Origin of the sequence: Psychrobacter pocilloporae, assembly GCF_029872915.1 — a bacterium.
GTDB lineage: Bacteria > Pseudomonadota > Gammaproteobacteria > Pseudomonadales > Moraxellaceae > Psychrobacter > Psychrobacter pacificensis.
In genome coordinates, this window is the sequence record NZ_PGFT01000001.1 from 115,343 (window position 1) to 230,685 (window position 115,343).

99 protein-coding genes, 1 tRNA gene and 1 pseudogene (1 of these 101 cut by a window edge) are annotated in these 115,343 nt (G+C 44.0%); 45 read left to right on the forward strand and 56 right to left on the reverse strand.

Going from position 1 to position 115,343, the window contains the following annotated elements; all coding sequences use genetic code 11:
• On the forward strand, positions 1 to 2,263 hold the 3' portion of the coding sequence (gene rnr, locus CUR83_RS00520; RefSeq protein WP_284718853.1) for a ribonuclease R. The gene continues 14 nt to the left of window position 1, outside the view; 2,263 of the gene's 2,277 nt are visible here — the last part of the coding sequence; its start codon lies beyond the left edge, outside the window; it ends in the stop codon at positions 2,261 to 2,263.
• Positions 2,264 to 2,356: 93 nt separating this feature from the next.
• Here rnr and CUR83_RS00525 read toward each other — a convergent pair whose 3' ends face one another.
• The 3 genes from CUR83_RS00525 to hisA form a co-directional block, all read right to left on the reverse strand.
• On the reverse strand, positions 2,357 to 2,656 hold the full coding sequence (locus tag CUR83_RS00525) for a hypothetical protein (RefSeq protein WP_284718854.1): 300 nt from the start codon (positions 2,654 to 2,656) through the stop codon (positions 2,357 to 2,359).
• Positions 2,657 to 2,737: 81 nt separating this feature from the next.
• On the reverse strand, positions 2,738 to 4,366 hold the full coding sequence (locus CUR83_RS00530) for a mechanosensitive ion channel domain-containing protein (RefSeq protein WP_284718855.1): 1,629 nt from the start codon (positions 4,364 to 4,366) through the stop codon (positions 2,738 to 2,740).
• Between the two features lie 89 nt (positions 4,367 to 4,455).
• Positions 4,456 to 5,193, reverse strand: coding sequence for a 1-(5-phosphoribosyl)-5-[(5-phosphoribosylamino)methylideneamino]imidazole-4-carboxamide isomerase (gene hisA / locus CUR83_RS00535; RefSeq protein ID WP_093070341.1), 738 nt, complete (start codon positions 5,191 to 5,193; stop codon positions 4,456 to 4,458).
• Between the two features lie 1,082 nt (positions 5,194 to 6,275).
• On the opposite strand from hisA, the gene CUR83_RS00540 reads away from it, so the two are divergent.
• The 14 genes and pseudogenes from CUR83_RS00540 to CUR83_RS13420 form a co-directional block, all read left to right on the forward strand.
• Positions 6,276 to 7,628 carry a Na(+)-translocating NADH-quinone reductase subunit A gene (locus tag CUR83_RS00540; protein WP_284718856.1) on the forward strand — a complete coding sequence of 451 codons (1,353 nt, stop codon included), beginning with the start codon at positions 6,276 to 6,278 and terminating at the stop codon, positions 7,626 to 7,628.
• Between the two features lie 5 nt (positions 7,629 to 7,633).
• Positions 7,634 to 8,869 (forward strand): NADH:ubiquinone reductase (Na(+)-transporting) subunit B, encoded by a 1,236-nt coding sequence (locus CUR83_RS00545; protein WP_071002705.1) that lies wholly within the window; start codon positions 7,634 to 7,636, stop codon positions 8,867 to 8,869.
• Positions 8,850 to 9,752, forward strand: coding sequence for a Na(+)-translocating NADH-quinone reductase subunit C (locus CUR83_RS00550; RefSeq protein WP_093070337.1), 903 nt, complete (start codon positions 8,850 to 8,852; stop codon positions 9,750 to 9,752). Before CUR83_RS00545 ends, CUR83_RS00550 begins: the two co-directional genes overlap by 20 nt.
• 1 nt (position 9,753) lies before the next feature.
• Positions 9,754 to 10,425: an NADH:ubiquinone reductase (Na(+)-transporting) subunit D gene (locus tag CUR83_RS00555; protein WP_186475369.1), complete on the forward strand. Its 672-nt coding sequence runs from the start codon at positions 9,754 to 9,756 to the stop codon at positions 10,423 to 10,425.
• Positions 10,425 to 11,033: an NADH:ubiquinone reductase (Na(+)-transporting) subunit E gene (nqrE, locus tag CUR83_RS00560; RefSeq protein ID WP_058025262.1), complete on the forward strand. Its 609-nt coding sequence runs from the start codon at positions 10,425 to 10,427 to the stop codon at positions 11,031 to 11,033. Before CUR83_RS00555 ends, nqrE begins: the two co-directional genes overlap by 1 nt.
• Before the next feature lie 122 nt (positions 11,034 to 11,155).
• Positions 11,156 to 12,391: an NADH:ubiquinone reductase (Na(+)-transporting) subunit F gene (gene nqrF / locus CUR83_RS00565; RefSeq protein WP_284718857.1), complete on the forward strand. Its 1,236-nt coding sequence runs from the start codon at positions 11,156 to 11,158 to the stop codon at positions 12,389 to 12,391.
• Positions 12,392 to 12,561: 170 nt separating this feature from the next.
• A complete protein-coding gene (locus tag CUR83_RS00570) occupies positions 12,562 to 13,362 on the forward strand; it encodes an SDR family NAD(P)-dependent oxidoreductase (RefSeq protein ID WP_284718858.1) in 801 nt (266 codons plus the stop codon).
• A 152-nt stretch (positions 13,363 to 13,514) separates the two neighbouring features.
• Positions 13,515 to 14,672 carry an FAD:protein FMN transferase gene (locus CUR83_RS00575; protein ID WP_186475366.1) on the forward strand — a complete coding sequence of 386 codons (1,158 nt, stop codon included), beginning with the start codon at positions 13,515 to 13,517 and terminating at the stop codon, positions 14,670 to 14,672.
• Between the two features lie 138 nt (positions 14,673 to 14,810).
• Entirely contained in the window at positions 14,811 to 15,056 is a 246-nt protein-coding gene (nqrM, locus tag CUR83_RS00580; RefSeq protein WP_058025258.1) for a (Na+)-NQR maturation NqrM, read from the forward strand.
• Positions 15,057 to 15,386: 330 nt separating this feature from the next.
• Positions 15,387 to 16,601: an MFS transporter gene (locus tag CUR83_RS00585; RefSeq protein ID WP_071002699.1), complete on the forward strand. Its 1,215-nt coding sequence runs from the start codon at positions 15,387 to 15,389 to the stop codon at positions 16,599 to 16,601.
• Between the two features lie 189 nt (positions 16,602 to 16,790).
• The gene (locus CUR83_RS00590; protein WP_186475364.1) at positions 16,791 to 17,654 is read left to right on the forward strand and encodes an arylesterase; all 864 of its coding nucleotides are present in this window, start codon (positions 16,791 to 16,793) and stop codon (positions 17,652 to 17,654) included.
• Positions 17,655 to 17,679: 25 nt separating this feature from the next.
• A complete protein-coding gene (locus CUR83_RS00595; protein WP_186475363.1) occupies positions 17,680 to 18,399 on the forward strand; it encodes an ABC transporter ATP-binding protein in 720 nt (239 codons plus the stop codon).
• Positions 18,396 to 21,023, forward strand: coding sequence for an ABC transporter permease (locus CUR83_RS00600; RefSeq protein WP_284718859.1), 2,628 nt, complete (start codon positions 18,396 to 18,398; stop codon positions 21,021 to 21,023). The genes CUR83_RS00595 and CUR83_RS00600 overlap by 4 nt, the downstream gene beginning before the upstream one ends.
• A gap of 75 nt (positions 21,024 to 21,098) precedes the next feature.
• Positions 21,099 to 21,257, forward strand: a pseudogene (locus CUR83_RS13420) (DUF3969 family protein); the annotation flags it as partial.
• Between the two features lie 179 nt (positions 21,258 to 21,436).
• Here the strand turns inward: CUR83_RS13420 and CUR83_RS00605 are convergent.
• Both CUR83_RS00605 and CUR83_RS00610 read right to left on the reverse strand, forming a co-directional pair.
• The gene (locus CUR83_RS00605) at positions 21,437 to 22,018 is read right to left on the reverse strand and encodes a DUF4760 domain-containing protein (RefSeq protein ID WP_284718860.1); all 582 of its coding nucleotides are present in this window, start codon (positions 22,016 to 22,018) and stop codon (positions 21,437 to 21,439) included.
• Positions 22,019 to 22,767 (reverse strand): IS5 family transposase gene (locus CUR83_RS00610; protein ID WP_201587701.1). Its coding sequence is split into 2 segments (ribosomal slippage): positions 22,019 to 22,437 and positions 22,437 to 22,767, totalling 750 coding nucleotides; the frame shifts between segments, so codons are not numbered across the junction. It lies immediately after the preceding gene.
• Between the two features lie 796 nt (positions 22,768 to 23,563).
• Here CUR83_RS00610 and CUR83_RS00615 point away from each other — a divergent pair.
• Complete coding sequence (locus tag CUR83_RS00615; RefSeq protein ID WP_284718861.1) at positions 23,564 to 24,889, forward strand: valine--pyruvate transaminase; 1,326 nt, start codon at positions 23,564 to 23,566, stop codon at positions 24,887 to 24,889.
• Between the two features lie 78 nt (positions 24,890 to 24,967).
• Here CUR83_RS00615 and CUR83_RS00620 read toward each other — a convergent pair whose 3' ends face one another.
• From CUR83_RS00620 to hisB, 4 genes are all read right to left on the reverse strand, one after another.
• A complete protein-coding gene (locus CUR83_RS00620) occupies positions 24,968 to 25,900 on the reverse strand; it encodes a DJ-1/PfpI family protein (protein ID WP_284718862.1) in 933 nt (310 codons plus the stop codon).
• Positions 25,901 to 26,052: 152 nt separating this feature from the next.
• Entirely contained in the window at positions 26,053 to 26,430 is a 378-nt protein-coding gene (locus CUR83_RS00625; RefSeq protein WP_025645257.1) for a hypothetical protein, read from the reverse strand.
• Between the two features lie 171 nt (positions 26,431 to 26,601).
• A complete protein-coding gene (gene hisH, locus CUR83_RS00630; protein ID WP_093070311.1) occupies positions 26,602 to 27,237 on the reverse strand; it encodes an imidazole glycerol phosphate synthase subunit HisH in 636 nt (211 codons plus the stop codon).
• A 184-nt stretch (positions 27,238 to 27,421) separates the two neighbouring features.
• Positions 27,422 to 28,069 (reverse strand): imidazoleglycerol-phosphate dehydratase HisB, encoded by a 648-nt coding sequence (gene hisB, locus CUR83_RS00635; protein ID WP_093070309.1) that lies wholly within the window; start codon positions 28,067 to 28,069, stop codon positions 27,422 to 27,424.
• Positions 28,070 to 28,468: 399 nt separating this feature from the next.
• Between hisB and CUR83_RS00640 the strand changes: the two genes are divergently transcribed.
• From CUR83_RS00640 to CUR83_RS00655, 4 genes are all read left to right on the forward strand, one after another.
• Entirely contained in the window at positions 28,469 to 28,891 is a 423-nt protein-coding gene (locus CUR83_RS00640) for a hypothetical protein (protein WP_071002690.1), read from the forward strand.
• Positions 28,892 to 29,013: 122 nt separating this feature from the next.
• Positions 29,014 to 29,089: transfer RNA gene (locus CUR83_RS00645), tRNA-Phe, on the forward strand.
• A 194-nt stretch (positions 29,090 to 29,283) separates the two neighbouring features.
• Positions 29,284 to 29,775, forward strand: coding sequence for a DUF4385 domain-containing protein (locus CUR83_RS00650; protein ID WP_212564070.1), 492 nt, complete (start codon positions 29,284 to 29,286; stop codon positions 29,773 to 29,775).
• A 240-nt stretch (positions 29,776 to 30,015) separates the two neighbouring features.
• The gene (locus tag CUR83_RS00655) at positions 30,016 to 30,699 is read left to right on the forward strand and encodes a phosphoglycolate phosphatase (RefSeq protein ID WP_186475356.1); all 684 of its coding nucleotides are present in this window, start codon (positions 30,016 to 30,018) and stop codon (positions 30,697 to 30,699) included.
• Positions 30,700 to 30,748: 49 nt separating this feature from the next.
• Here CUR83_RS00655 and CUR83_RS00660 read toward each other — a convergent pair whose 3' ends face one another.
• The gene (locus tag CUR83_RS00660; protein WP_186475355.1) at positions 30,749 to 32,335 is read right to left on the reverse strand and encodes a YifB family Mg chelatase-like AAA ATPase; all 1,587 of its coding nucleotides are present in this window, start codon (positions 32,333 to 32,335) and stop codon (positions 30,749 to 30,751) included.
• Between the two features lie 375 nt (positions 32,336 to 32,710).
• On the opposite strand from CUR83_RS00660, the gene hemN reads away from it, so the two are divergent.
• Entirely contained in the window at positions 32,711 to 34,204 is a 1,494-nt protein-coding gene (hemN, locus tag CUR83_RS00665) for an oxygen-independent coproporphyrinogen III oxidase (protein WP_071003728.1), read from the forward strand.
• A 77-nt stretch (positions 34,205 to 34,281) separates the two neighbouring features.
• On the opposite strand, the gene CUR83_RS00670 is transcribed toward hemN, so the two are convergent.
• The 4 genes from CUR83_RS00670 to CUR83_RS00685 all read right to left on the reverse strand — a co-directional run bounded on the left by CUR83_RS00670 (position 34,282) and on the right by CUR83_RS00685 (position 37,352).
• Positions 34,282 to 35,163 (reverse strand): SPFH domain-containing protein, encoded by an 882-nt coding sequence (locus CUR83_RS00670; RefSeq protein ID WP_093070296.1) that lies wholly within the window; start codon positions 35,161 to 35,163, stop codon positions 34,282 to 34,284.
• A gap of 90 nt (positions 35,164 to 35,253) precedes the next feature.
• Positions 35,254 to 35,850 carry an NfeD family protein gene (locus CUR83_RS00675; protein WP_093070294.1) on the reverse strand — a complete coding sequence of 199 codons (597 nt, stop codon included), beginning with the start codon at positions 35,848 to 35,850 and terminating at the stop codon, positions 35,254 to 35,256.
• Positions 35,851 to 36,042: 192 nt separating this feature from the next.
• Complete coding sequence (locus CUR83_RS00680; protein WP_093070292.1) at positions 36,043 to 36,594, reverse strand: porin family protein; 552 nt, start codon at positions 36,592 to 36,594, stop codon at positions 36,043 to 36,045.
• A gap of 218 nt (positions 36,595 to 36,812) precedes the next feature.
• The gene (locus CUR83_RS00685; protein WP_284718863.1) at positions 36,813 to 37,352 is read right to left on the reverse strand and encodes a porin family protein; all 540 of its coding nucleotides are present in this window, start codon (positions 37,350 to 37,352) and stop codon (positions 36,813 to 36,815) included.
• A 283-nt stretch (positions 37,353 to 37,635) separates the two neighbouring features.
• On the opposite strand from CUR83_RS00685, the gene CUR83_RS00690 reads away from it, so the two are divergent.
• Both CUR83_RS00690 and CUR83_RS00695 read left to right on the forward strand, forming a co-directional pair.
• Positions 37,636 to 38,868 carry an 8-amino-7-oxononanoate synthase gene (locus tag CUR83_RS00690; protein WP_284718864.1) on the forward strand — a complete coding sequence of 411 codons (1,233 nt, stop codon included), beginning with the start codon at positions 37,636 to 37,638 and terminating at the stop codon, positions 38,866 to 38,868.
• Positions 38,869 to 38,918: 50 nt separating this feature from the next.
• Positions 38,919 to 39,746: a methyltransferase domain-containing protein gene (locus tag CUR83_RS00695; RefSeq protein WP_284718865.1), complete on the forward strand. Its 828-nt coding sequence runs from the start codon at positions 38,919 to 38,921 to the stop codon at positions 39,744 to 39,746.
• Positions 39,747 to 39,873: 127 nt separating this feature from the next.
• Here the strand turns inward: CUR83_RS00695 and dnaK are convergent, their stop codons facing one another.
• The gene (dnaK, locus tag CUR83_RS00700) at positions 39,874 to 41,814 is read right to left on the reverse strand and encodes a molecular chaperone DnaK (protein ID WP_071002680.1); all 1,941 of its coding nucleotides are present in this window, start codon (positions 41,812 to 41,814) and stop codon (positions 39,874 to 39,876) included.
• A 184-nt stretch (positions 41,815 to 41,998) separates the two neighbouring features.
• A complete protein-coding gene (grpE, locus tag CUR83_RS00705) occupies positions 41,999 to 42,598 on the reverse strand; it encodes a nucleotide exchange factor GrpE (protein WP_284718866.1) in 600 nt (199 codons plus the stop codon).
• Positions 42,599 to 43,047: 449 nt separating this feature from the next.
• On the opposite strand from grpE, the gene CUR83_RS00710 reads away from it, so the two are divergent.
• The gene (locus CUR83_RS00710; RefSeq protein ID WP_284718867.1) at positions 43,048 to 44,442 is read left to right on the forward strand and encodes an alpha/beta hydrolase; all 1,395 of its coding nucleotides are present in this window, start codon (positions 43,048 to 43,050) and stop codon (positions 44,440 to 44,442) included.
• Positions 44,443 to 44,459: 17 nt separating this feature from the next.
• Here the strand turns inward: CUR83_RS00710 and CUR83_RS00715 are convergent, their stop codons facing one another.
• From CUR83_RS00715 to fmt, 8 genes are all read right to left on the reverse strand, one after another.
• Entirely contained in the window at positions 44,460 to 45,596 is a 1,137-nt protein-coding gene (locus tag CUR83_RS00715) for a metallophosphoesterase (RefSeq protein ID WP_284718868.1), read from the reverse strand.
• Positions 45,597 to 45,683: 87 nt separating this feature from the next.
• Complete coding sequence (locus tag CUR83_RS00720) at positions 45,684 to 46,655, reverse strand: epimerase (RefSeq protein WP_284718869.1); 972 nt, start codon at positions 46,653 to 46,655, stop codon at positions 45,684 to 45,686.
• A 327-nt stretch (positions 46,656 to 46,982) separates the two neighbouring features.
• Entirely contained in the window at positions 46,983 to 47,612 is a 630-nt protein-coding gene (locus tag CUR83_RS00725) for an L-threonylcarbamoyladenylate synthase (protein ID WP_212564064.1), read from the reverse strand.
• 123 nt (positions 47,613 to 47,735) lie between these two features.
• Positions 47,736 to 48,986 carry a DNA-processing protein DprA gene (dprA, locus tag CUR83_RS00730; RefSeq protein WP_284719790.1) on the reverse strand — a complete coding sequence of 417 codons (1,251 nt, stop codon included), beginning with the start codon at positions 48,984 to 48,986 and terminating at the stop codon, positions 47,736 to 47,738.
• A 57-nt stretch (positions 48,987 to 49,043) separates the two neighbouring features.
• A complete protein-coding gene (locus CUR83_RS00735; protein ID WP_284718870.1) occupies positions 49,044 to 50,153 on the reverse strand; it encodes a LysM peptidoglycan-binding domain-containing protein in 1,110 nt (369 codons plus the stop codon).
• 324 nt (positions 50,154 to 50,477) lie between these two features.
• Positions 50,478 to 51,899, reverse strand: coding sequence for a threonine synthase (gene thrC / locus CUR83_RS00740; protein WP_284718871.1), 1,422 nt, complete (start codon positions 51,897 to 51,899; stop codon positions 50,478 to 50,480).
• Between the two features lie 46 nt (positions 51,900 to 51,945).
• A complete protein-coding gene (locus tag CUR83_RS00745) occupies positions 51,946 to 53,544 on the reverse strand; it encodes a transcription antitermination factor NusB (protein ID WP_212564061.1) in 1,599 nt (532 codons plus the stop codon).
• A gap of 80 nt (positions 53,545 to 53,624) precedes the next feature.
• Positions 53,625 to 54,713, reverse strand: coding sequence for a methionyl-tRNA formyltransferase (gene fmt, locus CUR83_RS00750; RefSeq protein ID WP_284718872.1), 1,089 nt, complete (start codon positions 54,711 to 54,713; stop codon positions 53,625 to 53,627).
• 314 nt (positions 54,714 to 55,027) lie between these two features.
• On the opposite strand from fmt, the gene CUR83_RS00755 reads away from it, so the two are divergent.
• Complete coding sequence (locus CUR83_RS00755) at positions 55,028 to 57,892, forward strand: response regulator (protein ID WP_284718873.1); 2,865 nt, start codon at positions 55,028 to 55,030, stop codon at positions 57,890 to 57,892.
• 196 nt (positions 57,893 to 58,088) lie between these two features.
• Here CUR83_RS00755 and CUR83_RS00760 read toward each other — a convergent pair whose 3' ends face one another.
• The 8 genes from CUR83_RS00760 to rpmH form a co-directional block, all read right to left on the reverse strand.
• The gene (locus CUR83_RS00760; RefSeq protein ID WP_071002669.1) at positions 58,089 to 58,763 is read right to left on the reverse strand and encodes a riboflavin synthase; all 675 of its coding nucleotides are present in this window, start codon (positions 58,761 to 58,763) and stop codon (positions 58,089 to 58,091) included.
• Positions 58,764 to 59,200: 437 nt separating this feature from the next.
• Positions 59,201 to 60,256 carry a bifunctional diaminohydroxyphosphoribosylaminopyrimidine deaminase/5-amino-6-(5-phosphoribosylamino)uracil reductase RibD gene (gene ribD / locus CUR83_RS00765; RefSeq protein ID WP_071002668.1) on the reverse strand — a complete coding sequence of 352 codons (1,056 nt, stop codon included), beginning with the start codon at positions 60,254 to 60,256 and terminating at the stop codon, positions 59,201 to 59,203.
• Between the two features lie 113 nt (positions 60,257 to 60,369).
• On the reverse strand, positions 60,370 to 60,828 hold the full coding sequence (gene nrdR / locus CUR83_RS00770) for a transcriptional regulator NrdR (protein ID WP_071002667.1): 459 nt from the start codon (positions 60,826 to 60,828) through the stop codon (positions 60,370 to 60,372).
• Between the two features lie 87 nt (positions 60,829 to 60,915).
• Positions 60,916 to 62,352 carry a tRNA uridine-5-carboxymethylaminomethyl(34) synthesis GTPase MnmE gene (gene mnmE / locus CUR83_RS00775; protein ID WP_093070253.1) on the reverse strand — a complete coding sequence of 479 codons (1,437 nt, stop codon included), beginning with the start codon at positions 62,350 to 62,352 and terminating at the stop codon, positions 60,916 to 60,918.
• Between the two features lie 207 nt (positions 62,353 to 62,559).
• Entirely contained in the window at positions 62,560 to 64,242 is a 1,683-nt protein-coding gene (yidC, locus tag CUR83_RS00780) for a membrane protein insertase YidC (protein WP_093070251.1), read from the reverse strand.
• Positions 64,243 to 64,457: 215 nt separating this feature from the next.
• Complete coding sequence (gene yidD / locus CUR83_RS00785) at positions 64,458 to 64,826, reverse strand: membrane protein insertion efficiency factor YidD (RefSeq protein WP_093070248.1); 369 nt, start codon at positions 64,824 to 64,826, stop codon at positions 64,458 to 64,460.
• 1 nt (position 64,827) lies between these two features.
• Positions 64,828 to 65,199 carry a ribonuclease P protein component gene (rnpA, locus tag CUR83_RS00790; protein ID WP_093070245.1) on the reverse strand — a complete coding sequence of 124 codons (372 nt, stop codon included), beginning with the start codon at positions 65,197 to 65,199 and terminating at the stop codon, positions 64,828 to 64,830.
• 186 nt (positions 65,200 to 65,385) lie between these two features.
• Positions 65,386 to 65,520 (reverse strand): 50S ribosomal protein L34, encoded by a 135-nt coding sequence (gene rpmH / locus CUR83_RS00795; RefSeq protein WP_007394757.1) that lies wholly within the window; start codon positions 65,518 to 65,520, stop codon positions 65,386 to 65,388.
• A gap of 589 nt (positions 65,521 to 66,109) precedes the next feature.
• On the opposite strand from rpmH, the gene dnaA reads away from it, so the two are divergent.
• The 5 genes from dnaA to CUR83_RS00820 all read left to right on the forward strand — a co-directional run bounded on the left by dnaA (position 66,110) and on the right by CUR83_RS00820 (position 74,109).
• Entirely contained in the window at positions 66,110 to 67,555 is a 1,446-nt protein-coding gene (dnaA, locus tag CUR83_RS00800; RefSeq protein WP_284719791.1) for a chromosomal replication initiator protein DnaA, read from the forward strand.
• A 160-nt stretch (positions 67,556 to 67,715) separates the two neighbouring features.
• Positions 67,716 to 68,891 carry a DNA polymerase III subunit beta gene (dnaN, locus tag CUR83_RS00805; protein ID WP_186475341.1) on the forward strand — a complete coding sequence of 392 codons (1,176 nt, stop codon included), beginning with the start codon at positions 67,716 to 67,718 and terminating at the stop codon, positions 68,889 to 68,891.
• 129 nt (positions 68,892 to 69,020) lie between these two features.
• Positions 69,021 to 70,250 (forward strand): DNA replication/repair protein RecF, encoded by a 1,230-nt coding sequence (gene recF / locus CUR83_RS00810; protein ID WP_093070238.1) that lies wholly within the window; start codon positions 69,021 to 69,023, stop codon positions 70,248 to 70,250.
• A gap of 532 nt (positions 70,251 to 70,782) precedes the next feature.
• Positions 70,783 to 73,413 carry a DNA topoisomerase (ATP-hydrolyzing) subunit B gene (gene gyrB, locus CUR83_RS00815; protein WP_093070236.1) on the forward strand — a complete coding sequence of 877 codons (2,631 nt, stop codon included), beginning with the start codon at positions 70,783 to 70,785 and terminating at the stop codon, positions 73,411 to 73,413.
• A gap of 126 nt (positions 73,414 to 73,539) precedes the next feature.
• Positions 73,540 to 74,109 carry a manganese efflux pump MntP gene (locus CUR83_RS00820; RefSeq protein ID WP_093070234.1) on the forward strand — a complete coding sequence of 190 codons (570 nt, stop codon included), beginning with the start codon at positions 73,540 to 73,542 and terminating at the stop codon, positions 74,107 to 74,109.
• Between the two features lie 108 nt (positions 74,110 to 74,217).
• On the opposite strand, the gene rlmF is transcribed toward CUR83_RS00820, so the two are convergent.
• Together rlmF and CUR83_RS00830 are read right to left on the reverse strand one after the other, a co-directional pair.
• The gene (gene rlmF / locus CUR83_RS00825; RefSeq protein WP_093070232.1) at positions 74,218 to 75,255 is read right to left on the reverse strand and encodes a 23S rRNA (adenine(1618)-N(6))-methyltransferase RlmF; all 1,038 of its coding nucleotides are present in this window, start codon (positions 75,253 to 75,255) and stop codon (positions 74,218 to 74,220) included.
• Positions 75,256 to 75,320: 65 nt separating this feature from the next.
• On the reverse strand, positions 75,321 to 76,013 hold the full coding sequence (locus CUR83_RS00830; RefSeq protein WP_093070230.1) for a LysE family translocator: 693 nt from the start codon (positions 76,011 to 76,013) through the stop codon (positions 75,321 to 75,323).
• A gap of 533 nt (positions 76,014 to 76,546) precedes the next feature.
• On the opposite strand from CUR83_RS00830, the gene CUR83_RS00835 reads away from it, so the two are divergent.
• Entirely contained in the window at positions 76,547 to 77,347 is an 801-nt protein-coding gene (locus tag CUR83_RS00835; protein ID WP_284718874.1) for a crotonase/enoyl-CoA hydratase family protein, read from the forward strand.
• 107 nt (positions 77,348 to 77,454) lie between these two features.
• Entirely contained in the window at positions 77,455 to 80,994 is a 3,540-nt protein-coding gene (locus tag CUR83_RS00840) for a hypothetical protein (protein ID WP_284718875.1), read from the forward strand.
• A gap of 25 nt (positions 80,995 to 81,019) precedes the next feature.
• On the opposite strand, the gene CUR83_RS00845 is transcribed toward CUR83_RS00840, so the two are convergent.
• Positions 81,020 to 81,514, reverse strand: coding sequence for a cupin domain-containing protein (locus CUR83_RS00845; RefSeq protein ID WP_284718876.1), 495 nt, complete (start codon positions 81,512 to 81,514; stop codon positions 81,020 to 81,022).
• A 183-nt stretch (positions 81,515 to 81,697) separates the two neighbouring features.
• On the opposite strand from CUR83_RS00845, the gene CUR83_RS00850 reads away from it, so the two are divergent.
• Both CUR83_RS00850 and CUR83_RS00855 read left to right on the forward strand, forming a co-directional pair.
• Positions 81,698 to 82,864, forward strand: a complete 1,167-nt coding sequence (locus CUR83_RS00850; protein WP_284718877.1) for a MalY/PatB family protein — start codon at positions 81,698 to 81,700, stop codon at positions 82,862 to 82,864.
• Positions 82,865 to 82,947: 83 nt separating this feature from the next.
• Positions 82,948 to 83,541, forward strand: a complete 594-nt coding sequence (locus CUR83_RS00855; RefSeq protein ID WP_093070221.1) for a hypothetical protein — start codon at positions 82,948 to 82,950, stop codon at positions 83,539 to 83,541.
• A gap of 249 nt (positions 83,542 to 83,790) precedes the next feature.
• Here CUR83_RS00855 and CUR83_RS00860 read toward each other — a convergent pair whose 3' ends face one another.
• From CUR83_RS00860 to CUR83_RS00880, 5 genes are all read right to left on the reverse strand, one after another.
• Positions 83,791 to 84,060, reverse strand: a complete 270-nt coding sequence (locus CUR83_RS00860; RefSeq protein WP_284718878.1) for a hypothetical protein — start codon at positions 84,058 to 84,060, stop codon at positions 83,791 to 83,793.
• The gene (locus CUR83_RS00865) at positions 84,045 to 84,749 is read right to left on the reverse strand and encodes a glycosyltransferase (protein ID WP_284718879.1); all 705 of its coding nucleotides are present in this window, start codon (positions 84,747 to 84,749) and stop codon (positions 84,045 to 84,047) included. The genes CUR83_RS00860 and CUR83_RS00865 overlap by 16 nt, the downstream gene beginning before the upstream one ends.
• Before the next feature lie 31 nt (positions 84,750 to 84,780).
• Positions 84,781 to 85,932, reverse strand: a complete 1,152-nt coding sequence (locus CUR83_RS00870) for a hypothetical protein (protein WP_284718880.1) — start codon at positions 85,930 to 85,932, stop codon at positions 84,781 to 84,783.
• Positions 85,933 to 85,935: 3 nt separating this feature from the next.
• The gene (locus tag CUR83_RS00875) at positions 85,936 to 87,207 is read right to left on the reverse strand and encodes a glycosyltransferase (RefSeq protein ID WP_093070215.1); all 1,272 of its coding nucleotides are present in this window, start codon (positions 87,205 to 87,207) and stop codon (positions 85,936 to 85,938) included.
• 123 nt (positions 87,208 to 87,330) lie between these two features.
• A complete protein-coding gene (locus tag CUR83_RS00880) occupies positions 87,331 to 88,938 on the reverse strand; it encodes a glycosyltransferase family 2 protein (protein WP_284718881.1) in 1,608 nt (535 codons plus the stop codon).
• 427 nt (positions 88,939 to 89,365) lie between these two features.
• On the opposite strand from CUR83_RS00880, the gene guaA reads away from it, so the two are divergent.
• Positions 89,366 to 90,976, forward strand: a complete 1,611-nt coding sequence (guaA, locus tag CUR83_RS00885; RefSeq protein ID WP_284718882.1) for a glutamine-hydrolyzing GMP synthase — start codon at positions 89,366 to 89,368, stop codon at positions 90,974 to 90,976.
• Between the two features lie 58 nt (positions 90,977 to 91,034).
• Here the strand turns inward: guaA and CUR83_RS00890 are convergent, their stop codons facing one another.
• Positions 91,035 to 91,256 (reverse strand): hypothetical protein, encoded by a 222-nt coding sequence (locus CUR83_RS00890; protein WP_284718883.1) that lies wholly within the window; start codon positions 91,254 to 91,256, stop codon positions 91,035 to 91,037.
• A gap of 253 nt (positions 91,257 to 91,509) precedes the next feature.
• Here CUR83_RS00890 and CUR83_RS00895 point away from each other — a divergent pair, with 253 nt between their 5' ends.
• Positions 91,510 to 91,866, forward strand: a complete 357-nt coding sequence (locus CUR83_RS00895) for an IS630 transposase-related protein (RefSeq protein ID WP_071002712.1) — start codon at positions 91,510 to 91,512, stop codon at positions 91,864 to 91,866.
• On the forward strand, positions 91,847 to 92,359 hold the full coding sequence (locus CUR83_RS00900; RefSeq protein ID WP_227517133.1) for an IS630 family transposase: 513 nt from the start codon (positions 91,847 to 91,849) through the stop codon (positions 92,357 to 92,359). The genes CUR83_RS00895 and CUR83_RS00900 overlap by 20 nt, the downstream gene beginning before the upstream one ends.
• Here CUR83_RS00900 and CUR83_RS00905 read toward each other — a convergent pair.
• The 4 genes from CUR83_RS00905 to CUR83_RS00920 form a co-directional block, all read right to left on the reverse strand.
• Positions 92,346 to 92,759 carry a hypothetical protein gene (locus tag CUR83_RS00905; protein WP_284718884.1) on the reverse strand — a complete coding sequence of 138 codons (414 nt, stop codon included), beginning with the start codon at positions 92,757 to 92,759 and terminating at the stop codon, positions 92,346 to 92,348. The genes CUR83_RS00900 and CUR83_RS00905 overlap by 14 nt on opposite strands.
• Before the next feature lie 8 nt (positions 92,760 to 92,767).
• A complete protein-coding gene (locus tag CUR83_RS00910) occupies positions 92,768 to 93,298 on the reverse strand; it encodes a hypothetical protein (protein WP_093070207.1) in 531 nt (176 codons plus the stop codon).
• A complete protein-coding gene (locus CUR83_RS00915) occupies positions 93,295 to 94,086 on the reverse strand; it encodes a TIGR04255 family protein (protein WP_284718885.1) in 792 nt (263 codons plus the stop codon). Before CUR83_RS00915 ends, CUR83_RS00910 begins: the two co-directional genes overlap by 4 nt.
• Before the next feature lie 166 nt (positions 94,087 to 94,252).
• The gene (locus tag CUR83_RS00920) at positions 94,253 to 95,257 is read right to left on the reverse strand and encodes a YhdH/YhfP family quinone oxidoreductase (protein ID WP_093070203.1); all 1,005 of its coding nucleotides are present in this window, start codon (positions 95,255 to 95,257) and stop codon (positions 94,253 to 94,255) included.
• A 204-nt stretch (positions 95,258 to 95,461) separates the two neighbouring features.
• On the opposite strand from CUR83_RS00920, the gene CUR83_RS00925 reads away from it, so the two are divergent.
• A protein-coding gene (locus tag CUR83_RS00925; RefSeq protein WP_284718886.1) for an IS3 family transposase occupies positions 95,462 to 96,627 on the forward strand; the annotation gives its coding sequence in 2 pieces (ribosomal slippage) (positions 95,462 to 95,720 and positions 95,720 to 96,627; 1,167 coding nt in all).
• Between the two features lie 131 nt (positions 96,628 to 96,758).
• On the opposite strand, the gene CUR83_RS00930 is transcribed toward CUR83_RS00925, so the two are convergent.
• Entirely contained in the window at positions 96,759 to 97,736 is a 978-nt protein-coding gene (locus tag CUR83_RS00930; protein ID WP_093070201.1) for a zinc-binding dehydrogenase, read from the reverse strand.
• 349 nt (positions 97,737 to 98,085) lie between these two features.
• Positions 98,086 to 98,376: a DUF2798 domain-containing protein gene (locus CUR83_RS00935; protein WP_223335356.1), complete on the reverse strand. Its 291-nt coding sequence runs from the start codon at positions 98,374 to 98,376 to the stop codon at positions 98,086 to 98,088.
• A 176-nt stretch (positions 98,377 to 98,552) separates the two neighbouring features.
• Here CUR83_RS00935 and CUR83_RS00940 point away from each other — a divergent pair, with 176 nt between their 5' ends.
• Together CUR83_RS00940 and CUR83_RS00945 are read left to right on the forward strand one after the other, a co-directional pair.
• Positions 98,553 to 98,897 (forward strand): aspartate/glutamate racemase family protein, encoded by a 345-nt coding sequence (locus CUR83_RS00940; RefSeq protein ID WP_284719792.1) that lies wholly within the window; start codon positions 98,553 to 98,555, stop codon positions 98,895 to 98,897.
• 522 nt (positions 98,898 to 99,419) lie between these two features.
• Entirely contained in the window at positions 99,420 to 100,370 is a 951-nt protein-coding gene (locus tag CUR83_RS00945) for an alpha/beta hydrolase (RefSeq protein WP_093070199.1), read from the forward strand.
• Between the two features lies 1 nt (position 100,371).
• On the opposite strand, the gene CUR83_RS00950 is transcribed toward CUR83_RS00945, so the two are convergent.
• The 6 genes from CUR83_RS00950 to CUR83_RS00975 all read right to left on the reverse strand — a co-directional run bounded on the left by CUR83_RS00950 (position 100,372) and on the right by CUR83_RS00975 (position 106,754).
• On the reverse strand, positions 100,372 to 101,415 hold the full coding sequence (locus CUR83_RS00950) for an NAD(P)H-dependent flavin oxidoreductase (RefSeq protein WP_186475329.1): 1,044 nt from the start codon (positions 101,413 to 101,415) through the stop codon (positions 100,372 to 100,374).
• Positions 101,416 to 101,571: 156 nt separating this feature from the next.
• Positions 101,572 to 103,329, reverse strand: coding sequence for an ATP-dependent nuclease (locus CUR83_RS00955; protein ID WP_284718887.1), 1,758 nt, complete (start codon positions 103,327 to 103,329; stop codon positions 101,572 to 101,574).
• Between the two features lie 430 nt (positions 103,330 to 103,759).
• Positions 103,760 to 104,137 (reverse strand): VOC family protein, encoded by a 378-nt coding sequence (locus tag CUR83_RS00960; RefSeq protein ID WP_093071292.1) that lies wholly within the window; start codon positions 104,135 to 104,137, stop codon positions 103,760 to 103,762.
• Between the two features lie 18 nt (positions 104,138 to 104,155).
• Positions 104,156 to 104,698: an acyl-CoA thioesterase gene (locus CUR83_RS00965; protein ID WP_284718888.1), complete on the reverse strand. Its 543-nt coding sequence runs from the start codon at positions 104,696 to 104,698 to the stop codon at positions 104,156 to 104,158.
• 74 nt (positions 104,699 to 104,772) lie between these two features.
• Positions 104,773 to 105,816, reverse strand: coding sequence for a YheT family hydrolase (locus tag CUR83_RS00970; RefSeq protein ID WP_284718889.1), 1,044 nt, complete (start codon positions 105,814 to 105,816; stop codon positions 104,773 to 104,775).
• A gap of 335 nt (positions 105,817 to 106,151) precedes the next feature.
• Positions 106,152 to 106,754, reverse strand: coding sequence for a YigZ family protein (locus CUR83_RS00975; RefSeq protein ID WP_284718890.1), 603 nt, complete (start codon positions 106,752 to 106,754; stop codon positions 106,152 to 106,154).
• Between the two features lie 197 nt (positions 106,755 to 106,951).
• Between CUR83_RS00975 and CUR83_RS00980 the strand changes: the two genes are divergently transcribed.
• Together CUR83_RS00980 and CUR83_RS00985 are read left to right on the forward strand one after the other, a co-directional pair.
• Positions 106,952 to 107,656, forward strand: a complete 705-nt coding sequence (locus tag CUR83_RS00980) for a pseudouridine synthase (RefSeq protein ID WP_284718891.1) — start codon at positions 106,952 to 106,954, stop codon at positions 107,654 to 107,656.
• A gap of 331 nt (positions 107,657 to 107,987) precedes the next feature.
• Positions 107,988 to 109,052: a disulfide isomerase DsbC N-terminal domain-containing protein gene (locus tag CUR83_RS00985; protein WP_284718892.1), complete on the forward strand. Its 1,065-nt coding sequence runs from the start codon at positions 107,988 to 107,990 to the stop codon at positions 109,050 to 109,052.
• 140 nt (positions 109,053 to 109,192) lie between these two features.
• Here CUR83_RS00985 and CUR83_RS00990 read toward each other — a convergent pair whose 3' ends face one another.
• Positions 109,193 to 109,843, reverse strand: a complete 651-nt coding sequence (locus CUR83_RS00990) for a DUF2939 domain-containing protein (RefSeq protein ID WP_284718893.1) — start codon at positions 109,841 to 109,843, stop codon at positions 109,193 to 109,195.
• Between the two features lie 419 nt (positions 109,844 to 110,262).
• Between CUR83_RS00990 and dnaJ the strand changes: the two genes are divergently transcribed.
• The 3 genes from dnaJ to CUR83_RS01005 all read left to right on the forward strand — a co-directional run bounded on the left by dnaJ (position 110,263) and on the right by CUR83_RS01005 (position 113,336).
• Positions 110,263 to 111,387 carry a molecular chaperone DnaJ gene (gene dnaJ, locus CUR83_RS00995; RefSeq protein WP_284718894.1) on the forward strand — a complete coding sequence of 375 codons (1,125 nt, stop codon included), beginning with the start codon at positions 110,263 to 110,265 and terminating at the stop codon, positions 111,385 to 111,387.
• Positions 111,388 to 111,571: 184 nt separating this feature from the next.
• On the forward strand, positions 111,572 to 112,402 hold the full coding sequence (dapB, locus tag CUR83_RS01000) for a 4-hydroxy-tetrahydrodipicolinate reductase (protein ID WP_284718895.1): 831 nt from the start codon (positions 111,572 to 111,574) through the stop codon (positions 112,400 to 112,402).
• A 40-nt stretch (positions 112,403 to 112,442) separates the two neighbouring features.
• A complete protein-coding gene (locus CUR83_RS01005; protein ID WP_284718896.1) occupies positions 112,443 to 113,336 on the forward strand; it encodes a hypothetical protein in 894 nt (297 codons plus the stop codon).
• Positions 113,337 to 113,418: 82 nt separating this feature from the next.
• On the opposite strand, the gene CUR83_RS01010 is transcribed toward CUR83_RS01005, so the two are convergent.
• Positions 113,419 to 114,594: a type III PLP-dependent enzyme gene (locus CUR83_RS01010; protein ID WP_284719793.1), complete on the reverse strand. Its 1,176-nt coding sequence runs from the start codon at positions 114,592 to 114,594 to the stop codon at positions 113,419 to 113,421.
• A 114-nt stretch (positions 114,595 to 114,708) separates the two neighbouring features.
• Positions 114,709 to 115,263: a peptide deformylase gene (gene def, locus CUR83_RS01015; RefSeq protein ID WP_284718897.1), complete on the reverse strand. Its 555-nt coding sequence runs from the start codon at positions 115,261 to 115,263 to the stop codon at positions 114,709 to 114,711.
• Positions 115,264 to 115,343: the final 80 nt, after the last annotated feature.

A 115,343-nucleotide genomic window follows, 5' to 3' on the forward strand; every position in this document is an offset into this window, starting at 1 on the left:
TCCAAACGCCTCAAGTGAGGCACAAAAATACGACAACCCAATCCCTAGTCGTGAGTTGATACTCAGTACGATTGGTGAGCATGGGGAAGTCACTCACAAGCAGCTGGCGCAGATCTTTGAGATTGAAGATCCAGATCAGTTTGATGCTTTGGGCAATCGCCTAAAAGCCATGGCACGCGACGGTCAAGTCAATCGCGAAGGCCGTCCCTATCGCTATCGCACAGTCACTAAGCAAGATATCGTTACAGGCACCGTATCTGCACATCCAAAAGGCTTTGGCTTTGTGGTGCTAAGTGATATGCCAGATTTGTTTTTGCACGAAAAACAAATGCGCTGGGTATTCAATGGCGATACAGTAGCAGCAGTTGGCACATCAACAGATAATCGCGGTCGTACTGAAGGTCGTATTGTCGATGTGATTGAGCGCCGCCAGAACAACTTTATCGGTACACTTGCGCGTGATGAAGAGGGCTTTTGTGTTGAGCTTGGTAGTCCAAACACTCATCAACCAATCACGGTCACTGATGATAATGTCCAAGCCCTCAATATCAAACCAGGCGCGCCTGTCAAAGTCGATATCATCGACTGGCCGAACCAGCATGAATTTGCCACTGGCAAAATCACTGAGGTATTGTCTGATGATAACGATCGAGAGCTGATTATTGAGACGACCCTTCTTAACTATGATATCCCATCAGATTTCAGTGAAGCGGCGCTCAAACAAGCTGCTGAATATCAAGAACCAACAGAGAAAGACATAAAAGGTCGCAAAGATTTGCGTCATCTGCCACTCGTTACTATCGATGGTGAAGATGCTCGTGACTTTGATGATGCCGTATTTGCTGAGAAGCGCTCAGGCGGCAACTACCGCGTCGTGGTCGCAATTGCGGATGTGAGCTACTATGTCACGCCAAACTCACCACTAGATCAAGATGCTTACGAGCGTGGTACGTCTGTATACTTCCCGCATCGTGTGATTCCGATGCTCCCTGAAGTCCTCTCTAATGGTCTGTGTTCATTGAACCCTAACCTTGATCGTCTATGCATGGTGGCTGATATTAAAATATCACGTGCAGGTAAGGTCACAGGATATGAGTTTTATCCATCAGTGATGCACTCACAAGCGCGTCTCACGTATAACCAAGTGAACGACTATTTTGTCAATCCGACTGATAAAAGACTTCCTAAATCATTAACGGGCAATATAGACGTCAAAAAATCGATTGATACATTGCATCAGCTTTATGAGTTACTGCTCAAAAAACGTGAAGAGCGTCATGCGATGGAGTTTGAGACAGTCGAAACCTACATCAAATTTAATGAAAAAGGCGGGATTGACGCTATATTACCGCGTACTCGCGGTGACTCTCAGAAGCTGATTGAAGAGTGTATGCTCCTCGCTAATACCTGCGCGGCAAACTTTGCGCTCAAACATGAGCTACCAGTCTTATATCGTAACCATGATAAGCCTGATAATGAGAAGTCAATGCGTATCCACGAATATGCAAAAAACTTTGGCCTACCCTTCCCAGAAGAAAATCCAACGCAAGCGGATTATCAGCGTATTATTGAAGCAACCAAAGACAGACCAGATGCGATTAGCATTCATAGCATGTTGCTACGCTCGATGATGCAGGCAAATTATGCCCCTGACAATATTGGTCACTTCGGCTTGGCTTATGATGAATATAGCCACTTTACCTCGCCGATTCGCCGTTATCCAGATCTAATGCTGCATCGTGCGATCAAAGCAAAAGTAACAAACAGCAAGCAACCTGTCATGGATTTTTCACTTGACGGCGCGGGTACACAGACATCTGATACAGAGCGCCGTGCAGAAAAAGCATCTCGCTTTGTAGAGTCTTGGCTCAAGTGTCATTATATGACGGATCATGTCGGTGAAGAGTTCGAAGGGGTTGTGACGACCGTGACCAACTTCGGCCTATTCGTTACGTTGACTGATCTATACATCGATGGCTTGGTACATATCTCCAATGTGGGCGATGATTTCTTTGTTTATGATGAGCAGCAGCAACAGCTTATTGGTAAAGACAAAGGCACGCTATTTGGGCTGGGTGACTTGGTTAAGGTACAGGTTGCTGGCGTTAATATGGACCTACTGCAAATTGACTTTGACTTAAAAGAAAAATTGCAGTCTAGTGCCATGAATCAGACAAAAACGCAGCCTGCCAAAAAAGAGCCGTCTAAGAAAGCTCCAGCAAAGAGAAGTAATAACCGTAGAGGATCTAGCAAAAAAAGCTAATCTGAAACTGTAGTACCATAAATAAAAAGGGCTAACGATAACGTTGGCCCTTTTTTATGCTTTGTTATTTATAGTTTTAGGTTAAATATTTTTTTACTGTGCATTACTCATCTGTTCCAAACGATCTTGCTCAGATTGCTGTGCTTGATCGATTTTATTGGTAGCATCATCTATTATGGCTTTTGGCTGCTGGCTAAGTGGTTTGCTGGCGATATTTGCAGAGCTATTCTTAGAGCTATCTGCATCAGATATAGCTGCTGTAGGCTGTTCAGAAACAGTACTGCTAACGGCAACCTCTCTGTTTTTCTCATGACTATTGCCATTGATGATGTTAAAACCAAGCAATGCTATGATGCCGATTACGGCAAATATGATTAGATGCTTCATTTCCATAAAAAATCTCGACTTTGATGAATTACCAAATACGAGTTCCATTGCACTTTTTGTGCCTACTTTTAAACCTACTATCTATTACTATTCTTGCGGACTATTATTATTGAGCAAATCCGTTTCATCTGAGCTTTGAGCAATCTCTTGCTCAACCTTTTCCATCAGCTTGTCATCAGTGCGAGCATCGAGGACCTCATCAGCATTACGGCCTTGCAAAATAACTTTGGCTCGCGCCTTCGCTTGCTTTTTATCTTTATTATCAACAGGATTCTCATTATCTTGATGGGTAAAAGTAGGCTCAGGCGTGGTTGAGGTAATCGTCATGTCAGATTTAGCGCTATCCGCACTGTTCTGCATATGTTCAATGGCTTTCTCTAATTTGTTATTAAACCGCAGGCGATAAATAGGCTCAGGTAAACTAAAGCCCTTGTTTTCTAGTGCATGCTTGGTCTCACGAATGGCAATACTACGGGCCTTGGCAAAGTCGGTTTCTGATTGATCTACCCAAACCTGAAACTCTAGCACGATATTGGAATCACCCACATTGGTAATCACCGCGATGGCTTTGGGCTCATCCAATACAAATGCGAGCGTATCGATCGCATCCAGTCCTACTTTGATAGCTGCTAGCGGATCATCATTGGCATCAACACCTAATTCAAAAGTAAAGCGGCGCTCGGGATTTTTAGTGTAGTTGAGAATGGTGCCTTTAAACACCTCAGCATTCGGAATACGCAACTGATTGCCATCCAATGTCATCAGTATCGTCGCACGTGAGGTCAGACGAACGACAATACCCTCTTGCCCATTGATAACCACTTGATCACGGGCGCGAAATGGCTGGCGGATACTGAGCATTAGTGAGGCAATATAGTTTTCGATGGTATCCTTGACCGCAAAACCAACGGCAATACCGATGACACCTGCGCCGCCAAGCAAAGTACCTAAGATGGTTTCTGCCCCGATAAGGCTCAGTCCCAAGATCAGACCAAAGATGATAAAAATAACTTTGACGGTTTGTGATAATAGCTCAGCGACAAACGGATTTGGCGTTAAGCGCTGCCACATTCTTTTGCGATTAGATAACCAACTACCAAACCATGTGACCAATGCAAATATAACAACGCCGACCAATAGCAAAGGCAGCGCCTTCACGAGGTTTTCTAATTGTGCTTTTAGACCTTGATAAACCGTCGAGACATTCTCTTGAACGTCCAACGTTCGATTGATATTGTCATCAACGGTGACTACATCAGTCAAACGGTTGGTCAGATTGATGGCCTGCTGCGCTTTTTTTTCGTTGGCAGTCTCTCCTGCCAAGGTGACCACGCCCTGGCTCACACTGACAGTAACGGCTTGTAGGCCTTCGACTTCAGAGAAAATACCATTGATACGCTGACGGATTTCATTATCTTTTTGCGGGGTGGGTGTGGTTTCAATTTGACCGTTATTGGTGCTTTCACCGCTGATGACGGGGGGCTGGGCAGGTGTCGATAATGAGGTGGCGGGGTCTGATGCTTCCTCGTCTGGCGCAGGATCACTATCAGGTGTTGCCTCTTCTGCACTCTCCACGCCAAGTACGGTTGCAATGCCAGAGAGTTCTTCACCAGCAGCATAGGTGGGCCACGTACAAACGATGCTTAACAGCAACAGCATTTGACCCCACGCTTTTATAAAACGGCGTATCATTGGACGGTCAAAATAACTGGCCATAAGCATCCTTTATTTTTTACGGGTTTTTCTCGCTTAGCTGATTGCTGATAATTAGCTGTCTGATTTTAACCGACTAATTTTTGATTTATTTAGCTATCTAAGTAAAGCTGAGCTTCGCTCAAATTCAACGTGCCTTCATAGATAGCACGACCAGTGATGATACCTTCGATACTATCACCATAGGGCTTTAATAGCTCGATGTCTTTCATATCAGTAACGCCGCCTGATGCGATCACAGGTAATCCGCCTTCGCGAGCCAAATTGACGGTTTGTTCAACATTCACGCCTTGCATCATGCCATCGCGGGCAATATCAGTATACACAATAGAAGAAACACCTACATCAGCGAAGCGCTTGGCAAGCTCGGTCGCTTTGGTATCGGTAACATTGGCCCAGCCATGAGTGGCGACCATACCGTCTTTGGCATCGATACCAACAATGATGTGTCCTGCAAATTCACGGCAAGCTTCTGCCACAAAATCCGGCTCTTCAACCGCTTTTGTACCGATGATAATATAAGTTAGACCGGCAGTAATGTATTGCTCAATAGTATTCATATTACGCACGCCACCACCCAATTGAATAGGCAGGTTCGGATATGCTTTGGTAATATCATTGACCACTTGTCTGTGTACTGGCACGCCATCAAAAGCACCATTCAAATCGACCAAATGCAGGCGGCGTGCGCCCTCATCTACCCAACGTGCCGCCATGGCAACGGGATCATCAGAGAATACCGTATCATCTTCCATACGGCCTTGTTTTAAACGTACGCACTTACCATCTTTTAAATCAATAGCCGGGATAATGACAGGCACAGCACACATATAGCATTCCTTATAAAGCATAATATTGGCAATAAATTTAGACAATTACATTGTTGAGAATAAAACGAAATCGAAGCATCAGACCACGATAGAAAACACCACGCAAACGCGGCATAAATTATAGACAGATTCGAAAAACCAAATAAAATAGGTCAGAAATCTGCTCAAATAGAGATAGGATACAATCGAAATCAAACAATCATAACCATAAGTTGTAATACGTAGAATCGGCACCAACATTCGTTAAATTCTATTACTGACTGGCAATTTTAGGTCAATTTAGCGTATAATCCTAGGTAAATTTTTATTTGTTTCTATGTGATAGTAACCATACGTTACGCTTTTTGTTGAGACGGTATTGCTTAGTCGCACTTCATAATGCCTCAGAGACAATGAGCAATGGCTCAATATATCCGTATGATATTAACTGATATATTGCCAAAAAGGGTTATAATAGAAATCTAATCTGGTAGTCTGTATACCACCGATTCTGCAGTATAAAGCCCCATTGGATGCCGTTTAAAACCCTATTACTAGCTAACAATATAAAACAGTTATGACTAGAGTTTGGCAGATCACAAAAATGATGTGATGCTTGCTTATCTAGGTTGTCTTTTAGCCAGTTTATCATCTACTTCAATAGATCGTTTTTAGTCACACCTCTAAAAAATTGCGTATTTTTGAATGATGCTGATTGGATAAAAGTGGCCCATCATACTGGTATTACAAGTTTTTAATTTCAATGAAACGTATGATAAGGCTGTTATTTTCAAAGTAATCTCTGTTGGCAATGTGCTTTTGGCGATTGATTTTGATTCAATAGTTTTAGCATACACCTTGGTAGCCAGTCGCCACTTTGGTAATTCGAATAAGACATTAACGTGTTGTTAAGGAGTCTAAGGTCAGCGTTAATACTCTTAATAGTAGTTATGATCATGTATTATCTTCAGAGAGCTTTCATCCTTATTTCAGTATAGAAATAGATGATTGAAGGCTTTATTGAGTGAGATAAATGTTCAAGCTACCGATGTACCAAACAGGATGTCTGGTATCGTTTTAGACTATGGACTAAGTTTTCGCTTATGATTACCATCAAAAAAGGTTTGGATTTGCCCATCACCGGTGAACCCTCCCGCGAGATATCTGAGCACCAACCGACACATGTAGCACTTATTGGCTATGATTACGTGGGCATGAAGCCTACGATGAATGTCAAAGAAGGTGACATTGTAGCCAAAGGTCAGCCCGTTTTTGAAGACAAAAAGCGTGTTGGCGTCATCTATACTGCCCCTGCTGCTGGTAAGGTCGTCGCTGTTAAACGCGGTGAGCGCCGAGTGTTTGAAAGTCTTGTGATTGAGGTCGACCCGAATGGTGAAGAAGTAGACTTTGAGCGCTATGACTCACAGCAGCTTGCTGACCTAGACTCTGAAGTCGTTGAAACCCAACTGATTGCCTCTGGCGAATGGACTGCGTTTCGCACACGTCCCTATAGCCGTGCGCCCGAAATCGGCGCTCGTCCACATGCTATCTTTGTGACAGCAATGGACACCAATCCACTCGCCCTTGATCCAATGCTGGTAATCAATGAGCAGCTACAAGCGTTCAATGATGGCCTAGCAGTACTCTCAACACTCACGCCCAAGACCTTTGTCTGCCACCATGGCGACGCCCAGTTGACGCCAGTTGCAAAATCTGCGGCTAATAATGTCACTGAGTATCATGCCTTTGCGGGTAAACATCCAGCAGGTCTTGCAGGTACGCACATTCATTTCTTGCACCCTATCAGCCGCGGCGTGACCGTATGGACGATTGGTTATCAAGATGTGATTGCGATTGGTAAGCTGTTCACAACTGGACATCTATATACACGTCGTATGCTAAGCTTGGCTGGCCCTGCGGTTACCAATCCGCATCTGATTGCAACCGAGCGTGGTGCTGATATTACGGCATTAACCAAAGGTCAGCTAGCGGCAGGCGAGAACCGTATCATCTCAGGTTCAGTATTGTCTGGTCGCAGAGTATTTGACAATATCGCTTATCTTGGTCGTTTTCATAATCAGATCAGTGCACTGCCTGAAGGTCGTGAGCGTCCTGCGTTTCACTTCTTTAGCCCCGGTAAAAACCGCTTCTCAAAGCTGCCTATCTATATCTCGCAGTTCTTTGGTGGCAAAAAGTACAATTTCACCACAACAAGTAATGGCTCACCTCGCGCCATGGTACCGATTGGTGTCTTTGAAGAAGTCATGCCTCAAGATTACCTGCCCACTCAATTGTTACGTGCTTTGATTGTCGAAGACATCGTCAGTGCCACTGATTTGGGTGCACTTGAGTTGGATGAAGAAGACTTGGCACTATGCACCTTTGTATCTCCTGGCAAATATGAGTTCGGTGATATTTTGCGTGATAACTTAACGCGCATTGAGCTGGAGGGCTAACCACGATGAAATTTTTACACAATATGTTCGATCGTATGGAGCCATCTTTTACCAAAGGCGGCAAACACGAAAAGTATTATGCTATTTTTGAGATGTTTGATACGTTTCTTCGGCAGCCAGGCACCACAACGTACGCTTCATCACACGTTCGTGACGGTATCGACTTAAAGCGTATTATGATTACGGTATGGCTATGTACTTTCCCAGCAATGTTTTGGGGTATGTACAACATCGGTCATCAAGCACTAACCGCTATCGCTCAGCTCGGTCTGCAACCTGAAGGCTGGCGTACCGTCATCACTAGTATGGCAGGTTACAACCCAGACAGTATCTGGGCAAGCTTTGTTTATGGGGCCATGCAGTTTTTGCCGATTTATATCGTGACGTTTGCCGTCGGTATTCTCTGTGAGATTATCTTTGCCGTTGTCCGCGGACACGAAGTTAACGAAGGTTTCTTTGTGACCTCAGTTCTATTTGCATTATGTTTACCACCTGATATTCCTTTATGGCAAGTTGCCCTCGGTATTATCTTTGGTGTGGTGGTCGCAAAAGAAGTGTTCGGTGGGACTGGTAAAAACTTCTTGAACCCTGCCCTATCAGGCCGTGCGTTCTTATACTTTGCCTATCCAGCCTATATGTCTGGCGACTCAGTATGGACAGCTGTAGATGGCTTCTCAGGTGCGACCCCGCTTGGGCTTGCCGCGCTTGGTGTGGTTCCTCAAGACTTTGTTGATGTCTATGGTAATGCGATCACTTGGAGTGATGCATTCTTAGGCAACATGCAGGGCAGTATCGGTGAAGTATCGACGCTAGCTATCCTAATGGGTGCTGCGGTGTTGCTTTGGACGCGTATTGCTTCTTGGCGCATCATGGCAGGCTGTGTGGTTGGTTTGATTGCTACTTCATTGGTGTTCAACCTGATTGGCTCTGATGACAATATGATGATGAGCTTGCCATTCTACTGGCACTTGGTTATCGGTGGTTTTGCGTTCGGTGCAGTATTCATGGCAACCGACCCCGTTTCTGCTGCCCACACCAATAAGGGCCGCTGGGCTTATGGTATCTTGATCGGTTTTATGACCGTTCTGATTCGTGTCATTAACCCTGCTTTCCCAGAAGGCATCATGCTGGCTATCTTGTTTGCCAACTTATTTGCTCCACTGTTTGATTATTTTGTGACCCAAGCAAATATCAAACGCCAAACTGCTCGGAGGGTTCGTTATGTCCAAGCCCAAAAGTAATAATGCCAAAACCATCAGTGTGGCTTTGACGCTGTGCTTGGTTTGTTCAGTATTGGTCTCAGCTGTCGCTGTTGGCCTAAAACCTGCACAAATCGAAAATGCACGCTTGGATCGCAATAAAAACATCTTGGTCGCCGCTGACATGTACAATACTGAGTCTGATACAGCAGATGATGTCGCCGAACGTTTTAAAGATTTTGATGTCAAAATCATTGATCTAAATAAAGGCAACTACCTTGATGATGATGAGTTAAAAACGGCTGGTATTCCTGATCGTAATGCTTATGACGCCAGTCAAGCGACCAAAAACCAAGCCTTAAGCGAAGACTTGGGCGACAATGATCCTGCTGGTATTGGCCGTAAGCCAAAATACGCCAAAGTCTATGTCAAAGAAGATGACGCAGGCAAACCTGAACTGGTTGTATTGCCTATTCAAGGCTACGGGCTATGGGGTACGATTTATGGTTTCTTAACGCTTGAAAGTGACATGAATACCATCAAAGGTATCAGTTTTTATGAGCATAAAGAGACCCCAGGTCTTGGCGCTCGTATTGAAGAGCCAGAGTGGCGCGCACAGTGGAATGGCATCCATTCTTATGATGACAATGGCAACGTTGCTACTGGTGTGACCAAAGCGGGTAATCCGAAAGACAATTGGGTCGATGGTATCAGCGGCGCAACACTAACAAGCCGCGGCGTCAGCAACATGATTCAGTTCTGGTTAGGCGATCAAGGCTATAAGCCTTATCTAGATATGCTACGTAAAGAGAGCGGTCAGACCCTTGATGATGCAGATACACAAGCAAATCAGTCAACGTCGGCCGCTCAACTTAACACCGAATTGGCAGCCGCGCTACCAATAGCTAATGGCAAGGAGGCATAAAATGGCTGACACTAAAAGTATTTTAACCACGCCTATTTTTGACAATAATCCCATTGGTTTACAGATTCTTGGTATCTGTTCGGCACTGGCAGTCACAACGAGTATGGCCAATGCCATGGTCATGTGTGTGGCACTCACCTTGGTGACGGCATTTTCAAGCTTCTTTATCTCTATTATTCGTAAGCAGATTCCATCGAGCATTCGTATCATCGTACAGATGACCATTATTGCTTCATTGGTTATCTTGGTAGATCAGGTACTAAAAGCGGTCGCTTATGATGTGAGTAAAGGTCTGTCGGTCTTCGTTGGTTTGATTATCACCAACTGTATCGTTATGGGCCGTGCTGAAGCATTTGCCATGAGTAACCCGCCAATCCCAAGCTTTTTAGATGGTATTGGTAACGGTCTTGGTTACTCAGCGGTCTTGCTATTCGTTGCCACCATTCGTGAGCTGTTAGGCGCAGGTACTTGGTTTGGTATCACTATCCTACAACCAGTTACTGATGGCGGTTGGTATATACCAAACGGTCTGTTGCTATTGCCACCATCAGCGTTCTTCATTATTGCTTTGTTTATCGCAATCGTCCGTACCTGGAAACCAGAACAAGTGGAAGAAGCTGAGTTTGTAATGAAGCCGCAGTCTAAAGGCATGGCACATGGAGGCGGTCACTAATGGGACATTATATTAGTTTATTTATAACCTCAGTCTTTATCGAGAACATGGCACTTGCCTACTTTTTAGGCATGTGTACTTTTTTGGCCGTATCCAAAAAAGTCTCGACAGCGATTGGTCTAGGGGTTGCTGTGATTGTCGTGATGGCCATCACCGTTCCGCTAAACAATTTGCTATTCCAGTTCATCCTAAAAGATGGTGCATTGGCTTGGGCAGGCTTTCCTGATATCAACTTGAGCTTCTTAGGGTTGCTTAGTTACATCGGTTTGATTGCAGCCACCGTACAGATTCTAGAGATGTTCTTGGACAAGTTTGTACCAAGTTTATACAACGCGCTTGGGGTATTCTTACCACTAATCACCGTAAACTGTGCCATCTTGGGTGGTGTACTATTTATGGTCGAGCGTGATTATAACTTTGGTGAATCTGTCGTCTATGGTGTGGGCGCAGGCTTCGGTTGGGCACTTGCTATTACTGCATTGGCAGGTATTCGTGAAAAGCTCAAATACTCAGACATTCCAGCACCATTGCGCGGTCTTGGTATTACCTTTCTCACGGTTGGTCTTATGTCGCTCGGCTTTATGTCGTTCGGTGGTATGTCCATCTAAACTACTAAGCTCAAAGCTTCTATTAGCTATTTGATCTATTTAATTCATTTATTCGGTAAGGGTTCGGACACAGCATAAAAAATGTCTTCGCCCCCCTACCCCATAGATTAAGGATACCTACCATGGATTACGCTACGGCGATTGGTGGCGTTGCTATGTTTACCTTGATCATCATGGGCCTCGTCGCTATTATTTTGGCGGCGCGCTCAAGACTGGTCAGTTCAGGCGATGTCACTATCCATATTAATGATAATCCCGATAATGACGTGGTGACACCAGCAGGCGGTAAACTACTGCAAACGCTAGCGGGCGAAGGCATCTTTTTGTCTTCAGCGTGTGGTGGCGGTGGTACCTGTGCGCAGTGTCGTTGCCGCGTTATTGAAGGTGGTGGTTCTATTTTGCCCACCGAAGAAGGCTATTTTACTCAAGGCGAGATCCGCAATCACATGCGCTTGGCTTGTCAGGTAGCTGTTAAGCAAGACATGAAAATTGAGATTGATCCTGAATTCTTTGATGTACAAAAATGGGAATGTGAGGTTATCTCAAACGATAACGTTGCGACTTTCATTAAAGAGCTGGTGCTAAAAATCCCAGAAGGCGAAGAAGTAAACTTCCGCGCTGGTGGTTATGTGCAGCTTGAAGCGCCACCGCATGAAGTTCATTATAAAGACTTTGATATCGGCGAAGAGTACCGTGAAGACTGGGAGAAGTTCGACGTCTTCAAATACGTCTCAAAAGTCGATGAACCCGTTATTCGTGCGTATTCGATGGCCAACTACCCTGAAGAAAAAGGCCTCATCAAATTCAACATCCGTATCGCAAGTCCACCGCCACGTGGTCCTGACGGTATTCCACCGGGCAAAATGTCTTCTTGGGTATTTAGCCTAAAACCTGGCGATAAGGTGACGGTATCAGGCCCGTATGGTGAATTCTTTGCCAAAGATACTGAAGCTGAAATGATCTTTGTCGGTGGTGGTGCTGGTATGGCTCCCATGCGCTCGCATATCTTTGATCAGCTCAAGCGCTTGAAAACAGATCGTAAGATCAGTTTCTGGTATGGTGCTCGCTCGATTCGTGAAATGTTCTATGTTGAAGATTACGATCAGCTAGAAGAAGAGTTTGACAATTTTGAATGGCATGTGGCTCTGTCTGACCCATTACCAGAAGATAACTGGGAAGGTCCAACAGGCTTTATCCATAACGTGTTGCTCGAAAACTATCTGAAAGATCATCCAAACCCAGAAGACTGTGAATACTACATGTGTGGGCCACCGATGATGAACGCTGCTGTGATCGATATGCTCCACAGCTTGGGCGTAGAAGACGAAAACATCATGCTTGATGATTTCGGTGGTTAAATAACCCCGCCAGATAAACTTAAAAGTGTATATAAAAAGAGTCTCAATTGAGGCTCTTTTTTTGTGTGATTTTTAGCAATCATTGTGGTTGTTGAGACTACAAATCTAACTGGTAGATCAGCATTGCTATCCTATATCATGAGCGCTCTAAATATTAAGAAAGGACGCTTATGAAAACCAAATACAAAGATCTGACCATTTGGATCACGGGTGCTTCTAGTGGTATTGGAGAAGCATTGGCGATTGCCTTTGCCAAGCGTGGTGCTAAGATCGTACTGAGTGGACGCGATAAGAAAAAGCTCGATGTCGTCAAAAAAAGCTGCAAGCACTCCAAAAAACATATCGTCGTTCCTTTTGATATCAGTGATGCCGCTCAAGCAAAAGCCGCCTATGACAATGCCAAAGCTCAGGCTGGAAACATTGATTGGCTCATCAATAACGCCGGTATTAGCCAGCGCTCACTCATCATGGAAACTGACGAAGACGTCGAGCGTCAGATTATGGAGGTAGATTACTTTGCTCAGACGCGACTAACCAGACTGATACTGCCTGATATGATCGCACAAGGTGGCGGCAAAATCGTCATGGTATCGAGTGTGGCAGGATTACTAGGGACACAATATCGCGGTGCTTATGGCGCAGCCAAAGCCGCATTGCATATGTGGGCAAACAGTTTACGGGCAGAGTTGCATGACAAAGGTATAGAGGTTGCGACGATATTCCCAGGATTTATTCAGACCAACATCTCTATCAATGCCTTGACAGGTGATGGCAGCGTTCAGGGCACCATGGATGAAGCAACCAGTAACGGTCTCACGGCAACTGATTTTGCAAAGCAAGTGGTGAAGGCACTCTCAAAAGGTGAAGAATATATCGTGGTCGCTGGCAGTAAAGAAAAGCTGGCAACACGGGTCAATCGTGTCTCACCGCCCAAACTTTATAGGCTCATACGCGAGTCGCAAGTAAAATAGCTTGGTATGCAGTAGATTAGTATGCGGTGGCTTGGTATGCAGTAGATTGTCACTGAACATTGCCATCATTGGTATTTGTAGGGTTAAGGGGTGTAAAATAGGCCTGACTTATTTTATACCCCAACTCATTTCTGCGTTATACCGAAGATCCTATGAAAAATACCCGATACTGCTCCGCCTCCTCAAAACCCATAAATGCTTCTTTGCTTGGCATCGCGGGTCTCGCTAGTATGGTGAGTCTCAGTGCTTGCCAGCAAACACCAGATTATAACTATCTGACTGGTGAAACGATGGGGACAAGCTACCATATCAGCTATCAGCTCCCTGATAATGCAGATGAAGCTGCCATACAAGCGTCAATCGATGAACGCTTGAAACAGATTAATGACAGCATGTCGACCTATCAGAGCGACTCGACCATCTCTAAATTTAATCGGTTGAATAAGAATACACCGATTACCATCGACGCTGATTTTAGTCGGGTGCTGGATGTGTCAAAGATTGTCTACGAGCAATCTGGCGGCGCATTCGATCCTACGGTGATGCCGCTTGTCGAGACCTGGGGTTTTGGCAGCACCATGACAGTCGAGCGTCTACAAAGTCCGCCTACAGCGCTCGAGATTGCCCAAGCAAAAGCACTGGTAGACTTTGAGAGCATTATCAAAAAAGACCAAACGGTGTCTAAAACCAAAGATGGCGTCGAGCTTGATTTTTCTGCCGTTGCCAAAGGGTATGGGGTTGATGTCATCGCCGATGTGCTGAGAGAGGATTATCAAATTCGCAATTATATGGTTGAGATTGGCGGTGAAATTTCGACATCTGGCGTTAACAACCTACAGCAGCCATGGCAAATTGCGATTGACGCCCCTATTGAAGGCAGCACTGTCAGCGAGCGCCAAACGATATCTGCCATTCGTCAGCCAAAAAATACGGCTAGCCAAATGCATCTGGCAACCTCTGGAAATTATCGCAACTCCGTCATATTTGATAGCAAACGCTATAGCCATACCATCGATCCGACCACTGGCAAACCCATTGCAGGCGGTGCGCCCTCAGTCACTGTCGCGGCCGATTCTGTTGCATTGGCGGATGCATGGGCAACCGCTCTGACTGCCATGCCCTATCATAAAGCACTAGATGTCGCTAAAGCTCAAAACTTGGCTGCTATGTTTGTGGTGTTGGCTGACGATATAAAAACAGACAGGTCTGAGAGTAATGTTTCTGATAACGTGTCTGATGATAATATCGATGACTGGCAAGTGGTTCAGACACCAGCAATGCAAGCATTACGCGCTGACAAAAAGCCCTAGTAAGTTTTTGGCATTGAAACAAGAGAATACGATAACGCACAACGAGCAACACCAAAATTTGCTATACTATTAGTTAGTTGCCATTAAAAGTACATCATTAACAGCAACTGCCCCACTTTTGACAATGAGGTTTCCTCTATGCTTAGCCAATTGCTTCCTATGCTTGCCATTACCTTTACAGTGTTTATCCTATTTTTCGTTTTTATGGGCATCGGTTATATGGTCAAAAAAAAGCCGCTCAAAGGCTCTTGTGGTGGTGTTGCCAAATTGATGGGTGATGAGCAGTGCTCATTTTGTGGCGATGATCCCAACAAGTGCGACTCATTGATGGCAGAACAACAAGAAAACGCGTTAAGAGCTGCCCAACTCGGCAAATCTGTGTAAAAACTCATTGGTTACCATACGCAGGTAGTATTTACCTAACATCTGTTCGTATAATAGCGTCAAGTCATTCAAAGTGACTTGGCGTTATTTTCATGTCACCATCTCTTATTATTCCTATTTAGACACTCTCTATCTAGATATTTTCTATTTAAAAAATTGGCCAGCAAACTTATCTGTTTTGCCCTCTGCAAATTTTTAGTTCTGTTTGACGTTATTGATTACCGTTTAGGTACGTGTCTGAGTAAATGATCTTTGGTGTTGTTTTACAAGCGACGATTTTTCGGCGCTGTCTTATAACGTGTCCTTTTTCCCTGTTATCGTTGTGCTGCTATGTCTACCTCATCCAATCTGCCTTCATCACGTTTCACCTTTTGGTTAGTGCTATGTGCCATGATTTTGCTAGCGACCAATATGCGTGCCCCTATCGTTGCGCTGGGCGCTATCGCGCCAGTGGTGAAAGAAGCACTCAATATCTCGGAGATACAGATTGGCTGGTTGGGCGCGGTGCCGATGCTGGGTTTTGCCCTTGGTGCGCTGATCTCGCCAGCCATTGGCAAGCGCTTCGGACTTGAAAATACGCTGATTGCCATGATCGCGCTATTAACCACTGGCATGATTCTGCGTACCGTTATCCCGACGTGGACTGGGTTTTTAATCGGTACTTTATTGCTGACTCTAGCCATTGGCTTTGCCAATACACTGGCCGCGCCTGTCATCAAGCAACATACTCCGCAACATATTCCGCTGATTACGGGTTTGTTTAGTTTAACAATGACGGTGACCGCTGGGATAGTCTCAGGCATCGTCCTCCCTTTGTCTGAGCAAGTAGGCTGGCAATGGGCGCTGGGTGGATGGACGGTTTTAGGTATTTTTGCGTTATTGATTTGGTTATTTTTGCGTGTGCGTTTGGGCTCATCCAACCACCAACTCGTCATATCTACAGATAAAGATGCCTCTGTTATCTCTATTTGGCGAACGGCGTTTGCTTGGCAAATTGCTGTCTTTATGGGGCTACAATCATTACTGTTTTATACCGTTGCCAGTTTTTTGCCTTCTATTTTGGTTAGTAAAGGGCTATCTGCCGTGAGCGCTGGCCAAATGGGTTCTGTGTTTCAGTTTATGGCACCCATCTCTATCTTGAGTCTGACATGGCTGATTAATCGTGGTCGTCCTATTCAAGCACTCGCCGTGTTTGCCGCTGTGCTCAATGTCATTGGCGTATTAGGTATCAGCTATCTATCTACTGAGTTGGCGTGGCTATGGTCAGCCATGATGGGGATTGGTTGCTCAGCGATTTTTACCTTGAGTATGATGCTGTTTTCCCTGCGTACCTATACTACCAATCAATCAAGTGAGCTGTCTGGTATGGCACAGGCCGTCGGTTATTTGATTGCCTTTTTTGGTCCGCTTGGCACAGGCGGGCTCCATGAAGCGACTGATAGCTGGAGTCTGCCGCTTTTTATTATTCTGATACTGATGATTGCAAACGTTGTGATTGCTTGGCTCGTCAGTCGTCCAGTGATGGTCGATGGTAAATACATTTGATATTAGCTTATCAAAATATCTACATACTGCTGTCTATAAGTCCTTGATTTCTAACGCGCAATAAAGCTGTCTTGAAATTAACCTTAGGGCAATATTGGTGGCTGTCTTATTTTGCTATAGTCAGTGCAAGATGATTTAAATCTTGAGCTGACTCTACATCAGCTTGATTGCTTATAGGACATAACACCCATGCTAAATACCCCTTCTCGGCTCGCTCAGCACCTGCCTGCTATTGCCATGCTCGCTGCTATCATGGCGATCAGTGGTTGTCAAAAAGAGACTGAGCCGACCACACCGAATCAACCGACTGACACCCAACGCTCAGATACTGAAACGACAGCCAACCAAGCCAATACAACGTCCGTAGACACCAATGCTGATGCACCCACCGATATGCAAGTCAATTCATCACCAATCACTATTTTAGCGCTTGGCGACTCACTGACGGAAGGTCTTGGGGTGGATAAAAATGATAACTACCCTGCGCAGTTAGAAGATCGTCTGCAGGCAATGGGTTATAAGAATACCGAAGTGATCAACTCAGGGCTGAGCGGTGAAACCAGTACGGGACTCGTCAATCGCTTAGATTGGGTATTACAAACCAAACCTGATGTGACGATTTTGACCATTGGGGCTAATGATGCTATACGCGGTATCGACGTGGCGACGATTGAAGCCAATATTCGGACAGCTGTTAAACGTTTGCAAGACAATGGCAGTGTCGTCATTTTGGGCGGGATGTCGATCTATGATAATTTGGGCGATGACTACGTTGCCGCATTCTCAGACATTTATCCTCGCGTCGCGAAAGACATGAGCGTCCCTCTAATACCATTCTTTTTGGAGGGTGTCGGTGGTGAGGCTGAGCTCAACCAAGCCGATGCCATTCACCCAACCAAAGAAGGCTACACGATCATCGTCAATGACAATATCTTGCCTATTCTAGAGCCGAAATTAGATGAGTTAAAAGAGCTAAAAACAACCGATCCAGAGAATACGGCTGAAACCGTTCAAGCCGAAACGACAAAAAGTACGCCAAATGAGACTACTTAACGAGACCATTTAACGAGACACTGTAATGACATCATCACCTTCGGTTACCGCATCCACGCCACAAGCAGACGCTAAGACACCAGCCCTACTGACCGCCTCACAGCTAAACAAAACCGTGCAAGTCGGTGAGCAAAAATTATCTATCATTAAGGACGTCGATATATACGTCAATGCTGGCGAGTTTGTGGTCATTATGGGTAAATCAGGCTCGGGTAAATCGACCTTACTAGGATTGCTCGCAGCACTAGATTATCCTGATAGTGGTACAGTATCGCTGGCAGATCAAACGCTCAGCAGCTTGGATGAAGACTCACTTGCAGTTATTCGTCAACAGGACATGGGTTTTGTCTTTCAGTCATTTCATCTACTGCCGACCCTAACTGTCGCCGAAAACATCGCCTTTCCTCTTGATATCGCAAGGCATCCAAACCCAGCACGAGTCAACGAGCTGATTGATGCGGTTGATTTGGGTCATCGCCGTCACAGCTTACCCAATCAGTTATCAGGTGGTGAGCAGCAGCGTACGGCTGTGGCACGAGCGCTAGTATCGCATCCTAAAATTGTCTTTGCCGATGAGCCAACGGGTAACTTGGATGAGCAAAATGCCGATCAAGTTATGCAATTATTATTAGACTTACGCCAGCAGGTTGGCTCGGCACTGGTAGTCGTGACTCACGATCCTGCGCTTGCCGAGATGGCAGATCGCGTCATTACCATGCATGACGGCCGGATTGTACCGACATGAATGAAAAGCTGACAGACAACACATCGACTGATATAAAAAAGACTGATACCAGTATGCGTCAAGAGACCAGTTATTCTAGCGGTATCCTCAATCAACTTTTCACCAAAACACTAGGCTCGCAAGCACTCAGCCGTAGCTGGTGGCAGCGCTGGGTGTATCCAGTGTTGTTTCTACTCACATTGACCTTGTCACTTGCAACCTACCTGACCCTCGATTCTGTGCAGCAGTCTGTCGATCGTTATATCAATGACAATCAGCGCGCACTCGTTGGTGGGGATTTGATCTTAAACAGTAAGCAAGATTGGCCAAGCGAGGTATTGGCGCAAGTAGAAACCATCCCCGATACGCAGACCGTGTATGACTATCAGTTTAGCGCCATGCTCGTCACCGATGAGCAAACTTTGCTTGCCAGCGTCAAAGCCGTCACACCGTCTTATCCTTTGTACGGTACCGCTGAGCTTGCCTCAGGAAAGCCACTGTGGGAGCAACTAACCGCTGACAATATCGTCGTCGCCCCAGAAGTGCTCAGTAGCCTAAATGCTAGTGTCGGCGACCGTATCGATATTGGCGATGCGCAGTTTACGATCAGTGATGTGCTGACCAAAGAGCCTGATCGACCTTTGACCGCCTTTGGTTTTGGTGGGCGGGTCTTAATGAAACAAGATGCGTTAGAGGCGACCAATCTACTCGGTCAGCGCAGCCGCATCAATTACCGTATCGAGATAGCAGGTGATCCTGAGCTGATAAACACGCAGCGCAAAAAGCTCACAGGCATACTGACCAGCTATCCTGATATCGAGCTCTCTGATGCTGATTCGGCGGACACTTCGGTCTCGCGTATCTCTGATAATGTATTGATGTTTTTAAAGCTACTGGTCATTGCCGTACTGCTACTCTCGGCGGTCGCCATGTACGGTGTCATTAGTGCGTTCGTCAGCAAGCAGCAGTCCAATAATGCCATTCGTTTGGCGTTAGGCGAGCCGCTTGGTTCACTCAAACGTAGCTATTATCAACTGCTTATCGTCACGACTGCCATTGCTTGTATCGCAGCAGTTGTACTTAGTCTGGGTTTGCTTAAAATTGGTCAGCCGTATCTCGTGGCTATCTTACCTGCTGACGTGGGTCTATCTATCAATCCAATTAGCGCGATTAAGACCATTGTGATTGCCTTAGCCCTCACGTTGCTGATTGCGCAGCGTGGTTTAAGCGCGCTTAACACCACCAAACCCGCGGCCCTACTCAATCAAGGGGCGAGCCAGCAGTCGCAAAACTTGCCTTGGTATCGACGCGTGCCATTACTGTGGTATGGCTTGGTGATGACAGGGCTGTATGCCTTCTTTGCTTATGAAGTGGGCTCGCTGTCATTGGGCGCGCAGCTATTGGGCGGCTTGATCGGCTTTGTGGCGATATTTTGGCTATTGGCGCGTGGGTGGCTGTGGTTGCTTAATAAGCTAGCGAGCAATGCCAAGGTCAGTTGGATGCAGCGTATCGCCATTCATAATCTGGCGCGCAAGGGCAATCAATCCGCATTATTCTTTGTCACTTTATCGCTATCGGTTGCGGTGCTGACGCTCATCACCACACTCAATCACAGTATCAATGCGCAGTTTATCAATGCCTATCCTGAAGACGCGCCCAATCTGTTTTTGCTCGATGTGCAAAGCGATCAACATGACGATATTAATGCGATCATTGAGGCGCCTGTCACTTATTATCCCATCATTCGCGCGCGTGTAGAGACGGCCAATGATGTACCGGCAAAAGATATCGAGCCTGAGGATGGCTTTGATGACCCCACGCGGGTGTTTAACTTAAGCTACGCCGATACGGTCATGGATACTGAGTACATCACTGAATCGCTCACAGACGATGCGCTATATACGCCTATCGATGCGACAAATGAACAAATCAAACCCCTATCTATCTTGGACACTGCCGCCAGTATGCTCAATGTCGGCATGGGCGATCAGGTGCGCTTTAATATTCAGGGTATCGAAATCGTCGGGCAGATCACCAGTATTCGCACGCGCTATGAGCGTGGTCCAAGCCCGTATTTTTACTTCTTGTTTGAGCCGTCGGTGCTATCCGCTGCCCCGCAGATTCAGTTTGCCACCGCGCATGTATCAGAAGATACCATTCCAGAGCTACAAGGCAAACTGGTACGCCAGTTCCCTGCGGTCACGACCATCGATGGCACGGCTATTGCCAAGCAAATTCAAGAGCTGGTGGTACAAATGAGCCGCTTGGTCTATGTGTTTACTTTGCTTGCCCTACTCACTGGCGTCATGGTGCTGATCAGCTCGCTGCTGTCTACTTCGCAAGATCGTATGAAGGACAGCGCGTCCTTTAGACTGCTCGGTATGCAAAAGCGCGACTTGTATACGCTCAATATATTAGAGCTGGGTGTGCTTGGTATTAGCGCGGCAACCTTTGCCGTGATCATCGCCAGCGTCGGCGCCTGGGCGGCCATCACGCAGTGGTTTAATCTACAATTTAGTGTGCCGTGGACGAGCTTGGCTATTGGCGGTGCAGCATTAATCGTATTGCTATTTGCCATTGCCATCATTTATGTAAGACTGGTGATTGGGCGCGGGATTATGGCACGGGTCAGGGCGATGATTTAGGAAATATGCAATGAACTCAAATGACCTAATAGTTAGTACTTTTTTGATAGGAATTATTCACTTTTACGCCTTGGCGAAATTAGCATCGACCAAGCTCATTTTTTTATTTTCAGATCTGGTAGATTATCAAGAATTGAGGGAAACAATGACTTAAAAGGGTTAGCGCCTATTATCCATCAGGCGCTTGAACTTGAAGATATACTTTCTATATTAGGTATTGAAAAGTATCAGTAGGAACGAACCAATTTAGAACAGTGCTTGGGCAATCATTTAGACGATGTAGATTATTATGAAAGTTTGCATGAGGTACGAAGATGGTTGTTACACTAAAAGGCTAGTAAAGATTTACAGTAAAATATGTAGAAGTTTTGATTATAGTAATAAAAATTGCTATAATCAAAACTTCTAAACATTTACTTTTTTTCTATCGTCTGACTGTTAATTTTAATAGGTTCTCTCTTCCATTTCGTTGCAAGCCATTCTATCTCTTGATATATCGTATCTTTATTGCTTAAAGTTCTTATTTGAATAATTAAAGGTTGAGAAAATTTCCAAAGCTTCATGAAACTCGAATAATGTAGATTTTTAAATAAGTTTTCTTCAAACGCTCCTTCTCTAATACCTAAAGAGATAAATTCATAATAATTTAAAACATAATGAATATCATCTTTTAGCTTTTCATCTTCTAGTATTATACTGTCTCGTTTCCTTTTTTCTTCCTCAATATCGTTTTTTATTTTCTTACCGTTCTTTAAAAAGCTTTTATTTATTTTTACATATTTACCTATTACAAAATCTTCTTTACTTATCAATTCCTCTGCAATTTCAGTATCAGACTTATTCTTATATTCATGATTATCTAGCTTGCTATAATACTGTGTAAGGTTATTACCTTGAAGAAACATTAAGTTCTTAGTTTCCTGAAGCTTTTTATCTGCGTTTAGATCTGTTACTAGCTTTATAGTTAGCTGTTTTTTACTAGGGTGTGTTGACAATTACCGTAAATGGATAATCGTCGCTGCTAAATAGATATTAGCAGCAAACGACTCATCCGTTTTTTCAGCACGCATGGCAATTTTCTTGAAATCTTTCAGCTTACAGAAGAAGTTCTCGATTAAGTGACGCCACTTGTACATTTCTTTATCGAAATCTCGTTGCTTTAAACGAGAGCTTTTAGGGGGTATGACCGCTTTGCTACCACGCTCTTCTAAGTCTAGCAGTAGCCAATCCGTGTCAAAGGCTCTATCAGCAAGCAATGTACCAAACTCTTTGTCTTTAATTAAAGGTTTAACGCCAGCCATGTCATGCTGTTGTCCTTTCAATAAAGTAAAATCAACAAGGTTGCCTAATGCATCAACCATTGCCATGATTTTAGTGGTCATACCGCCTCTTGATTTGCCAATTGCCTGATGACAAGCCCCCCTTTTGCGCCTTGTCCATGACGATGTACCTTAACAATAGTGCCATCAATCATGGCATACTCTAAATCTGAGTCATTCAGAGCATTAAATAGCTTGCTGAATCTATCGCTTTTTACCCATCGACGGTAGCGCTTATAAACACTGTTCCAGTTACCAAATTCAGGGGGTAAATCTCGCCACGGACTACCTGTTCGGACAATCCATAGAACAGCTTCGATAAATAGTCGATTATTTACCGCTGTTCTACCAACATCGGTCTCTTTACCTGCACAATACGGTGCTATCTTTGCCCACTGGGCATCACTTAGGGTTAATCTAGTCATAACACTATGATTATCAATTATTCTATATATGTCAACACACCCTAGATTCTCGACTACTTTGTATAGAAAAATATGTCAGGGTAATACCAATGTAAGCAATAACAGCTAGTAGAAAACTAGGGAACATTCCAACAATTATTTTATACATACTGTTTTGAGAACTTATTGTAATAGCCTCATTCGATATAAGAGTACTTACATTCGCATAATTAGATTCATAATATAACCATAAAAAAATAACCCCTACTGCAAGAAATACAATAGGGGCTATTAATAAGAACTTAGCTGCCTTTTCTAGTTTAACCATCCCAGCCTTCATGAATGACCTTCTTAAATGAATTAAGTTTTAACATTTGAATTCTCCTTAATAAGTAGAATTATAAAATTGATTGTACTTCCTTACTGATTTAGTCTATATATAAAATTTACTATTTGTTTATATATAGTATAAAATTTCTATAATTATAAATGTAAGTTTAGTACTAAATTACGTAAATTAATGTTTGCTTCTACGCCAGTGCCTTTAAGCAATATATTAAATATATTGCTTAAAGGCACTGGCGTTATTATATACAAATTCATCTATATTGTCAATAGATTAATTTTAGAATACACGACAAATTGGGTATAGACAAGACCTTTATATGAGAATTATATCAGTAATATATATAAACTCTTTTTAATCAATATCCACCTTTCAACATCCCTTCCCTAACTCTTACCATTTGCTATACTAGCCCAACTTTATCGGTTAAATACCACCTTATAACACCCTCCCAAACAGCATGGTAGCCTTATGAAATTCTCAAAGTTCGGTCAAAAATTTACCCAGCCTACGGGCATCTCGCAATTGATGGATGATTTGGGCGATGCGCTAAAAAGCGATCAGCCAGTCAATATGCTGGGCGGTGGTAACCCTGCCAAAATTGATGCCGTCAATGAGTTGTTTTTGGAGACCTATAAGGCGCTGGGCGTTGACAACGATTCAGACGTGCCCAACAGTAGCGCGATTATCAGCATGGCAAACTACTCCAATCCGCAAGGGGATGCTGGCTTTATCGATGCGTTGGTTGGCTTTTTTAACCGTCATTATGATTGGAATCTCACGGCAGACAACATCGCTCTGACCAATGGCTCACAAAATGCGTTTTTCTATCTGTTTAATCTATTTGGCGGTGCTTTCACTGATGAGCAGAACGAATCTGTCGACAAGTCCATTCTACTGCCATTGACCCCTGAGTACATCGGCTATAGTGATGTGCATGTGGAAGGTCAGCATTTCACCGCCGTATTGCCGCATATCGATGAAGTGACGCATGCTGGCGAAGCAGGCTTCTTTAAATATCGCGTGGATTTTGACGCGTTGGAGAACTTGCCCGCGTTAAAGGAAGGTCGTATCGGCGCGATTTGCTGCTCACGCCCGACCAACCCAACGGGTAACGTGCTGACCGATGAGGAAATGGCGCATTTGTCCGAGATTGCGGCGCGCTATGACATTCCGCTGATTATCGATAACGCCTACGGTATGCCCTTCCCGAATATTATTTATTCAGACGTTACCCTTAATTGGGATGACAATACCATTCTGTGTTTTAGTCTGTCGAAGATTGGCTTGCCCGGTATGCGTACCGGTATTATCGTGGCTGATGCTAAAGTGATTGAGGCGGTCAGCGCGATGAATGCGGTGGTCAATCTAGCGCCGACACGTTTTGGAGCAGCGATTGCCACGCCACTGGTCGAAAACGACCGTATCAAGCAGTTATCTGATAATGGGATTAAGCCTTTTTATCAGCAGCAAGCGAAGACCGCAGTTACCTTACTTAAAAAAGAATTGGGTGATTATCCGCTAGTGATTCATAAGCCTGAGGGCGCGATATTCTTGTGGCTGTGGTTTAAGGATTTACCGATTACTACCCTTGAGCTGTATGAGCGTCTCAAAGAAAAAGGTACGCTTATCGTGCCGAGTGAATACTTCTTCCCGGGTGTCGATATTAGCGATTACCAGCACGCACACGAGTGTATCCGTATGAGTATCGCTGCTGATGAGCAAACACTGACGGATGGTATTAGAGTGATTGGTGAAGTGGTACGTGAGTTATATGATAAGGCTCAAAGCAAGTAATCATCAAGTCAAATAGCAAAACGAAAAACGGACTAATAGATAGTCCGTTTTTTTATATAATGACTTTATGAAAACAATCTAACCAAACTCTTTTAGTAAAGCTTTAGCACTCATTTTACCAAACTCATTTGCCGCGAGTGGCCCATCGCCTGAGATCAGTTTTCTGTCTTGATGCGTTTGTCCTGAGGCCAGTTTATTATCAATAGTAACGCCTAAATCTTCTAACTTTTCACCAAAGTACCATGGCATCGTACCAGGCAGATAGCCAATTTTTGGCATTTGCTTATCCATCGCCGTTGGGAATGCGACCATCTTATAACCTTTAAAAATAAAGTCTTTATTAGCGTTATCGTCTTGCTTAGAGCTATCAGGACTCTCTAAATTAGCCGCTAGTAGAGCAGCTGGTCCATGACAAATTGCCAAAGTAAAGAGATCCTTTTCATGACCCCAGCGTAGCAATGCACCAAGGTTTTTATCCTCCGGCAAGCCTAGCATCGCGCCATGACCACCCGGGATAAAAATCGCTGCATAGTCGTCGCTATTGGCCATGTCATTTTTGACAAAGTCAGCGATGCTGTTTGGACTATTAAACTTGGACTCGTACTCACTATAGATTTGTTTAACGTCGTCATCGTCTTCTGGCATCGCCCACTGCTCGACCTTGACCGCCTCGCCTGTTGGCGTAAACACATCGACATCAAAGCCTGCTTTTTTAAAATGTAATAACGGCACCATCATCTCCACCGGATGATTACCGGTATCAAATTTATTGCCGTTCTCCATAGTCATATACTGCTCTTCGGTACAGACCATCATGATTTTCTTATCGCCCGTATAGGGATTATCGTAATTAGTATAATCGTAGTTAGTTTTATTCGGCGCAGCTATCTTTAGCGATGATGTTGAGGGAATATAAATGCCTGCTTCAGTTTCTTGCGGTTCTAAGCCTAGAGTATTTTTAGCGTTGTCTAAAGTGTCTTTGGCTTTATCTAATAGATCTTGCATATTCATAGTGGCTTCCTTTTTTATGATTTATATTTATTGAGTAACTATTTATTAAGTAGCTAGAAATGATCAATCTAAGGTAACAAATGAAGACAGCATTAAATAGATGAGAATTTTTATGTTTCGTAAGCTTTGTAAAGCAGGATTGAAAAACTGTTTTAACGGGTTTTCTTTAGTAGCTTACTTGGTGAGCTGCTCGCTTGAAAAATCCTTGTCCACTTATTTAAAGCAAACAGCACGAAAGGCAGCAGGCAGGTATTAATGAGATCATGAATACTTGCTTTGATATCTGTACCTTTTAGAGCCAGAAGGCCTTTTGGCACGATGATGTGACGATTGTCGAAATATTCACCTAGCAGTGCTACGCTAATGACGACTAATAGTGCTAAAAAGGCTCTGATAGTCTGATTCTTAATGATAGGGCGTAAGATAAACATGCTGAGCAGATAGACGCCGACGCCGACGTAAATGTGTAACGCATCTTTGGCAAGGCCAGTTGTTTCAACAACGTTTATTTTAAAGGTGTTAAAGTCCACTAGAGTATTCCAAATATAAGCGAGCAGAAAATGATTGAGCGTATCACTAAACAATAATAACTAAAAATTGATAGTTAAGAATGACAATAGTGGAGAATAAAAAAGGCAGACTATACAAGCGATAACCTACCCTATTCTGAAGCAAATGTGCAATTTACGTTTACTGCCTATCTACACATTCCACTCGACAAAATTCTTTAGCAGTTGCAAGCCAGCGGTATGGCTCTTTTCTGGATGGAACTGGGTGGCAAATAGATTGTCTTTGATGATACTGGCACAAAACGGCTGGCCATAATCACAGATAGCGGCGACTTGAGAGTTATCGTTAGGTGCGCAGTAGTAGCTGTGCACAAAGTAAAAGTGCGCGTTGTCCTCGATACCGTGCCAAAGCGGATGGTCAAAATCCATACCACTAATCGTATTCCAGCCCATATGTGGTACTTTTATCGTTGCGCCTTGTTTGTCTTTCCACGTAGGGTCAAACGCTTCTACCGTACCGTTTAAGATGCCAAGGCAGTCTGTACCTCCATTTTCAGCCGATTGCTCAAATAACGCTTGCATCCCCACACAGATGGCCATCACGGGTTTGTTAAACACTGCATCGCGTACCACGTCATCAATGCCTGCCTCATGCATACCAGCGATACAATCACGCATCGCGCCAACACCAGGGAAGACAATTTTATCTGCTGCCGCGACAACTTTTGGAGCATTGGTGATAGAGACATCTGCCCCGACTACCGACAAGGCTTTGCCAGCTGAATGCAAATTGCCCATACCATAATCTAATAGCGCTACTTTGGTCATCAATTGGTTCTCGTTTTTAAATATTTTGACTACTATACTATTTATACTATTTTGTATACTATTTTCTGTTCCTAAGGTGTAGATAAGGTTTTGCTACAAGGAAGTTAAGCGCAGGCTGTACAACCAGTACGCCAAACTTAACTGACCCTCTTGAGTAACCTTGTAGAACAGCCTTAAATGCGTCTTAGAAAGCCTCTTTGGTCGATGGCAAGGTATTCAGCGCACGCTCATCATATTCGCAGGCCATACGCAGCGCACGAGCAAAGGCTTTAAAGGTTGATTCAATCTGGTGATGGCTGTTTTTACCTTTGAGATTATCCAAGTGCACCGTCATCCACGAGTGATTGACGAACCCATAAAAGAACTCACTGAATAGGTCAACATCGAAGCGGCCAACGTGCGAGCGCGTAAACGGAATATCCATATGCAGCCCTGGACGCCCTGATAAATCCACCACAGCGCGTGTCAACGACTCATCTAATGGCGCATAAAAGTGCCCATAACGACGGATGCCTTTTTTATCGCCCAACGCTTTGTTAAATGCTTGACCAAGGGTAATACCGGTGTCTTCAACGCTATGATGGTCATCAATAAAGGTGTCACCGTTGCACTTGATATCCAAGTCAAACAAACCATGACGCTTAATCTGATCGATCATATGATCCAAAAATGGTACGCCCGTGTCTACCACGCCTTTGCCTGTACCATCGAGGTTGATGGTACAAGTGATTTGAGTTTCGGCAGTGATACGCTCAACGGTCGCGATGCGCTCAGGGCGACCGTATAAATTTAGGTTTGTTGCTTGATTTTGCTCAGTTGCATTGGCTGTCATGGCTATTCTCTATCGGTTTTTTATCAGTGAAAAGCGGTCAATTATAAATAGGGTAAAACATCGCCCATTGCTGTCTGTTACATTGAGGCTAGCGCTGCCATCAGCGCCCACAAAAAATGTATGAAAAAGTGATATATACAAAAGATATCAATATATTAGGGTTGATGTGTATCACATATGATTTAGCCTCATCATAGCAAACCCTAACATTTACTGCCACGACCAAGCACCAAACCACGCACAAATTTACGTCATTCTGCTAAAATAGTGTGTTTAGTATTATCAATCATGACTGGCGCGAACGTTGACAGTCTCACCTTTATGGCACTACTCTCTATGACATAGTGCGGTGTAATACTGACTTTATACTATAAAAACCCTCTGTTTATAGGAACTGCTATGCCTTTAGAAGCGATCGCTATTAATAGCTTGGATGCGCCACTTATCAAAAAACCTGCTCGCGATAATGAGCTAGCAGAACGCTTGCAGGCATTGTACGATAGTGATGATGCGCAGCCTGATGGTGCTGAGGTGTTAAGCATAGTGGCGCAAGGATTCAAACGCGGGCAATACCTCTATGTTGGTATGTTCAATGATAAGCCTATCGCTGCGGTTGCCTGTTTTGATGATGGACAGACCGATGCCAAGCGTTTGCAATATCTGACGGTACATCCAGAGAACCGTAAACGCGCCATCGATGCCAAATTTATTAAACTGGTCTATGATGCCGAGGTCAAAAAAGGCGTGCGTGAATTTGTCCCTGCGGATGCAGATATTCACCGAATTATGAGCGAGTACGAACTCCTGCGCGTAAAAGACTAAATATAGAGTAAATAGGGTTTATTTCGCCAATATTTGATTATTTATCATCTTTTATTCGATATAATGCAAAAATCACTTGACAGTCGTGCTCATATTTAGTTTAATAGCGCCTCAACGAAGACGGCTCGATAGCTCAGTCGGTAGAGCAACGGATTGAAAATCCGTGTGTCGGCAGTTCGATCCTGCCTCGAGCCACCATTCGTTAATAGATTCTAAAAAGCCCCGAACAGCAATGTTTGGGGCTTTTTTTATGTCTGTTATTTATACCCATCGCTCGCTTTACTCACGGTTGCATAACATTTTTGTGCTGTTTTCTACACCGCTTGGCTCAGTATACTCAGTAACTATAAATGGACAGATACCTATTATAATACAGAGCCTAGGTGGCAGATATGAGAGAATTTGATTACGACTTGGATTATAAAAATCTTGATCTACGCGCGCATCCTGAGTTATATCGTGTTGGTCGTGGTGAGCAAGGCGTGTTACTGGTAGAGCCTTACAAGTCTGAAATCCTCCCGCATTGGCGTTTTGCCACGCCTGATATTGCAAAAGAGAGTAGTGAGACGATTTACCAGATGTTTTTGGATTATCTAGCTGACGATGATTTTGTCGGTGCAGATATGGCGCGTAAATTTATTCAAATGGGCTATACCCGCGCGCGTCGCTATGCCAATCACAAGGGCGGTAAAAAGTACAAAGGTCCTGTGCCCGATGATAAAAAAGGCCAAAGCGGCGCCCATGGTCGCGAAGAGTTACCACGACAAGCCGAAGACCCGATCAAGGCAGAATCGGCGCGTATTTTTAAGCAAAAATGGGACCAGTGTCGTGAGAACGAAGATTATCTAAGAATGAAAAAAGAACACCGCGCGCGTTATAGTTGATCCAATTTAAGAGTGGTACAAGGCAACCGAGTGCAGATGTATACGTCATACTTCAAGCGAGGTTAACGCTGTAACGCTTTTTAGTGGATTGACTATATAAAGATGTCGAGTAACTGCTAATGCTCATCACCTTGAGAATATAACAACACTAAATTGACCAGTCTTAAAATACTACCGTGCCAAGGTATAACACGGAATATCTAACACAATAAATATAATGATTTTTAATAGTGAGGAACAATGAATAAGCAACTCTTAATTTTTGATTTTGATGGCACACTCATTGATAGCGTGCCCGATTTGGCCGATGCCACCAATGCAATGCTGACCACGCTTGGTAAAGACACCTACCCTATCGAGACGATACGCAATTGGATAGGCAATGGTTCACGAATGCTTGTAGAGCGTGCTTTGGTCGGTGATATCACTGTCCCAGAGGGCGCACTGACCAAAGCCGAGGCCGATCACGCAGAGCAGATATTTTTTGAAGCATATACTAAGATTGGTGGTAGCAAAACCGTTGCTTATCCCGATGTCGATAGTGGCCTTAAACAACTTCACGCGGCTGGCTACACGCTCGCTCTAGTGACCAACAAACCGCTTCGTTTTGTCCCCAAAATATTGCAAACATTCGGCTGGCAAGATCTGTTTAGTGAAGTGATGGGCGGCGACAGTCTATCCACCAAAAAGCCAGATCCAGCGCCCCTACTGCATGTCTGTACTCAATTGGGGATTACTCCTGACCAAGCGATTATGATTGGCGATTCTAGAAACGACATCTTGGCGGGTCAAAACGCCAATATGGACACGCTTGGTCTGTCTTATGGCTATAACTACGGACAAGACATTCGTGAGCTAAATCCAACCGAGGCGTTTGATCATTTTGCGGATTTGGTTACTTGGATTATGAAAGATAACATCTAACCCATAAAAGCCTTTATCAAACGGATGTGATAGTTGGCTCAAACGAAGACTACTCCTTACTACGATAGCTGAGCGCCTCTGACACATGGGCGCTGTTAATATCTGTACTGTTGGCCAAGTCCGCGATAGTACGCGCGACTCGTAACACTCGATGGTAGCCGCGTGCGGATAAATTCAAGCGCTGCTGAGCAAGTTGCAATAGTTGTTTTTCGCTGTCGCCTAATTTGATATATTCATCGATTTCGCTCGGGCTTAGCTCATTATTGACTTTTTGTTGTCGTTTTAATTGATGCTGATGCGCGGCTGCTACTCGCTCGCGTACTTGTTTGGATGTTTCTCCTGCCTGCGCGCTTTGCAAATCAGCAATCGGCAATGCTGGTACGGTAATATGCAAATCAATACGATCTAATAGTGGCCCTGAGAGTTTGTCTTGATAGCGTTTGATTTGCTCAGGTCGACAGCGGCAGCGCCCTGAGGTATCGCCATCATAACCACACGGGCACGGATTCATCGCAGCGACTAATTGAAAGTTGGCTGGAAAGGTCATTTGCGAGTTAGCACGGCTAATAGTGATTTGTTTGGCTTCTAACGGCTGGCGTAATACTTCAAGCACGCTCCGATCAAACTCTGGTAACTCATCAAGGAATAACACCCCTTTATTAGCAAGCGTAATCTCGCCCGGTTTGGGCCGTGAGCCGCCGCCAACCAACGCCACGGCTGATATGGTGTGATGCACTTGCCTAAAGGGACGTGTGCCGTAATCGTAATCACTGTCTGCCACTGAATACGTACTAGCTACCTCGAGTGCATCCTCATCACTGAGATCAGGCAATATCGTCGGCAAACGTGAGGCCATGAGCGTTTTGCCAGAACCCGGTGGCCCTGTAAACAATAACGAATGACCGCCAGCTGCTGCTATCTCTAGCGCGCGGCGGGCATGGTGCTGTCCTTTGACATCGGCTAAATCCACTTGATAGCCTACATGCTGCGGTGCTGGACTGGGCGTTACCACCTCCAAGCAGTCATAAGATCCGCTTGGATCCGCCAGTGACTGCAAGTGGTTACATACTGCTTTTAGACTCTTCGCTGCCAATATCGTCACGCCATCCACACGGCTAGCCTCACGACCATTGTCAATCGGTACGATTAATTGTGGTGCGCTCTGTAAGGTAACATGTTGCTCATTTTTTACAGAGTCACTCGCCTTTGACAACGTTTTCGACAACGTTGATGCCAATCCTTCTGCCTTAATCGCGCGAGCGACAGCCAAGCTACCGGTCACCTGACGCAGCTCACCGTTGAGTGCCAACTCGCCAATAAACTCAAACCCTGATAATACTTCTGGCTCAAGTTGTCCGCTTGCCGCCAATATACCAATGGCTATCGGCAAGTCAAGACGCGCGCCATCTTTAGGTAAATCAGCGGGTGCTAAATTAATCGTTAGACGCCGATTAGGAAACTGAAAACCTGAATTAAGAATGGCAGAGCGTACCCTGTCTTTACTCTCGCGTACAGCGGCTTCTGGTAGACCAACAATGGTCAATGCAGGTAGTCCTTGTGATAGATGTACCTCAATGATGACCTTGGGGGCGTGCAGGCCGACGACTGAGCGAGTATAGACTTGAGCAAACGACATCAGCGTTTCCTAATATTAGAGATTAATCGATGATAAAGTATTATTTATCAGCGTGCAAATGTCGTGTTTTATAAAAAATATAGGTAGGACATTAAAACAATCATCTCAAACCAAAGCCGTCAATATTAATGCTAAAAACCATCACGATATATCCTACTAAAAGTAGGGATTTGGTATAATAATGACCATATTTTAAGACAGTTGCTATAATAGCCAAGCTGTTACTGCAAACGTTATCATCTGGCAGCACAAAAAAGCGACGCTATAGCCACTATGGGTCAAAACGAGGAATACCGCATGACAGATTATTCAGCACAAACTAACCCGCAGCCCTACAATGATGCGGAAGCGCCGCCGTCGACCACGCGTCCTGTTATGCAACCAGACAACCCTTATGCCAGTACCCGCGGTAGTATTACTAGTAAGCAGCTACCAGCATTCGATGAAGCCATCATCAATAAGTACAATCGTTCAGGTCCGCGTTATACCTCTTATCCAACTGCTCTAGAGTTCACGCCGATACCTGAGAATATTGGAGTAAATGGTTTTGAGGCAGTTGGTCTTGAGACGAAAATCTTGCAGAATCGTGAGTCACGCGCGCCGTTGTCTTTATATTTTCACATTCCGTTTTGCCGTCACCTTTGCTATTACTGCGCCTGCAATAAGATTATTACCAAAAAAAATAGCGACTCTGGTGATTATCTGCAGTATTTAATGGCTGAGATTGCCCTTAAACGCCGCTTGCTGTCTGTGCCAGAAGGTAGCGATAAGCCCTTGGTCAAGCAGCTGCATTTGGGCGGTGGTACGCCAACGTTTTTGCGTGATGAAGAGATGGTTAAGCTGTGGGAGTTTTTACAGACGCAGTTTGAGTTTTTGAGTGATGATGAAGGCGACTACTCTATCGAAATCGACCCGCGTGAGCTGAGTGATAATACGCTAAAGATATTACGAAACCTTGGTTTTAATCGTATCAGCTTAGGCGTGCAAGACTTAGATGAAACGGTACAAATCGCGGTCAATCGTGTGCACTCAGTAGAGCTTATTGAGAATGTATTAACAGAGGCGCGAGGGCTTGGTTTTCACTCCATCAATATCGATCTGATTTATGGTTTGCCGCATCAAACGCCTGACACGTTAGACAAAACGGTACAACGTATCATTGAAATGTCACCAGATCGTCTGTCTGTCTTTAACTATGCGCATCTACCTGAGCGTTTCAAAGCCCAACGTCAGATCAAAGATGAAGACCTACCTAGCCCAGCAGCTAAGCTCGCTATGCTCGGCAACACCGTTAACACGCTAACCGAAGCGGGCTATCAATATATCGGTATCGATCACTTTGCTAAGCCTGACGATGAGCTAGCGATCGCCCAGCGCGAAGGAAAATTACATCGTAATTTTCAGGGCTACACCATCATGGGCGATTGTGATTTATTGGGCTTTGGTGTCTCATCCATCAGTCAAATTGCCAATAGCAATACGCGCTATATCCTGCAAAATGATACTGATTTGCAAAACTATCAAGCTAAGATTGATGCTGCCAAAACCAATCCTATGGTCATGCCTGCGGTGAAATATATTAAAACGTCCATCAAAGATCGCTTACGTGAATATGTCATCATGAACCTGCTCTGCCACGACTATCTTGATTTTAAAGATGTGAATCAAAAATTCGGTATCGATGCGATTACCTACTTCATCAATGAGATTCAACAGCTGGGAGAGATGCAAGCAGATAGACTGATTGATATGGATGCTGCTGGCATTCGCGTCTTACCTAGGGGCCGCTTGCTTGGTCGCAATGTTGCCATGGTATTTGATGAGTATTTAGAAAAAAAACATAAAAACCGTTTCTCAAAAGTTATCTGATATAACGATTTGGCAGCCAATTATTAGCCGTTAAAAAGACCTCAAACGAGGTCTTTTTGCGATATTTTTTGAAATATTTACAGCTTTAATTTATCGCCTACCATCCCTTTAACAGTGCTCAAGATATCGGCTGGCAACACCACCATTTTTGAATTGTCAGACTCCGCTAGTTGACGAATGGACTTGATGTACTGCTCGCCAAGTAAATAGACAATCGGCATCTCTTCATCACCCATCGCCGCTGTGATAAGACGAATTGATTCCTCTGAGCCTTTAGCCAGTACCACTTGCGCTTCGGCATCGCGGCGTGAGGCTTCCAGACGTCCATCTGCTTCCAAAATAGCAGCTTGTTTTTGACCATCAGCACGAGTAACGGTCGCGCGGCGTAGACGCTCTGCCGCGGCCTGCTCTTCCATAGAGGCTTGCATGGTTTGCGAGGGGTTAATGTCTTGAATCTCTACGGTTTTAAGCGTAATACCCCAATCGGCGATGTCTTCTGAGATCGCATGTTTGAGCAAGGCTTTAATCTCATCACGACTCGATAAGGCATTATCCAAATCCATCTCACCAATAATAGAGCGCAAGGAGGTTTGTACCAAATTGCGGATACCATGTTCATAATCTTCAATACCGTAGACCGCTTTGTCTGGACGCAAGATGTTGATATAAGCCACAGCATTAGCGATGATGACCACGTTATCACGGGTGATGACTTCTTGAGATGGGATATCTAGTACGATGTCCTTTGTGGTGACTTTATAAGCGACTCTATCCACAAAAGGAATGATGATACTAAAGCCAGGCTCTAGAGTTTGCTGATATTTACCCAGCCGTTGCACGACCCACTTGTACCCTTGCGGAACAATACAAACGCCTTTAAAAACGGTAAAAATTACCAATGCTATTAATACCAGCATCACGATACCGACGCCATTTAAACTACTCAAGATACTACCCATGTGATTCTCCTTGACCCTTGCTTTATTTGCCAGCGACGTGATTTATGTCCTTTTTTTCTTAATTTAAAAATCTTTAGTACCTGATAACGTTTATTTGCTAGTACCTGTCTCTTTGAGATCGGTTTTGTGCAAACTCAGTCTACCCGCTTTAGATTGTTTGGCAGGCACTTGACTGTTAATCGTCGGAGTACTGTTTGGCCGTATGGTTTTAGGTGCTTGGAGGCGCTGCGAGGGCGCAACGATTAGCTCATCGCCGACCACCTTTATAACCACCACACGATCTCCCGCTTCGACTTTCACGCCTGCTGTGCGGCATGGCCACTCATCTGCACCCCAAATAGGCACGTTAAAGCGCACCATACCTGAAATGCCTTTTTGCGGTTTGACCACGATCATGCCCGTCTCACCAATAATCAGATCGCTACTTTGCCCCATCTTTTTACGGCTCATTAACAGCGGCTTGATGTATTTGACCCAAGCAAACATAAACAAAACCGATAGCGTAAGCCAGATCAGTACTTGAAATAATAATGGAATGGGCAGCAACCATGCTAAGGCAGCAACGATCACCGCAGCCGCACCAAACCAGAGGCTAGCAAAGGTCGGAATAAAAATCTCAGCAATCATCAAAGAGAAGCCCAACACCAACCAATGCCAAGGTTCAATCATCCAGATAGTCTCAATCATCGCTGTCTACTCCTGTATCTGCCTACCTTCCAATGTAGCACAGTTTTGTAGATAATATTATCTTAAAAATCAATTACCTATTATTATTTATGGTGTGGTATTTTGATAAAACAAGCACAATGAATGCTAAAATTGACACAAAAAAACGACCACTTAAAGTGATCGCTTTTAGTCATCCACACAAATCAAAGCTTAGAATTTGTAATGTGCACCAAGAGTTAATAGCGTAAGGTCTTCAGCAACATAGTCATATTCAGCTTCAACACTCATATTAGGATTGAAGTTATAACCCAAGCCAATACCGCCAGCTACACCACTGTCGCTATCGCTGTCACTTCCAGAGTTTCCAAGAAAGTCCTCAGCAGAAACTTCAATCTCAGCTTTAGCAAAGCCTAGTTTACCTTTCGCATATAAACCAGTATTTGGGAATGCATAACGGTAAGTACCATAAGCACCATAAGTTTTTAGATCAAATTCAGCGTCAATACCACTGATACCTGTATCAACATCAGCGTCATTAGAACCTACATACTCAATCTCAGCACCAAAGTTAGGATCGAAGTTATAACCAGCATAAACGCCATATGCGGTTGGATCATCTAAATCATCAGCATCTACCATGAATTGACCAGCTTTAATACCAACGTATGATTGGCCAGCACCATAAGAAATGGCTGCTTGTGCGCTCATGGTCATTACTGAGCCTGCGATTACTGCAAGTAACGCTTTTTGTAGATTTTTCATAAAGTATTTTCAACCTTGGATTCAATAAACAAATAGTTTTTTTAATATCAAATACTACTCAACTCTTTTTCACTTGTTATTAGTAGTGGCGGTATCATACCAAATTATTTGTCAAAGTAAACATGTGTTGCAGAAATATTTTACAGGCATAAAAAAACGACCATATATAATGGTCGTTTCTTCGTTTTTGACTATAGGTACAAGTACGCTATACTATCTTAGAACTTTAAGTTAGCGCCTACAGTAAGCAGCTTAGTATCTGCATCACTATCCATCATGGCATATTCTGTTTCGACATTGAAGTTAGGACTCACTGCGTAACCAAGACCGATACCACCAGCAATGCCAGTATCACTGACTGAGTCATTGTTACCGTTATCAAAATCAGCTTCTAACTCTGTCTTAGCGATACCAAGTTTACCTTTGGCATATAGTGCAGTATTTGGAAACATATAACGGTAAGTACCGTACGCGCCATAAGTTTTGGTATCATAGTCGCCAGCATTGTTATCTAGGTCAGCATCATCTGAACCAACATACTCAACTTCCATACCAAAGTTAGGATCAAAGTTGTAACCAGCATATACACCATAAGCAGTTGGATCATCACCGTCTACATCATTGTCAAATTGACCAATCTTAGCACCAACATAAGGTTGGCCTGTATAGCCGTTACCATAGTTAACAGCGGCGTTTGCACCTACAGTAAGTAAAGAACCAGTTGCTAGTGCAAGTATAGTTTTTTGTAGAGTTTTCATTATTAGCTCCTTCAAGTGAATTTGGACAAACAAGTTATTTAGTTGTATTGACCATTTGGCCGTATCGCCTTGTTTGCTAACGATGGGTACATAGTAACAAACTATTTCAGACACTCTGTCAGTGTTTAATGGTATGAGAGTTAAGATTTGAAAGCATTTGTCAGTGCTCGGGTTACAAAGGCTGATATATGAAACTTTTTGTTACACATCCCGTTTTTGTGCAATAATCCCTACTCATTGTGTTCCGCATATACTGACGAATAAAGAAAAAGGACGGCTCTGCATGTCAGCTTTTATCGACGCGCAGCTACAAACTGCGCTCTTACAACTCAAAGACAAACAGCAGTATCGCAAATTACCAGATATCGAACACTACGGACGGTATGTAATCGCTGATGACAATACCCTATTAAATATCGCTAGCAATGATTATCTAGGTTTGGGCAGTGATGCTGAGTTGCAGCGTGAGTTTTTTGAATTTATTCAGCAATCAATGGACTGTTTGCCCAAAATGAGCGCAACATCATCGCGTCTATTAACTGGCAATGATACACAGCTACAGGCGTTAGAGGATGAGCTACAAGCGTGGTATGAAACTGCAGCTGGAATAAATCAAACCGCGACGAAATCTGCGTTGGTATTAAATAGTGGCTACCACGCCAATATCGGGATCTTACCTGCATTGACTGCACTACCAGTGAAGACTGTTATTTTGGCAGACAAGCTGGTACATGCCAGTATGATTGATGGTATCAAGCTAAGTGTAAGCAAACGCTGTCTGTATCGCCGCTATCGACACAATGATTATGCGCATTTGGCTACTATGCTTATGCAGGTTGAGGAGGATGTGGAGCGCATCATCATCGTCACCGAAAGTATCTTCAGTATGGATGGTGATCGTGCTGATCTACCCGCTTTAGTTAAGCTAAAAGCCACTGACAGTCGTATTGAGCTGTATGTCGATGAAGCCCATGCCGTCGGTGTCCTTGGCGCGCAAGGATTAGGGTTAGCCGAAGAAACAGATACGCTCACTGAGATGGACTACCTAGTGGGTACGTTTGGTAAAGCGTTTGCCTCGGTTGGCGCTTATATTCTATGTGATGAGGTGGTGAAATCATGGCTCATCAATCAGATGCGTCCGCTGATTTTTAGTACCGCGTTGCCACCAATCAATCATGCTTGGACACGGTTTATTTTGGCAAAAATGCCACAGCTACAGACGCGGCGACAGCATTTGGCGCAGATTTCATTACAACTGAGCCAAGCCATTAGCCCTGAATATCGCGTGGCATCGGCAGCAAAAGATCCTATTTACGAGTCACCCATTGTGCCTTATATTTTAGGTGATAATGCTCGTACGATGACAAAGGCAAAACAACTCCAAGACGCTGGATTTTATGCGCTGCCTATCAGGCCACCGACCGTTCCTACTAATACGTCACGTATTCGCTTGGTACTAAACGCAGCCATTACCCATGCTGAGTGCGAGCGCCTAATCATGCAATTATCCATATGACGGCAGCAGTTTTTGATGCTCGTTATAAACTTTTATGTGAAAGAGCGATTATGGAACATCCCCTCACTACTTCCGAGCTAAGTGCCCGCAAGCAGACCATTGCGCGGCATTTTTCTCAAGCCAGTCAGTACGATAAACATGCTTATATTCAGCAGCAGGTTTGTCAGCACTTATTAATGGCTATCGATAATACCAATCAAGACAGTGTGCTTGAGGTCGGTGCAGGCACGGGACAACTAACGCAGCTACTGGCAACATATGTACAAAGTGAGCGATGGTCTATCAACGAGTTATGTGAGCAGCAAGCCACTCATTTACAGGAATTGTTGCCACAAGCACAAATCCTTATTGGCGATGCTGAAACCATGGATTTAGGCGGTGAGCATAGCTTAATTATTAGCGCTAATGCGATTCAGTGGTTCGATAACCCACTGCATTTCATTGCACAGTCAGCCTCACGGCTAAAACCTAATGGACAATTATTACTAAGCACCTTTACCCCAGATAATTTCTTGCAAATAAAAACCCTAACAGGACAAGGACTGCATTATCCAGATATTAGTGAATGGCAATCAGCGCTAGATCAAGCGGGATTTCAACACATTAAGCTATCAGTGCAGCGTTTCAATGTGCCATTTGCCCAGCCTTATGATGTGCTCAAACATATGAAGATGACAGGTATATCGACCAATCAAATAGATAGCAATCAAACCTATGGCAAGCAAACGTCTAACACACAACCTTTTGTCTGGACCAAAACCCGCTTGCAAGCATTCGAGCGCGATTATTGGCAGCAATTTTCGGGCATAGATAAGGACGGTCAACCTTGCGTGTATCTGACTTATGACGTACTAATCGTTGATGCGCATTTACCATAATGGCCCGCTTGAAAATATATACTTAAATATCAGGCATAAAAAAACGCATCTCGAAAGATGCGTTTTTTTGATCTAGCTAATTTAATTTAATTAACGATTAAATCAGCCTTGAACATCAAGTAATTGCTTACTTTTTGTCTTCGTCTACTTCAGTAAACTCAGCATCAACGACATCGTCATCCGCTTGGTTGCTACCAGTAGCGTCAGCACCTTGTTGGAACTGGCTTGGATCCATACCCTCGCTACCTGCGCCGCTGTCAGCATAAATCTTCTGGCTAACTGGCAAGAATGCATTGTCTAGCGCTTCAAGCTTGGCTTTGATTTCGTCATGGTCATCTTCTTTCGCCGCCGCTTCAAGCTCAGTGATCGCAGACTCTACTGTTGATTTTTCTTCATCAGTGACTTTATCTTCTGCTTCTTTCAGCGCTTTTTGTACGGCATGGATACGACCATCTGCTTCGTTACGAACTTGCGCTAGATTAGCGAACTTCTCATCTTCAGCAGCATTAGCCTCTGCATCACGAACCATTTGCTCAACTTCTTCGTCCGACAAGCCAGAATCCGCCTTGATCTGGATGCTTTGTGCTTTACCAGTACCTTTATCAGTTGCTGAGATGTTCATGATACCATCAGCGTTGATGTCAAAAGACACTTCGATTTGTGGTAAGCCACGTGGTGCTGGTGGGATATCCGTCAAGTCAAAACGACCAAGCAGTTTGTTTTGGTTGGCGATTTTACGCTCACCTTGATATACCTGAATCGTTACTGCTGGCTGGTTGTCTTCAGCGGTTGAGAATACCTGTGATTTCTTGGTAGGAATCATGGTGTTTTTCTCGATAACTGGCGTCATAACACCGCCCATCGTTTCGATACCTAGCGTCAATGGCGTCACATCAAGTAGCAATACGTCAGTTTTATCACCAGACAATACCGCACCTTGGATTGCCGCACCAGCTGCCACAGCTTCATCAGGGTTCACGTCTTTACGTGGCTCTTGACCAAAGAACTCTTGTACTTTTTGTTGTACAAGTGGCATACGAGTCTGACCACCAACCAAGATTACATCGTTGATATCGCCAATTTTTAGGCCAGCATCTTCAAGGGCAGTTTTACAAGGGTCCATGGTGCGCTGTACTAGATCTTCGGTTAGGCTTTCAAGCTTAGAGCGGCTGATAGTGATGACCAAGTGCTTAGGACCACTGCTGTCAGCAGTGATATATGGCAAGTTCACTTCAGTGCTTTGTGCACTTGATAGCTCAATCTTCGCTTTTTCAGCTGCTTCTTTTAGACGTTGCATCGCAAGAGAGTCACCTTTTAGGTTTACATCTTGCTCTTTTTTGAACTCATCTACCAAATAATCGATCAACGCTGAGTCAAAGTCCTCACCACCTAGGAACGTATCACCGTTGGTCGCTAGTACTTCAAACTGTTGCTCGCCGTCTACATCTGCAATCTCAATGATTGAGATATCAAAAGTACCACCGCCCAAGTCATATACAGCAACGGTGCTATCGCCTTGCTTTTTGTCCATACCGTAAGCAAGTGCCGCAGCAGTTGGCTCATTGATGATGCGTTTTACATCAAGACCTGCAATTTTACCCGCATCTTTGGTTGCTTGACGCTGTGAGTCATTGAAGTAAGCAGGTACGGTTACAACTGCCTCAGTCACGCTCTCACCAAGATAGTCTTCTGCTGTTTTTTTCATTTTTTTCAATATTTCAGCAGAAACCTGTGGTGGCGCAAGCTTTTTACCGTTGATTTCTACCCACGCATCGCCGTTGTCTGCTTTAGCGATTTTATAAGGTACCATACCGATATCTTTTTGCACGACTTTGTCATCAAAACGACGACCGATCAAACGCTTAATCGCAAACAAAGTGTTGCTTGGATTGGTGACCGCTTGACGCTTAGCTGACTGACCAACCAATGTTTCGTCATCTTTATAAGCGACGATTGATGGTGTAGTACGCGTACCTTCAGCATTTTCAATGACTTTAACTTTGTCACCTTCCATTACTGCTACACACGAGTTAGTCGTACCTAAATCAATACCAATTACTTTACCCATAATCAATTGCTCCTAATTTGTTTTTAACTATAAATACTTATTTATCCAGACCGTAGTCGGTCACTTGTTGCTATATATCGGTTTGCTTGTTGTATTTTTCAAGGCGCTAATCAAGCAAAAACAGTCTTTCATGTGATTTTTTGTGAAAAACCTTCATATTAGTAGGGTTTAACCCCAAAAAATATTATTGACCAACACGTACCATGGCTGGACGTAGTAGACGACCGTTTAAGCTATAGCCTTTTTGTAGGACTGTACCGACGGTGTCAGCTTCTGCTTCTGGATCGATACCCACTGCTTCATGGAAATCAGCGTTGAATTTCTCACCTTCTGGATCGACCACTTCTACGCCGTGACGTGTAAGTACAGAGACCAATGCTTTGTGAGTTAATTGTACCCCTTCAGCGACTGGGTCATTCGCGTCTGCGTTTTCGATAGCGCGCTCTAAGTTATCGACGATATCGAGTAGCTCTTTTGCAAATTTTTGAAGAGCGAATTTTTTGCTCTTATCCGCTTCTTGCTCAGCGCGCTTTTGTGCATTGTAAGCTTCGGCGTTGGCGCGAGCAGTGCTTTCTTTGGCTTGCTTCACTTCACCTTCTAACTCAGCGATACGCGCTTTGAACGTATCAAGATCGATCTCGTTTTCGATGGTGGCGTCTTCACCTGAGTTGTTCTGTGGATCAAACTCGTTCATGGTTTCTTCTAAGATGCTGTCTTTGTGATCAACATTGTCATGTGCCACTGTTTGATCAAAATTTTCTTGGTTGGTATTTTGCTCGCTCATGATAGCTCCTTGGAATGTCAATAATAATTGAGATAAGACACAATAAATCAGCCAATCGCTGGCTGTATCATGCCTTTATAAGATGCTTAACGGTTATCACTCATTTTTTTTATTAATACGCTCTAATAGCTGCTTGATAAAGGTAGTAAGTATAAATTTCAAGCCTAAAGTAAAGGAATTTTTCGCATTTACGACAAATATGGTTAGATCTTTCTTTAAAACAAGTACTCAGCATTTCTGGGCTTTGTCAACTGATCTCAATATAGGTTAACAAAACGTACAAAAAACCGTCAATTACTCTAAATAGGTTACCATTGCTACCTACGCCATTACTAAATAACACCCTGCTTTACGCACTACTGCCTTATTATTGCTACAAATATAATTCCTTATCTTAAAGTGTACGCTGATGTCACAGTAAACACCTAAAAACAGTTATGAGAGATATTATGTCTAATTCAACAGTATCATCAATCAATACCTTACTGAACAAAACATTGATGGCGCTGCATTTGGCGTCGAACGATGGGATGGTTAGTGAAGTGAAAGACAACGATGTACAAAAAAAGCGTTTGAGCGTGAAAGAAAAAATGCTCAGTTATAACCCAATGACATATTGCCAATCACACACTCTGCACTATGCAATGAAAGGTCTTGGCTATCTACCAACACCAGTATTAGAAGGTTTAATTGGTTACTTAAAAGGGCCTCACTCAAAACAATATTTGCACGCCAATGCTCATTTGCGCCTGATCCTCGCGGTGAATAGTCATCTTAAGACGCCATTAGAGCTGACGCCCATGCATGAACTCCGTAAAAGGTTTGCTGCTGATGCGGTGGCGATGCAAGCACCAAGCGTATGGCACCAAGCAGGTGGCAGTATGCTAAGTAACATCAAACCTTTTATCAAAAAAGGCGAAACACCTGTCAATTGGGAAGATAAAACCATAGCCAACGCGGATGATGGCGATATGACCATTCGCTGCTATCAGGCAGGTACCAAGAGTATTGGCGCTAAAAAAAGACGTGCTCATAACCCTGACCAAACAGCCATGTTGTTTTTTCATGGTGGTGGGTTTTGTATCGGTAATGTCGATACACATCACGAGTTCTGTCACGCAGTCTGTGAGCAGACTGGTTGGCCTGTGGTCAGTGTGGATTATCGCTTGGCTCCTGAGTGTCCTGCACCTGCAGCGTTAAAAGACTGTATCACCGCTTATGCTTGGTTGGCTGAGCATTGCCATACCTTAGGTGCCTTACCGTCACGCATCGTTCTTGCAGGCGATAGCGCAGGTGGTGGTCTTTCTATCTTGATTGCACAGCAACTCACCGCACCAAACGAAAACGCTTGGTTAGATTTGGGTGCAGATGGTCAGAAAATGTTTGATCTATTAAAGAAGCTACCTGCGCCGCTAGCACAGATGCCGCTGTATCCTGTGACTGATATCGAGACAGATTATCCGAGTTGGGAGCTGTATGGTGAAGGCCTGCTATTGGATCACGCTGATGTGGCAGTATTTGATGCCGCTTGTCTTGAGAATAGTCCATTGCCACGCATACATATACTCAATTCGCCAATGCTCGGTGATAACAGCAAAGTATGTCCCACCTATATCGTCGCCGCTGAACTCGATGTATTGCATGATCAGGCATTTGCTTATGCCAAACAGCTAAAGAGTTATAAAGTCCCTGTTGAAACCCATACTGTGCTGGGCGCACCGCACGGCTTTATTCATTTTATGAGCGTGCATCAAGGACTTGGGCAGGAAACAAAAAATATTATTCATGGTTTTGGCGGCTTCGTCCGTGAGGTCATTAGTACAAAATCGCGGCTCGCGGCATAGCGGTTAGCTGGAACTAGCTATTTATTAGTATGATCAGAAACGGTAATTAACCAAACCTCTGAGCGTGAGCCCAATCGAAACGGAATACCCCAAAAGCCATAACCCGAGGACACCACAAAATGTCCTCTGCCAATGGCCTCATACCCATAGCCTAATCGGTTGATGGCGCTCACGATAAAGTTGGCGGGGAATACTTGTCCATTGTGAGTGTGTCCTGATACCTGTAGATCGATTGGTAACTGGCTGTGCTCATCAATCTCGCTTGGTCTATGATCCAGCAGTATCACTAGCTGTGAAGTATCAACGCGCGCAAGCAAATCCGTTGTCGCGACACGCTGGTGTTTATGATTATCAAAACGTCCAACCAGCCATATAGGCTGACCCTCATGTTCGATACCAAACACGTCATCATTTAATAAATGTACGCCTGCATCGACTAACGCTTGGCTGATTGGCTGTTCGTGCCCATACAAATCATGATTACCCAATGTTGCATAGACGCCGTATGGCAGGCTGCTGCATAGCTCAGCTAAGTTTTTTGCCATATTATAGCTATTAAATGCGTCTGTATTGTCATCCATGATATCGCCTGGCATAAGCAGCATATCAGCCTGCGAGTCAATCATTAGACGGTTCAACCTATCTATCGCTGCTACGCCAAATAGTCGTCCTAGATGCAGGTCACTCGCGACCGCAATGCGCAGTGGTTTAGCGAGCGGTTTGTTGACACTAATGGACAGCTTACGTACGACTGGCACATAAGCACTATATAATGCGAAACCGAACAACCCTAAGAATATCAGCAATGCAAGCGCTCGTAGGCCAATAAAAATCATATTAGATTCATATGACGAGGCGCCTAAGAGTGATGTTACTAGCCAGTATCCACCATAGAATAGGCTTATCAGCAATGCCGTGAGCAGCATAAAATGCATAACCAACATCCAACCGCTAACCCAGCGGTAGCTATTGGCAAATACTCTTTTGACACTTAATATCAACAATCCATTAGTAATAATAAATATAGCAGACCATATAGCGATCTGAAGCGTTGGCGTGATCCAAGGCTGTAACCACCACTGTAAGCTTAGTGCAGCGCCCGCACTAAACAGCTGCAAGAGCAAAAAAATGATGATGAAAAATGCGTAACGCATGGATTGCCCTTAGACAGAAATACAATCTAGTGAATATTTAATATAAGCCGACCTTCTTATGTTTCACATAAAACAATCATGATGTAACTACTTTTGATCCTCTAATGCCTGTTTGAGTGTCACGTGCTTGAATGCGTAACCTGCATCTGATAGCGCTTGTGGCAGCACCTTTTGACCATCAATCAGTAGCGTCGACATCTCACCAAACATGAGCTTGAGTAAAAACTCTGGCAAGGTAAAAAGTGTCGGCCGATGTAACCATGAGCCAAGCGTTTTAGTAAAAGTATGGTTACTCACAGGATTGGGCGCCGTGAGATTATAAACAAAGGCTGGCGTATCATTTCTTGTCTCTATGATATTATCGTTATTTGAAACTCTTTGTTTATGGCCAAATTGACTGACAAGATGCTGCTCAATAATAAAAATCGCCGCCCCCACCCAATCGTCACGGCTAATCCAGCTCATGATTTGTTGACCATCACCCAACTGCCCGCCAACGCCAAACTTAAATGGCAATAGTAATTTTGCCACCATACCACCTTCAGGATGTATCACAACGCCTGTTCGTACAATAGCGACAGGGACATCGTAATCAGTCGCTTTGAGCGCCAAGCTCTCCCACTCCTCACATAAGCGATGGGCAAAGTCTGTCTCAAAACTGCTGTGTTCAGTCAATGGCTTATCACCTTGCGTGCCGTACCAACCGATTGCTGAGCCGCTTATTAGTAGTTTTGGCTTTGTTACAGTACGTTCGATGAAGCTTAATATCGATTGAGTAGGCTTAATACGACTGGCTATTAATTGCTCTTTGCGCTCATCGCTCCAACGCGCGTCAGCAATACCTGCGCCAGCTAAGTTCATTATGACATCAAAGCTCATGTCAGACTTTTTAAGCTCGTCATAAGTCATCATATTAATGTCATCAGGATGAGCTTGATTGCTATCTCTGGTCAGCCAAGTAATCATCACCTCTTTACCTTGTGTGCGATACCGTTCGATTAACTCTTGGCTAAATGCACTACCCAAAAACCCTGAGCCACCACTAATTAAAACCTTCATAGCCTACTCCCTATGTGTATCAAATATCGCAGCGATGACCTATTGCTGAAAGATTCATCGTTCAATAAAAATCAGCTCCTTTTAACTATCGTCTACTTTTTTGTCGTTTTTATCAAAATGACTTTTACATACTTTTAGTAAAGCAACGGGAACTAAGGAAGCGGGTTTAGCGATAGCTAGCGCTGAGACGGTATATTTTGCTATGGCTACAGCACGATAACCATAGTAATCTTCAGCTAGTGAAATATGGTCTATCGATGGCGACAGCACAAAAACGACAGTACAAAAGACTAGGCTATAATGGTATGAAAGGTCGTTTATTGCCTACTAACGAATGACTGAGCCTGTCGTTGCATCACGGATTTGGCTGGGTAAGATATAACCTAGAGTATCAGCCTGAAAATAGCCAATCTGCTCACCGAAATAACCATAGGCAGTGTCAAAGGTGCTAGCAGGCGCTTGACCTGATGGGTTGCAGCTAGTCGAAACAATGAAGCCAAATGGGTTATTTGCGCTGACCATCTGTTGGCACAGTTCTCGTATGATAGGATGGGCGATGACCCTGACTGCAATGGTCTGATGCTCACCCATTATCCATGAGGGCATCGTGGTCGAAAGTGTCTGAGGAATGGGTAATAACCAAGTATGCGCTTGGCGATTGTGTAGCTCGCTGTCATTAACATCTGACTGCCAGCTATCGATAATTTGCTGGCGCTGGGCATTATTTAAAGACGCTAGTAGAGGTGACAAACGCTCTACGCTATCGGTAATGACGATCATGCCTTTGGCTTGCGGACGTTGTTTAATATCCAGGATACGCTGCACAGCGGCTTTGTTATAAGGGTCGCAACCAATACCCCAAACGCTTTCTGTTGGGTATGCAAGTAGCTTTGCTTCTTTAAGCCAGTTTGCAGCTTGTGTGGCAGAGTCAGTGATAAAAGGTATAGATTGGCTCATAGCTTACATGTTTCATGCTGGAATAGAGACACTAATAATAGCACAAGAGACAGTCTGACTAAGGTAGCGATATTTAGAACCCATTCTACTTATTCTTATGTGGCAGTTAGGAGTATCGATACGCTATACACGTAAATAGCGTCCGCCTTGCACACTGATAACGCCCATTAGTTCAAGTTCCATCAGCTGTCCAATCAGTTGTGACGGCGCAAGCTGAGTGGCAATAACAAGCGCATCTAAATCCTGTCCATGCCAATCGAGCTGCTCATAAATCTGTGTTAAGTGAACAGGAACAACGATCGCGCTACGAGGGGATTTTATATGAGAAGGTTCTGGCTGACTGACCATTGTGACAGAGTTTCTCTTTACATTTGATGCGACAGATGACTGAGTGACCTCCACTTGGTGGCTATCAGCGCTTATAATATCTGTTGGTCTATACGAGCGCTTGCCATAATCAAGCTGACCGTTGACGTCCTCTAACACCTGCTGAGGATGATAAATCAGCGTTGCGCCTTCACGTATCAGATGATGACAACCCTCGGCATTGCTATTATCAATATGACTTGGAATGGCAAAGACTTGTTTGCCTTGCTCAGAGGTTAAACGGGCGGTAATGAGCGAGCCACTTTTGATCGTCGCTTCGGTCACAATCGTGGCTAGACTCAGCCCAGCAACCAGACGGTTACGGCGCGGAAAGGTATGTTTGTGCGGCTGAGTATGCGGTAATAGCTCACTAATAATACAGCCACCTTGCTCGATGATTTGAGCAAATAACTGGTCACGATGATTGGGATAATTCACATCAATCCCTGTCCCCATCACGCCGATAGTACGACCTTGATAGTCAAGATCAGTCTGCGCCAAAGCTCCTAGATGAGCCCGTTTGTCCACGCCTATCGCCAGACCACTGGTGATGACATACCCTGCCTGTGCCAGATATTGCGCCATATCGAACGTGATTTTTTGGGCATGGGCTGTTGGTTTTCGGCTGCCCACGATAGCAATTTGAGCCTGATGCAGACGCGCGCTATTTCCTCGAAAGAACAATAATGGCGGCGGATCATAAATATGAAGAAGCTGAGCAGGATAGTCGGGCTGACCGGCAAACAATAAACCATAGCGCCCGTCTGTAAGTGCTTGCTGTATCTTATCAATAGCAGCACGTGTCTGCTCTGGCTGCTCATGGCGTTTGAGATGGGTATGATGGAGTCCTAACTGCTTCCAAGCGCCTACTGTAGCCTGCCAAGCAAGCTGCGCATCACCATAAGTCGTTATGAGCTTATGATAAGCAGACAATGATGCATTCACCTCATACCATAGCGCCAATATGGCGCGCTGATCATCGGATAAAGAAGAGGTGACTGCGGTCATTGTCATCTGTCTCGTTTGGGCAAACTTAGTAAAATCGCTTCACAAAGCCTTATGTGCTTATAGATAAGGGGGTGGCAATAGTTGGTCGCCAACATTGAGTGGTAGTTCAGAGTCAAGTACGTAAGCATAGCTGATGTTGTCAAAGGTATTAAACACCATCACCATACCGCTTGGCTCATTGGGCAAGCGTACCGGCATGTCATTATCTCTTACGTCCCTGACCAGCGGGCCTTTTTGATAAACGGTCAGTACATCACCTGGTTTGGCACCATGCAAGCGGCCTAAATTGATCGCTACCACGCTGCCTTTAGCGGCAGAGCTGATTGAGTCCATCACCCGCACAATCATACCACCACGACTGACGCTGGCAGGCGTTGGATAAAAGACAGGTGGGATAGCGTTGTCCAACTCGACAAACACGCGATCGCCTTCACGTACTTCTTTGTCGTAACTGTCAGTAAGCTGTAAGCTGGTAATACCATTCGTTTCTGTCGATGTGACAAGACCAGTCGCGACTTGTGTGACTTCTAGGCCGATAACCTCTTGAGTTTTGGGATCCACATATAGGTCACCCTCACGGTATACCCCGTAGCGCTGACCCACGATAAGCGGGACGCCTTTGGCATAGACTTTATCCCCGCTTGCGGTGATTAGATTGCGATTTTTGGATGCCAAAATATACGGTGTGGTATTGAAATCTTCTGGATTTACAATGAGGGTTTTATCCAGCCAATGCTGAATAGCAGACCATGGTACAGGCGGGATACTATTAGCAGTCGAGGTGATCGCGACGGTGCTGGCAACCACATTACCTGTTAGCTGCTTTTCAATACCTGCACAGCCCTCACCAGTATCAACCCCTACCAAAGTCTTGCCCTGAATGACACACAGAATAAGAATATCATCAGGATAAATAAGGTTTGGATTTTTTATTTGCTTGTTGGTGGCCCAAATCTCTTTCCAGCGCCACGGACTGTCGAGGTAGCGACCTGAGATATCCCATAGCGTATCGCCTTTTTTGACGATATAGCGATTGGGTGCATCTGCTTTTATGGTAGGTGGTGGATTATTGGCGTGGGCTGTGGTCATCAACATGGCACTGCTAAATGTCGTAACTAATAATCCTTTTGCCAGTGCTTTTGCTGTCTTTTTTAAGCTCATCTTCATCGTTATATCCACAATAGGCACCACTGTTTCGGTCACAATAAACCACACTCGTTTTTTACCAAATCCATAAAATATTTTATAAAAATAATTTAGATTATCAGTAGTTTATAGGTGATTTTATCATAACAACGATAGGGCAGCTGTTCAGTATAATTGGCTAGAAATATTCCGAAAAAAGCGTCTAGCACCATGATGGCTCGCCGACGCTGTTTCTAATACTACAATTATCTATACCATAACACAATCATAAACACTTTATTACAATGGTGTAACTTTTATACAAACGCTTCTATCTATAGAAGATGAACTCAAAACGTTTATCGCTTATGCTAGATTTGGTTCAACATGTTGACGAATTTGCTCAGCAACCAATTCAGCTTTGTTCTCTAGTACAGTCACATGTTGTGGCAGGCTTTCTAAACCTTCCGTGTGAGCTGGACGCTCGATGTCGATTTGCCCCACTGCTTCAATAATAGTGTCAGCAAATTTAACAGGCAAGGCCGTCTCTGCACAGATAATGACTTCGCCTTCACGCTGTAGCTCTTTGGCAACCTTGATACCGTCAGCTGTATGCGGATCGACAAGTTCGCCATGCTGTTCATACAATGCTTTGATCGTGTTTAAGCGATCGCTATGGGTTGATTTGCCAGCAGCAAAGCCATAACGCGTATTGACCGCCTCCATCAAATCAGACAAGTCAAACCCTTGACCTGATTTTACACCGTCAAATAACTCATGAACGCGTGCGCTGTCTTTATCCAGCAACAAGTAAACAAAACGTTCAAAGTTTGAGGCTTTTGAGATATCCATTGATGGACTTGAAGTCACGTAAGTTTTGTCAGTGGGACGTGGCTGATAAGCACCTTGATTGAAAAAGTCATTGAGGACGTCGTTTTCGTTGGTGGCGACGATCAAACGCTCAACGGGCAAGCCCATTTCACGAGCGATGTGACCGGCACAAATATTACCAAAGTTACCTGAAGGCACGCTAAAGCTGACTTTTTCATCATTGCTTGTCGTCACCGCAAAATAGGCTTTAAAGTAATAAACGATCTGCGCGAGGATGCGTCCCCAGTTGATAGAGTTGACCGTGCCCAAGTCATACTGAGCTTTGAAATCAGCATCTTGTTGCAGCGCTTTGACGATATCCTGACAATCATCGAACATGCCATCGATCGCGATATTATGAATATTATCGTCGGTCAAGCTGTACATTTGTGCGCGCTGAAACTCACTCATTTTGCCATGCGGTGATAGCATAAAGACTTCGACGTTTTCTTTACCGCGCAATGCGTATTCCGCCGCACTACCCGTGTCGCCACTGGTCGCGCCGATAATGGTAATACGCGCCCCTTTTTGCTTGAGCACATATTCAAAAGCATTGCCCAAGAACTGCATAGCAACGTCTTTAAACGCCAGCGTTGGGCCGTTTGATAATCCTAAAATGTATAAGTTGTCTTCGAGCTTGCGGACAGGAACAATGTCATCAGAGCCAAATATATCAGCCGTATAAGTGCGATCAATAATGTCTTTTAGATCCGCATAAGGAATGTCTGTAGCAAAGCGCTGCATAATCGCAAGTGCCAGCTCTGGATAGCTCAGCGTACGCCACTCATCAAGGACAGCGCCGTCAACGGTCGGGTAATGCTCAGGCAACATCAAGCCACCATCTGGCGCAAGCCCCATTAATAGCACTTCACTAAAGTCCATTGGTGCTGTCTGACCACGAGTACTGATATATTTCATTAGATTGTCCTGTCTACAATAATGTTATTCAATAGTTAAAAGCGGTTTATTCAGCAGTCTTTTGCAATAACGCATAATAAAAACCATCGCCACTCTCGCTATCGATTGGCAAGCACTGGCGACCAATCGCTTGGGCAATACCCCAATTGCAGTCCTCAGTAAACTCAATCGCTACCGCATCATTATGATGAGTGATAAAGTCCTGCATTTGCTCGACGTTTTCTTGCTTTAAGATAGAGCACGTGACATACAGCAAATAACCGCCAGCTTTCAATTGTGGCCATAGGTTATGCAAAATATCGGCTTGCAGCAAGGCGGTTTGCTCGATGTCTTTTTCGGTACGCAAAATACTAATATCAGGATGACGGCGAATCACGCCCGTTGCGGTACAAGGAGAATCCAATAATATTGCATCGAATACTGGTTCATTTGTCGCAGCTTTTTTATTTTTACCATGCTGCCATCTGGTGGCATCAGCGCAGACAACGTTAAGGGCGATATTTTTTTCAGCTTGCTCTAAGTCTTGCTGTTTGAGATTGAGACGCTGTAGATTGTCATAGATGCGTTCGATGCGCGGTGCTTCATTATCGATAGCGGTCAGCTTGAGTTTAGAAGCTAAAGGCTTTGCTTCCGCATCATCTTGTTTCACGTGAAACAACGATGAAGAGTCATTTGAGCTGAGTAACTGCAACCAGTGGGCAAGCTTGCCACCAGGCGCCGCGCAAGCATCTAAAATATGTATCTCGTTATTGGTATTTTCCGTATCAGATTTTTCAGCGTTGAGCTTTGCCATTAACGCTTTATTGATGATAGGTGCCGCAAGCTGAGCATGCATATCTTGCACGCTGGCAATGCCTTCGAAAAAATGAGGCAAAGCATTGACAGCGGTAGTCTGATGCAGTCTTAAGCCTTTGGTCGATAGTATTGTAGTAGTCTCTGACGAGTTTGCTACGTTAAAACCAGTCGTTAGCTCAACGATATCTGCATCAATTTCTGCGCCATACAGCGACTGTTGATAATCCTCTACTGAAGTAACTGCAGAGTTGACTCGCAAAAACATCGGTGCCACTTGGCGTAAGCCTTGGGTCAGCGCATCGTACTGCTCACTCCAATCTTGCTTAAGCTGATAGGCAAGCCAATTCGGTAAGCTGTGTTTTTTATCGCACTTTTTACGAAATTTACTTGGGTTCTTAGCGACTTTGCGCAAAATAGCGTTGATTAAACCAGTTGCATGGGCAAACTCAATCTCTTTTGCCGCTTCAACCGTTTCATGAATCGCGGCATGATCTGCCACTTCCAAATACAGTAACTGCACCAAACCCACTTGAATTGTGGTACGAACTTCGACCTCGTCAATAGGGTTGTCCGCTAGCGTGTCGAGCAATCGTGCAAGGGCATGCCATTGGCGTAATGTTGTGAGCAATAAAGCATGCGCAAAACCTTTATCACCATCGTGCAGACTGTTTAGTAATGGGTCAAGCACGCTTGAGAGCGAATGACCATTTTGAATAGCAAGCAAGGTACGAATCACGCGAACGCGAACGCTGCCATTCATGATTAGATTGCTTGATGGCTTGAGCTTGTTGTTTCTAAGTGCATTGTTTCTAGGTGCATTGTTTTTAGACGCGCTATTGGTTTGTCTCATGAAGTTGTAGTTCCTTGACGTATGATTGATCGCGTCTTGTGCTAGTAGGGTTAAATGTCGTTAAAGCTATTTAGATGAAGCTATTTTGATTCTGCTGTGAATTGATCACCGTCGTTTAGCTGATTACCATGACAAAGCTGTTCCGCGGTCATCGGCTTACCACCAGCAAACTGTAATTTAGTTATCGCCAATGTGTTGCTGAGTTGTACGTCATGAGCGGCATTATCATTTGGTTGTTCAGCCTCTTGACCACAAGCCACCAAAATTGCCTTGCGCCCGACACTCACGACTGTACCCGCAGGCTTATCTGTTTTTTGCGTGGTATTGATGGGTAGTGCCGCGAGTATTTTGACGCGTTGCCCATTTAGAAAGGTATAAGCGCCTGGCCACGGGGTCAATCCACGAATTTGGCGCTCGATGGTAGCAGCGGGCTTTGTCCAGTCAACCTCGCCTTCAGTTTTTACGAGCTTTTCGGCATAATTTGCCTGACTGTCATCTTGGACAACGGCCTGTGCTTGGTAATGTGATAACTCTTTTAATACTGTGGCGATAGCCGTCGCACCAAGCGCTGCCATCTTATCATGTAGGCTCGCTGCCGTCTCATCAGGCTCTATACTAGCGCTCACCTTATAGAGCATATCACCAGTATCAAGCCCTTTATCCATCTGCATGATGGTGATACCTGTCTCATCATCACCTGCTAATAATGCACGATGAATAGGTGCGGCACCGCGCCAACGTGGCAACAATGAGGCATGAATATTTAGACAACCATGTGTGGGTGTGGTCAATACACCGATAGGCAAAATCAAACCGTAGGCGGCGACAATCATAAGATCTGGCTGATACGTACGCAACGTCTGTCGTGCTGCCATGCCCTCTGTGCTGGATTTTTTGAAGGTGATTGGCTGCTCTACCGCAATATCATTCGCTAATGCCACTTCTTTGACAGCAGAGGCTGATAGCTTTTGGCCGCGTCCTGCTTTGCGATCTGGCTGGGTATATACCGCGACAATATCAATATTAAGTGCGTCTTGCTGGCGAATGAGCGCTTCTAGACTAATGGCAGCAAACTCAGGCGTGCCTGCAAATATTACCCTTAGTCGCTCGGTAGATAGTTTATTATTGTTTATAGATGTATTAGACAGATCAAAAGTGGCAGTAGTCATAGTCTTGCATTATATAAGGTTAATTTGCCCATTATAGGTGAGTTTACGATGTTGTGCCATAATTGTGGTAGTCTCAATCCAGTATGACTAATGACGATTTTTGCCTTTATAATATAAAAAGTGTCATTGCTCTAGTTATCGACCTTTTTATAGAATAAAAATACTTCTTCAGCAATACTCTATAAATAACACACTATTATTCTGCTATAGATAATAAAAAGGTATTAGCACCAAGGTTTTGAATAAATCAATTACTATAACAAACGATGATGATTTCACTATATGTTTTTGTGTCGATATAGGGCCATGCTCTCATGCAACAGTTTAAGTCCTTACAGCGATTATTGATCTTCTATGCATCGACCTTGCTGGTCATGCTATTGCTGTACTATGTCACGTTTTTTGATGGGTTGAGACATCATAGCGAACAACACAGTATAGATACTTTTCATGCATTACAGTACAGTATTACTGAGCATGCCGCGCCTATCGATGTAGAAATAGAAAAAATCCTAAAACAGCCTGCTTTTGACCATATCAGTTATCAGCTTATTTTGATGATGCCATCTGGGCAAACCTATATCCATCGTAAGACTCGACCTAATGAATCAGCTTTTACGACAGTAACGTTTCCAACAGTCAATGCCGCCACTTTTTCTAAGGACAATCAAAGTGCTTATACAGTCAGTAGTAGTGCTTTAACAGGAACGATAAAGCTCGAAAGTGGTCATCAGGTTTATATTGTGTTGCGCTATGAGCCTTTGACTGTCGAATGGACCTCGTACCGTTATTGGCTACCATTAACGGTGGCTCTGATACTATTTTTTATTGCTTTATTTTACATGCTCCACCGTCGAACCAACTGGGAGCAGCTAATAGCTTACACTGATAATTTGAGTGTTCATGCAAAAGAGTCTTATACGCCGACGCCCTTTTTACAAGAAAAGTCCACCACTGAGTTTTTGCTGCTAGGTCATGCACTGAGCCGTGTCAGTTATCAGCTACACAACGACTATCGACGTATCAAAACATTAAATCATCGTTTGGAGCGCTTGGTTGATCAGGCACCACTGCCAATGCTGATGAGCTTACGTCATGGTCAGATTAGTTTTTATAATCAACGCTTTGAAACAATATTTACACCCTCTACCAAAAACGGACACAGGCATATAATCACTGATTTCGTCATGGGCAAAGACGAGGCTACTCAGCACATACTTCAAACGCTAGCTGGTTTACAAGTCTCGCGTACATTGACCGTCTACGGAATACAAAACAAACAAAACTACCAGTTGCATGCCACTCCATGGTTCGGTGAGCATGGACAAGTTCATGGTTTTACGGTAATGCTTAATGATATCAGTGAGCTGGTTAATCAGAACGAGCAGTTGCAACAGCAAAATAAACAGCTACAGCAAAAGGTTGATGAGTTCAATAAACTTAGGTTTGTCATCGGTCATAAGTTGCGCATACCGCTAGAAGCTATGATCGATATCCTTGAGCCAATCGATCCGAACACGTTGAATGCAAGACAAAACAAAACATTAGATACTTTGATTACCACCAGTCAGAACATGCTCACCGCACTCAACGAGACGCTACATATAGGAAATATCGAGGTTAGAAAAACCCGCCTTAATATTGAGCCCGTCGATATTTATAAGCTTGGTCAGGAAGTTAATGAGCTAATCATAAATGATACGAGGCAAAGAGGGCTTGAGCTGATTTACTTTTTTGCCCCAGACTGTCCACGCTCTATTGGTACTGATGACGTGCGTCTCCGGCAGATTTTGCTGAATCTACTGCATAATGCCGTAAAATTCACCCCCTCCGGACATGTCGCACTTATTATAGAACAAACTGACTACGAGCAAATGTCAGAGGCTAACAAAGAGACCTTACAGTCTATCAATAAAAACCTTACCGCAGATGCAGTGAGTTGCTGGGTGCGCTTTAGTGTGCAGGACACTGGTATCGGTATCACATCTGCCAAACAGCATCAGCTCTTGTCGTACTTAAATAAACCTCATAGCCAAGATATCAACCCAGTAGCGCAAAATGCTATCGATGCAGGGTTGGGACTAAAAAACGTCAATAGCTTTGCGCGATTACTAGGCGGCTTTATAGAACTAACCAGTACCGTGAATGAAGGTAGCATGTTCAACCTTTATTTGCCTTGCCGACGCCCAAACTATCAGTCGGTATATCATCCTAGTCAGCACCTAAATCATATTTGCCTAATCGCGATCGTCCACCAGCCGCTTGTCGCGCAACATTTACAGCGGCTTTGTGAGCACTTAGCGATATCTAGCACTATTTATACTGCTGTAGACCTAGCGACTATAGAGCAATTAACAGAACGCCTAAGTCAAGATCAGCAAAGCTTGGCACCCATACTTCTACTAGATTATGAGTACTATGATACCAGCGCGATCTTAGTTGGTAATAAGCCCGATACTGACAGCTCAGCGAAATATCAAAACTCATTATCACAAGAGCAGGCTGACCTCACAAAACCCCATTTAACGCACAGCAATCACATAGTCACTAGCATCGATAGACGGCAGGCATTAAATAGCCTACTCGCTAATACATCCTTACCTAAAATACTATTTAGTATGAAACCTGAGCGCCGTATACCCTCTATGTTACTCGATCAATGCGATGGCTTTTTGGCAAAACCTTTAGATAGTGCGCTATTACTGTCTGAAATCCTGCGCTTGACAATGCCAGCTAGAAAAAAGCTAACACAAACACAAGATATTAAAGAGAACATTAGCGAGACAACTGCTCAAGAAGAAAGTTCGCAGCCATTATCACCCCTTATCTTAGTGGTGGAAGATAGCCCAACCAATCAAAAAATAGCCTGCAAAATGCTAAGTAAACTTGGCTATCGCAGTATCGTTGCAGAAGATGGTCAGCAAGCGCTTGATATATTAGCCAGCCAGCGTGAAGAGATCTCCCTCATTTTGATGGACTGCCGGATGCCAGTCATGGACGGTCTACAAGCTACTCAGGCAATCCGCGCACAAGACGACGATATACCTATTGTCGCACTAACGGCGAATAATACAGAAGAGGATCGCAAGGCGTGCATGCAAGTGGGAATGGATGAGTTTTTATCCAAGCCTATCCGTAAAGAGGATCTAGAAACCGTTCTACAAAGCTTTATACCCTAAACGTTAATAACAAAATCACCCTCTCAACATTATAGTTGATCCAATTTAAGAGCGGTACAAGGCAACCGAGTGCAGATGTATCTGTCATACTTCAAGCGAGGTTAACGATGTAACGCTTTTATAGTGGATTGACTATACTTTGATTTCGTAATATGGACAGGGTGAATATTTAAACAGGTAAGTACAGCCTCAAACGTTATTTCATAAAGCCATTATCTGCTAAAAAAGCTTCTGTAATTTGGCTTTGAGGATTTGCAGTATTCATACCACCAGATTGTGATTTATTTAGCAAACGCTCCAAATAGCGTGCAACGATATCCACCTCTATATTCACCTTACTGCCTACCAGCCAGTGTTTCGCAATATTAGTCACTTGTGCCGTATGCGGGATAATATTTAAAGAAACGATATTGTCACGTACCAGATTGGTAGTCAAACTAATCCCATCTACCGTGATAGAACCTTTGGTCGCTGTATAGTGCGCCAACTCTTGTGGTATCTCAATCTCAATATAAATAGAACGTGCGTCTTGCTGTAGTTTACTGACGACACCTACCCCATCCACGTGACCGGCAACAATATGGCCACCAAAACGAGTCGTTGGTAGCATCGCTTTTTCTAAATTGACCGTATGACCTGCTTTTAATGCTTCTAGCGCTGTTCGAGCAATAGTTTCACGTGAAACATCAACAGAGTAATGGTTATTACCTAGCTCTACAACAGTCAAACAGATACCGTTCGATGCAATAGAATCACCGAGCTTTACGTCGCTAAAATCTAGGTCGTTAGACTCTATTGTTAAGCGTATATCACCGCCCGTTGGTTGCATCGATTTTACGGTTCCAACGCTTTCTATAATTCCAGTAAACATATCATCCTCATCTCGTTATTATAATGCTGTTATAAACACATCACTTTATTTATCAAATACTTAACCAAATTTCTTAGTGCTGTCTTTCTGAGTACACTTCGCAGTGAAACACACGGGAAATGCAGGCGGTCATAGGATAGATTGTGGATAAGTAAGTATAAGTCAATAGAATATTCTTAAAGTCTTTATTAATTATAGAGTTATCCACAATGATGCTAAATTTAGTTTAGCGCTCGCAACGTAAGATTTAAAAAAACATAAGTTATTGATTAGTATATAATTTATCATAAAAACTCAAAAATAATCAGCTTTTCATGTTTCATGTGGAACAAAGTTATACACAGTTTCATGTGGAACATTTAAAATAGTAACGTACTTATCCACATATAGTTCACATTATAAGCATTTTGCGGATAACAAAATCACAAATAAGCAACCTACAAAGGCAATAGCGTTAATTTAAGGTCAGAACCAAGTTTCTCATAATTATAAATATCGAAGCGCAACTGTTGAGCCAGTGAGATAGGATTGAAATTGACCATTGGTCGCGCTTGATCACCAAGGAGACAAGGCGCCTGATAAACAATCAATTCATCGACGAGCTGCTGACTCAAAAAACTTCCCGCAACGCCAGCACCCGCCTCCACCAAGACATCATAACACTGATGGTCTCTGACTAATGTTGCTAGTAAATCAGTGAGATCATCTGTGCGCCAATAAATCGTATCTGTACGGCGGCACAATTGATAATCAGACTGAGCACTGTGCTCTAAACGCTGACGTCTATCGAGCACTACAATCTGAGGTGATGGTATTTTTTCGGGTAATACGCCTAGTTTATTTGAACGCACGTTGAGCTGCGGATCATCAGCTATCACTGTCTCACTACCGGTTATGATTGCCCCACTTCGTGCGCGTATCTTTTGTACATCTTCGCGGGCTGCGTTTGATGTAATCCATTTTGACTCACCAGATGCCATCGCGGTGCGACCATCTAGGCTAGTCGCTATTTTTAATCTGACATATGGCATCTGAGTCCGCATGGCTTTTAAAAACCCGCGATTTAATGCTTCTGCCTGCTCCGTCAGTATGCCAACTGTCACTTCAATACCAGCTTGCTTAAGTAGCTTTACCCCGCGACCTGCCACCTGTGGATTGGGGTCTAGGCCGGCAATCACAACACGCTTTACATTAGCTTTAATAAGTGCCAACGCACACGGCGGTGTACGGCCTGTATGGCTGCATGGCTCTAGAGTCACATAAGCCGTTGCGCCCACTGCTCGATCGCCTGCTTCTTTTAATGCAAATACCTCTGCATGTGGCTCACCAGCTTTCGGATGAAACCCTTGACCGACCACTTCTTCAGTTTGGACGATGACACAACCTACTACTGGATTTGGCCTAGTAGTATATAAACCGAGCTTAGCTTGTTCGATAGCAAGCATCATAAAGTAGCGATCTTGCGCATCTTGAGAGTGATTTATAGTTGGCATAACAGTAGGCTTATGAATGATTGGTAATAATTACGGAGAATTTTATTTAATAATCTAGGCGCTTTGAACTCAAAATCAGTTTAATAGTTAGACATATTTATTGATGTACCAGCTTATTTGTCATTTGGACGGATATTGGCAATTTCCTGATGAAAAGCATCAATGTCTTGAAAGTCGCGATAGACGCTAGCAAAGCGCACATAGGCAACATCATCTAAAGTTTTTAGCTCACTCATGATGATTTCGCCCAAGACTTTACTACTGATTTCACGCTCACCCATCTGTCTGACGCGTTTTTCAACTCGGCTGATCATTGCTTCTTGCTCATCGATAGTGATGGGGCGCTTTTGCAAAGGCAATAAGATAGACCGACGCAGCTTTTCATTGTCGTAAGGTTCAATCTTGTTGCTGGATTTGATAATCCTTGGCATCACCACTTCTACCATCTCAAACGTTGTAAAACGCTCTTGGCAACTGTTGCATGAACGGCGGCGACGCACTTGCGCACCTTCTGCAGCAAGACGTGAGTCAATCACTTTTGTCTCTGATGCATTACAATACGGGCAGTGCATAGCAATTCCTTCTTTTATGACTAAGAATAAAAGCAAAACTTATGAGATAGACAAATGTATTGAGTAATAGATAGAGTTATTCAACCGTTATTTACCAATACAAAAACTACCAAATATTTTGCCAAGCAAATCATCAGCACTAAACTCACCTGTAATCTCACCCAAACTCTGCTGGGCCTGACGCAAGCTTTCAGCAACCAACTCACCTGCTTGGAATACCGTTAACTGCTCATGCGCCTCTGTTAAACAGTTGGCTGTCCGTCTGAGAGCATCTATATGACGAGTACGAGCGATTAAGCTATTTTCTGGTGGATGAAAACCTACCTTAGCGCATAGTGCTTCGACTAAATTATCGATACCAGCGCCTGTTTCACATGAAACATTAACTTGTTCGTAGCCTCTATCTTTGATTTCGGCTTGCATCGTAGAGGCAGATTTTTCGCTACTATCATCGCTCAGTAGATCACTTTTATTGGCAATGATGAGTAAGCGTTTGGCATCTGGCAGCTCGCCGAATAACTGCTCAGCCAATTGCAACGGTGTGCTTTCTTCTTCAACATCGCGAGTCACATCGTAAACCATCAGCAGCATATCAGCTTGGGTAATGGCGGTACGGGCACGTTCAATGCCGATACGCTCTACGGTATCCTCTGTATCACGTAAGCCTGCCGTATCGGTAAGGTGAAGTGTCAAACCATTGAGCACGACCGTCTCTTGTAACGTATCACGCGTGGTGCCAGCGACATCGGTCACGATAGCACGTTCTTGCCCTGCTAGACGATTTAGCAGGCTTGATTTACCAGCATTTGGCCTACCTGCTAGGACAACATGGATACCATCACGTAAGAGCTGACCTTGCTTTGCTGTGGCTAAGACTTGCTGTATCTTATCTTGCGTTTGCTCAAGTTTGCTCTGTATCACGCCGTCAGATAAAAAATCGACATCCTCTTCATCAGGGAAATCAATGGCAGCCTCAACGTGCAAGCGCAAATGAATCAACTGTTCTAATAGCTGGTTTATTTTTTGGGAGAACTCACCACTTAGTGAACGAATCGCACTACTCGCGGCCGCCGCACTGGTCGCATCAATCGCATCAGCGATCGCCTCTGCCTGCACCAAATCCAACTTATCGTTATCAAAAGCGCGATAAGAAAACTCTCCGGCACTCGCTTGTTTGGCGCCTAATTCAAATACACGTGCAAGCAACTGGTTCTGTAAAATAACGCCGCCATGCCCTTGCAGCTCAATCACATCTTCACCCGTGAATGAGTGCGGACTTTTAAAGAACAGTACGAGCCCTTCATCAATAACGGTGCCATCCGCCTGATAAAAGCGGCAGAAGCTAGCCATACGCGGCGTAAAAGCAGATTTACCCGTCAGCGCGCAGGCCATGGCGTAAGCACGGCTACCTGACAGACGTATAACACCCACACCCCCTCGCCCGAGTGGCGTTGCAATCGCAGCAATCGTGGCGAGTCCCGATGTATTAGATTTTTCAGAATGATTCGGTGTGGCTAATGCCATCTCTAAGGAATCCACAATAACTCTCAATAACTAAAAATCCCATTATAGACGTCTGTGCTCATAGTGACAAAGCAAACTTTGAAACGCGGCCTAATCGTTGATATTTTCTCTTTAATGTTGATAAGCTGTGGATAACATTTTAGCACTTATAAAAAAACCACCGCTTGCGCGATGGTTTTTGTTTTTATCCTTCTGATAGAGCGTCAATTAGTCAACTATTTTTACCGTGCGACGTTTCTGCTCTTCTTCGACTTTCTTATTTACAATATATTGCTGAGTCATACTGAACAAGTTGTTCACTGTCCAATATAGTACCAAACCTGCTGGGAAGAATAGCATGAATGCGGTAAAGATAATTGGCAAGAACTTCATCACTTTTGCTTGCATTGGATCTGCTGGCTGCGGATTCAACTGCTGCTGGATGAACATGGAAACACCCATCAATAGCGGCAAGATGAACCAAGGATCCATGGCTGAAAGATCGCGAATCCACAAAATCCAAGGCGCATGACGCAGCTCGACACTCTCTACGAGCACCCAATACAAAGCTAAGAAAATTGGCATCTGCATCAAGATAGGTAGACAACCCGCCATCGGATTGACATTCTCTTCTTTGTAGATGGCCATCATTTCTTGCGACATTTTCATGCGGTCGTCGCCATGCTCTTCTTTTAGCGTTTTTAGTCTCGGCGCAATAGCGCGCATTTTTGCCATTGAATAATAGCTCTTATTAGAGAACCACATCAAAGCAATTTTGACTAAAATGGTGAGGATAATGATTGACCAACCCCAGTTACCCACAACTTTATGCACACCTTCCAAGATAGCAAACAAGACTTTCGATATTGGCCACAATAAACCGTAATCAACCGTCTTATTCAGACCAACTGCCACATCTTTTAGCTCAGACTGTACTTTTGGACCTGCGTACAGTGTGGCATCCAACGTCACTTGCTTATTCGGTGCGACATTGACTGGCTGACTGTTAAAGCCGATAAAGTAGTCGTTACCAGTCTCGCGGGTAAAGAATTTACCCGTGAAGTTTTCAGGCGTCCATGCAGAGACAAAGTAATGCTGTACGATGCCAACCCAACCTTTATCACTGGTCGTCGTCAACTCACCATCGCTGAAGTCTTTAAACTTCAGTTTATTGTATGGATCATCTGGCGTACCCCACGCACCACCTAGATAAGTCGCCATGCTCAGCGCGCCTTTATCAGACATGCCAGGATCTTTACTATCGTCGCGTTTTAGCTGCGCAAACATCTGACCTTGCCACGCATTGGTAGAGGCGTTTTGAATTTTGTAGCTAATATCGATCGGATATTTGTTTTCAGTAAAGGTGAATGTCTTGGTGATTGTCACGCCATCTTTTTTGTAAGTAAGCGGTACTGACAATGTCTGTTGCCCTGCTTCCATTACATAATTGTTGGCGGTGTGGCTATAAATCGCACGGCCTTCTGCCGTATCAATACCATTTTGACCAATCAAGCCAGACTGAGCCACGTATACACGGTTGCTGTTGTTTTCTAGCAATACGAAAGGCTTATCGCTATCGAGCGTCGCGTCATACTGCTTGAGCGCAGCATAGACAATATCACCGCCTTCTGGGTTGATTTTGATTTCATAGCGATCGGTTGTTACCGTGATTAATCCTGTGTCCTTTGCAGGGGTCGCTGTCACAGCTGCGTTATCCACAGGTAGGGTCTGAACCGGAATATCGCCTGCGGCACCAGTGGTAGAAGGAATGTCAGCACCTACTGAACTTGTAGTTTCTGGCACTGCTTCTACAGCTGGTGCATCGGCATAATCATCTCGCCATGCCAAAATCAGCAGATAAGCGGTAATTAGCATCGCAATGATGATCATCACCCGAAATATCTTTTGCATAAACCTTTCCTAGATTAAAAATTAGGGAATGAAAAATTAGGGCATGTGTCATGACTGTATTGCATAGTTATCATCATGATCGATAACCGCGTTGAGAGTCATTTACATAAAATGTGCATCATTTTACTAAAAATCTGCTTCAAATGATACCAAGAGTGTGGATAACTTGTGGGTAAGTCATTGAAGATGATATCTAAAGCCCGAAGTTATGATTTTTATGTTGTCTTCATTAAGTAGTTAAGACGTGGCACATACCCCTGACGATCTCGGTAAACACCCCATCCTCTACTATCGCTACTCGTTGTAGAAGGTATATATTGATACCGATAAGAAGATAAAGGGAGCGGGACAAAATCAATGCCGTGTCCACCAAGCGGATGACATTTACTAAGACGTTTTAACAGCAACCAACTACCTACACGAGTGCCATGCCACGCCAAAGCTTGTTTACCATAGTTTGAACAGGTGGGATAGTAACGGCAGCGAGCAGGTATGATAGGGCTAATTATTTTTTGATAAAATTTTATTATATTTAATATAAAAACAAAAATTATTTTATTTATTAAAACTAATAATTTTTTCATTTTATTTTTTTTCTATTTTTTTAAAAATATTATTTATTTCTTTTTTTAATTCTTTATTATCAATATCCTTTATCGATTTTTTTACTATAAAAACAATATCTTTATTTTCTAATTTAAAAGCTTTTGTACGGAACTGCTCACGGATATGTCGTTTAATCAAATTTCGAACGACAGCAGTAGGCACTTTACGCTTAGTAATCGCCATACCGATACGTGGCTTGTCACAGGCACTGGGTCTCACAAACGCCATCAAGTGGCTCTGATGTATCTTACGCTCAGGTGCGTCAAACACTTCACGAAAAGCTGCTGGTGTCAGTAGGCGCTGCTCTTTAGTAAAATTGGCTGTAGGTGTAGCTAAAAGAGATTTGGGCATGGTATGACCTAATATGATAGGGAATGGCGATATTAAAGATAATAGCAAAATATAGAAACAAAAAAAGCGCCGATGCGGGCGCTTTTAATATATGGCTAAGTGTCAGTTGTGATGATTGACTATTGCAATCTATAAACAATAGGAGCACAACAAGCAATATTAGCCATGCTTATCGCTATCTACTGATTATACAGTTAGACGATGACGTCCTTTAGCACGGCGACGAGCTAAGACCTGACGGCCTTTTTTAGTTGCCATACGAGCACGGAAACCGTGAGTACGTTTACGCTTGATCACGCTTGGTTGGAATGTACGTTTCATAACTCACCTATCAAAATAATGGACTAAATTCGTAATAACGGAGGATTATACCATCCAGTATAGTTTTGGTCAATAAACTAATTTAGCCTGTTTTCAGAGATTCAGTTTCTGCTATCAGATTGCTAGATATTATTTGTTCAATACTTCCGTTTTGTTTAATCAGTGTTTTTAGTTGACAGTAAATAATTTCTGAAGTTATCCACAGTTTTGCATGAAATCTATAATAATAATTAATTAATATATATAGAGTTGTTGTTATTGGGGCTTTACTTATCTGTGGCTAACTCCACTTTATCCTTATTTATCAAAACACTAGGCTATGGGTAAGGTTGTGGATAACCTGTGGGCTAAATATGGATAACTTATCTTGTAGAGTTATCCACAAAACTATCCACAGTCTTATCCCCAAAAAACAAGGTTTTATCCACAGGGTATTTATGTTAGATTAGCCCCTACTTCGTGTGTGGCTTCTCATAACTTTCCAGTGTGACTTTTAACATAGTTAATCACTGTTGATACCAAGTATTTCTGTAGAAGGTCAGGCTATTAAAGTTAATTATTATTGCAAATTATAGGGTTAGTATTTTTCATGATAGACACAGCAAATATTTGGGATAAATGTCTGAACGATTTGCGCTATAACGTTAAAGACAACGTTTTTACCATGTGGCTGAGACCTCTATCAGCTTATCAAGAAGCACAAACTCTGATCATTCTTGCGCCTAATGATTATTTTGTCACGTATATTAAAAAGAACCATCTTCAAGATATTCAGCAATTGGTTGCTAAGCACAGTCAAGGTAGCATTGAGGAGGTTGTTGTCCGTGTTGATAATGCTGGACGTGAGGTAGACGATAGTCAGCAGACAAAAACAGGATCATTATTTTTGGAGGATAAGCCCTCCCCTACTCCATCTGAGCATAAATTTGAATCTATCCATCATAATAATTCAAAAGCAGGTATCGACGCTAATATGCGTCAGGGAGAACTGATCGACTCAGTGGATGCCAAGTCATTAAGCTATCTCAACCCTGACTTTACTTTTGAGACATTCGTCACTGGTAAGTCCAACAATCTGGCCTACAAAGCTTGTTACGAGCTTGGTAAAAAACAATCAAAAAATCGACACAATCCTTTATTTATATATGGACCTTCTGGATTAGGAAAAACGCATTTAATGCATTCTGTAGCACATCGATATCTAAAAAATAATCAAAGTTTTTATTATTTTACTTCTGAAAAATTTATAAACCAATTGGTTTATTCATTAAGAAATAATAAAATAGAAGATTTTAAAAAGAAAATAAAAAAAGTAGATTTATTAATTGTAGATGATATTCACGTCTTAGCAGGAAAGACCAAAAGCAGTAATGAATTTTTAACATTGTTTGCAGATTTTACCAGTGGTGACAAACAACTGATTTTGGCTTCTGATCGTCATCCATCACAAATGACGGAATTTGATGAACGCTTTAGATCGCGATTTTCTTGGGGATTGACAGTCGCAGTTGACCCTCCTGAGATTGATACTCGCATGCAAATTTTGCAGAAAAAAGCCGCTTCTTATGGCATGGTGCTGCCTAAAGAGTGTGCATTGTTTATCGCTCAAAACGTGGTATCCAATGTCAGACGTTTGGAGGGTGCTCTCAATCAAGTTTTTGCAAATGCCAATTTGACAGGTGCACAGATTACTCTTGAGATGGTGCAATACGCGTTAAAAGACATCGTTGCTATGCGTGTACAAGCCGTAAATATGGATAATATCCGAAAAATAGTCGCTGAATACTATGATGTAACGGTGAAAGACATTATGGGGCGTAAACGTACGCGTAGCATCGCCAGACCTCGCCAAATAGCGATGGCCTTATCGCGTGAGTTAACAGGTGATAGTTTTCCTGAAATTGGTCAATCATTTGGTGGACGTGACCATACTACAGTGATGCACGCTTGCGATAAGGTAAATGAATTACGAGCATCAGATCCAGCGTTTGACAAGGATTATAAGACGCTAGCGTTGATGTTACAGGCAGGTTAGTAGAGTGAGTCTTCACTGTATTTTAGGGAGAAAATATCGTTTATAATATTGAAAATATAAGCAGATAGATGCTCTGTAGATTATAGTCGGTAGACAAGGTATTATTAGACGATTACGTCAAATTTTTATAAAAAAATCATTCAAATAAGAGTAACTAAGCATGCAATTATCGATCAATCGAGAATCGTTACTAAAAGCTATCAACTTGATCGCCAAAGCCGCTGATAAACGCCATAATATGGTGATATTGGGTAATATTAAGCTGCAGTTATCAGAGTCCGAGCTTATCTTGACAGCCTCAGATTTAGAAGTGGAGCTGACATCGACCTTGAAATTGCCTGCTGGTGCTTGTGTTGAAGCAGGAACAACGACGCTACCTGCAACAAAACTAAAAGATATTTGTAAGTCTTTACCTGCACAAGCCCAAGTTAACCTAGCGACTCAAGCGAATGAGCGTTGTTTGCTTACCAGTGGCAAGAGCCGTTTCACGCTAGGCACCTTACCAAGTGAAGACTATCCAAGCTTGGGCAATCCTGAAAATATCACGCCGTTGAACATCAGCCGTAGTCGATTGACAGATTTGATTCACAAAACTCAGTTTGCGATGGCAATTCAAGATGTACGTTATTATTTGACGGGTATGCTGTTTGATGTTTCACAGCAGCAGCTGACGACCGTTGCGACTGACGGACATAGATTGGCCTTGGCACGTAGCGTTATAGATGTGAGTGCTGATCTGAGCATGCAGGCTATCTTGCCACGTAAGGCAGTGATCGAGCTTGAGCGTTTGGCGACTGAGCTTGGCAAAATGCTAGGCGATAAGGACAATGCAGTGACGCTGAGTTTTGGGCGTGAGTTTTTGCAAGTGAGCTTACCATTTGGCGATGTAGATAGTGCAGGGCAAGTCAGCCAAAACCTAATGGTGACGTTTACTGCCCGTTTGATTGATGGCAAATTCCCTGATTATCGCCGCGTCATGCCAAGCAATACAGATAAGCTCGCGTTATTTAATCAAGAAAAAATGACTGACGTATTACGCCGGGTTGCGATTTTGAGTAATGAGAAGTCGCGCGGTGTGGTCTTTAATTTTGCCAGTGATGGTATGGTAGAGGTACGTGCCAACAATGCTGAGCAAGATGAAGCCGTGGAGATGATACAAGCCAAATATCAGGGCGAACCAATGGAGTTATCATTCAATGCTGCGTATCTACAAGATGTGCTAAGTGTTATTCAAGGTGATTTGCAGATGCATATGAGCCAATCGAATGCTTCAGTGTTGGTCAATCAGCTTAATGATGAGTTCCATCAATACGTCATCATGCCGATGCGTATATAGTCTGATTTTTTGCACATCATACAGCATTGAACCGCGCTAGCATCTTTTAAGTATTTACGCGGACAGCTTAAATTTAAATAAACTTTTGCTTGCTTTGAAAGCTGAAAATAATGGGCGGCTATCGATATCATGATTGAACGTCTACAAGTATCAAATCTGCGCAACCTCACACAAGTTAATTTGCAGTCGACCGTTTGCAACGTTGTCATCGGTGCAAATGGTAGCGGCAAAACCTCTTTACTTGAAGCGATATTCTTATTATCGAGAGGCAAAAGCTTTCGCCATCACCAGCCAAAACGTTATATACAGCATCATCAAAACCATGCAACGGTCTATGCTAAGCTCAATGATGATCGTACGTTGGCCATTCAAAAACAAGCAGATGCGACAACCATTCTGCGTCTTAATCAAGCGACTGTCTACAATCAAAGTATATTGACTGAGCAGCTGCCCACGCTATTGATAGATCCCTCAACGATGGATATGTTAGAGCAGGGTAGTGCCAGTCGTCGCCAGCTATTAGATTGGTTGGTGTTTCACATGAAACAAGGTTTCCACCCACAATGGGTCGCCTATCAACGCCTGTTAAAACAGCGCAATAGTTTACTAAAAAAGACTCGTCAATTGACGCAAGTCCAGCTAGCTGAGCTAAAGTCTTGGGATAAAGGACTAAGTAATCATGCGGCATTGATACATCATTATCGTGAGCAAGTATTTACTGAGTGGCAGCCTTATTTTGCCAAAAGTGTTCTGCAATTGTTGCCGTCTTATGCTGAGAAATTGAGCCTAAGTTATAACGCTGGCTATGACACTAATGTCGCGCTTGATGTACAGCTTAATGAGCGATTAGAGCAGGATTTACAGTTAGGATATACCCGTATAGGCAATCATCGGGCTGATATCCACGTACATTGGCGCTCTGATAATACTGTACGGTCTGATGATGTTATAGATAGTCAGGCGACAAATACAAATACAGCGTCCTCAAACCATGAGGTAAATGCTAAATTACCAACTCTAAAAGAGCAGGCAGCAAATGTATTGTCCCGCGGTGAAAAGAAGCTGCTTATTACTGCGCTACGCTTATCACAACTACCATTACTGCTCAATGATAATAAATATAGCGCTTCGTTCGCTAATAACTCAACATCGAGAGCGACTCCTGTCGTGCTACTAGATGACATCACCGCAGAGCTAGACGATAGGGCGATAGGTATTCTTTTATCAACATTAGCGCAGCTGCCTTGTCAGGTGTTCATGACCAGCTTGACGGATGATATCGTACATCTGGTTAATGAGTTATGGTCAAAACCTAGGTTGTTTCACGTGAAACAAGGTCAGATATGGTCTGTTGATTAATTCCTGTTGATTAATTCTTAATCGCTTATCATCACTTTAAGCATTTTCCTGCCTACTTATAACGCCTTTTATGCGTCCTTTACTGAGTATCACAGTCACGACTATTACTTATACTAGCTATTAGACAAAGACACCGACTCATAAGTCGTAAAACTCCCAGTAAACAGTGACTTACAGACAAAAAAATGCTAAAATAACCCTTTATTTTTGTCCTGTTCTCAGCAATTTATTCGATAGCATCATATAACAGACTTCTATTTTTTATTTCTTTATAAGTAATTGATAATTAAATATTTTATTTATTTCAATAGTTTTAACAATGGCTAGAAAAACAAAGACTATTACTAATAAGTAATTTGCCAATTTTATCTCTATGCAGCCTTTTTTAGGCTAACGGTGGTTAGTAGTTTAGCCGCTCATATGCACTCTAAGTGATGAATAATAGAAGTTGGTTTTAAGATGCCATCATGAGGTGCATTTTTATAAGTGCGCTGATAAAAACGGCTGATTATGGCTAGATTAAGGAATGTACATGAGTGATTCATTACCTATTGACCACGAGCAATTGATAGACGACAGTGCTACTGAAGCCGCTGTATCTACTGTAGTTTCAGAAGTATTACCTTCTGATTATAGTTCTAAGGATATCCGTGTACTACGTGGGCTAGAGGCTGTACGCGTGCGCCCTGGTATGTATATTGGTGACACTGACGATGGCACAGGCTTGCATCATATGGTCTTTGAGGTCGTGGATAACTCTATTGATGAGGCGCTGGCCGGTCACTGTGATCAGATTGATATCATCATTCACGAAGACGAGTCTGTCAGTGTGATGGATAATGGCCGCGGTGTACCAGTCGATATCCATCCAGAGGAAGGGGTGTCAGCGGCGCAGGTCATCATGACAGTCCTGCATGCAGGCGGTAAGTTCGATGATAATAGCTATAAAGTCTCAGGCGGTCTGCATGGTGTTGGGGTATCGGTCGTCAATGCGTTGTCTAAAAAGCTTGAGATGAATATCTGGCGTGAAGGCTATCATTACCGTCAGACCTATACTGATGGTGTACCTGACGCTGATATTCAGCAGATGGAAGCGACCGATCAAACCGGTACGCAAATCCGCTTTTATCCAAGCAGCGACGTATTCACCGGCACAGTCTTTGAATATGATATTTTGGCAAAACGCCTACGCGAGCTGTCATTTTTGAACTCCGGTGTGCGTATCGTTCTGACCGATGAGCGTATTGATAAGCGTCGTGAGTTTGAGCATAAAGGCGGCTTACTAGAGTTTGTCAGCTATATCAATGCAGGTAAAGACGGTATCAATGAAGTATTCCATTTTACCAGTCAGCAAGACGATGGTATCAGTGTCGAAGTCGCGCTGCAGTGGACCGATACGTATAACGAAAAAGTATTGTGTTTCACCAATAACATTCCGCAAAAAGATGGCGGTACGCATTTATCAGGTTTCCGCTCAGCCCTGACACGCGGCTTAAACAGCTACATGGATCGTGAGAATTTATTCAAAAAAGAAAAAGTCGCGGCGACTGGCGATGATGCTCGTGAAGGTCTAACGGCTATTGTCTCGGTGAAAGTGCCTGATCCAAAATTCTCAAGCCAGACCAAAGACAAGCTGGTCTCAAGTGAAGTGAAATCTGCTGTCGAATCAGCGATGCATGATAAGTTCAATGATTATCTGCTAGAAAACCCAAGCGCTGGTAAAGCCATTGCTAATAAAATCATGGAAGCTGCTCGTGCGCGTGATGCGGCCCGTAAAGCGCGAGAGATGACTCGCCGAAAGACGACTCTGGATATTGCAGGTCTGCCGGGTAAGTTGGCTGACTGCCAAGAAAAAGATCCAGTACTATCTGAGCTATATATTGTGGAGGGTGACTCTGCAGGTGGCTCAGCGAAGCAAGGTCGTAGCCGTAAGACTCAAGCGATTTTGCCGCTAAAAGGTAAAATTTTGAACGTTGAGCGTGCACGTTTTGACAAAATGCTATCGTCCGCTGAAGTGGGTAACCTGATCACGGCACTTGGCTGTGGTATCGGCCCTGATGAGTATAATCCAGATAAAGTACGCTACCATAAAATCATCATCATGACCGATGCCGATGTGGATGGCTCACACATTCGTACCCTGCTGCTGACATTCTTTTTCCGTCAAACGCCTGAGCTGATCGAGCGTGGCTATGTATATATCGCCCAGCCGCCGCTATATAAAGTGAAAAAGGGTCGTCAAGAGCTTTATCTCAAAGATGATGAGGCGCTAAAAGCGTATCTATTGTCATCAACCATTGATAGTACCAAGCTACATGTTAGTGCGGATGCGCCTGCTATTACAGGGCAAGCGCTTGAATCATTGCTGAATGATTATAACCAAACTCAGCTGATCAAAGCGCGTTTGCAGATTCGCTTCCCAGCGGTCATCTTGGATGCGTTGACGCATACGCCAAAGCTATCCGTTGATATGACTTATGATGAGTCTGCGATGCAGGACTGGCAAAAAGCCATGCAGGCTCAGCTTGACGTCTTTGGTAGTGAGTTAAATCCTGAGATTGAGTTGGTCAATATTCATGCACCGCAGTCACAAGATATGGATTCAGCGGCTGCCGATCTATTGGGTATGACACCTGCAATTGGCACTGAGGCCGCAAGCACCGCAGAAGGCGAAGCATCAGACAATGAGGCTTTATCTACTAAGGCGCAGTGGCTACCACGTGTCACAGTCTATGTGCATCAATTGGCACACCATTATCTGTTAGATGCTAGCTTTATCAACTCAAGTGAGTATGGCAAATTATTACGTCTATCAAGCGAGTGGAATACCCTGCTTGAGAGTGATGCCTTTATCCGCCGTGAAGCAAGTGCGGGCACGACTAAAGATATTCCAGTACGTGACTTCGATTATCTCTGGCAGCAAATGATGCTCGACGCGCGTCGTGGTCTGGCTATCCAGCGCTACAAAGGTCTAGGTGAGATGAACGCCGACCAGCTATGGGATACCACGATGGATCCAGAAAACCGTCGTATGCTACGTGTCACTATCGAAGATGCGATTGCCGCTGATCATATGTTTACCTGCTTGATGGGTGATCATGTCGAGCCACGTCGTGTCTTTATTGAAGAAAATGCGTTAACCGTCTCAAATCTAGATATCTAATTTTGAAACTGATCAGTAACAACGTATAAAAATACCGCTTCGTCTATCGAAGCGGTATTTTTGTTTCACGTGGAACCTTTTTTATAAAGCTAATCATACCTGCTATTCGAGTTAAGAGAAAATACCATGATTGAAGTAGTGCTGCTCGCGATTGCACTCGCGATGGATGCGTTTGCCGTATCGATAGGACTGGGCGCAAAGTCACAGAAACAAAGCCAGCAATATGCACGTCATCTCGCTATTTATGCCGCATTATATTTCGGTATCGCGCAGGGTGTGATGCCGCTCATTGGCTATTTATTGGGTGCAGCGCTGTTGGGATGGTTGGCGGCGGCCGCGCCTTGGATTGGCGGTATCATCTTAATTGCGCTGGGTGGCAAGATGCTGTACGAAGTGCTCAGTGGTGAGGATGACGAAGAAGATATTGACGTGGGCGGTAGTGTCATTAGCCATCGCACCATGTTTACCCTTGCTATTGCTACCAGTATTGACGCCATGGCAGCAGGATTTACGCTAAATTTATTGGCCTTGAACGCGTGGTTAGCTTGCTTGATTATCGCGGTCGTAACGGCGGTGTTTGGCTGGCTCGGGGTCTATTTAGGACGACGCTCTGGTACATGGCTGGAGGATAAGGCAGAAGCATTGGGCGGTGTAGTGCTGATTGCGATTGGTATCAAAGTCATGTTCTTTGGCTAATCTATTTAGAGTTTCACTTAGCCTTTATGCAAAAAGCACCGCCTTGAATATCAAAGCGGTGCTTTTTTTTGTTTCACGTGAAACTTAGGCGTGTTAGGTATTCAACGACTATTCTTCGTCGGTATCAAAGCGCCACGCGAGTACACGAGTGCTCTTTTGACCTTGGCTCATCTCAATGATACGCATCTGCGCGACATTAAGCTGCTTTAATAGTAGTTGTAAAGGTTTCACGTTTTCAGATTTTGATACTAACGTCGTGAACCAGCCGACATGCTCAGCATAGCTTTGGCTTTCTTTTGCCATCTTGGTCAAAAACGCAATCTCGCCACCTTCACTCCACAATTCTTTATGCTGACCACCGAAGTTTAGGTTCTGCGCTGCGTTATCTGACTTGGTCGAATGACGGCTGATTTGCTCGCTTTCATTTTTACCGCGATGACGTTGTAGGTTGTGCTGCTTACGACTGTTGGCTTCCATCGCTTCTTCTAATGAGGCGTGAAACGGAGGGTTACACACCACCACATCGAAATAATCTTGACGACCAATGATGTTTTTAAAGATGAACTTAGGCTCAGGCTGTAGCTTTACTTTGACCGCGCTTTTTAGCTTAGGATTGGCGTCACAAATGAGGGTGGCAGTATTGACCGAAACTGGATCAATATCGCTTGCGGTAAATCGCCAGCCGTAGCTTTGGCTACCGACAATCGGATAGATCGCACTGGCACCCGTACCGATATCAAGGGCGTGAATGTCTTTACCCGTTGGCGGTGTGTTGTCGGCATTCACGTGCGTGGTCTGCGCGAGTAAATCCGCAATATAGTGAATATAATCGGCACGGCCAGGAATTGGCGGACACAGATAGCCGTCAGGAATATCCCAAAACTTAACGCCGTAATAGTTTGCCAGTAGTGCTTTGTTTAGCACACGAACCGCCTGATGATCCGAGAAATTAATCGTGGGCTCGCCTTTAGGGTTGGTGATGGTATGCTCAGCAAGCTCAGGCAACGCGCGAGTCAATACGGCAAAGTCGTAACGACCTTGATGTGGATTGCGCGGATGCAATTGACCGAGTTTTTTGGCGGTCGCAGGCGATCGGTTTCTGTGTTTACTATTGGCAGGATTACGGGTCATGGGCTTACTTGTCATAATGTCAGGCTACGATATATGGATATAAGTCAGCAGTGTAGCAGATTTCACCGCTCGCAAATGAGTTATCGATGACGCAAGATCAGGTTGAGTCCCAATACGATCATCGCAGACCCCAACACACGGTCGATCCAATGCTCAAAACGCTGAAAGCGGCGGTGAATTGCAGGGACAGAGAGTAGCATCACCACGGTGCTAAACCATGCCATCTGTAGCACCATCATCCAGACGCCATAAATCGCCAATTGCCAAAGTGGGATGTCTGGCGATAGCACAAGGGTAAAAATCGCCACAAAATAGACAGGCGCTTTTGGGTTGAAGACATTGCAGAAAAACCCGCGACGCAATGTGGTGAAAGTATCGTTAGGCGTTGTAAATTTGGTATGAGTAGAGGCGTCTTGCTTTGCTTGTAAATGATCAATAGGTGCGTTCTCTTGCGTTACTGATGCTGTTAGTTCTACTGGCTTTTTAGGTTTGGCCTGAATGCCTTGCCACCCCAGATAGATCAAATAGCCACCGCCCAGCCATTTAATCGCGGTCAATAGTGGCTGCGAATGCGCAATCACCGTCGCCAGTCCCAGCACCGAATAGATAATGTGTACCGATAATCCTAAGGTAATACCCAAACTACAAATCAAACCAGTACGCCGACCTTTGGCTAATGTCTGCTGTGAGACCAACACAAAATCAGGCCCTGGTGAGGCGGCCGCCAGCAAGTGAACGCTAGTGATTAGCAAAAACCCATGCCAAAACTCCATAAAACCCTCTATACCTTGATATTTTACCCAACCTAGTCTGAATCATAGTTGCACTTATCACAAATGAGTTCAACTTTTATCTATTATCGCGCCATTCGAGTCATTGCTATCGCTTGTGTTATGGTTATATGCTGTCTATATTAAATGAAGTATTAAAAATAGTCCTATCGACAAATCGCTATAAATAAGCGAGCAAGATTCGACGATATAACTAGGGCGTGTTGAACATTCGCAAATAGGCACTGCTGATCGCTAAAATGGTTCCAGACAAGGCACAAAGCGACGATAATGCAGAGATGCCTTAGCGAGATTTGTAACGCAGTATGGGGCAATTTTAGCATCAGCCCCAACGATAAAAGCAGGGGACAGGACTATTTTTTGCCGCTTCATCGTTAAAAATAAGCGTTTAGAATGACTAAACTTATTATTTTTAACATCGAATCGCCTAAAAAATAGTCGCTGTCAGTGCCATGGTCGAATGTTCAACACGCCCTACTCACTTCATAAAAAAGAACTTTGACAAGGACATCACCATGACGACGGACAGTACTACGCAAGACAACCGCATTACTTATGATACAGACGGCACTATTTGCCTGATTGGGCTAAATCGCGCCAATAAACGCAATGCTTTTGACAGTCATATGATTACCCAGCTATCTGACGCATTGACTCGATATGAAGACGATGAGCATCTACGCTGTGCGCTTATCTTTGCGTATGGCGATCACTTCACCGCTGGGCTCGATCTGGTCGAGCTACAAGATAAGCTAAACGATGGTGTGTTTGAGTTTGATGATAATCAAATTGACCCGTGGGGCATTAGTGGACGCTTACGCACCAAACCTGTGGTGGTGGCGGTCAAAGGCACGTGCTTTACCGTGGCTATCGAGTTGATGCTCAATTGTGATGTGGTCATCGCAAGCGACAACTGTAACTTTGCTCAAATGGAAGTCCAGCGCGGCATCATGCCATTTGGCGGAGCGACGGTACGCTTTGTCGCGGCGGCAGGCTGGCAAAAAGCCATGCCATATCTACTCACGGGCAAAGCGTTCGATGCGCAAACGGCTGATCGACTGAACTTGGTCAGTGAAGTGGTGGCAAATGGGTTTGAATACGAGCGCGCATTGATGCTGGCACAAGAGATCAGCAAAGCTGCGCCATTAGGCGTCAGAGGCGCGCTATCTTCCGCGCAAGATGCGAGCCGCAATGGTGCCGCAACGGCACTGGCTAATATCCATAGCTATCTGCCGCCGCTGTTTCATTCAGAAGATGCCAAAGAGGGCGTGATGGCGATGGTTGAGAGAAGGGAAGCGGAGTTTAAGGGGTATTAGGGTAGTAATCTATAAGAATTATATTTGATAAGTAAAGCGTGGAACTAGTTTCTCAGGGTTTTAGTTCTAGAGAAAAATAATTTCACAACATATTTTGGAGAAAATAATTGGCTAAAAAAGATAAGGAAATAAGCAATCCGTTTTCTACAGGAGGTGGAGGTGCTCACTTCGAAGCACATATTCAAGCGTGTTTTGTAGTTTTGATGCTATCTAGAGGTCATGTTCCTAATATGCCATGTTGGCCTATCAAAGAAATAGCCTTTCAAGGTAAAAGGCTAGGTTATGAGACTGATGACTTGGTTCTATTTATTGAAGACTTGGAAACTAATAAGTCTCGCAAACTTTTGGGGCAAGTAAAGCATTCTATTGCTATCACTAAAGGTGACTCTACATTTGGTGAGGTTATACAAGCAGCGTGGACTGACTTTAACAATAGCTCTATCTTCGATAAACGCAAAGATATTATTGCATTGATTACTAGTCATATAAGTGCAACTGACCATAAAAATGTTCAGTTCATTTTGCGCCAAGCTAAATATGCTAAGGATTCTTTGGAGTTTTTTACAAACGTTAATATGGCTAAATTTAGCCCTTCCCAAGCGACTAATAAACTTGATGTTTTTAAATTACATTTAAAAAATGCCAATAATGGTACAGATTTAACCGATGAAGAATTATATAATTTTTTAGGCTGTTTTCAGGTCTTAGGTTATGACTTGGGAGATGAAAAAGGTGTGGTTCTATCTCTAATTCACTCTCATATTTCCCAATTCCAGAATAAGGATGTTAGGAGGGTATGGAGTAGAATCGTAGATGTTGTTCAATCATATAATCAAAGTGGTACAACTATAACTAAAGATAACCTACCTGAAGATTTGTTGGAAGATTTTGCCAAGCATAGGTCTATTATAGAAATACCTAGCCATTTAAAAAATAGTAGGGTGCAAGATCATACTCAATTGATTAGCTATCAATACAGCTCAGAGTTAGCACTTCTACTACTAATTGGTGGATGGAATGATAAAAATGAAAATGATAGAAAAATAGTTAGCCAACTTTTGAAAAAGGAATATGAAGACTGCTTACTTATTATTAAAGATATTTCTAAACAATTTAATAGTCCTCTAGTTTTTAAAAATGGAGCTTGGTTGGTTAGAGGAAAAATAGAATTACTTGAGGCTTTAGGCTCGCTGATTTTTGATAATGATTTAGACAACTTCAAAGCTATTGTAGAATTAGTATTGAATGAAGAAGATCCTGCCTTTGAGTTATCTAAAGATGAAAGATATTTAGCTAGTATACAAGGAAAGGTTATTACATATTCAGGCATACTTCGCCAGAATCTTGCAGAAGGTATGGCGCTGACTGGAAATAATGCAAAATTATTTACTCAATGTACTCCATCAAAAGCGGAAAATATAGTTTGTATCTTAGTAAGAGAGCTATTAAGTGAAGCTACTTGGCAACAATGGGCAACGATCAATAACTTACTACCTGATTTAGCTGAAGCCAATCCTAATGAGTTTCTTAAACAAATAGAAAACACACTAAGCTTAGACCCTTGCCCCTTCGATAAGATATTCGAACAGGAAGGTAGTGGTTTTGGTCAGGCAAACTACCTTGTAGGTCTTCTATGGGGACTTGAAGCTTTAGCTTGGAATCCGCAACATTTAGTACGTGTGGTTTGTATATTGAGTGAACTTGCAAGCCATGATATAGGTGGCAATTGGGCAAATAGACCAATCAACTCTCTCATTACAATTTTACTCCCTTGGAGGCCACAAACTACAGCTGATGCAGAAAAAAGAAAAATTGCTATTAGTACTGTAGTGAGAGAGGAGCCAGATATAGGTTGGATTCTACTACTTGAGTTGTTGCCTAATAAACATTTAACTGCTTTTGAAAACTATAAGCCTAAATGGCAAAATATTATCTCTAGTGAGTGGGAAGCTAATATTTCAAATCAAGAATATTGGGAACAGAACGAGTTCTTGGGTGATTTGATTGTAGGTATGACAGAGAAAAATATTGAGCGTAATATAGAGTTGATTAAAAATTTAGATCATTTTCCTGAAAAAAGTTTTGAGTCTTTTATTGAAAAACTAAGCTCTGAAAGTTTTAGCGAGTATTCAGAAGAAAATAAAAAGGAAGTTTGGAACGAATTAACAACACTATTTATTAAGCATCGTAAATTTACAGATGCAGAGTGGGTATTACCAAGTCATATGGTCGATAAAATAGAGGATGTTTCTGAAAAATTTGCACCAAATAATCCTTTTTTGCTTTATCAATATTTGTTTTCAGAAAGAGACTTTGAGCTTTATGAAAGCAATGACGACTTTAATCAAGAGCAAAGTAAACTTGATGAAAAAAGGAAGGCTGCAATAGAAGAGTTGTTAACTTATAGCGGTATTGAACAGGTTATAGAATTCGTACAAGTAGTATCCTCACCTCAAGCTGTCGGGTATGCTTTAGCTAGTATCTCGAATAATGAGATAGATGAATATTTATTACCAAGCTTGTTAACAACGTCAGATAATAAGTTAAAAGAGTTTTTGAGTTCATACATATCGAAATCATTAAGAGAGAAAAGTTGGAATTGGGTTGATAATATTAATAGACTGAACTGGTCAGAAGAGGATTTAGGTCAGTTTTTATCTTATTTGCCATTTTCTGAAAACACATGGGAAAGAGTCGAGTCTTGGTTGTCAGAAGATGAATCTAAATATTGGACTCGAACATTTACCAATGCTTTATATGTTGAGACAGATATAAAGTTTGCTGTGAACAAGCTTTTACAATATGAGAGACCACGAGCAGCTCTAAGATGTATATCTAGTTGGATGTTTCAAGGTAAGAGCTTGGATAGTGAACAATGTATAAAAGTACTACTAGCTAGCGTAAACTCTAAAGAATCTATTAACGCACTCGTACCATACGAAGTTGTTAAGTTAATAAAATACTTACAGTCTAAAGAAGAGATAAATCAAGAAGCGTTAGCTAAAATAGAATGGGCTTACTTACCATGGCTTGATTACAAGCTTGATGCCAGACCTAGGCTTTTAGAATGGAAACTTGGGACAGATGCGAATTTCTTTTGTCAGATAATTCAGTCGATTTATAGATCTACTAGTGACAATTTCAAAAAAGATACTATAGGTGAAAACAATAGACAATTAGCTACTAATGCTTGGCAATTACTTCATAACTGGAATACTGTGCCTGGAACAGATATGGAAGGTCACTTTGACTCAGGTTTATTTCAAGAATGGTTCGAAGAAGTTAAAAAAATATGTATAGATTCTGGGCATTACAGAGTTGCTATGCAGCAAATAGGTAGTGTTCTTAACAATACACCAAAAGATAGCGATGGGTTATGGATTGACAGGACAGTTGCTGCTACTTTGAATGATAAAGATGCTGGAGAACTTCGTGGTGGTTATAGAATTGGCTTATACAACTCGAGAGGTGCTCATTGGGTAGATCCAACTGGTGAAGCAGAGAAAAAGCTAGCAATCGAATATGATAGTAAAGCAGAGGCTGTTGAAAATGCAGGTTATCACCGTTTTGCAGTGACACTTCGAGAGCTTGCTAATAGTTATAAAAGGGAAGCGGAAGATGTTATTTCTGATTATAAGGACAGCTAAATAGATAGGGTACATCAGGAATAACTCAAACCTCACCCAAATCTTCCATATCCACATACTCCTTTTTACCATGAATCTTATACATCTTACGGTCGATCTCTGGATACAGGGTAATATCGATCGGTGGTCGGCTGCCACCCATCAGGTAAGTGGCATCGGCATCGCTCTCATTGCGCATCGAATGCGCCGCGCCATGTGCAGGGAAACCGACAAAATCTCCAGCACTCAGCTCATAATGCTCATCACCATAGCGCAGCGACAGCTCACCTGACAGTACATAAATGAACTCATCCGACTCCTCGTGATAGTGATGGGTCGTCGTCTCATCTCCCGCTTCCACCCGTACGAGGTGCAAGCCAAACTTGGTCAGACCAACGATATCACTGAGCGATACCGTATGGCGGATAGCGTGCTCATTGAACTGGTGAATATGCTTAGTCTCAGGCGTGTTATCGATATCGGATTTGGTCAAGACGTATGCTTGCGTGTCCTTAGGCGGCTTTTGTTCTGGTGTCGTCATCATCGGTCTCCTTGATTGATGCTTTGAGTGTATACCACTATTAGCCAATAGTAACAGGTTTTAAAAGGGACGAGATAGGCGTGATGTTGATAATCAGATAGCGGCTTTATATATCCTGCATAAAGCGATTGTTGATGACGCCATTCCTGTTGTACCCTGAACCATTATTTTAAATGAAGGGGAATGCGGGTGTTGTATAACTTTGATGAAGTCATCGATAGACGTGGTACGGGATCGCTTAAATGGCACTATAGCGATGATACGATTCCGCTGTGGGTGGCGGATATGGATTTTAAGGCCGCACCGCCTATCTTAAACGCGATTGAGCAAGCCGTACAGCATGGCATATTGGGCTATACCAAACCTACTGAGGCGCTATATGACGCCATTATCGAGTGGCATGGCAGTCGCTATGAGTTACCACTTGCTAAAGAAAATATTTTGTTTTCCCCGGGTGTCGTGCCAAGCTTAGCGCTGATGATGAACGTCTTTACCGAGGTAGGGGATGCGGTGCTGGTCAATGATCCTGTGTACACGCCCTTTATGAGTAAGGTTGAGCAAAATGGTCGCACGCTCATCACCTCATCGTTACAAGAGAGCGAGGGTAAATATCACTTAAATTTAGCTGATATCGAAGCCAAGATTATCGATCATGATGTGAAGCTATATTTAGTCTGCAATCCGCACAATCCGGGCGGGCGCGTATGGATGAGAGAGGAGCTTGAGGCGCTACTGACGATTTGCAAAAAGCATGATGTAGCGATTGTCAGTGATGAGATTCATCAGGATTTGACCTTGCGCGAGCATACCTTTACACCGTTTTTAACGCTGGCACAAGGCTATGAGCATAAGGTGGTCAGTCTGACCTCAATGACCAAGACCTTTAATATTGCGGGGATTAAAGGCTCGCTGATTTTTGCTAAGGATGCCGCACTGATAGAAAAAATTGACGCCCAGCAGCATCTAAACGATGAGTATGAGCTCAACATGTTCGCCTATGCCGCGATGCACAGCGCCTATCGTGACGGCGGTGAATGGTTGGCACAGCTGCTTGCCTATATTGAGGACAATATTGAGTTTACCTTGCAGTTTTTCGCTGAACATCTACCCAATATCAAGGTAATGCGACCAGAAGTGTCCTATCTGATTTGGCTGGATTGCTCAGCATATAGTCAAGACGACGAGCAGCTTTATGATATTTTACGTGCGGCGAAAGTGGAGCTGAGCGCAGGCTATAAGTATGGCAGTGAGGGGCATTCAAAAATGCGTATCAATGTTGCCTGTCCGCGTATGCTGTTAGAAGCGGGCTTGGCGCGGATGGTGGTGGCGTTTGAGGGGTTGGGGAATTAAGACATTATTGAGAAAATGGGCAATGCCTTATTGCTGACCTAGTGAAACAAGCAAACTATTGATTCTATTAATCGAGATCAAACATGGATGAAAAAGTTAAAGCATCATGGGAGCGTGTACTTCACCCCACGACGCTTAAAAAAAATATCATTACAGCCTCTATATTTTCGATGGGCTTCGAGATGCTCAAGAATAGTATTGTTGAAAAGATAAAAGGCTTTTTTACTAATGGGTTCGATGAAAATGGAATGATTGTTAGCGCTGAGTATAAAGAAAAGGTGCTTGTCTTGAATAGAAGCCGACTCTATGCATCTTTAACGTGGCTACGAGATATGGGTGCCATTGATGATGAAGATTTAGAGAAATTTGAGTATATCGAAAGGTGCCGCAACACCTTAGCTCATGAAATGTTAACATTTGCTTCGTCTGGGATTGACTTTGATGTCACAGAAACTTTTGAAGAAATGGTCGGTTTATTGAGAAAGATAGAGATTTGGTGGTTTGTAAACCTAGATATGGCAATAGACCCAGATGCTTATCCTGAAGATCTAGATTTAGAGCAGGTTACTCCAGGTCCAGTATGGGGTCTTCAAATGCTTATTGACGTTGCGTTAGGTTCAGAGGATGAGGCGCAAAAATACTATAATTACTTTGTCGCAAACTCGGACAAAGTTTAAGATGTGCATTTCCTCGGAATTTTTCAACTCTCCTACAACTAGCTGCGAATGTATGTTGAATTGTACAAAATAGTATGGTCTAAATTTTCAACCACTTCCCAAAGCTCAATCGGTCATAACCATTGAGCCTTAATATCTATACAGTTACTCTATCGGAGATAGCTTACCATGCGGGCTTGAGCGCAGGTACTGTTTGGGCGCTTTCACTTTTGCGGCAAGCTCACCTGCCACGCATCAACAAAACCACCTCTAAACAAACGGTGCATCAGGACAATGCGACGCTTCCAGTTCTTTTTCTGTAGGTGCGCGCAGCAACGTAATCGGCGCTGTCTGCGCCGCTTGCCACTCAATCAAGCCGAGCTCAGCAAACTCACCCAGCCAGCCTGCCATTGCCCAATGTTGCCACTGATCATAAAAGCGATTGGCATTGATAACGATACTGTCCAAGTGATTTAGCGGCGGACGGCAGACGCTGTGCTGCTGATGGTAGACGATTTCGGCAGTCAGATAAAACGGCATGCCGCACGCGCGTGCGCGAAACGCAAAGTCAGTGTCCTCCGCGCCGTAGCCGACATAAGCGGTGTCAAAGCCCCAAGCGCATCAAACTGCTGGCGCGTGATGGCAAAGCACAAGCTCCAAAACGCCCCGAAGTCCTCGGTCTGCGTCATCGCGGCGGGCGCGAGTGAGTCTGTGGGCGCAAAGTTGGGACGATAAGGGTTGTATACGGAGAGCGCATCTAGCGCGGCATTATTTAGCATCCCAGCTGACAGCGCTGCTGACTCGGCGGCTGACAGCGGGCGCGTCAGATATTTGGGCTGCCCCATCAGCAGCGCGTTAGGATGCGCCGTGAGCTTGCTATACAGTCCAGCGATGCTGTCCGCCGCAACCAGACAATCGACATCTAAGAATATCAGCGCATCGAAGCTCGCGTGCGTGGCGCCGATATTGCGATTGTGCCCGATATCAAAGCGCGCTTGCTTATCGTTGCCATCTTTCGTGGTCGGAATCTGTACGATGTTCAGCGCGTATTCGTTTAGGCGCTTGGGGTCGGCGTCGTCATTGACGATGATGACTTCGGCAGGTGGCGTACTGCTGTTGGCAAGGGCGGCAAGCAGATTGTATAAGTGCGTGTTACGCCCATAGCAGGTAGTGATGACGCTCACAGGCGCGGTCGGTCGCTTCGGGGAGGCTTTGTCGTGATGCATCATAGGCTTAGTTTTTCTTATTATTAAAAGATGATTATTCGGGACGCAGCGCAAGTTTGGGCAACAGCCACTCATTAAACCATGCCTTGGTATCGCTATAGTCGCCAAAGCTATGCATCAATGCGGCAGCTGAGGTGTCCGAGTCAGGCGCTGTCTGCGTAATGGCTGTCGGCGTAGGCAGCTGCCCGTTATTGTTTTGCACCGTTTTACAAAAGTCATTCCAGCTGAGCGCCCGACCTTGCGCAATCAAAGCATTGGCGGTGGCAACTTGCTCGTCATGCGGGCGCGCGTCAGGTTGTACGATAAGCGGCGTCTGCTCGTAATAGACCTGCGCGATGCTGTTCAGCCCGCACGCCATAAACAAGGCATCGCTATGAATGATAAACGGGCGCACGTCTTTGACCTGTGTGGCAATATCGACCAAGTGACGCATGTTGTCACTAATAGGACCGAGCGAGATGATAAAGGCATCGGGCAATAGCTCACGCAATGTGGGCAGGCGCGCATCAATCGCTTGGTGTCCGCCATAGCCTTTTATCACCGTGATGATGGGCGCGCCCTCACGATGCGGCGTAGCATCGTCTGCTAAATCATTGAGTAATGTCAAAAACTCGGAACGGGTTAAATCCGTACTGAGCGCTGTACCGATAAAGTCCAAATGCAGGCTTTTCTTTGGCATCCATGCAGGCGTGTCTATCGCTTCAAGCGCGCGCGGATACGGGGCAAGCATTGCCAGCGCACCTTTAAAAGCCTCTATGTGCGGCGTATCGTCCCGCACGCCAGTCAAACGCACGTACAGATAGGGCATGCTGATCGTGCGGCATAGCATGGCAATTTCCACACTGACATCAATAATCATTAGAGCAATCTGCCGCGCGTGTAGCGCCTGTATCAGCTGATGGCTACGCGTTTGAATGTCGCGATTGCCGACAGGGGAATAGTGTAAGCTCTCAGGCTGCCAGTATTGTCCCGCACGCCCTTTGAGCACATCGTCTGCGCGCTCATCTTCAGGCGCGAGGCGGACGACTTGCGCTTCACTGATATTGCTAAAGCTATAGTCCGCCGCAGACACGCTGGTAAAAACCGTGAACTGCGCGCGCACAGGCTCAGGCAGTAGCGCCGCCAGCTTGTCCGCCTGCCGACAATGCCCCGAGCCGTGATGATGGGCGTAATAGCCGATGCGCATCCCTTAACCCTCAGCGTGCTGGGGCAAGGTGTCGAGACTTGGCGTCGCTTGTGGTGGTGGCATCGAAGGTAAGCGCTTGGTCATGGCAGCACTGGGCTTTTGCGCTGTGGATAGCGATTGTTGTTCTGGTGTCAGCGTTTGATAATACAAATCCAAATAGCCATCGACCATCGTGGTATCGGCACAAAATAACTTGGCACGCGCACGGCACGCCGCCCGTGAGATGTTTTTGATGCTATCAAACGCTTTAATAAAGGCGGCTTTGTCTTCTTTAGCGACCACAATGCCCGTTTCAGACGTGACAATCTCCGCGCACGCACCCACATCAAAGCCAATCACAGGCGTGCCGCAGGCGAGACTCTCTGCCAATATCAGACCATACGGCTCATCCCACGTACTGGTAAACAGCATCGCCGTCGCTTGACTCAAGTAGCGGTTAATCTCTGCTTTGGTTTTGTGACCGACATAGTCGAGCAAATCGCTGCCCTGCTGCTTGTCTTGGAGTAATAACGGCGCGACAGATTGCTCAAAATACTGTGCATTGCTTTTGGGGCCTGCGATAATCAGGCGCTTGCCCGCCGCCAAGCAATATTGCATTGCCAAATGCGTGCCTTTTTCAGGGCAAATACGTCCGTACCACAGATACACTTCGTCATCGATAGGTGTCAGCTGCGCGTCAAAAGAGTCCACATCAATACCGTTATACACCACTTTAGATGGCACAAATTCGGCAAACAGTTTTTGCTGATAGGTACTAATCGAGGTGAATTGCGTATCGGTGCCCAGTTGTAGGGTCAATAATGCCAAGCGCAGCTGCGGAAAAATCGGCGTATGAAAAGTGGTAAAAAAGCGCTTGCCAAAGACCTGACCCATCATCATCGGAATATGATGCAAGCTGTGATTGTGTACCACATCAATCTCGCCGCGTTCGTCACGCTCGATGATATCGCGAAGCGCATGTTGATAGGTGAGGTATTGGTACATCTCCTCGCGCCCCATCGCCACCGACTCATGCTCGTTTGGATAGACCATCGCCTCAAATTCTTGACGCGACAATAGCGGTACAAGGGTCGCCTCCGTCTGACTGTCAGCATGCGCGTAAAGCAGCACCTCGTGCCCCGCCGCAACCAGCTTATCACATAGCAAATGCGTAATCATCTCAAGCCCGCCTGCGTAAGGCTCAGCAATCGGGTATAAAGAATGCGCAATGATAGCAATGCGTAAGGGTCGCTTCTGCGGCGTGACAGAAGCAGTGGGTAAAGATAAAAGGGTCATAATATTTCCTATGGCGGCGCTTATTCATCATCGTTATGGCCGCCGCTGTTATGGTTGTTGTTATTGAAAATAAAGGTAAAAGTCAGGATAAAAATGTGCGCAAAATAAAAAGTAAAATAAAGGTTAAAAGTTGATGGTCTGCTTATCTTGTACGCGATCAGTCGTCTTGATAAAGGGCATTTTTTGAATGTTTAGTGGCTTTACATATTCTGTATTTAATAAGGGAAAAGGTGCTGATGGTTCTGATAAAGAACGCAGGTACTCGGCCTCGCTGGCAGTGCTGTAATTGGCTAAGGCAAGTCTTGCGGCAATGAGTTTTAAACCAAAGACGGTGAGCGCACAGACAAATAGTATCGGGGAATAAGCCGCAGACAGCGGTGATACCAACAGGGCAGTGAGTGCATTTAATATCAATAGTAATTTGGGTAAGGCACGGCGATTGGCGTGCTTTAGCGCTGATTGCGTGGCATCAGGAGCGATTTTTGGGGTACACACAAAGGGCTTTTGCCGTCCCCACAATACAGGCAACCAGCACAGCGCACCCACTTCCCAAAAGTTTAAATGCATCAGCCATGTACGTAAGCGTTTAGGAATAGAATGTCGATAGCCGCGCTGCATTTGCTGGGTGAGTGGCGCTTGGTCGTGCAAATACGCCCATAAACGGCGCAGTAAAAATACGCCGTAACCTGCATAGATGACAGCCAAAATCGGTAACGCCCATGTGCTGTCGTGCCCCACTATCAAGGTGAGCGCCATCAGCATCACGGTGATAAGCTGAAGCAAGATTAAAATCCCTGTGCCGTTGACCCATGCACTGAGCTGCGACAAGTGCGCGCGCTGATAGCGGCGCTGCTCAGCTTTGCTGTGTTTGGTTGTCGCCATACTCGCGGCATACGTCGGATGCAGACGACGTAACAATGGCGCGGCAAGATAGCGACAAAAAATCTGCATATTGCCATATACCCAGCGCTGACGCTGTGCCAATAAATCACACAAGGTTGCGGGCAGCAGTCCCGTTGCAATCACTGTAGGAATAAAGGCGCTACGCATATCATGCTGATGCATGAGCACCCCCATCTGCGCGTCTTCGGTGATTGATGCGCCCGACCAGCCGCCCAGCTGCTGCAAATCACGACGGCGAATGACCGCATAGGTGCCTGTCGATAAGGCACGCATACGATTGCGCGGCTGATATAGGTGATGGTTAAAGTAATGATTCAGCTCGCTGTGAATGTCCTCAAGATGGGCGCTGCGATAAAACTGCGGAAACTGTAATAGTGTGTGCTCAGGATAGTCGTTAATGGCTTGTACCATCGCCTCACGGGCATGCGGCAATGCTTCATAATCGCTATCCACCACCACGATATGACTACAGCGTCTGTCCATCCACGCCAGCGCCAAGTTAAGTGCACCCGCTTTGTAGCCTGCAATCTCATCAATATGATAAAAGCGCACGTTGAGCGCGGCATCTAGCGATTCACAAAAGGCGGCCAGTGGTTGATAAAGAGATTTATCCGTATGGTTATTATCAATAATTAAGATTTCATCCACTGCCTGTTTGACAGCCAATAACGACTTAATGGTTGCAATCACAATCTCAGGTGGCTCCGCTCGTGTCATTAGCTGGAAGCTAAAGGCAATCGTGGCAGTAGTCGACTGAGATGATACGGGCGCAAAAACTGTATCTTGCACACCGTGCATCATACGAGACGCAGACGTTAAAGGAGTCATAATCTTTTATTCTTATCGTTATCGAGCTGTGGACGTTGGAAACAGGGGCAGCAAATAGCGCTTTGGTTTTAATGAAATATTTAATTGGCGCTTGAGAGAACAAATTCATAGTAATACAAAGCTTGGTAACATATTGATTATTAAGTGTTAGTTTCTGCACTATCTCGTAATGTTACGTAAGTTTTTCAGTCATTAACTTAAGAAATTTAGTGAAGCATCGAAAATATAGAGATACACACCTATAAAATAAGGTTTTATAAAAGGTTTATAGCGATAGGCGTCAAAAATCTGTCTTAGTCATGTCCTTATGTTGAGTGCGTCAACGCTTGAAAAAAATAGTTAAGAATAAACCGCATATCAACCGCCATTCATGGCGCTAAACTTGTTAAAATAGGGCACCAATTTTTTATTGATGGATACTCACCTTATGACGACCGCATCATCGACGCCAACTATCAAGCAAGACCGCATTTTAATCCTCGATTTTGGCTCGCAATACAGTCAGTTAATCGCCCGCCGTGTGCGCGATTCTGGGGTATTTTGTGAGATGTTCCCTTATGACATCGACACTCAGCGTATCATCGATTTTGGCGCAAAAGGCGTCATCTTATCGGGTGGCCCTGAGAGTGTGCATGCGGACAATAGCCCGCGTATCAATGACGCGGTGTTTGAGCTCGGTGTACCAGTACTTGGCATTTGCTACGGTATGCAGGCGATGGCAGATCGCTTCGGCGGGCAAGTTCATGCCAGTGATATTCATGAGTTTGGTGCGGCGACCATCGAAGTAAATGGTCACTCGCAGCTGACTGACGGTATCGAAGACAGCAAGACTGACGGCGCGGCTGCCAAGCTAAACGTTTGGATGAGTCATGGTGATAAAGTCATCAAAGCGCCTGAAGGCTTTGACATCGTTGCTAGTACGCCAAGCTGCCCGATTGCGATTATGGCTAATGATGACAAGCAATATTACGGTCTACAGTTCCACCCAGAAGTGACGCACACCCTACAAGGTCAAGCGCTGCTAGGTCGTTTTGTCCATCAGATTTGCGATTGTGCTGGTGAGTGGACGCCAGACAATATCGCTGATATGCGTATTGCACAGCTCAAAGAGCAAATCGGTGACAAGCAAGTATTGCTCGGACTATCGGGCGGCGTGGACAGCTCAGTCGTTGCAGCACTACTGCACAAAGCCATTGGCGATCAGCTGACTTGTGTGTTTGTGGATAATGGTCTCTTGCGTCTGCATGAAGGCGATCAGGTCATGCAAGTTTTTGCAGAAAACATGGGCGTCAAAGTCGTCCGCGTCGATGCCGAAGAGCGCTTCTTAACCGCGCTGGCTGGCGAGAGCGACCCAGAGAAAAAGCGTAAAATCATTGGTAAAACCTTCATCGACGTATTCGCTGATAGTGCGCGTCAAGTGAGCGAGCAGAGCGATGGTAAAGTTGTTGAGTTCTTAGCACAGGGTACGATTTACCCAGACGTGATCGAATCTGCTAAGTCACATCAAGGTAAAGCACACGTCATTAAGAGCCATCATAACGTTGGCGGTTTGCCAGATGACTTGGCGTTTGAATTGGTTGAGCCGTTACGCGATCTATTTAAAGATGAAGTGCGTAAACTTGGTAGCACCCTTGGTCTACCAGAGAAGATGATTTACCGTCATCCATTCCCAGGGCCAGGTCTAGGCGTACGAATCCTTGGCGAAGTGAAAAAAGAATACGCTGATGTCTTGCGTTTGGCAGATGCTATCTTTATGCAGGAGCTGGAGCGCTCTGGCTGGTATGACAAAACCGCGCAAGCCTTTGCGGTATTCCAACCAATCAAATCAGTTGGCGTGGTCGGTGATGGCCGCCGCTATGCGTGGGTGATTGCGCTACGTGCCGTTGAGACGGTGGACTTTATGACCGCGCGCTTTGCCCATCTACCGTATGATTTGATTGAGACAGTATCGAATCGCATCATGAATGAAATCGCTGAGGTCTCACGCGTGACGTATGATGTATCGAGCAAGCCGCCGGCGACGATTGAGTGGGAATAATCTCTACTCAGTATTTAGCTGAAATAAAAAACACTCAACTTGGTTGGGTGTTTTTTGTCTAAATTCCTGTATCAGGTGGTATAGGGTTATTTTCTTCGTACGAAAGATAGTCAAAATCGATACGTTGATATTGGCGTAAAGTACCTACAGAAATTTTAAATTCAGTGCCTACTTTAGGAACAGAGACGTCCATTCCTGCATCTTTTAATATATCGGCATATTCATTAAGTGCATCAGTAGCAGAAGCAATAGACTGATCATTAGAAGCTATACCTAACAAATTAACTGAATAAGTTTCTTCATCCTTAATATCTCGATTTGGATAAATATCAACATATATACCAGTTAGATATTCATTAGCTCGCTTAGCAATCTTTTTTCTTTTACCTTTTTTATCAGAAGACGCGATTAGCTGATCGAATTTAGTAGGTAATGCTGGTCTTTTATAACGACCAGCTAGCCAATCAATATAGTCAATCCCACTTAAAAATGTTATAAACTAATTATCAAACCCAATTGTTATTATAAAGACCATGACTTACTCACTAGATTTTCGCAAACAAGTGCTAAAAAGCTTAGACGAGGGTATGACCTTTGCCGAGGCAGCTGAATTCTATAACCTCAGCCCAACCACGATACAAAACTGGAAGCGGCGTGTTCATAGCAAAACAACCAGGCAAACCAAACCCTATAAAATACCAGATGACGTGCTACTTAATGATGTTAAAGAACATCCTGATGATTACCAGTATGAGCGAGCCCGTCGTCTAAACTGTAGTAAAACAGGCATTTATCATGCCCTAAAGCGCCTAGGCATCAGTCAAAAAAAAGACATTAGAGCATCCAAAAGCTTGCCCAATAAAAAGAGCGGTGTATCAGGGAAAGCTTAATAGCTTTACGCAGCAAGGCTATCCCATCGTTTATATGGATGAAAGTGGCTTTGAGTCTGAAACCATTCGCTCTCATGGTTATGCACCGATTGGTAAGCCTTGTATCGATAGCTACAACTGGCAAGGTAAAAGGCGAACCAACGTTATTGGTGCTCTGTATGAAAAGATGCTGTTTGCGCTTGATTACTTTGAGACAAACATCAACAGCATTGTCTTCTATCACTGGTGCAAACACAAACTAATCCCAAGTCTTAAAACAAAATGCGTGATTGTGATGGATAACGCCAAATTTCATAAAAGCAAACGCATTCAAAAGCTACTAAACAGGCACGGGCATCGTATTCTTTGGTTGCCGCCGTACAGCCCAGACCTAAACCCTATCGAAAAGAAATGGGCTCAAGTGAAGTTTCTACGCCAAGGCTGGATGGAAAACGACTTATCCAAATTGTTTTATGATGTTTGTCCTAGCCATAACAATTTTATTTTGAACTGACTATATACTGATTTAGGTTCCCTTCTAAAAAGTTAATTGAAGAATCAGGTTTAAATTCTTCAAGAAGTGACTTTTTTATTTGAATTTTTTCGTGAGCTTTTAGCTCTAAAATAACCTTCTCATCAGAGCTGTTTGAGTTGGCTTCTATATGCAATATTCTAGGATGACGATTATGGCTATACTGTTTATTAAACGCTTCAGCTGATAAAGGCCGGACAATAGAGAGCTCGATGTATTCTTCTTGCGAGGAGGCAACGTCGCATGATTGCGAGGCAACAACCAACAAGTTGTTAGCAGATATAGTGAACGTACTATCTATATCACCTATTAGCTTTGCAACTGTTTCAGGTTTGACAAAGCTGCCTTGTCGCCATCCTAATGCTTCGAGTATACGCTGCATTTAAACCTCTAAATTAAACCTAATTCAGGCGTCAGTGATTGATGAGCAAGACGTCGACCTGCAAAAATTATTTTTTCTCTATCAAGCTTTTCGTCTGTTAACATTTGCATCACGCTAGTAGAACCTAGGATAGGGGTAAACAGCTTTTCTTTATCAGTAGGAAGCTTGTTATAACTCCAGTCTTCTGCGATAACGCTTAACTCAAACACTCTTTGTCTATCTTTTTCTTTACTAATCCCTTGCTTCTCCCAGTTGTACAGTGTTTTTCTTGAGACACCAACAAGCTTAGCAAGCTCTTCATCACTCAAATCAAAATACTCTTTTATTGTCGAAAGCTGAGACTGGCGAGTATTGTACTTAACATTAATACTTGATCCGCTTGCTTGGCTCATTTTGTCAATTATATAACGACTGTTATCGTAACTGGTTGATTTCTTAAAAGCATAGGCTGGAGTAGTGGCAAGAATAGAAGCGCCTATAAAAGCGGTAGTAATGTTCTTATTTATCCAGCTATTTGCTCCATAACTGTTTTGTCTCATTTCCATGCCTCCTTGGCTTGTTCTGTTGTTACATTCCAAAATGCTTTTCGACTGATTTTATGCATGTGTGATAGCTTACTAAGTATTAATCCTTTATTAAAATCTAGTGGACCGGACTCTTCTTCCTGAGCATTCCATACATGGTCGATATCCAATAGTAGTCTTTTGACAGGCTTATCAGAAGATTTTTCTATTGAAATGGGTAAATTCTCTGCATCAGGCCAAACTAAAACTTTATCCTCACCGTATATCGAACGAATAAAAATAGCCCCTTCTGTGGTTCTCCATAAAGTTTCATTAGTCTGTCTTAGTAAGCTCCCTGACAGTTTTAAATCATCGTTGTTGTATAGTCTAGGCTGAACAAAATCTTCTATTGAGCCTTTGCCTTCAATGTTAAAAATGGTATCGCTATAACGTAAGCCAAGACCTAAACAGAGGCTTGGGTTAATAACATCTATAATAGTTTGTAATAAGAAATCACAGTTCTCTTCAAATCCATTAAAGCGTTCATATTCACTAGTCATAAACAATAAACGATTCTGGTTAACCGAAGCTGCGGTATGACTATTTTTAGAGATAAACTCCCAGTTGGCTTGAGCCTCTAAGCTTATACCGTTAGGCGACACCGTAATTTCTTGGGTCTCAGTGTTCCTTAGAATTGGTAGCTTATTTCTCAAAGCATCTTGAATCTTAGGTATGTATTCCTTTATACCTAGTATAGGAGAAAATCTAAATTCTGCTAATACAAAGACCAAAGGTTGATTTGATAACTTTTTATAGTCACACATGTTGAACTCTCAGTAAGCTGATAAGTCTATTTAAAGTTATTATATAATACACACTATGTGTAATTAGTTGTGTAATTTTTGGAAAACAATTGAGAATTCCAAAAAAAAGCAGCACCCCGAAAGAGCACTGCCATCATCTAAAAACTCATTTCTCTAAACCAATAACCTAACCCCGCACATTCACCACATAACGCCCAACCACCTTACTCGAAATAAAGCGATCTAAGTATTCAGGCGTTTGCTCAAGGGTAATTTCTTCAGCATAACCCTCAAGGTCAGGCAATTTCATATCGGTTGAAACGCGCTGCCAAATCGCTTTTTTGTCCTCAAGGGGGATAAGTACCGAGTCGACACCCAATAATGACACTGCTCTGGTGATAAATGGCATGACCGTCATCGAAAACTCCGCACCGCCCGCTAGGCCGCAACTGGTCACTGCGCCGCCCGCTTTGGTTTGCTTGAGCAAATTAGCTAGATAATCGCCACCGAGTGTATCAATGGCATTGGCCCACAGCTCACGGCCGATAGGTTTGCTACCGATTTCATTGATCGTATCGCGATGACGGACTTCGCTTGCGCCAAGATTTTTTAGATAATCGCTTTGTTCAGGCTTACCTGAGAAGGCGATAACCTCATAGCCCAATTGACTTAATATAGCGATACTGATACTACCGACGCCGCCCGTTGCGCCCGTGACGGCGACTGGTCCGTCTTCAGGTTTTGCGCCCATTTTCTCAAGCTTTTGCACGCTTAAGGCTGCGGTTAGGCCGCCAGTACCATAAATCATTGCTTCTTTTAATGTTAATGATTTTGGACATTCTATCGCCCAATCAGCGGGTATCGAGATTATCTGGCCAAGCCCGCCTGCGGTGTCCATGCCGAGATCATAGCCGAATACCAACACTTCTTGCCCTGCGCTAAACGTGCCTGATTTGTCACTGACGACGACACCTGCCGCGTCAATACCAGGGGTATGCGGATAGTTTCTGGTGATTCTTTTATTGCCCGTGGCTGACATGGCATCTTTGTAGTTCAATGATGAATAATGCACTTCGATGAGCAAGTCATTCTCTGGTAAGTCACTGACTTTGCGCTCGTGAATGCTTTTTTTGAATTCACCGTCGTTAGTTTCTTCAACGACTAAGGCTTTAAACGTTTTCTCGTTTGACATAGTGATATCCCTATTACGTTTTATTGTTTATGTTCATGAGTCATGGCTTAACTATCGCATGCTTCATTATCTCATGACTGCAAAGCCATTAAAGCAAAAAAATCCCACTGTACTTTAGGATAAATACAAACGGGCTTCTTGAGCTATGCTGAAGAAACCGTACAACTAAACTTGGTAAACTAAGCACAATTATAGGAGTTTACCATGACCAAGAAATTAAGAACCTACAGTAACGAATTTAAAGCTGAAGCTGTCAAGAAGATAGCAGATAATAATGGCAATATCTCAGCTACTGCAAAGCAGTTAGGTATTGCCATGCAAACGCTATCAAACTGGCATAACAAAGCCAATCAAGGCAAGCTTGTTGGCACAGAGCAATATGATCCTGACCTTATGAGTGCTCTTCAAGAAATAAAGCAGCTCAAGCGTCAGCTCAAAGTGGCTGAAGAGGAGCGCGAGATTCTAAAAAAGGCGACCGCGTACTTCGCGAAAAACAGCCCGTAAAGTACGCTTTTATCAAAGACAATCGTCAGATATTTAGCACCACTACTATGTGCCGTGTATTAAGCGTTAAGCCCTCAAGCTACTACGATTGGCTAAGTCGTGACATCAGCGAACAGCAGGTACACCGCAATCAGTGCGAGCTACTAGTTAAAGCCGCTCACAGTGAAATGAAAGAACGTTATGGCGTAGATCGATTGCATGCTCATCTAAGCAAACAAGGCCACAACATTAGCCTGTATATGGTAAGAAGCATCAAAGAGGAACACGGCATCAAATGCCGTCGTCATAAGCGCTTTAAAGTCACTACTGACTCAAACCACAACAAGCTGGTCTATGACAATGTTTTAGATCAGAGGTTTGACGCTAAGCGTCCTAACGAAGCATGGGTCAGCGACATTACCTATATCCGGACTGCTGAGGGCTGGTTATATTTAGCTGGAGTGAAAGATTTATACACCAAAGAGCTTGTCGGCTACGCTATCAATAAGCGCATGACCGCTGATTTAGTATGCCGTGCACTCAATATGGCAATCAAGAACAAACGACCTACTCAAGGACTGATTGTTCATTCAGATAGAGGTAGCCAATATTGTAGCCATGCGTACCATAAGATTATCGAGCAGCATAAGTTTACAGGCTCAATGAGCGGCAAAGGTAATTGCTATGACAACGCACCTATAGAAAGCTTCTGGGGCGTCTTGAAGAATGAACTAGTATATCATCAAGATTATAAAACGAGGTTTGCAGCCATTAGCGATATCATTGGGTATATTGAGCTGTATTATAATCAGACTAGGATTCAAAAGGGCTTGGGCTATCGAGCGCCAAGACAGGTGTGGTTTGACTACTATCGTCAGGCTGCGTAATTAAAATCTCCCAAGTTTGGTTCTACGGATTTGACAGCATGGGTCATCTTGTTATTTTATGCTACCTCTGATGATAATAGTCGTTGAAAGGTTAGTGTGTAAATTATAGTTTTGACAATACTTTAAAGTTACTAAGGTTTTAATAGTACCTTACCTTTTTTGCCAGATTGCACATCACCTGAGACGGCTTTGGTAATCTCATCAAGCCCATAAACCGCTTCAATTGGTAATTTTAGATTGCCGTTGGTCGCGCGCTCTAGTAGTTCATCAATCAGACGCTGTTTGTTGTCCAGATCCATTTCTTGGCTAGTTTTGCTGCCCCAGAAGCCTTTGACGATAGCTTGCTTAAAGATCAGGCTGCCAGCGTCTAGTTGCATTGGTTTACCTGACATAATACCAAACGAGACCAACGTGCCGTTGCTACCGAGTAGCGATAGCAGCTCATTGCTTGATTCGCCACCGACGGAGTCCACAGCAGCGGTGATCTTGTCCTCACCGATGATAGCGCGGACTTGGTCTTGCCAGTCATCATCAGTAGTGACGACATTGTTTTTGATATCTAGCGCGGTCAGCTCTTCTAACGAGTCTTTGCTACGCACGAGATTAATGGTGTTCACACCGCGTGCCGCTGCCAGCATGGCTAGTGTTTTACCAACAGCACCATTAGCCGCATTATGGATGATCCATTGTCCACTATCTACTTCTAGGAATTCAAGAAGCATCAAGGCGGATAATGGCATAGCAATCAGCTGCGCGGCCAGTTCGTCTTCGATGCTATCAGGGATGACAAACACCATAGTGGCAGGGGCGACAAAATACTCTGCCCACGTTTCGTGCACACTGGCACAGGCCACGCGCTGACCGATGCTTAAGTCTGTGACCTCATCACCGACCGCATCAATAATTCCTAACGCTTCACTACCGCCAACCGCTGGCATTTCTGGCTTGTAGCCGTATTGCCCGCTGACCGTTAGCATGTCGTGGTTATGAATGGGGGAAAGGATGGTTTTGATACGTACTTCGTTGGCAGCAGGCTGCGGCATAGGACGCTCGCCCACGCTCAGTACGTCGGAAGGTTTGCCAAAGTGATCATAAGTAGCAACGCGCATAAATTATCCTTAATCAATTATTTGTTATTATGTGTGTGGGTCCCAGACCAGCACGTTATGGTGTAGCTATCGTACTGTGTGATCTGGTTTAAATATAATCAGTATGGATCATACTATAGATAACAATAGACTGGTCGTCTAGTAAATAGATGATAACGTTATGTATGGTTTTGTTTCAGGTGGATTAAATGCTCAGTCATTGTCTTGACAGCATAGATATGGATTGCTGCATTTGATAAAGATGAGCAGTCGCCATACTGACCATGTACAGACATAGTGCTTGAGCCGTCAATGACACGGCGCTATATGGAAAGAGATTGACTATATAGGGGCTTAATAAAATAGCGGCTTAATAAAACTCAATGCGACTAAGGATGTGCTCCTGCACCATATAAGCACAAAAATACGCGCTGGGCCACGCCACGATAAAGGCCAGTCCCCATGAGTGTAGTAGCTCGGTAAAAAAACCGTCAATATAGCCCACTTTTATAAGCAATAATACGGTTGAGATGATGAGTGACATCATCATCGCCATAAGACCGGTAAAGATCAGGCGATAGTATTTACGGCGGGTGCGTATTCTGATGGTGGGGAAGTTGGCCATAGTTTCGATTGTCCTACAAGTGATAGCAGTGCTCATGATACTCCGTGATGACGGACTGGTAAAATCGTTATTATCAATCGTCAGGTTTGCTATAGATTCATAACCATCTTTTTATCTTGAGAAAAACAATATCTCTAGATAATGCGCTCTTCTAGAGAGTAACTTTTGCTACGATAATCTATGATAAGTAAGACTAAACGATAAATAGGAAAATAGCGCTATTGGATACGCAGTTTACGATGACCCAAGATTTTTATAAGCAGCGACTGATTGATGCAGGGCTAGAAGTGTTGGTACCTGCCGAGGACGAGCGGGCAGAGGTACATCGTATTATCAAAAAAGAGCTGTGCGTCGGTAAGTTCAAAGGCAGCTCACGCCAATATTATATCGATGTCATAGCTAAGCTTACTGAGCAAGGAGCAGAGGGGGTGATACTAGGCTGTACTGAGATTGGCCTGTTGATCACGCAAGACGACAGTCCGATCCCTGTGTTTGATACCACCGCTATCCATGCGCGAGCTGCGGTAAGGTTTTTAGTGGATAAGGCAGTCGGCTAAATACTGCAAAGATAGCATAAAGCCTGCTGCGACCGTTTAGCCTTTATCGTAAGTTGGTTAATGGCTATCATGAACCTTTTTGTGCACTTTGACGATACGGCGCAGCGGTAACCGTCTCCATGGTGTCGTTGGTAGGGCAAATAGCAGCATGGTTTTGGCGATAGACCCTTTGGTAAGGTCACGCGATTTATTAGAGGGCGTACTCGTGTCGCTTAAGGTGCATCCTTATATGCCACTTTGATTGGGCTTTGATGAGTGTCAGTTGGGTTTAATTGAGAATAGATAGTGAGCTTAGGGTTGTAGTTATAACCACTACTGCTATAAAGCGCTCCTATTATAAATGACAATGCTTAAGCTATCTTGGCTAGAAAGGTAAACAAGAGCTAACGATAGTCTTGTTTATAGGCATAAGAAATAAGGGTTTGACTAGAAAGTTATAAATTAAAAAATCTAGGCACAAGTTTAGCGCTAAAATCAAAGTCAGATTTTGTTTCCACCTTAATTCTAAACAAGGATGTCTTTATGCTATTTAAACGCTTAGGCCTTGCCGCACTATTTAGTCTCTCTATCGTAGGCTGTACCACAGCGCCCAATACGCTTGCCGTTAACACTACCCAAAAAATTATCCAATATGAGCGCAATAAGTCTGATCTGGATGTCAAATCATTTACGCTAACTTCTGGCGACAAGTTAGTTTATGCCGAAAACGCCAACCTAACAGGCGAGCCCTTACTCCTTATTCACGGTTTTGGTGGTAATAAAGACAACTTCACCCGTATCGCTGATGAGTTAGAGGACTATCATCTGATCATTCCTGATCTGCTGGGTTTTGGTGAATCGAGCAAACCTATGAGCGCAGACTATCGCTCACAGGCACAGGCCACGCGCTTACATGAGCTGTTGCAAGCTAAAGGATTGGCAAGCAATATTCACATCGGCGGTAACTCGATGGGCGGCGCGATCAGTGTCGCGTATGCTGCACAGTACCCAAAAGACGTCAAAAGTCTGTGGCTTGTCGATAGCGCAGGGTTTTGGTCAGCAGGCGTGCCAAAATCGCTTGAGGGCGCAACCCTTGAGAACAACCCATTGCTGATCAATAGCAAAGAAGACTTCTACAAGATGTACGATTTTGTCATGTATAAGCCGCCTTATTTGCCCAAGTCAGTCAAAGCGGTATTCGCGCAAGAGCGTATCAATAATAAGGAGTTGGACGCCAAAATCCTTGAGCAAATCGTCACTGATAGTGTCGAGGAGCGCGCTCAAATCATCGCGAACTATCATATTCCAACGCTCGTGGTTTGGGGTGATAAAGATCAAGTCATCAAACCTGAAACGGTCAATGTGATCAAAGACATCATCCCGCAAGCGCAAGTCATTATGATGGAAGATATCGGTCATGTGCCGATGATAGAGGCAGTAGAGCAAACGGCTGATGACTATGAAGGGTTTCGTGCAACGCTGAAGGGTCAGTAATTCACAAACCTTTTATTAATCGTGTCAGTAAGGCGTCTGTACTTTCGTTTTTGACTAACGTGACGCCTTGCCCTGCCCATAACGACAGATGCTCGGCGTCCAAACGCTTGGCTGCATCCGCCCGCATAAACTTGGTCATGGCATTGAGTTGCGGGTAGGGCGGTAGCGTATCTGCACACTCAAACTGAGCAAAATCACGCAAATAGTTGTTTAATAATCCACGTGCAAGCTTACCTGAGAACAATCTGGTTAAGCGCGTCTCAGTACTGCGTAACCCTTGACTGGCATCAATAAGCGCTTGTTTATACGTATCATTAATACCGCATTGATCTGTGGTCAAAAACGCCGTTCCCATTTGCGCAAGCTCAGCACCTGCCGCTTGTACTGCCTTAATATCCTGTCCCGTCATGATGCCGCCCGCGGCGATCATTGGAATATCCGTGCAAGCGCGCGTTTGACCAATCAATGTCAGCAGCCCCATGGGGTCATTTGCGCTTTGTGGCAGCCAGCCACCGCGATGGCCGCCCGCTTCGACGCCTTGTACGCAGACGGCGTCCGCGCCAATATCCGCCCATGCTTTTGCCTCGTGAGGATGATTGGCCGTACCGACGACACGTGTGCCTAGACTCTGTAAGTGCTGCACTTGCTCGGCACTGATAATACCAAAGGTAAAGCTAGCGACAGGCACGGGGTTGTCATAGAGCACTTGTAACTGGTCTGCAAACCTAAGCGCTGGTCGCTCAGGCAATGAGGTGTCTATCTGGTTTTTTTGATAATATTCGTCTAACCAAGCAGGGATGTCGCTAGTAAAGGTATTAGACTCATGCTCAGACAACACCATTAAATTAATCATAAAAGGACGGTCGGTGCGCGATTTGATGGTATTGATTTGCTCGTTTAACACCTCAGGCGATGTGGTGCCAGCACCCAATGAGCCAAGCCCACCAAAATCACTCACTGTCAGCGCCAGCTCAGGCGTAGTCGCTCCTGCCATTGGTGCTTGGACGATGGGGTAGGTGAGGTTAAGCGTATTGAGTAAGCTCATGAATGGCTCCTTTTTATTAGGATATTTGCATGACTTACTGTAGCAGAGGTAGGCGGTGCGCGTGTTGGATAGTGTTTATTTAGTTGATGAATAGGGTGGTGGGTTTTGGTCATGCTTTTGCATTTGAGATAACTATATAAAGATTAATTCTAAAGTCTAAGAAACTTCAAGTATATTTTTTAAGAAAAATAATACTTCAGGGTATTCAACATTCATTTCGTTAATATCAGATTGTTCAATTATTTGACAGCAAGTATTAGTTAAAATCATCTTCATACCTTCTTGAGTAAAATTAATACTGCTTTTTTCAGGATTATTTTGCTTAGTAATATCTGTAATAAAATCTAATATAGGACTTTTGTTATACGCCCTAGAAGTTCTCTTGAGTCTGTCAGATTTTTTTATAGCTTTATATTTTTTTCTTCTTAATATTTTATTCGTTGCATCATATAAAATATCTGGGTAGATAAAATCTTCAAGCTCAATATCATTATACTCTTTACCATCGGCTCGAATGATATACCTACAGTTCAAATCTATATCTTTATAATGCCTACCTCTTAAAGAATTAAAAATGCTCCTGCCTTCACTATCACGATCAAATATTGCAACTATTTTTGGTTTATATTCTAAATCAGAGCAAAATTCTTCTAAGAATCTTAGATAACCGGGATATTTGGTAACACCACCTCCAATTAGGATGTTCGGAATAGGTAAGTTGAATTTTTTAAACAAAAAGGTAAGTATGTCTTTATCTTCCTGTCCTTCTACTAGAACATTAAACGGCATTACTTCCCATGAATCATTTTTACTTATACCAAAATTTTGTTTGATTCTTTGAGATTTTTCAAAATCAGATCCTTCGTATACCATCGTATTTAGCTTATAAAATAAAAAACCTTCTTTTCTAGCATACTCTTTCAATTCCTTAGTACCTTCAAATAAGAAGGTGTTTTTGAGGTTCTGTGTATTTATGAAAAAATGAGAGTGAGTAGTTATTAATATTTGACTATCTTTAGACTCTTCTAATAGCCTTGAGTATAGGCTTTTCTGCAAACCTGCTTGTAGGAAAATTTCAGGTTCATCTATTGCCCAAATAACATCCTTTTTAGTTCTTGAATTGACATACTGTATTAAAGACAATAAGATAATTCTTTGAATTCCACTCCCTTTAGTTTCCAGTTTCCGTTCATTGGTATCGTATAAAGTGAATTCGATAATTTTAGAAATAGCTTCTCTAAGAAAGTCATATTCTGGGAATTTAATTTGAAGCTTCCAATTATCAGAATCTATCGAGTCAACCTCCTTTAATAGGTTTTGGAAAATACTAGTTAAGTCGTTTTCAATATTTTTTACAGCACTCTTTGATAAATCTATAAACTGATTTAATTTTTCAAGAGAGTCTTTCTGAGTTTGGCCTCTTCTCTTATCCATACCTAAAGGTAAGATAGCATCATTGACAATCTCTGAAATTAGCTTGGGTATATCTATATTACTTGCCTCAATGAAGAAAAAGCTGAAATTACTATTTAAAAAATCTTCTATTTCTAGTTTGGATAACGATTTTCTACCTTTCTTCCCTTCGAGAACTACCTCCTTTATACCCTTTTTCTCACTAAAAGATTGTTTTATTTCCAAAACCTCAGAAGATTTATTTTCAATAAATCTACCTGTTAGCACTGTTTTGTATCCAGCACCTCTTGACCCCTCCACGATATGGTACGGGACATCCCTATCTGCATCAAAGTTATCAATTTTCGGATTGAAAAATAAGTTTAAAGCTCTCAAGAAGTTAGTTTTGCCTACATTATTTGAACCACATATAACTGTTAGATTGTCATTATCTATTTTCAGCTTAATGTCACTTATTGAGCGATAGTTTCTGATTCTAAATTCTACTAGTTGGTATTTCATTACTTATGACTTCCATAGATATTATTTTAAATAAGTGAATGTAGCTGTATTATGTCCTAATCTTTTCAAATAGACCTCTTGCATAAGTCGTCGCTAGCCCCTACCGCCTCGTTGATAAAGTTTAGTAAATTGGTACTTTTGCAAGAGGCCTAATGTAAATAGAAAGTTATGACCATCTCTCCCTTAGTGTGCCATAAAAGCTTATTATAAATAATCTATATACTGAATTTTTACACAAAAAAAGAGCCAATCATCCAAGCTACCCAAAAGATGACTAAGAAAATTGACACATTTTTATAACTTTACTTCTTAACTTTTGCTATTAATTCAACTGCAACAATACTTTCGCACTCATCAGCAGCTTAACCATATCATCACCGCTAATCGGCAAATTCCAATGACACGCCCTAAACAGACTGACTCTAGCTTTTTACTTCAACGGACTTATCGTTAGTATGACGCCGAATCCATCTGGATCAGTCAACTCGATGCCGTTTTCATTCCAATAAGGATTTTGTGAGGTGATTGGTAGTATATCTGCCTGTTTTGCTCTATCTATAATGGTTTGGATTTCTTCTTCGTTGTCTAAGTAAAACACGATCAAATCATCCCTGTCAGGATGATGGTTTGCTTTATCAGCGGAATAGGTAAACTCCATATGCCAATCCTGATCGGGAAATCCTAAAAAAACACCATCGTAACCATTATGGTCTTTGAAGCCGCCCAGCTTTTCTAGTCCAATAATATTCTGATAAAAATCAATAAGGGTGTCCAAATTATTGGTGTGCCGTGCATATCGAAATTTCATAAGTATCCTTACTCAATCCTAGTCCTGCGGTGGCCATGGACGATCAGCGTCACTCTCTATCCATTCGGCGACATAGCCAGTTGGCGGTAGGTCCCAGTCAGACTTGCCCAATGCGGCCAGTACTTGTGCCGTGTCAATCACTCGACCACCTTTGGTCACGCCTGTACGCAGTAACGCAGAGGAGCAAGGTTTGCCTTTGACCCACATGGATTGTTCAATATAGAGCCAGCGCGCGTCGATACCGACAATTTTGGTTTTTAGCGTGACTTTGTCAAACGCACGAATACGCTTGCGATATTGGATGGTACTGCCAGCGATGACCAAACCCCAACGCTGTTTTAGTAGCTGCGTGCCAAGCCCAGTGCGCACCGCAAAATCCATACGCCCCAAATCATACAGCGTGAATACGCGACCGTTATTCATCTCCAAGAAATTATCGATATCCGTCAGGCGACAGCGAAACTGGATCTCGCTGGTTTCTTTTAGGGTCAAGGTATCGCCCTTTTTTGCTTTTAAGGCGGCATGAGCGATGGTGCTGGCATAACGGATAAATGGGTACATAAAGTCGTCTCGAAGGTTTAAAGGACAGCATTAAAAGTCGTTAGATGAGGAGCTAATGTCAGGGCTACTTAGGCCTATTTTTTACGTGACTCGACCCCAATCCAATTGAAGTACGCACTCACCGTTTCGGGTAGCCAATTGATATCGAATCTGGATTTTTTATCACGGCCCTGAGCTTGTTTGCTATCCGAGCGATAGCGAATGTAGCCGACATGCCCGCCGTGCTCAGTATCTAAGATAGTGACGCAGTCGGAGACATCGTTAGCGGTGGCGGTAAAGCCCAAAAAGGGATCGTCCTTTGCACTGATGAGTAATAAAGGCTTGGTGACTTTGAGCAAATAGGGAAGGGCGGACGAGGCTTGATAGTAGTGGTTGTTAGAGCGGTAGCCATGACGCGGCGCGGTAAAGATATCATCAAAGTCACTGATGCGATTGACCGCTTTGATCGAGTCGATCTCCTCTTGAGTAATGTCATTGGCTAAGGCTTTTTTGATAATTGGGTTGAGTAAATAAGGCGTATAAATGCGATGACTTAAAAAGCTATGCATACTCAGCGCCGCTGATGACATATCAACTGGCGCGGAGATAACTACGGCACCTTTACAAAGAACCTTGTCTTCGTATTCGCCCATGTATTTGGCTAAGGCATTACCACCGAGTGAGACGCCGACCGCATACATATTGGCGTATTTTTCGCTTAGGTTTTGCAGCATGTAGTGCACTTCGCCCGTATCACCCGCGTTATAAAACACCCGTCCACTAGCTGGAATACCACCACAACTGCGAAAATGTGCCACCACAAAGTGCCACCCTTGCGCGTGCATCTGATAAGCCAGAGCGCGAGCATAATGGCTGTCGCTACTGCCTTCCATGCCATGGAATAAGACAATCAATGGCGTTTGCTCAAGCGCGCCGTTTTTTGATGTGTCTACTGGATGCGCATCATAAAAATCGTAGGCAATATCGCTTTCATCCAAAGAGTCTTTTTCGACTTCGCGGCGATAAGTTGGTGCTTTTGGCGCAAAAAACTTGGGTAGGATGCTTTGCAAGTGTGGATTGGTTAGCCAAAAGGGCGGCTTAAAAGGCGCTGGAGAGAAAGGTTTGGTTGAGGTTGACATATTTTGGTCTTATTTAATGATCGTGGAAAAGCAAAAAAGTAGCGTGGTGAGGTTTTTTATCATAACGCCAGTATCTGTAAAAACCAATGATTTTCAGTGAACGCATGATTACTGAAAATGGCTAACAAGCTAATAAATGACGACTGAATACAACTATAGTGAAACTATTATAAAAATGGTATAGCAAGATTAAACGCTATTTTCGCAGCCTCTAGAGACACAGTCACAGCAAGCAAGAAAAGTAGCGTTTAATCGAGCGCGTTTCCTATGCTGTATCAATTTTATTGAGGGTGTACTATATCTAAACGGCTAATGAGAAAGGTTAATCAAGTTTTTTAGACTTCTGGCTGATTCAATACCCACCCATCCATCGCAAGTCGCTCTTTTAAGCTGTCGATATCTGCCTCAGCCAATGTCGCAGTCAAGATGACTTGTTTGCTATAGGTGACATCATCGATGTGACCGCCAAGGCTCTCTATCATATAGCGGCATTGTGCTTCGGTTGCGAACTCTGCGAGTATCTGAATCTGTGCCATGGGTACATAGGGGTTCAATGTCATCTCATCGACCGCTGCTTGGGCTGCGCCTGCATAAGCGCGCGTCAGACCACCAGCGCCCAGCTTGATACCACCGAAATACCGCACCACGATGATGATGACATTGCCGATGGACTTGTGCTGCAAGACATTTAATATTGGTCTGCCTGCGGTACCACTCGGCTCGCCATCGTCATCAAAGCCTGCGCTGGTGGTGTTGTCAGGGTCGCCGATGATATAGGCCCAGCACCAATGGCGCGCATCAGGATATTGCTCGCGCAGCTGTTCCACGTGAAACATCGCTTGCTCACGCGAGCTGACAGGATAGGCATGAGCGATAAACTCAGATTTCTTAATTTCTAGGCGCGCGGTGACGGCGCGTTTTAGCGTTTGATAGCTCATATTTCATCAGGCTTAGGTTGGATATGGTAAACTTAGCTAACTGTCACTGTCGTCCGTATTTGGCACAGTGTTCATTTCATTTTTCATTATAGTACCATTTCTAACCATCGAAGATAACGAGGCGCTCATGGCGGAGTGCTGGCGTCGTTAGTTTCTGATTTAGGGCTGGTATCATAAAACCGATGGTAGTAAATAGTATGCGTTTAGATAAATTCATTAGTAAAGCCACCGAGCTGTCGCGTAAAGAATCCAAAAAGATCATGCACGCCGGCGAAATCACTGTAAACGAGCAAGTGGTCAAAGACCCAGGGCTACATGTCGATGTCATCAACGATGAGGTGATGTGGGCAGGCGAGCCGCTGTCAGTTGCGACAGGCAATCGCTACATCTTGCTGTACAAACCTGAAGGCTTTGAGTGTACGCTAAAAGCCAAAGAATACCCAATCGTCACTGAGCTGATTGCCGTACCAGAGCTGGGCAGCTTGCGTATCGCTGGCCGTCTCGATGTCGACACCACAGGCGCGCTACTCATGAGTGATGATGGCGGCTGGCTACACCGTGTCACCAGTCCTAAACATGAGCATGCCAAGGTCTATGAGCTGACCCTAGCATCGGCGATGGATAGCGATGCCCAAGAAAAAGCGGTGAAAAAAGTCGCTGAAGGCATCTTATTAGAAGGCGACTATGAGCCGACCAAACCTGCTACGCTTGAGTTCATCGATGACACACACGCCCGTCTGACACTAGAGCAGGGCAAATACCATCAAGTCAAACGCATGATGGGTTACTTTGGCAATAGAGTGACCGAGCTACATCGCGCCAGTATCGGTCATATCAATCTAGACGGCCTAGAGAAAGGCGACAGTCGTTTCTTAACCCCAGAAGAAGTGGCCAAGTTTTAGTCTCTGACCTCTTTAGTATGCGCATCCATACTACTGTTTAAATCATCGTTTTAAATTCATCAGCAGCCACGACACCGTGTGCTGCTTTTTGTTGTCAGCTATTTATGTTTGTGATTCTCTTTCACTATTTCTGCGCTCTGCTTGTGTTGCCTATCTCTTAAAGCTGGGTAGCAATTTTGCAAAATGGCGCCGCTAATCATTTGTGTAAACCTTGCTTATGATACAGTCTGTCTGATATCTCAATCTATTTTTTTACATAATATTATGATGATCAATCAAGATGGATATTATGAAGTAAAAAATTTATAAATCATTAACGAGGACTGCTTTTGTGAAACTATCTGCCTTTAATTCGGTAAGCCTGATTAGCCTTGTGCTACTCGCAACCACGGCTTGTGCTCAGTCAAACTCAGCGGATGCGACGCGCACCCAATTGAATCAAAAAAATCAAAGCACGCAGACGAGCAAAGCGGTCAGTGCAACGGTCGATAAACGCTTGCGCCAAGTGCTGACCCAAGCCGGTATCAAAACGCAGATTACCTCCATTGCGCCGTCTAAATTACCCAATATGTATCAGGTAAACTTGGCTGAACAGCCGCCATTGCACATCACCGAAGACGGTCGCTATGTCATCCAAGGTGAGTTAAAAAAGAATCCAAGCAAGCGGATAGTGACCAAAACACCAGTACGCAGCAAGAGTGCGCAGGTAGGCAAGCCTGTCAGTGCAGCAGTCAAATCGGTGCTGCTCAAAAATACGCGTGCGCTCAAAAACATGAGTGCAAAAACGCCGTTTTTTTATACCGCGGTACCGGGCGTGATTTGGGGCGCAACGCTAGAAGGGGTGCCTTTCTTATTATCGGACGATGCGCAGTACATCACTGATGGTGAGATATCAGTGATCGAAAATGGCCAATTTATCGGACTCGATGAGAAGTTTGAACGACGCAAAAATCAATCGGTGTTTGCGACATTGGATGAAAGCCAACTGATTACTTATCCAGCGACCAGTCCTAAGAGGGCGGTGATCTATGTGGCTGATGACGTCAACTGCCCGTATTGCCGTCGATTTCATCAGCAAATATCCATGCTCAATGCCAAAGGTGTGACGGTAAAAATCATCGGCTATCCGATATACGAGCAGTCACCTGAGCAAATGCGTGGTATTTGGTGCCAAGATAGCGAGAGCAGTCGTCGTCATGCATTCGATAAGGCGATGCTACAAGGTGAGATGACACCTGCACCAGCAAATTGCAACGCCGACCACGTGACGCCCAATCGCGAAAAAGCCGCTGGACTGGCAGTGATAGCAACGCCTGCCATTTACCGTGAGGACGGTGTACTATATCAAGCAAGCTTCGAGAGTCCTGAGTTTTTAGAATTTTTGGGTATTGAATAATCACATTAGCGTCGTTCACATTTTAGTGAATAAAGTTTTTAAATCACGCCACAAAAAACCGCTTCATGAGCTGATTCATAAAGCGGTTTTTATCGTTTGACTCATCAAAATGTCGAATACCAAAAGCGGTCTCAATTCGTCTATGGTAAGACAATATCGACGATCTTCCACTCAATCAAGCCTTGGCGCTGCATCTCTATCGTGAGCGGATAGCCTTTGACTTGACCGCTGATAGCAAAGCAATTGATACCGCAGTAGCTCAGTGTTGGCTTATCGCTATCGTTGCCTTGAGCGGCTTGTTGCTCGAGCTCCGCCGCTTGTTTTTTTATGACTTGCTGGATTTGGCTCCTGACCACCGCATCGACATCACCGCGCTGAACAATCAAGCTTTGAATGAGGTTTCTGAGATCGACCTGATCGCTTGCAATGGCCCATGCCGCCGCAAGCTCTTTGGTTGCTGTATTGGCTTGACCCTGAGTGTTAATGACCTTTTCGATATTTTGCGGGGTGATGGCACCATCGACGGCCTTTGTGATAAAGCCGTTGGCTGCTTGGGTTAATGCGTCTCCGCCCAGCTCAGCGATTAATGGATACTTAGTCATGGTCGTCGCAAATTGATCAGTCAGCTGATGTTGGATGCTTGGACGCAATTGCTCGTAATCAATGGTCGCTGCGATAGCGGCACCGTCTTTGGCATCATAAGCATTTTTGAGCTGATAAGCACTGTAATAAGGGGAGCCTGCATAGATTGCTACGGCAATCACGATTAATAAAACAATCAGCTTTTTCATAAGACGGGGAACCTTGTCGCAAACATTGTCATTATAGGAATAAACGACCGTAGATATGGTGATAAATACTAGCATGACTCGTCATTATTCAGGTATGAAAAGCTTTGTAATAATCTTAATAAATCGTGTATACCGCCGACTCAAGACCTCAACTCTGAATTTCATGACTTAAGCGCTTGATAAATCAGCAGACCATCTCCATAAATAGCGCAAACTTTTTATAATTGATTTGGCTAAGTAGCCCCCACCGTATTTTTCGTTACATGCACATATTATCATCCTGTGACATTGTGGTTTGCCATGTTTCACATGAAACGTTGCTGTGTGATTGTGTATGAGATGAAGGCCGTTAATGGTAAAAGCTGATCAAAGCTAATGACTGACGAGCTGGTGGTGCTACGAAGACGATAGGAGAAACCATGAGTAAACGCGATTTTTATGAAGTATTAGGTGTCAGCAAGACCGCTGACAGCAAGGAGATTAAGCGAGCTTACCGCAAGCTTGCCATGAAATATCATCCAGATCGCAACTCTGATGACCCTGATTCTGAAGACAAATTCAAAGAAGCCTCAATGGCTTATGAAGTGCTGAGCGATGAAGAAAAGCGCTCAGCGTATGACCGCATGGGTCATGCTGCCTTTGAAAATGGCATGGGTGGCGGTGCAGGCGGCGGCAATTTCCAAGACATCTTTGGTGATATTTTTGGTAACTTTGGTGATATCTTTGGTCAATCACGTGGCGGTGGTGGTGGACGCACGCGTCGCGGCTCTGACTTGCGCTATGTGATCGAGCTGACATTAGAAGAAGCAGTACGCGGCTGCAAAAAAGAAATCAGCTTTACCGCGCCAGCGCCATGTGATACCTGTGATGGTAAAGGTGCCAAAGATGCCTCTGATGTCGTGACCTGTCAGATGTGTCATGGTCGGGGTCAAGTGCGCATGCAGCAAGGTTTCTTTGCCGTGCAACAGACTTGTCCGCAGTGTGGCGGCTCTGGTAAACAGATCAAAAACCCTTGCCCTGACTGTCATGGTAATGGCGTCAAAGACAAATCACGCACGCTAGAAGTATCTATCCCAGCGGGCGTCGATGATGGTGATCGCGTCCGTCTGGCAGGTGAAGGCGAAGCTGGCGCCGCAGGCGTACAGAACGGCGACTTGTATGTCGAAGTACGTGTCAAACCGCACAACGTCTTTACTCGTCAAGGCGCGGACCTCTATATGGATGTACCAGTCAGTATCACGGATGCCGCACTTGGTAAAGAAGTTGAAATCCCAACCTTGGATGGTAAAGTAAAAATCAAAGTGGCAGAAGGGACGCAGAGTGGCAAATTGCTGCGTGTACGCGGCAAAGGCGTGACGCCAGTACGCACCACGATGAAAGGCGACTTGATCTGCCGTGTGGTCATCGAAACCCCTGTCAATCTGACTCGTGAGCAAAAAGATCTATTGCGTCAGTTCCAAGATACGTTAGATGATGACAGTAAACATCAGCAGTCGCCACATAAAAAATCCTTCTTTAAAAAGATTGGCGATTTGTTTGACTGATTATTTAACTAAGACAGACTGTTGCTAGATAGCCATACTGATAGTAAGCCCAAAGGTTTCACATGAAACCTTTGGGCTTTTTCTTGTGCTGATAAAAAACCACTCAGTTAACGATATTTGTTAAACTGACGATAAATGATATCCAAAAATAACCCACCAAATATAAAGTATGTAAGGTAGCGATATGAATCAAGAAGCAACAGAACAAACCATCAAAGTTGGTGTCATCGGTGCAGGTGGTCGTATGGGTCGTATGCTTATTGAAGCGGTACAAAATAATCCTAAGACTATCCTGAATGCAGCGATTGAGCGCCAAGGATCTAGTCTCGTCGGCGCAGATGCAGGCGAGGTGGCGGCTATCGGACGTTTAGAGGTGAAAATCGTTGACGAGCTAGAGGCTGTAATTAATGACATCGATGTGCTGATTGATTTTAGTTTGCCTGATGCGACTGAAAAAAACATGCAAGTTTGTGCCGAGCATAATGTCGCGATGGTCATTGGCACGACAGGATTTAATGAGGCGCAAGAGCAGGTATTGGCAAAAGCCAGTGAAAAAATCGCTATCGTCTATGCAGGTAACTATTCAACAGGCGTTAACCTGTCATTGAAACTACTTGGTATGGCAGCCAAAGCATTTGGCAATGAGGCTGACGTTGAGGTCATCGAAGCGCATCACAAACACAAAATCGATGCGCCATCTGGCACGGCATATATGATGGCAGAAGCCGTCGCAGAGGCGCGCGGACAGAATCTAAAAGACGTCGCTATCTACGGACGCGAAGGACAAACAGGCGCGCGTGAATCGGGCACGATTGGTATTCATGCCGTACGCGGTGGAGAGATCGTCGGCGACCATACGGTGATGTTCATCGCTGATGGTGAGGTGGTCGAGATCACTCACCGCGCACGAGAGCGCATGACCTTTGCCGCAGGTGCTGTACGTGCCGCAACTTGGGTGACTGAGCAGGGCGCTGGGCAATATGATATGCAAGATGTGCTGGGGTTGAATGATTAGAGCGCATTGACGATGACTTAAAAAAGGTGAGGAGATGCAGGTGAATCGTATAAAGCACGAATTGGCTAGTACCATTCTTAAGGTGAATATTACCAAAAATATAAGCTTGCCCGCGTTTGCCCTAAGTCTGGCTGTCCTACCAATCACCGTACAAGCCAGTAACGTCCAAACCTATGTGATTGACACTTATGGCGGCGTGTCGCTACTGCCAGTGGTAAGGCAACAACTCAATAATAGCGCTGATGGCGGCACCGTCAGCATCTACCAAGGTAAGCTAGTATTAATAACAACACCCCGCAATTATCAAATGATACAGCAGCTACTCACGCAGATTGACCGTCAGCCACAAGCGCTCACAGTCGCGGTGCGTGTTGGCAATAGCAGCAGCGTTCAGGATAATATTCGTCAGGGTCAGGTTATTATTACCAATCGCGGTATCCAAGGTGCAGGCGTAATCAATCAATATAACCGCCAGCAACAAGGTAGTAGCTTGTATCAAGTACAAACGCTGTCTGGCAGCGCGGCCAGTATCAGTACCGGCACGCTCTATTCATTGACACAAAGCTATCGTGCTACTATTCAACCGAATTATCATTATCCAGCTGACCGTCAGCCAAACGCGCAGATTGTCATTCAGCAGCAAATACTACTGCCAACGACGCAAGGCATTGCTGTCACACCGCGTCTACTACCGAATGGTCAAGTCGAAGTGAAGTTGTCACAAGTTGAAGAGCGACTGGCGCGATCCAAATCATCCTACAATAGGTACGGCACGAGCAGTAATAGCATTCAAAGTCAAAGTCTGAACAATACAATCATTGTGCCGCGCGGACAATGGGTGACGATCGGTGAGATTTCACAACGCTCAACCAGCAGCGGCAGTCGAACGACCAATAGCATTAATAGTGTACCGATAGCTCTGCTGGTTCAATAGCTCATTGTGCAAATGGCTAAATACAAAAAAGCGCGGTGTTATTAATAGCACCGCGCTTCTCTATAAATGATAGGTTCAAACCCTAGTCAATATAAACCACTTCAAGCGGCGGGAAGCCATTGAACTCAACTGATGAATACGAGTTGGTATAAGCACCTGTGGTTAGCCAATAGATTTTGTCACCAATCTCAAGCTCTTCTGGCAGCTGATAACCTGCTTCTTCGTACATGATATCGGTTGAGTCACAGGTTGGTCCTGCCAGTACGACCGTCCCTTCACTGGTAGACGTTTCCATCTTGGGAGTATAAACAGGATATTTGATGGCTTCGCCGAGCGTCTCGATTAAGCCTTGGAATAAACCAACATCCGTATAGACCCAGCGCGCCAAATCTGTGTCTGACTTACGAGAGATCAGTACCACATCACTAACCAAGACACCTGAACCACCAACGAGGGAACGACCTGGTTCTAAAATAATCTCAGGCATCTCATCATCATTATAATCATCAGTCAAATAGCTGGTAATCTCTTCTGCATAGACCTTAATAGGATTGACTTCGCTGATGTAGTTGGTTGGGAAGCCGCCACCTAGATTGATCATTTGTAGCTTGATGCCTTCTTCGTTCTTCATCCAGTCAAACATATATTTAACTTTGGCTAATGCATCATCCCATGCCGCAACGTCTTTTTGCTGGCTACCCACATGGAACGAGATACCATAAGGTACCAAGCCAAGCTCGCGCGCCTGAATGAGTAGATCAATGGCCATATTAGGGTGACAGCCAAACTTACGTGACAATGGCCATTCTGCTGTCTCTGATCCTTGTACCAATATGCGCACAAATACTTTAGAACCAGGTGCGTGTTTGGCGATATTTTTAAGATCGGCTTCTGAGTCGGTCGCGTACAGATCGATACCTTTTTCAAAGGCATATTTGACATGGGCGGCTTTTTTGATGGTGTTGCCATAAGAGATGCGCGATGATTCAACGCCGCAATCAAGCACACGATCCAGCTCATAGATAGAGGCACAGTCAAAGTTGGAGCCAAGCTTTGCCAGCAGATTGATGACTTCAACCGCAGGACTGGCTTTCATCGCATAGTGCAATTTGGCGTTTGGAAACAGACTCACCATTTCGTGATATTTGGTTTCGATACGACTTAGGTCGACCACTAAAAACGGGGTCTCGCGACCTTCGGCAGCTTTGGTAAATTTCTGCCAGCTGGCAGGGTCAAAATATTGGTCAATTTTGATCATGGTCATAGTAGTAAACCTTTGGTGAGAATAGTATCTGCTAAAAAATTGGCACCATCTAGTGGATATCAGAGAGTAACATCCACTATAGGCATCATTATGTAAAGGAGAAAGAGATTAAGAATTGATCGGTTGTGACTGCTGCTCAGCGAACTGGGCGCCTTGCTTTTCGCGTATCTTGAGGACTTTACGAACTTTATCACGGGCACGTGTCTGTTTCAAACGAGACAGATAATCGACGAATATCACGCCGTTGAGATGATCCATTTCGTGTTGGATACAGACGGCAAGCAAGCCTTCTACCACCTCATCAATGACGTCGCCGTTCTCGTCTAATGCCTCGATACGTACTTTATTAGGGCGCTCGACTTTGTCGTAGACATCTGGGACCGAAAGACAGCCTTCTTCGTACGGTTGTTTTTCTTCTACCAATGGCGTGACCTTTGGGTTTATAAAAACTCTTGGGGCACTTTTGTCTTCGGACAAATCCATCACGATGAGCTGAATATGACGATCGACTTGGCTTGCAGCAAGGCCAATGCCCTGAGCATCATACATTGTCTCAATCATGTCTGAGATTAAGGTTTTGATTTCAGCAGTCACTTCCTTGACTGGCTTGGCAATCGTGCGCAAGCGGGGATCTGGGTAACTTAAGATAGGGAGTAGTGCCATAACGCTCACCTCAATGATAGGGACAAAATAGGGTTGATATTATAAGATAAATGGGGACAAAAGTAATGCTTATCAATACT

Excerpts from the sequence above, each read along its gene's own strand:
- CUR83_RS00525 (WP_284718854.1), bottom strand. The coding sequence starts at position 2,656 with ATGGAAATGAAGCATCTAATCATATTTGCCGTAATCGGCATCATAGCA.
- CUR83_RS00530 (WP_284718855.1), bottom strand. The coding sequence starts at position 4,366 with ATGGCCAGTTATTTTGACCGTCCAATGATACGCCGTTTTATAAAAGCG.
- hisA (WP_093070341.1), bottom strand. The coding sequence starts at position 5,193 with ATGTGTGCTGTGCCTGTCATTATCCCGGCTATTGATTTAAAAGATGGT.
- CUR83_RS00540 (WP_284718856.1), top strand. The coding sequence starts at position 6,276 with ATGATTACCATCAAAAAAGGTTTGGATTTGCCCATCACCGGTGAACCC.
- CUR83_RS00545 (WP_071002705.1), top strand. The coding sequence starts at position 7,634 with ATGAAATTTTTACACAATATGTTCGATCGTATGGAGCCATCTTTTACC.
- CUR83_RS00550 (WP_093070337.1), top strand. The coding sequence starts at position 8,850 with ATGTCCAAGCCCAAAAGTAATAATGCCAAAACCATCAGTGTGGCTTTG.
- CUR83_RS00555 (WP_186475369.1), top strand. The coding sequence starts at position 9,754 with ATGGCTGACACTAAAAGTATTTTAACCACGCCTATTTTTGACAATAAT.
- nqrE (WP_058025262.1), top strand. The coding sequence starts at position 10,425 with ATGGGACATTATATTAGTTTATTTATAACCTCAGTCTTTATCGAGAAC.
- nqrF (WP_284718857.1), top strand. The coding sequence starts at position 11,156 with ATGGATTACGCTACGGCGATTGGTGGCGTTGCTATGTTTACCTTGATC.
- CUR83_RS00570 (WP_284718858.1), top strand. The coding sequence starts at position 12,562 with ATGAAAACCAAATACAAAGATCTGACCATTTGGATCACGGGTGCTTCT.
- CUR83_RS00575 (WP_186475366.1), top strand. The coding sequence starts at position 13,515 with ATGAAAAATACCCGATACTGCTCCGCCTCCTCAAAACCCATAAATGCT.
- nqrM (WP_058025258.1), top strand. The coding sequence starts at position 14,811 with ATGCTTAGCCAATTGCTTCCTATGCTTGCCATTACCTTTACAGTGTTT.
- CUR83_RS00585 (WP_071002699.1), top strand. The coding sequence starts at position 15,387 with ATGTCTACCTCATCCAATCTGCCTTCATCACGTTTCACCTTTTGGTTA.
- CUR83_RS00590 (WP_186475364.1), top strand. The coding sequence starts at position 16,791 with ATGCTAAATACCCCTTCTCGGCTCGCTCAGCACCTGCCTGCTATTGCC.
- CUR83_RS00595 (WP_186475363.1), top strand. The coding sequence starts at position 17,680 with ATGACATCATCACCTTCGGTTACCGCATCCACGCCACAAGCAGACGCT.
- CUR83_RS00600 (WP_284718859.1), top strand. The coding sequence starts at position 18,396 with ATGAATGAAAAGCTGACAGACAACACATCGACTGATATAAAAAAGACT.
- CUR83_RS00615 (WP_284718861.1), top strand. The coding sequence starts at position 23,564 with ATGAAATTCTCAAAGTTCGGTCAAAAATTTACCCAGCCTACGGGCATC.
- CUR83_RS00620 (WP_284718862.1), bottom strand. The coding sequence starts at position 25,900 with ATGAATATGCAAGATCTATTAGATAAAGCCAAAGACACTTTAGACAAC.
- hisH (WP_093070311.1), bottom strand. The coding sequence starts at position 27,237 with ATGACCAAAGTAGCGCTATTAGATTATGGTATGGGCAATTTGCATTCA.
- hisB (WP_093070309.1), bottom strand. The coding sequence starts at position 28,069 with ATGACAGCCAATGCAACTGAGCAAAATCAAGCAACAAACCTAAATTTA.
- CUR83_RS00640 (WP_071002690.1), top strand. The coding sequence starts at position 28,469 with ATGCCTTTAGAAGCGATCGCTATTAATAGCTTGGATGCGCCACTTATC.
- CUR83_RS00650 (WP_212564070.1), top strand. The coding sequence starts at position 29,284 with ATGAGAGAATTTGATTACGACTTGGATTATAAAAATCTTGATCTACGC.
- CUR83_RS00655 (WP_186475356.1), top strand. The coding sequence starts at position 30,016 with ATGAATAAGCAACTCTTAATTTTTGATTTTGATGGCACACTCATTGAT.
- CUR83_RS00660 (WP_186475355.1), bottom strand. The coding sequence starts at position 32,335 with ATGTCGTTTGCTCAAGTCTATACTCGCTCAGTCGTCGGCCTGCACGCC.
- hemN (WP_071003728.1), top strand. The coding sequence starts at position 32,711 with ATGCAACCAGACAACCCTTATGCCAGTACCCGCGGTAGTATTACTAGT.
- CUR83_RS00670 (WP_093070296.1), bottom strand. The coding sequence starts at position 35,163 with ATGGGTAGTATCTTGAGTAGTTTAAATGGCGTCGGTATCGTGATGCTG.
- CUR83_RS00675 (WP_093070294.1), bottom strand. The coding sequence starts at position 35,850 with ATGATTGAGACTATCTGGATGATTGAACCTTGGCATTGGTTGGTGTTG.
- CUR83_RS00680 (WP_093070292.1), bottom strand. The coding sequence starts at position 36,594 with ATGAAAAATCTACAAAAAGCGTTACTTGCAGTAATCGCAGGCTCAGTA.
- CUR83_RS00685 (WP_284718863.1), bottom strand. The coding sequence starts at position 37,352 with ATGAAAACTCTACAAAAAACTATACTTGCACTAGCAACTGGTTCTTTA.
- CUR83_RS00690 (WP_284718864.1), top strand. The coding sequence starts at position 37,636 with ATGTCAGCTTTTATCGACGCGCAGCTACAAACTGCGCTCTTACAACTC.
- CUR83_RS00695 (WP_284718865.1), top strand. The coding sequence starts at position 38,919 with ATGGAACATCCCCTCACTACTTCCGAGCTAAGTGCCCGCAAGCAGACC.
- dnaK (WP_071002680.1), bottom strand. The coding sequence starts at position 41,814 with ATGGGTAAAGTAATTGGTATTGATTTAGGTACGACTAACTCGTGTGTA.
- grpE (WP_284718866.1), bottom strand. The coding sequence starts at position 42,598 with ATGAGCGAGCAAAATACCAACCAAGAAAATTTTGATCAAACAGTGGCA.
- CUR83_RS00710 (WP_284718867.1), top strand. The coding sequence starts at position 43,048 with ATGTCTAATTCAACAGTATCATCAATCAATACCTTACTGAACAAAACA.
- CUR83_RS00715 (WP_284718868.1), bottom strand. The coding sequence starts at position 45,596 with ATGCGTTACGCATTTTTCATCATCATTTTTTTGCTCTTGCAGCTGTTT.
- CUR83_RS00720 (WP_284718869.1), bottom strand. The coding sequence starts at position 46,655 with ATGAAGGTTTTAATTAGTGGTGGCTCAGGGTTTTTGGGTAGTGCATTT.
- CUR83_RS00725 (WP_212564064.1), bottom strand. The coding sequence starts at position 47,612 with ATGAGCCAATCTATACCTTTTATCACTGACTCTGCCACACAAGCTGCA.
- dprA (WP_284719790.1), bottom strand. The coding sequence starts at position 48,986 with ATGACCGCAGTCACCTCTTCTTTATCCGATGATCAGCGCGCCATATTG.
- CUR83_RS00735 (WP_284718870.1), bottom strand. The coding sequence starts at position 50,153 with ATGAAGATGAGCTTAAAAAAGACAGCAAAAGCACTGGCAAAAGGATTA.
- thrC (WP_284718871.1), bottom strand. The coding sequence starts at position 51,899 with ATGAAATATATCAGTACTCGTGGTCAGACAGCACCAATGGACTTTAGT.
- CUR83_RS00745 (WP_212564061.1), bottom strand. The coding sequence starts at position 53,544 with ATGAGACAAACCAATAGCGCGTCTAAAAACAATGCACCTAGAAACAAT.
- fmt (WP_284718872.1), bottom strand. The coding sequence starts at position 54,713 with ATGACTACTGCCACTTTTGATCTGTCTAATACATCTATAAACAATAAT.
- CUR83_RS00755 (WP_284718873.1), top strand. The coding sequence starts at position 55,028 with ATGCAACAGTTTAAGTCCTTACAGCGATTATTGATCTTCTATGCATCG.
- CUR83_RS00760 (WP_071002669.1), bottom strand. The coding sequence starts at position 58,763 with ATGTTTACTGGAATTATAGAAAGCGTTGGAACCGTAAAATCGATGCAA.
- ribD (WP_071002668.1), bottom strand. The coding sequence starts at position 60,256 with ATGCCAACTATAAATCACTCTCAAGATGCGCAAGATCGCTACTTTATG.
- nrdR (WP_071002667.1), bottom strand. The coding sequence starts at position 60,828 with ATGCACTGCCCGTATTGTAATGCATCAGAGACAAAAGTGATTGACTCA.
- mnmE (WP_093070253.1), bottom strand. The coding sequence starts at position 62,352 with ATGGCATTAGCCACACCGAATCATTCTGAAAAATCTAATACATCGGGA.
- yidC (WP_093070251.1), bottom strand. The coding sequence starts at position 64,242 with ATGCAAAAGATATTTCGGGTGATGATCATCATTGCGATGCTAATTACC.
- yidD (WP_093070248.1), bottom strand. The coding sequence starts at position 64,826 with ATGAAAAAATTATTAGTTTTAATAAATAAAATAATTTTTGTTTTTATA.
- rnpA (WP_093070245.1), bottom strand. The coding sequence starts at position 65,199 with ATGCCCAAATCTCTTTTAGCTACACCTACAGCCAATTTTACTAAAGAG.
- rpmH (WP_007394757.1), bottom strand. The coding sequence starts at position 65,520 with ATGAAACGTACATTCCAACCAAGCGTGATCAAGCGTAAACGTACTCAC.
- dnaA (WP_284719791.1), top strand. The coding sequence starts at position 66,110 with ATGATAGACACAGCAAATATTTGGGATAAATGTCTGAACGATTTGCGC.
- dnaN (WP_186475341.1), top strand. The coding sequence starts at position 67,716 with ATGCAATTATCGATCAATCGAGAATCGTTACTAAAAGCTATCAACTTG.
- recF (WP_093070238.1), top strand. The coding sequence starts at position 69,021 with ATGATTGAACGTCTACAAGTATCAAATCTGCGCAACCTCACACAAGTT.
- gyrB (WP_093070236.1), top strand. The coding sequence starts at position 70,783 with ATGAGTGATTCATTACCTATTGACCACGAGCAATTGATAGACGACAGT.
- CUR83_RS00820 (WP_093070234.1), top strand. The coding sequence starts at position 73,540 with ATGATTGAAGTAGTGCTGCTCGCGATTGCACTCGCGATGGATGCGTTT.
- rlmF (WP_093070232.1), bottom strand. The coding sequence starts at position 75,255 with ATGACAAGTAAGCCCATGACCCGTAATCCTGCCAATAGTAAACACAGA.
- CUR83_RS00830 (WP_093070230.1), bottom strand. The coding sequence starts at position 76,013 with ATGGAGTTTTGGCATGGGTTTTTGCTAATCACTAGCGTTCACTTGCTG.
- CUR83_RS00835 (WP_284718874.1), top strand. The coding sequence starts at position 76,547 with ATGACGACGGACAGTACTACGCAAGACAACCGCATTACTTATGATACA.
- CUR83_RS00845 (WP_284718876.1), bottom strand. The coding sequence starts at position 81,514 with ATGACGACACCAGAACAAAAGCCGCCTAAGGACACGCAAGCATACGTC.
- CUR83_RS00850 (WP_284718877.1), top strand. The coding sequence starts at position 81,698 with ATGCGGGTGTTGTATAACTTTGATGAAGTCATCGATAGACGTGGTACG.
- CUR83_RS00855 (WP_093070221.1), top strand. The coding sequence starts at position 82,948 with ATGGATGAAAAAGTTAAAGCATCATGGGAGCGTGTACTTCACCCCACG.
- CUR83_RS00860 (WP_284718878.1), bottom strand. The coding sequence starts at position 84,060 with ATGCCGTTTTATCTGACTGCCGAAATCGTCTACCATCAGCAGCACAGC.
- CUR83_RS00865 (WP_284718879.1), bottom strand. The coding sequence starts at position 84,749 with ATGATGCATCACGACAAAGCCTCCCCGAAGCGACCGACCGCGCCTGTG.
- CUR83_RS00870 (WP_284718880.1), bottom strand. The coding sequence starts at position 85,932 with ATGCGCATCGGCTATTACGCCCATCATCACGGCTCGGGGCATTGTCGG.
- CUR83_RS00875 (WP_093070215.1), bottom strand. The coding sequence starts at position 87,207 with ATGACCCTTTTATCTTTACCCACTGCTTCTGTCACGCCGCAGAAGCGA.
- CUR83_RS00880 (WP_284718881.1), bottom strand. The coding sequence starts at position 88,938 with ATGACTCCTTTAACGTCTGCGTCTCGTATGATGCACGGTGTGCAAGAT.
- guaA (WP_284718882.1), top strand. The coding sequence starts at position 89,366 with ATGACGACCGCATCATCGACGCCAACTATCAAGCAAGACCGCATTTTA.
- CUR83_RS00895 (WP_071002712.1), top strand. The coding sequence starts at position 91,510 with ATGACTTACTCACTAGATTTTCGCAAACAAGTGCTAAAAAGCTTAGAC.
- CUR83_RS00905 (WP_284718884.1), bottom strand. The coding sequence starts at position 92,759 with ATGCAGCGTATACTCGAAGCATTAGGATGGCGACAAGGCAGCTTTGTC.
- CUR83_RS00910 (WP_093070207.1), bottom strand. The coding sequence starts at position 93,298 with ATGAGACAAAACAGTTATGGAGCAAATAGCTGGATAAATAAGAACATT.
- CUR83_RS00915 (WP_284718885.1), bottom strand. The coding sequence starts at position 94,086 with ATGTGTGACTATAAAAAGTTATCAAATCAACCTTTGGTCTTTGTATTA.
- CUR83_RS00920 (WP_093070203.1), bottom strand. The coding sequence starts at position 95,257 with ATGTCAAACGAGAAAACGTTTAAAGCCTTAGTCGTTGAAGAAACTAAC.
- CUR83_RS00930 (WP_093070201.1), bottom strand. The coding sequence starts at position 97,736 with ATGCGCGTTGCTACTTATGATCACTTTGGCAAACCTTCCGACGTACTG.
- CUR83_RS00935 (WP_223335356.1), bottom strand. The coding sequence starts at position 98,376 with ATGAGCACTGCTATCACTTGTAGGACAATCGAAACTATGGCCAACTTC.
- CUR83_RS00945 (WP_093070199.1), top strand. The coding sequence starts at position 99,420 with ATGCTATTTAAACGCTTAGGCCTTGCCGCACTATTTAGTCTCTCTATC.
- CUR83_RS00950 (WP_186475329.1), bottom strand. The coding sequence starts at position 101,415 with ATGAGCTTACTCAATACGCTTAACCTCACCTACCCCATCGTCCAAGCA.
- CUR83_RS00955 (WP_284718887.1), bottom strand. The coding sequence starts at position 103,329 with ATGAAATACCAACTAGTAGAATTTAGAATCAGAAACTATCGCTCAATA.
- CUR83_RS00960 (WP_093071292.1), bottom strand. The coding sequence starts at position 104,137 with ATGAAATTTCGATATGCACGGCACACCAATAATTTGGACACCCTTATT.
- CUR83_RS00965 (WP_284718888.1), bottom strand. The coding sequence starts at position 104,698 with ATGTACCCATTTATCCGTTATGCCAGCACCATCGCTCATGCCGCCTTA.
- CUR83_RS00970 (WP_284718889.1), bottom strand. The coding sequence starts at position 105,816 with ATGTCAACCTCAACCAAACCTTTCTCTCCAGCGCCTTTTAAGCCGCCC.
- CUR83_RS00975 (WP_284718890.1), bottom strand. The coding sequence starts at position 106,754 with ATGAGCTATCAAACGCTAAAACGCGCCGTCACCGCGCGCCTAGAAATT.
- CUR83_RS00980 (WP_284718891.1), top strand. The coding sequence starts at position 106,952 with ATGCGTTTAGATAAATTCATTAGTAAAGCCACCGAGCTGTCGCGTAAA.
- CUR83_RS00990 (WP_284718893.1), bottom strand. The coding sequence starts at position 109,843 with ATGAAAAAGCTGATTGTTTTATTAATCGTGATTGCCGTAGCAATCTAT.
- dnaJ (WP_284718894.1), top strand. The coding sequence starts at position 110,263 with ATGAGTAAACGCGATTTTTATGAAGTATTAGGTGTCAGCAAGACCGCT.
- dapB (WP_284718895.1), top strand. The coding sequence starts at position 111,572 with ATGAATCAAGAAGCAACAGAACAAACCATCAAAGTTGGTGTCATCGGT.
- CUR83_RS01010 (WP_284719793.1), bottom strand. The coding sequence starts at position 114,594 with ATGATCAAAATTGACCAATATTTTGACCCTGCCAGCTGGCAGAAATTT.
- def (WP_284718897.1), bottom strand. The coding sequence starts at position 115,263 with ATGGCACTACTCCCTATCTTAAGTTACCCAGATCCCCGCTTGCGCACG.